The organism is Rhodococcus cercidiphylli, assembly GCF_033042225.1.
Lineage (GTDB): Bacteria > Actinomycetota > Actinomycetes > Mycobacteriales > Mycobacteriaceae > Rhodococcoides.
Window position 1 is genome coordinate 293,310 of record NZ_JAWLKE010000002.1, and the last position, 113,333, is coordinate 406,642.

Below are 113,333 nucleotides of genomic sequence, written 5' to 3' on the forward strand. Positions count from 1 at the left end.
CCGCTGGGGGGTGCCGGGCTGGGGGGGGTTGGCGTGCGTCGTGGGGCACACACCCGCACCACTGCCGCTAGGCACCCTTGCTGAGGAATCCGAGCAGATCGTGGCGAGTGATGACGCCGACGGGCTTGCCTTCTTCGACGACCATCAGCGCATCGGACTCCCCGAGTGCCTTGGTGGCGTCGGAGACGGTTTCGCCTGCACCGATCAGTGGGAACGGCTCGCTCATGTGCTTGGCGACCGGGTCTGCCAGCGCGGCGCGACCTTCGAAGACCGCGCTGAGCAGATCGCGTTCGGTGACGCTGCCGGCAACCTCGCCTGCCATGACGGGAGGCTCGGCGCCGACGACCGGCATCTGCGAGACGCCGTACTCGCGCAGGATCTCGATGGCGTCGCGCACGGTCTCCGACGGGTGGGTGTGCACCAGATCCGGGAGCGCACCCGACTTTCCGCGCAGCACCTCGCCGACGGAGGTCTCGTGAGTCTTGCCGTCCAGACGCGAACGCAGGAAGCCGTACGAGGACATCCACGAGTCGTTGAAGATCTTGGCCAGGTAGCCGCGGCCGCCGTCGGGCAGCAGTACGACGACGAGGGCGTCGGGACCTTCGCGCTCGGCGACCTGGATCGCGGCGACGGCAGCCATGCCGCACGAACCGCCGACCAACAGGCCCTCCTCGCGAGCGAGACGCCGAGTCATGTCGAACGAGTCGTTGTCGGAGACGGCGATGATCTCGTCAGGGATGGACGGGTCGTAGGCGGTCGGCCAGAAGTCCTCGCCGACACCTTCGACGAGGTACGGACGCCCGGTTCCGCCGGAGTAGACCGAGCCCTCGGGGTCTACTCCGATGACCTTGACCTTGCCGCCGGAGACCTCCTTGAGGTACTTGCCGGTGCCGGAGATGGTTCCGCCGGTACCGACGCCTGCGACGAAGTGCGTGATCTTGCCGTCGGTGTCGGCCCAGATCTCGGGTCCGGTGGTCTCGTAGTGGCTGGCCGGGCCGGCCGGGTTGGAGTACTGGTTGGGCTTCCAGGCTCCGTCGATCTCGCGGACGAGTCGATCGGAGACGCTGTAGTAGCTGTTGGGGTCGTCGGGTGCGACAGCCGTGGGGCAGACGACGACCTCGGCTCCGTAGGCGCGCAGCACGTTGCGCTTGTCCTCGCCGACCTTGTCGGGGCACACGAACACGCACTTGTAGCCACGCTGCTGAGCGACCAGGGCGAGACCGACGCCGGTGTTGCCGGACGTGGGCTCGACGATGGTGCCGCCGGGCTTCAGTTCCCCTGCTGCCTCGGCCGCGTCGATCATCTTCACCGCGATGCGATCCTTGGACGAACCACCCGGGTTGAGGTACTCGATCTTGGCCGCGACAGTGCCTGCACCGTCGCCGACGACGGTGGACAACTTCACCAACGGGGTGTTGCCGATGAGTTCGGTGATGTGCTGTGCGATGCGCATTGCTTCATCTTCCCAGATGCACCTATTTCACTCTCGGTCACGGCCGTCGATACCCCGCATACGATGGTCACAACGGCACGAGGAGAGGGATCGATCTGTGACGGCGAGCGGATGGCGTACCGCTGCTAAAGCGAGCGCCGCGACAGTACTTGCAGGCTCCGGAGCAGGGACTGCATCCTGGGCCGCGTACCGACATCTGATGGCGCAGGCCGCGGCGGCCCGCGGCATCATCGGGCGCACCACCGCCAAGCCACCGGAGGCGGACGGCGTCTACACCGCGGGATGCGCGGCCCCGGAACGGTGGCGGATGGGAAATTCAGCAGATATTCACCTGATGATCTTCGGCGACTCCACCGCTGCCGGCGTGGGCTGCACCGTAGCCGACGAAGTTCCCGGCGTACTGATCGCCCGCGGACTGGCCGAGGAAACCGGGCAACGAATTCGATTGAGCACCAAAGCGATTGCCGGTGCCACCTCGAAGGGGCTCGAAGGCCAGGTCGACGCGATGTTCGTCGCGGGCCCGCCCCCGGACGCAGCGGTCATCTTCGTGGGCGCGAACGACGTCACCAAGAAGTTCTCCATCCCGGCGTCGGCGGCCCGGCTGGGCGACGCCGTCGAACGATTGACGGCCAAGGGCTGCGTCGTGGCAGTGGGCACGTGCCCCGATCTCGGTGTCGTGACGGCTATCCCGCAGCCGCTGCGCACCGTCGTCCGAAATTGGGGTCGCCGTCTTGCCAATGCCCAGACGGCCAGGACTCTCAGTGCCGGTGGGCATCCGGTGGCTCTGGCAGATCTGCTCTCCCCCGAGTTCCTGGCAGCGCCCGACACCATGTTCTCGGCCGACCGTTTTCACCCGTCGGCCGCGGGGTACGAGCTCGCCGCTCAGCAGATTCTGCCGGTACTCGCATCGGCGCTGGGCGTGTGGCACGGCGGCCCGTTGCCCGAGCTGCCGACCGTGTCCGCTGCCGCCGAATCACGCAAGGCCATCCCCCGCGCGACGGCCGCACTCGATCGCTTCCTGCGCCGGAGAAGCGCCGAGCTCGATGCCGAGATCGTCACTGCGTCGGAGGATCTCGTACGTCGTGCCGGTGACGAATCGGCGGGGTTGTAAGTTCGGACGGGAGACATCGCCTACCCGGCGGTAGCACTGTAGTCACGCAGTATCGATTCGAAGGAGATCTCATGCCAGAGGCAGTCATCGTCGCCACCGCGCGCTCACCGATCGGCAGGGCGATGAAGGGGTCGCTAAAGGACATTCGTCCCGACGACCTCACCGCCCAGATGGTCGCCGCCGCGCTGGCCAAGGTGCCCTCGCTCGACCCGAAGGACATCGACGATCTCCTCCTGGGCTGCGGTCTGCCCGGCGGCATGCAGGGCAACAACCTCGCTCGTATCGTCGCAGTGCAGCTCGGCTACGACTCGCTGCCCGGAACGACGATCACGCGCTACTGCTCGTCCTCGCTGCAGACCACCCGCATGGCGCTGCACGCGATCAAGGCAGGCGAGGGTGACGTGTTCATCTCCGCTGGTGTCGAGAGCGTGTCCAGCTTCGTCCACGGCAGCTCCGACTCGCTGCCCGAGAGCCACAACCCGATCTTCGCCGACGCCGAGGCCCGCACCAAGAAGGCGCAGGAAGAGGGCGCGGACAGCTGGACCGATCCCCGCGAGAACGGCGAGCTGCCCGATGCGTACATCGCGATGGGCCAGACGGCCGAGAACGTCGCGCTGCTCACCGGCATCACCCGCGAGGATCAGGACCACTGGGGCGTCCGCAGCCAGAACCGCGCCGAAGAGGCCATCAACGCAGGCTTCTTCGAGCGGGAGATCACCCCGGTGACCTTGCCCGACGGCACCGTCGTCAACACCGACGACGGCCCTCGCGCCGGCACCACCTACGAGAAGATCAGCCAGCTCAAGCCGGTCTTCCGCCCGAACGGCACCATCACCGCCGGTAACGCGTGCCCGCTCAACGACGGCGCAGCAGCGCTCGTCATCATGAGCGACACCAAGGCCAAGGAACTGGGCCTGACCCCGCTGGCCCGCATCGTCTCGACCGGCGTGACCGGCACGTCCCCCGAGATCATGGGCCTCGGACCCATCGAGGCGACCCGTAAGGCGCTGAAGATCGCGGGCATGTCCATCTCCGACATCGACCTGTTCGAGATCAACGAGGCCTTCGCAGTCCAGGTCCTCGGATCGGCGCGCGACCTCGGCATCGAAGAGGACAAGCTCAATGTCTCCGGTGGTGCCATCGCGATCGGCCACCCGTTCGGCATGACCGGTGCGCGCATCACCACCACGCTGCTGAACAACCTGACCACGCACGACAAGACGTTCGGCGTCGAGACCATGTGCGTCGGCGGCGGCATGGGTATGGCGATGGTGCTCGAGCGCCTCAGCTGATCCGAGACACACAACGAAAAAGCCCCGCCCTCCTTCGATGGAGTGGCGGGGCTTTTCGCGTGAGCACTAGTCGTTCTGGAAGTAGCTCAGCAGACGCAGGATCTCGACGTACAGCCAGACCAGCGTGATGGTCAGACCGAGGGCGACGCCCCAGGCTGCCTTCTCGGGAGCCTGTGCGCGGATCAGCTGATCGGCCTGATCGAAGTCGAGCAGGAAGCTGAACGCGGCAATGCCGATGCAGACGAGGCTGAAGATGATGGCCAGCGGTCCGCCGGAGCGGAGTCCGAAACCGTCCTCCATGAAGAAGCTGGCGACGAGATTGCCGAGCATCAGCACGACGACACCGATGAGGGCACCGACGACCATGCGGGTCAAGCGCGGGGTGACGCGGATGGCACCGGTCTTGTAGACGATCAGCATGCCGAAGAACACGCCGAACGTACCGAGGACTGCCTGGCCGATGAGGGCGGATCCACCGACCCCACCGAACTCGACGCCGGTGAACATGAGCGACAGCGCACCGAGGAACACGCCTTCGGCTGCGGCGTACGCGAGCACGATCGCCTTGTTGTCCATCTTGCGGCCGAAGGTCGCGAACATGACCAGACCGAAGCCGATCAAGCCACCGCCGATGACGAACGGGATGGCCAAGTCGGTGTTGTTTGAGACGAGCAGGTACGAGATGATCGCCGTCACGCTCAGCACGCCGAGGGTGATGCCGGTCTTGGTGACCACGTCGTCGATCGTCATGGCCCGCTGTGCGGGCTGCGTGGTGTACGGGTCGGCCTGCGTTCCGGGATGCTGGCCGAAGGTTGCGGCCTGCGAGGCTCCAGCCGTCGCAGATCCGAATGTGGCGTATCCGCCGCCCTGCTGCTTGGGCAGGTTGCGGAACACCGGGTTGCTGGAGGTGCGCACCGTGTCTCTTCCCTTCGTAAGTTCTGATCCCCACCGGGGATCTCCCCGTCGGTCATCAGTAGAACGTCTGACATCCGGACAAAAGTTCCCGAGCGGAGAACTTCTACGACGGACAAAACGGACTCTACCGGGTACCGGGCACACACGCGGAGACGACCGCGTGTGTGACACCGAATCGAAACGGGCACTATGAGGAAATGGCAATCGAAGACGGACCCGACCAGACCTTGGACCCCAGTGAAAGCGTCGACTCCGACGAGGTGCGCAACGACGACGGCGACACCGTGGTCGATCCCCCCGACCATTGGAGCGAGGCCAACAGCTTCGGCACCACCGCTCGCGAGGCTGCCGAGGGCGAGAGCCTGGATCTCAAGCTCAGCGAGGAAGAACCCGACATCGCCGTCGAGGAGGAACTCGACCGCCCGATCACCGAGACTCCCGACGACGAACTGACCGAGGAACTCGTCGACCACGTCGTCGAGGAATCCGACGAGGATCCCGACATCGACTACGCGGAAGGCCAGCGTCAGGCCGAGATCGTCGAGGGCACCCTCGTCGAGGACCTCGGGCGCAACCGGGGACAGATCGACGGAACTCCCGAAGACGGCGGCCCGGTCACCTGACAGTCATCGTTGCTCGCTCGGGCGTACCGAGCGAGCGACGGTGAACTTGCCGTTGCGGCCCATGAGATCGGTGGGACCCACCGCGTCGGCCAGTTCACGCCGGTAGTTCAAGTGTGTGTTGTAGACCGTCCACATCTGTCCGCCCGGTCGCAGCACCCGACCGGCGGCGGCGAACAATTTGCTCGCCGCGCCCGTGTGCACCGCGGCACCCTCGTGGAACGGTGGATTGCAGACCACCAGATCGACCGATTCGGAATCGAAGGTCGACATCGCGTCGTCGGCGATCACCGAAATTCGAGCCCCGTTCGCCGCCGCAGTGGCCGACGCCGATGCGATCGCTGCCGCCGAGCGATCTGTCGCGATCACCTCGAGATCGGGCCTGGTCCGAGCCAGCTCGGTGGCGAGAATCCCTGTGCCACAACCCAAATCGACGGCGGTGCGAGCCCGCGGCAGCATCTTCGGTATGTACTCGAGCAGAAAACGAGTTCCGATATCGAGGCCGGCCCCCGCGAACACCGCACCGTGCGCCACCACCGTCATGTCGACATCGGCAATCCGCTTGCTCACCGGATACGTCATGCCCGACGCCACCGCCCCGGTTGCGGTGAGCACTCGGGCTTTCTGCCGGCCGCGGCCGGCCGTGACGGTCTCGAACGACTTTCTCAGGACGTCGTTCATCGCGGGGGTCATGTGCTTGTCTCGCCCGCCCGCGAGGACGACGACGTCCGCCGCCGCGTGTGCCGCGATGTGCTCGGCGATCTCGGTGAGTTCGGCAAGACTTCGCGGCAATTGCATCAGTACTGTGCCCACGTCGGTCAGCAGCTCGGCACCCAGGGCGTGCTGGGTGTAGGAGTCCGACAACGAGACCCGCGCGGCGTTCAGCTCGAGTGCCCGCGCGCCGGTGACGGCGTCCTGATGAACGCGAACCGCGGTGAAACCGAGAGAAACGACCCCGAGGGTCATGGCTCCGTACCTGTCGCCGATCACCGCGATCGGCATCGTCCTGTCGATTCCGGGGAGTTCGTCGACGGTATCGAGGACGAGGCGGTCCGCGGCGTCGACGGCATGGAGGTTGGGTGCCTCGGCGTCGGGCTCACGGCGGAGGGCGTCGAACAGGGATTCATCGGGCACCCGAGCAGTATCCCACCCTGCACACCCACGACAGCCCGCGCGGCGAGTGGCTATTGCGGCGAATCAGGGGCATGCTCGGGGAATGGAACACAAAGACAAGAACGAGGCACTCTTCAGCCATCCTGACGATGCATCGACCGATGCACACGCCGAAGCTTCGAAGCCTGCCGTCTACACCGCCCTGTTCAGCGGCGCGAACGAATGACGTTCGGAACGTAACGAGCAACTCTCACGACAGGTAGCGCAGGTACTCGAGCGCCTTGGTCGCATGCACGTGACCGCGCTCGCTCCGCACCGTCATCCGCACCACTCGGTGCCGATCGATCACGAATGTCGTCCGCTTCACGGACAGTAATTGCCTCACATATCCGCGACGGCCCGCGTTCGAGTGGCCGCGTTCGAGCTCTCGGAGCCGACGCCGCCGCGTGAACCACCCGCCTCGACGCACTCCGAACTGTTCGGCGACCGCCCCGTCGGGATCGGAGAGCAACGGAAAGTCGAACGACCTCTGCAGCGCGAAATGATGGTTGCGATCTCGGGTGTCGGTACTGATGCCCACACGTTGTGCGCCGAATCTGTCGAATTCCGTGCCCAGATCCCTGAAGTGACACGCTTCGGCTGTGCAGATGGGGCTGTTGGCCGCCGGATAGAAGAACAGGACGACCGGACCCGACGCCGTCAGGTCGGACAGCGCACGCAATTCACCGGAATGGTCCGGCAACTCGAAGTCCGGGGCGGTCTTTCCGATGCGCATGGGGCGAGGTTACCGCTCAGCCCTGCACGAGGGCGGCAGTCAGACGTCGTCGGAGATCCCGATCGATGCCCAGGTGGGTCAGATATCCGCCGAACGAACCGTGGTTCGACTCCATGGTGGCCCATCCGTGCTCCAGATAGGACGCACGAACGCCCAGTATCGCCTCGGTGGGCAGAACGTCGTGGAGTCCGGTCCAGGTCCGGCGGACGTGGGCGAGCAATGGCTCCACCGCGTCGTTGCTTCTCAGATAGTCCGCAACGATGTCGTCCTCGTCGACGCCGGCCGCCCGCAACACCGTCGCGACCGTCCACCCTGCCCGGTCCTTGCCCGCTGCGCAGTGCACCAGGACGCCGCCGCGACGCCCCACGATCTCGTCCACCACCCGCTTGATCGCATGCGACGCACCGTCGAGAGTCGAGAACGACGCGTACGCGCGCATCATGTAGTCCACTTGACTCTGCTCGTCGTGAATCGGCGCCGCCTCGTGTGGGGCTCGCTCGCCCTTCAGATTCTCGTACGGCACGGAGATCGACTCGACGCCGGCGGGAACCCTGTCGACACCGCTTCGCTCGGCCTCCGCATCACCGCGAAAATCGAACACGGTACGGATGCCGAGATCCGCGACAACGCGCTGCCCGACCTCGGTCAACCCGCTCAATTCGGATGCGCGATAGAACAATCCGGGCCGAACCGTCGCCCCGTCCGTGGTACGCACACCGCCGAGATCACGGAAGTTCCAGGCCCCGTCGAGGGCGAATTGATCGTGTACCGGGGCGTCGGGCATGCTTCGACCCTATCGAAGGTGAAGCTACGAGTGCGGTACCAGCCACCGCCGTAGCCGGGCGGTGACGAACGGCATCACCACGTAGACCATCAGCGGCGTGCACATCATCACCACCAGTGCGGTGCGCAGAGCCACGTTCAGGTCCGTCAGGTGCGGAGTGAGAACGATGTTGACGAGCAGACTGACAGCGTAGAAGGCCACGCCGATCGAGATCGCCTGCTTCCACCGCGGCGGCGGTCCACCGATCACCCGAACGGCGTCGGTGAGGTTGGACTGCGGCTCGAACCATCCCTCCACACCGGAGAGTCGATGGGTCGCAACGTCGTCGGCGATGGGACGGCCGGTGGCGAGCCAGGTGCGCCTGGCATCCGAGCGCAGCCAGGCGTCGAGGTCGTCGTGGGTCTCGAATCGGTACACCACGTGATAGTCGCTGGAATCACCGGAACTGCGCAGCCAGCCGCCACCGAGAAATCCGGGAAAGGTTCGGACCAGATCCATCCCGTGATCGGTCCACTCCACGAAGTCTGTTTCGTATCCCTGTCGAACGCGTCGTGCGACCGAGGTCGTGACGTGATCGAGCGTGTCGGTCGTGGTCATGACTACCCCTTCTGCGCGTGTTCGTCGCGGATCGATGTGTTCTACACAGAGTGCGGCCAGATGGACCGACTTTCAAATCGAGAGCCGAATCGAAGATCGATGGCTCATGGCCACGAAAGATGTGACAATTCGTCTACACAGACCCTTTCCGAGCGACCTGGAGTGGACGGATGGCACAGCACCGACCCGAGTACCGTCTCGACGACGTGGACCGACGCATCGTCACCGAGCTCAGCCGCGACGGCCGAATGTCCATGCGCGCCCTGGCCGAGGCCACCCACATCTCGCGGGCGCACGCCTACGTGCGCGTCGACCGCCTCGTCGACGAAGGTGTCATCGAGGGATTCACCGCACGCATCGCCTACGAGAAGGCGGGGTTCGGCGCGTCGGCCTATGTGGCACTGTCCATTCGGCAGGATTCCTGGCGAGCCGTCGCCGACGACCTGAGCACCTTTCCGTTCGTCGAACACGTCAGCCTCATGGGCGGCGACTTCGACGCACTCGTTCTGGTGCGAGCTCCCGACACCTCGGCGCTACGCCATCTGGTACTCGACAAGCTGCAGGGACTCGACGGGATACTGTCGACGCGAACCTGGCTGATCTTCGACGAAGCGATCGGACCGGGCGCGCAGTGGACCGCAGAGACAACGAACGGAAGCAATCCATGACCACGTCCGAGCGAGATCCGAACTCCACCGATGTCATCGTGATCGGCGGCGGAATCGGGGGTGTCTCGCTCGGATACGAACTCGCGAGCGACCGACGCGTCACGCTGCTCGAGCGCGAGAAGACCCTGGCCTTCCACACCACCGGCCGCTCGGCCGCACTGTTCCTGGAGACCTACGGCAACAGCACCATTCGCGCTCTGACGACGGCGAGTCGAGAATTCCTGACGAACCCGCCGGAACACTTCCGATCCGAATTGCTCGCCCCGCGTCCGCTGCTGCAGTTCGCGGCCAGCGGCCGAGGTGACGCGCTGGAGGCAATGTACGCGGACGTCAGCCGACTGACGCCGGACGCCCAACTGGTATCCCCGGCCGACGCGCAGACGCTCTTTCCGCCGCTGCGTCCCGAACTGATCGATTGTGCACTGTACGAACCACATTCGATGGAGGTCGACGTACACGCGTTGCATCAGGGGTTCGTGCGGGGGCTGCGCGATCGAGGTGGTCGAGTGCACACCGGGGCAGGTGTGACGCAACTGCGACGCGTCGACGGACTGTGGCACGTGCACACCACGGACGGGTCGGTCCACACCGCGCCGCTCGTCGTCGACGCGGCAGGCGCGTGGGCGGATGTTCTCGGGGCGATGGCGGGAGCCGATCCCATCGGACTCGTGCCGATGCGTCGGTCGGTGTTCATGGTCGCCGCACCCGACAATCTCGACACCGCGAATCTTGCGACGTTGAGCGACATGGACGAGAAGTTCTACATCAAACCCGAAGGCGCACAACTCTTGTGTTCGCCTGCGGACGAGACGCCCACCGAACCGAGTGATGCGCGCCCGGACGAGCTGGAGATCGCGCGGGCGTTCGACGACATCGCCGAGGCGACCACGCTGACGGGAAGGCATCTGCGCTCGTCCTGGGCGGGTCTGCGCAGTTTCGTTCCCGATCGCACCCCGGTCGTGGGCTTCGATCGAGAAGTCGAAGGTTTCTTCTGGTGCGCCGGTCAGGGCGGATACGGAATCCAGACGTGTGCGGCGCTGGCCAGAGTGGGCGCGTCTCTGATACGGCGGCAACCACTTCCGGTCGATGTGACCGAGCGCGGACTACGGCCGGGCGACGTGGCGCCGCAGCGCTTCGGGTGAGAGGCGCTTCGCGCCACGTGCACGAAAACTCGACCCCTGCTACGAAGTTTCACTCACGTGCGGCGCAGCCGCTCTACCGACGACGCGTCGTAGATCACGCACCGTGGTTCGGTAGATGTCCAGTAGATCGGCGTCCTGTCCACCGTCGACCCGCTCGGCCCAGTCGTCGAAGGCGATGCGCATGACCATGCCGGCACCCTCCACCAGAAGTCGTGCATAGGAACGCGATTCGTGGCCACCGAGCCGTTCGGCCACCGCATCGGTGACGCGGCACAATGTCATCGCGTCGTGGGCGAAGGCCGCGGATCGCAGGTGCGCGTCGGCCCCGATCAGCCGTCGGGTGCGAAGGAGACGATCACGCACCTCGTCCGGTGCGGAGGAAAATCGTTCGACGGATCGCTCGTAGAGTGCTTCGATTCCGGTGATGGTGATGTTTTCCGGTGCCGTGGACGCCAGCCAGGCGTGCAGATCGACGTCCAGCTCGGGGTCGTTTCCGAGGACGGATTCTTCCTTCGACGCGAAACTACGGAAGAACGTACTGGGCGATACCCCTGCCCGACGCGCGATCTCGTCGACCGTCGTCGCTGCGCACCCCTGCTTCTCGAACAGGTCGAGCGCTGCGCAGGAGATCTCGAGCTGGGTGTCTCGGCGACGTCGTTCTCGCAGATCCAACACTCGTTCGGTCATCCTCGTCACTCCTTCGGGTTCTCACCGTCAACTTACCAGTAATATTCAAGTTGACAGTCACTGTCATGGTGACTCAAGCTATCTAGGCGGTCCGTTGTCCGCACCTTGTACCGATACTCGAAAGCGTCCGATGAACTCACCTCAGACCGACCACACATCCGAGTCCGCGCTGGACGACGAACTCGCGCCGGGCAGCAAACTTCTGATCGGCATTCTCGTCATCGCCGCGTTCGTCATGATCCTCAACGAGACGATCATGAGCGTGGCACTCCCGACCCTGATGGTCGACCTCGACATCACGGCGACGACGGCGCAGTGGCTCACCACCGGATTCCTGTTGACGATGGCCGTGGTCATCCCCATCACCGGATTCCTGTTCCAGCGCTTCACGTTGCGCCAGGTATTCGTGGCTGCGATGAGTCTGTTCACCGTCGGCACACTGCTCGCAGCCTCTGCCCCGGGCTTCGAGCTGCTCCTGCTCGGACGCGTCACGCAGGCCAGCGGCACGGCGATCATGTTGCCGCTGTTGATGACGACGGTGCTGACCGTCGTTCCCGCGCACAAGCGCGGCGCAATGATGGGCGTGATCTCCATCGTCATCGCCGTGGCCCCCGCCATCGGTCCGACGATCTCGGGCATCATCCTCGATTCGCTGAACTGGCGTTGGATGTTCTGGCTCGTGCTGCCGATCGCGCTCGTCGCGTTCGCCATCGGGACCACCCTGGTGAAAAACGTGACCCAGACCGGTCGACCGTCGTTCGATCCCCTGTCGGTCGTCCTGTCCGCGTTGGCTTTCGGCGGTATCGTCTACGGCCTGAGCAGCCTGGGACATTCGGCCGAGGAGTCCGTGGTGCCGGTATGGCTGCCACTGGCGGTCGGAGCGATTGCCCTCGTGGTGTTCGTGCTGCGTCAGATCTCGCGTCAGGACCGCGGCGGCGCACTGTTGGACATGCGTCCGTTCCGTACCCCGACCTTCAGCATCGGCCTCGGCATGATCGCAATCTCGATGATGGCCCTGTTCGGCGCTCTGATCCTGCTACCGATGTACCTGCAGAACGTCCGCGGTCTCGACACCCTGGACACCGGACTCATGCTGCTCCCCGGCGGACTGCTGATGGGCCTGCTTGCGCCGTTCGTCGGACGCATCTTCGACCGAATCGGACCGCGCCCGTTGGTCATTCCAGGTGCGATGGTGGTGAGCGCCGCGCTGTGGTCGATGACCGTGCTCGACGCGCAGACCGCACTGCCCTTGGTGATCGGCATCCACATGCTGCTCTCGGCGGGGCTCGCGCTGATCATGACGCCGCTCATGACCTCATCGCTGGGATCGCTTCCGACCCAGCTGTACTCGCACGGTAGCGCCATCTTCAACACGGTGCAGCAGTTGGCAGGCGCTGCCGGGACCGCACTGTTCGTCACCGTCATGTCGAACACCGCGGCAGCCCGAATCTCCGACGGCGCAACTCAGGTGGGAGGTTCGGAGGCAGGCATCCACACCGCCTTCCTCTACGGCGGTGCAGTATCGCTGGTTGCGGTGGTGGCGTCGTTCTTCATCCGCGCCCCGGCACGTAGTGATCTCGACGAGGTCGCTCCCGCACAGCCGGTGCACTGACTCAACCGGATCGAACCATCTTCACAGCCGCAGACACGATCTCGTCTTCCGACAGGAGGACGAGATCTGCTGCTCCGCCGAGTGGCACGAACGAATTCTTGCTCGCCACTCGGCGGACCTTGCCCGCGTAGCCACCCTCGATCAAGGCCGTCACGACGCCTTCTCCCACTCCCCCGTCGTGCCGGGTCTCGTCGGCGACCAACACTCGATCGAAGCCGTCGAGCCGGCGCAGAAGGTCGTCGATCGGCAGCGGAACGATCCACCGCAGGTCGACGATCGTCACGCCGATTCCGTGCTCATGCAACCTCGGCACCGCGCGCCTGCTCATCACCACCCCGTTTCCGAAGGTGACGATGGCCAGATCCATGCCACCGCCATGCGTTGCGACGGTGCCGAATTGGGCCGGGCCTTCGTCGACGCACCGCAGCGCCCCGTCACCGTCGAGCAGGTCGTTGCGGTGATACAACGCGATCGGCTCGAGAAAGACGCATACCCGTCCCTCCTCCACGGCCAGTGCCACACACGTCCGCAGCAGGGCGGCGGCCTCGGCCGCGGAACTCGGAACGGCAACGACGATGCCGGGAATATCACGCAGCACCGCAACCGCGTTGTCGTTGTGAAAGTGCCCACCGAAACCACGCTGATACGCCAGGCCTGCTATGCGCACGACCATCCCGTTGGTGAACTGCGAATCGGAGAAGAACTTGAGCGACGCGGCCTCGCCGCGCAACTGATCCTCCGCATTGTGCAGGTACGCCAGATACTGAATTTCGGGTATCGGAACGAACCCGGCGAGCGCAGTACCGAGGGCGGTGCCGAGCACCGTCTGCTCGTCGAGCAGCGTATCGAAAACCCGTGCTGCGCCGAACTTCTTGCGTAGACCCTTCGTGACACCGTAGACGCCGCCCTTGACGGCCACGTCCTCCCCGAACACGAGGACGTCCGGTCGCGCTGCCATGATCTCGGTGAGGGTCCTGTTGATCATGGCGGCGAGCGTCAGATGCGGCCCACCCTGTGCGGGCCGCAGGCTCTGCTCGGTGGCGGCCACGGCAGCGGGTCGCCGTTCGGTCAGCGGAGCCATCACCTCGTCCGCGGTGGCCAGGCGCGACGACGCCCCGGTCCGCACTGACTCGACCATTACCTCGGCCTCGGCCATGACGGTCTCGCGCATCGCCTCGTAGCGCACTTCGACGTCGGCTGCCGAGAGCACCCCGGCCCCGATCAGCGTACGTGCAGTGGCGAGCAACGGATCTCGAATGTAGTCGCCGACGATGTCTGCATTGGTTCGGTACGCGAGCTCGGCGTCGGATCCGGCGTGGCCCATCAGCCGCACCGTCTCGAGGTGCAGGACCACCGGTCGACGCCGTGTCCGCACGGTAGCAACGGCAGCGTCGACGGTATGCATCAATGCATCAGGATCGTGTCCGTTGGCCCGCACGTACTCGATCGAGGGAAATCTGCCGAGCGACTGCGCTATCCACCCTCGCGGCGATCGGGTACTGATGCCGATCCCGTTGTCCTCGCAGACGAACAATATCGGCATCGGAACGGATTGGTGCGCGCAGTAGGCCGCCGAGTTGAGCGCCCCCACCGTCGTCGAATGGTTGGCCGAGGCGTCGCCGAAGCTGCACACGACAATGGCGTCCTCGGGCCACGGGGTGCGATGCCGCAGAGCCTTCGCCCGGCCGAGTGCAAACGCCAGACCGACTGCGCGCGGTACCTGCGAGCCGATGGTCGATGTCTGTGGAACGATCCCCAGATCCGGATGTCCGAACACCTTGTGGCGGCCGCCGGACATCGGATCGCCAGTCGAGGCGACCAGACTCGCCAGCACATCCCGGATCGGGGTCGCGTCCGAATACTGTTGTGCACGTGCCGCGTAGAAACCACCGGAGCGGTAGTGCAGCAGTGCCGGGTCGGTGACCGTCGTCGCGGCACCGACGGCTGCGTTGGCCTCGTGCCCGGACGAGCCGATGGTGTAGTAGCCGAAGCCAGCTGATTGCAACCAGCGCGCGGCGAAGTCGAGATGCCGGCTCGCGAGTTGCGCGTCGAAGTACCGGAGCAGTCGGTCCGGATCGGCAACGGCCGAATCTCCGTTCCGAGCCGACCGAACCTGCTTCAGGAAGTACTCGTCGATCGCCTCGGCCACACTCGCACCTTTGTCTCCATCGAGCTGTCTGCGTCGAGCCGAGCTGAGGAATCAGCTCAGGGCGATCATATCCATCGGAGTGCTCAGCAACCGGCCGACGAGGGCCAGGAACTGCGAACCTTGCTGGCCGTCGACGAGGCGGTGATCGAACGAGAGCGACAGTGTCGTCACGGACCGCAATGCGATCTCGCCCTCGTGCTCCCACGGAATGCGGCGGATCGAACCGAAGCACAGGATGGCAGCCTCGCCGGGATTGAGAATGGGAGTGCCCGCGTCCACTCCGAACACTCCGACGTTGGTGATCGTGATCGTGCCGTCCGCCAGGTCGGCCGGACTGCTCTTGCCCTCCTTGGCCGTTCGCGTCAGCTCTGCCAGTGCGCGGGCGATGTCCACCAGGGACAGTTCGTGTGCATCCTTGATGTTGGGCACCATCAATCCGCGCGGGGTTGCTGCGGCGATGCCGAGGTTGACGTAGTGCTTGGTGACGATCTCCTGAGCAGCCTCGTCCCAGGAGGAGTTGAGCGAGGGATTCGATTTCAGCGCAACGAGAACCGCTTTGGCGACCAGCGCCAGCGGGGTCAGCCGCACGTCGGCGAAGTGGGCGGAGGACCGTAGCGAGTCCAGCAAAGTCAGGGTGTCGGTGACGTCCACCGTGACGAACTCGGTGACGTGCGGAGCGGTGAATGCACTGCGCACCATTGCATCCGCAGTATGTTTGCGCACCCCCTTGATCGGGGTCCGCTCTTCGCGGCCGACCCGCAGTGGGGTCTGCTCCCCTGCAGTGTCGGCTCCGTGCAGATATGACTCGACATCGTCTCGGGTGACGTCGCCGCGAGCTCCGGTCGGGGGTACCTCGGATAGGTCGACGGCGTTGTCCTTGGCGATCTTTCGCACCGGCGGTGCAGCCAGCGGTCTGCCGTTCTGCCCGGTCGATGCCGCAGAGACCGGAGTGGTCCCCCGGCCGCCGCGTCGACTCGATCCTTCCTTCGCCACGCCGTAACCGACGAGAACCGGAACGCGTTCCTCGCTGTCCTCGACAGGACTCGCGTCGTCCACATCGGTGCCGGTGACGACGACGTCGGGGTCCTCGGTGTCTCCATCGACTCGGATGTCGATGATCGGAACCCCGACCTCGACGGTGTCACCCTCCGACACATGCAGGGCAGCAACGACGCCCGCGAACGGTGACGGAAGTTCGACGGCGGCCTTGGCCGTTTCGACCTCGGCGATGTTCTGGTTCAACTCGATCGTGTCGCCGACCGCGACCAGCCAGGTCAGCAGATCGGCTTCGGTGAGTCCTTCCCCGAGGTCGGGCAACGGAAAGCTCTTGATGGTGGGCATCGTCGAATCCTGTTCGGTACGTATCGGCGGCGGTCGGTGAGCGCGAGGTCAGTGCGAGCGGCAGCGGTCGACTGCGTCGAGAATCCGGTCGACGTCGGGGAGATAGAACTTCTCCAGCTTCGATGCCGGGTACGGAGTACCGAAGCCGCCGACGCGCAGTACCGGTGCCTCGAGGTTGTAGAAGCAGCGTTCGGAGATCCGAGCGGCGATCTCGGAGCCGAGGCCCATGAACACGGGGGCCTCGTGCGTGACGACCAGACGCCCGGTCTTGCGTACCGAGGCCTCGATGGTCTCGAAGTCGATGGGTGAGAGTGAACGAAGATCGATGACCTCGATCGACACCCCCTCGTGGGCAGCGACTTCGGCGGCTTTGCGGGCAGTGGCGACGAGCGGTCCGTACGCGATCAAGGTGAGGTCGGTGCCCTCGGTGACCACCCGCGCCCGATGCAGCGGGTACGACGCGTCGGCATCGAGGTCGATCGGGCTCTTCTCCCAGTACCGACGCTTCGGCTCGAAGAACAGGACCGGATCGTCGCTGGCAATGGCCTGCTGAATCATGGAGTAGCCGTCGGCGGCGTTGCTGCACGTGACGACGCGAAGTCCTGCGGTCTGCGCGAAATAGCCTTCGGGAGACTCCGAGTGATGCTCGACGGCACCGATTCCGCCGCCGTAGGGCACCCGAATCGTCATGGGGATCTTGACGTTTCCACTGGTGCGGTAGTGCAGTTTGGCGACCTGCGAGACGATTTGGTCGAACGCCGGATAGATGAAGCCGTCGAACTGGATCTCGCACACCGGGCGGAATCCCCGCATCGCGAGTCCGACTGCGGTGCCGATGATGCCCGACTCCGCCAGCGGCATGTCGAGTACCCGTCCGGGGCCGAAGTCCTTCTGCAGGCCGTCGGTGATGCGGAAGACGCCGCCGAGCTTGCCGATGTCCTCGCCCATCAGCAGAACCTTCGGATCGTTCTCCATCGCTCGTCGCAGACCTGCGTTGATGGCCTTGCCCAACGGAAGACTGGTGGGCCGTTCCAGGGTGGTCATGACGAAGCTCCTTCGAATCCGGCTTGGTACGAGGCGAACTGGGCTCGCTCGTCGTCCAGGAGGGGGTGGGGGTCGGCGTAGACGTTGTCGAACACCGACATCGCAGCCGGTTCGACGGTCTCGAGGCATCCGCGACGAAGCTCGGCCGCGACGTCATCGGCGGTGCGCTTGACCGAGGCGGCGAATGCGTCGTCGAACACGCCGATTCGCCTCAGTAGCTTCTCGATTCGGTCGATCGGATCCTTGGCGCGCCATTCGTCGTCGGTGGCACCCGAGCGGTATCGCGTCGGATCGTCGGAGGTGGTGTGCGGGCCCATGCGGTAGGTGACGGCCTCGATGAGAGTCGGGCCGCTGCCCTCGCGGGCGCGAGCGAGCGCTGCCCTGGTGACGGCCAGGACGGCGAGAACGTCGTTGCCGTCGACGCGGACCGACGGAATGCCGTAGCCCTCACCGCGGGCGGCGATCGTTGCCTTGGTCTGCACGGTCACCGGCTCGGAGATCGCCCACTGATTGTTCTGGCAGAAGAACACCACCGGTGCGTGAAAACTGGCGGCGAAGCCCAGCGCCTCGGAGATGTCGCCCTGGCTGGTTGCGCCGTCGCCGAAGTAGGTGATGGCCGCGCCCTCGGCTCCCTCGAGCTGCATGCCGATGGCGTACCCGGTGGCGTGCAATCCCTGCGAGCCGACGATGATCGCGGGCGTAGTCATGCGGTACTCGTACGGGTCCCAGCCCGAGAGCGTCGAGCCGCGCCAGAACCGCAGCATCTGGGTGGGGTCTACTCCGCGACAGTAAGCAACGCCGTGCTCGCGGTAGCTGGCGAACACGAAGTCCTCGGTGTCGAGCGCACGAGCGGATCCGACCTGTGCCGCTTCCTGCCCGAGCAGCGGTGCCCACAAGCCCAGTTCGCCCTGCCGCTGTAGCGCGGTCGCCTCGGCGTCGATGCGCCGGACGACCACGAGATCGCGGTACATCTCCATCATCGCGGCCGTGTCGATGTCCGCGACGTGAGGTGAGTAGGTCTCGTTGCGGACCACCGTTCCAGATTCTTTGATCAGCTGTACCAGCGAGGTGGTGTTCATGTTCGTCGCACTCTCCGTCGTGGTGTGATGTCCTTCACAAGAACACCACCGACAGCCAGAGTGCACAAGTGCTGACTTCAGAACTGCGCACGATGCACAATATTGGGTAACGACCGAGCGACAGGAAGTGCGCAATGACCGATCTGGACAAGACCGACGCCCGACTCCTCCTCGCCCTCTGCGCCAAGCCGCGAGCCACCGGCGTCGAACTCGCCACCACCTTGGGCCTGTCCCGCAACACCGTGCAGGCGCGCCTCGGTCGATGGGACGACAAGGGATCGCTCACGCCGATCGATCACCGCATTCCACCGAAATCTCTCGGCCGCCCGCTGCAAGCATTCGTCACAGCTCAGGTCAACCAGCACACCTTGGCTGCGGTCACCGAGCACCTGCGCACCATTCCGGAAGTGCTCGAGGTGTTCGGACTGTCCGGTGCTGCGGACATGCACATTCGCATCGCCGCAGTCGACGCCGACGACCTGTATCGCATCGCAGGCCTCATCCTCGATATCCCCGGCGTCGAGCGCACCAACATGTCCATCGCGATGAGCGAGTTGATCCAGTACCGCACCAAGCCGTTGCTCGAGCAGCTCGCCGAGGAAGGCCGACGCTGAGCAGGCAGACCAGCTCTGCCGAATCGATTCACGCGCCACAGTGCAACATGCACGTTCTCGGCGACGGTGGTTGACCAGCGTGCACGTTCACGGCACTCTTCGACGGACATGTTCCCGGACACCATCCATTTCCGGGTACCGCCGCCTCATCACCGAAAGAGACTGCCTGTGTCCATCGTTGCCGACCGCCCCGCCGTCGTACCCACCCCGAACGATCCCCTGCCGACGGGCGTCTTCGATCGCCCCGACATGCCGCGCGACTCCGCACACGAACGCGTCGTGTTCTGTCAGGATCCCGACACCGGGCTGCGCGCGATCATCGCGGTCCACTCCACTGCGTTGGGACCCGCTCTCGGCGGAACTCGTTTCTACCCCTACGCATCCGAGCAGGATGCGTTGACCGATGTACTACGGCTCTCCCGGGGAATGACCTACAAGGCGGCCGTCGCGGGAGTCGATCTCGGCGGCGGTAAAGCGGTGATCATCGGCAACCCGAACGCCATCAAGACCCCGACTCTGCTGGGCGCGTACGGCCGGTTCGTCGATTCGCTCGGCGGAACGTACGTGACGGCAGGCGATGTGGGCACCAACAGCGACGATCTCGACATCATCGCCGAGGAGACGGCGCACGTCGTCGGCAAGAACACCACCGCAGGCGGCACCGGCGACAGCGGCCCTCAAACCGCGCTCGGAGTCTTTCTCTCTCTTCTGGCCGCAGCCGAATCGACCTGGGGCTCGGACGATCTGACCGGAAAGCGCATCGGCGTCGAAGGTGCAGGCAAAGTGGGCTACAACCTCGTCGCCCTGCTTCGCGATGCCGGTGCCGAGGTGATCGTCAGCGACTCCTACGCGCCCGCCCTCGATCGCATCGTTGCCGACTTCCCCGGTGTCACCGTCGGATCCGACATAATCGGTGCCGACATCGACGTCTACGCCCCGTGCGCCATGGGTGCCACTCTCGACGCGTCCTCGGTGGCCCGGTTGTCGGCGTCCATCGTGTGCGGCGCAGCGAACAACCAACTCCTCACACCCGATGTCGAAGCCATGCTGGCTGCGCGCGGAATCGTCTGGGTACCCGACTACGTCGCCAACGCCGGTGGCCTGATCCAGGTGGAAGGCGAACTGCGCGGCAAGGATTCGGCGGAGGTGATGGCCACGATCGGCAAGATCCGCGATACCGTCGCCGGCATCTTCGCCATCGCCCGCACCGAGGGCATCCTGCTGGGAGCCGCGGCAGATCGTCTGGCCGAGAATCGAATCGCCGCCGCGCGGAACTGACCAGCGGCCTGCACACGACGCTCCACTCCCTGTCGTAAATCGGCGATACCCGCGCCACAGGCCGCGGAGTGGAGCGCCATGTGCACCCTCACCGAAGCGCGATGTACTTGGTCTCGAGGTATTCCTCGATGCCCTCCGACCCGCCCTCGCGTCCGAAGCCCGATTCCTTGACACCACCGAACGGGGCGGCGGCGTCGGAGATCGCACCGCGATTGACCCCGACCATGCCGGTGTCCAGTGCCGCCGACACCCGAAGGGCGCGGTCGAGGCTCTCAGTGTAGAAATACGCCACCAACCCGTACCTGGTGTCGTTGGCTGCGGCCACGGCCTCGTCCTCGGTATCGAATCCGACGATCGCTGCGACCGGGCCGAAGATCTCGTCCTGCAACAGATTCGCGTCGCCCGGGATGCTGTCGAGAACCGTCGGCGCGTAGAAGAATCCGGGCCCCTCGGGCGCGGCTCCGCCGGTGCGCACCCGTGCGCCTTTCGCGACGGCGTCGTCGACGAGGGCGGTGACCGTTCGACGCTGCTTGTCGTTGATGAGCGGCCCGATGTCGGTCCCCTCCCGATCACCAGGACCGACCGTCAATGCCTCGATCCGCGCCGTCAACTTCGCGGTGAATTCCTCACGCACGGAGTTCGCGACGTACAGGCGGTTCGCTGCCGTGCACGCCTCGCCGCCGTTGCGCATCTTGGCCAGCATCGCTCCGTCGACAGCGGCGTCGATGTCTGCGTCGTCGAACACGATGAACGGAGCGTTGCCACCGAGTTCCATCGACGTCCGCAGCAGCCTGTCGGCAGCGTTGCGCACCAACAGTTTTCCTACTCCGGTCGAACCGGTGAACGTGATCTTCCGCAGCCTCGGATCGTCCATCAACGGTCCGGTGACGGAGGCGGCGTCGGAGGTGGGAAGTATCGACAGCACACCGCTCGGCAACCCGGCGTCGGCGAACACCTGTCCGAGCAGAAGCATCGTCAGCGGGGTGTCCTCGGCCGGTTTGACGATGACGGTGCAGCCCGCGGCCAGTGCCGGCCCGATCTTGCGTGTGCCCATGGCCAACGGAAAGTTCCACGGGGTGATCGCCAGTACCGGGCCGACCGGCGACTTGGTGACCAGGATCGAGCCGTTACCCGCAGGCGCGGGGGTGAACCGGCCACCGATCCGAACGGCTTCCTCACTGAACCAGCGCAGGAATTCGCTACCGTACTTCACCTCACCGTGGCTCTCCGCCAACGACTTTCCCATTTCGAGCGTCATCAGCAGAGCGAAGTCGGCAGCACGCTCCTGCAGCAGGTCGAAGGCGCGCCGCAGAATCTCGGCTCGCTCACGAGCGGGCGTCGCCGCCCACCCCGGCTGCGCCTCGGCGGCAAGGTCGAGCGCGGCGATGCCGTCGGCCGCGGTGGCGTCGGCGACTGTGGTCAGCTCGTCGCCGGTCGCCGGGTTCAGCACGGCGAATCGTGCGCCCGACGCAGAAGGCGATTGCACACCACCGAGCCAGAGATCGGTGGGCAGCGAGGAGATCAGATCGTAAGCATCCATCAGTTCCCCTGCGCCACAGTGCGAAGCGAGTCTTCGAGCACGGTCAAAGCATCATCGAGCAACTCGTCGGAGATCACCAGGGGCGGCAGCAACCGGATGACGTTGCCGTAGGTGCCGCACGTCAGCACGATCACTCCGGCCTCGAGTGCCGCCGCCGCAACGGCTTTGGTGGCCTCCGGGTTGGGCTCACGCCCACCCGGTAGCACGAGCTCGAGCGCAAGCATGGCTCCGCGGCCACGCACCTCACCGATGATGCCGAACTCGGCACTCAACGCATTCAGTCGCTCGAACACGATGCGTTCGATGTCGCGCGCTCGGGCATTGAGACCGAGTGTCTCCATCTGCTCGATGGACGCCAGGGCCGCGGCGCAGGCGACAGGGTTGCCGCCGTACGTGCCACCGAGCCCACCGGGGTGCACGGCATCGATCAGGTCGGCACGGCCGGTGACCGCGGCCAGCGGCATTCCGCCCGCAATGCCCTTCGCCATCGTGATCAGATCAGGTACGACGCCCTCGTGCTCGCTGGCGAACCAGGCCCCGGTCCGAGTGAAGCCGGACTGCACCTCGTCGGCGATGAAGACGACGCCGTTCTCACGTGCCCAATCCGCCAGTGCAGGCAGGAATCCTTCTGCGGGCACGATGAAGCCGCCCTCACCCTGAATCGGCTCGATCAGGATGGCCGCGAGATTGCCTGCACCGATTTGCTTGTCGATGACGGAGATCGCTCGCGCCGCAGCCTGGGCACCGGTCACCGCGGAACCGTCGACGTTCAGACCTTCGCGGAACGGGTACGACATCGGCGCTCGATAGACCTCGGGAGCGAACGGCCCGAATCCGCTCTTGTACGGCATCGACTTCGACGTCAGTGCCATCGTCAGGTTGGTGCGGCCGTGGTACGCGTGGTCGAACACGACGACAGCGGACCGCCCGGTCGCGTGACGTGCGATCTTCACGGCGTTCTCGACGGCCTCGGCACCACTGTTGAACAGGACGCTGCGCTTGTCGTGATCGCCCGGGGTCAACGCGGCCAGCTTCTCGGCGACCTCGATGTAGCCCTCGTACGGCGCGACCATGAAGCACGTGTGGGTGAAGTGTGCGACCTGATCCTGCACGGCGGCAACAACTGCCGGGTTCGAGGCACCGACGGTGGTCACGGCGATTCCGGCCCCGAGGTCGATCAGCGAGTTCCCGTCGACATCGACCACGACGCCACCGTCCGCGTCGGCCACGTACACCGGCAGCGTCGAGGCAACGCCTGCACCGACGACGGCCTTGCGCCGCTGCGCCAACGCCGCCGACTTCGGCCCGGGGAAGGCGGTGACGATCTTGCGCTCCTGCGGAAGTCGGTACTCGATCGAGGCCATGGGTCGCACCTTTCGTGTGGGCTTGTCGTGCAAGTATGCGACTCGACGAGCACGACGGCCGGACGCCATTTCGTACACCTCGACGGCACATTGCACTCCATTTCGGCAGTTCTGCCGCTACAGTTCGATCGGTGAGCGTGCAGATGTCCTGGCTGTTGAGGCAGCAACACCTTCGCCTGAGTCACCGCGGCGGACCGGAGCGCAGCGCTGCGCCCATCACCTTCGCGCAGGCGACCGAACTCATCGATCCCAGTCCGTGGCTGTCGGGCGGTGAACTGATTCTCACGACCGGACTCGGCTTCGACGCCGACGGCCCGGCCCTCGGTACCTACGTCCGGACCTTGGCGGCCGCGGGTGTCGCCTGTCTCGGATTCGGAGTCGGGTTGTCCCACAGCACTATTCCCCGTCACATTCTCGACACCGCCGAGGATGTCGGGCTTCCTGTCGTGGAGGTTCCCTACGACATCCCGTTCGCCGCCGTCATCAGAGCGGTCATGAAACGCATAGCCGAGCAGGAATACGAGCAGGTTCTGCGTGCGGCGTCGGTCCAGACCCGCATCACGAGGGCAGCACTGCACGGCGGCGTCGACGCGATCGTTCGCGAACTGGCCGTCGCCACGTCCACATCGGTGGCGCTGATCGGCAATCGCACCGAATCGTTCCATCCCGCCGCCGCAGCCGATCTCGTAGAGCGCGCCCGCGACGTCGCCCGCAGCATTCGCCCGTCGTCGTCACCGGCCACGGTGTCGGTCAGCGAACCGGGGTGCACCGTCACTCTGCATTCGGTCGCCATCTCCGGCGGGGCGTCGAGCTTTCTCGCGATTCGCACCGCTGGCCCGGTGACGGGCGTCGAGCAGATCCTGCTCGGGCACGCGGTGTCTCTGGTGACCCTCGAACTCGAGAAGCCCACGCGGCTGCGCGCCGAGCAGTCGCGACTCAACACGCTCGCGCTCGGATTGTTGCTGGACGGCCATCTGCCCTCCCCCGACGGCACCGCGCTACCGAGCTATCTCGTCGACGCCGCCGACGACGACTCTCGCATCAGGGTCGCCGTTGTCCGCGGACCGTCCGAGCGCATCGTCGAGGCGATCGATGCCGAGTGCCGAGCCAGGGCGCGGCCCACGTTCACTCGGCAGACCGACACCGGTGTGGTGGTGTTGTTCCGCGGTAGCGACGACTCCGATGTCGTTGCCCGACTGTTCGATTCACTGCCGAGGTCGGTGCGCGTCGGCCTCAGTTCCAGCCTCCCCATCACCGAGACTCCCGTCGCTCTGAAGCAGGCTTCGCTCGCGTGCGCAGCGGCCGGCTCTGGCGATCGGATCGTCGAATTCACCGGATCGATGCTGTTGGCCTCCGAGCCGGTACAGGAATCGTTGCGTGCCATGGCCGCCGTGACCATTGCAGTGCTGTCCGAGTACGACCGCACCCACACCGCCGATCTGGTGGGATCGCTTCGGGCTTTTCTCGAAGCGAACGGGCATTGGGAGACCGCTGCGGCGACTCTGTCCGTTCATCGCCACACGCTGCGAAACCGGATCACCCGATGCGAAGAGTTACTGTCGGTCGATCTGACGTCGGCGCGGGTGCGGGCGGAATTGTTGCTTTCACTGCTTGCCGCGACATCGTGAACATCGGCAATCGTGTCAGTATTTCTCGATGAGCACGCCGCAGCCCCACATTGCCGTCGCCACTGCGAAATCGGTTCGACTCGGAGTACTGCTGGCGGCAGTCGGTGGATTCCTCGACGCGTACACCTACATCACCCGCGGCGGCGTGTTCGCCGGCGCGCAGACCGGCAACGTCGTGCTGCTCGGCGTCGATGTCGCCGCCGGCCGGTGGGTCGAAGCGCTCGCGTTCCTACCGCCGTTGGCGGCCTTCGTCCTGGGGGTCGCGACCGCAGAATTCATCGCGCTGCCCGCGGTTGCGAGGATCGTCCGACGACCGGTGCGGGCGGTGCTGGTGTTCGAGATCCTCGTGGTCCTCGTCGTCGGATTGCTGCCGGCCACCGTCCCCGATGCAGTGGTCTCGGTGATCCTCGCTCACGTTGCCGGCGTGCAGGTGACCACCTTTCGTGTGCTGGTCGATTCGCCGTTCAACACCACGATGACGACCGGCAATCTCCGCAGCATGGCGATGGCGGCTTTCCATCGGGTGGTCGAACACGATCTCGAGGCCGGCATCCGCGCCCGACGGTTCGGCGCGGTGATCTCCGGATTCTTCGGCGGGGCGCTGCTCGGCGCAGTCGCGGTCGAGCTGTTCGGGCTACGGGCGATCTGGGTCGCAGCCGTGATGCTGACCGCCGCTCTGGCACTGTTCGTGTTCGACGAGCGAACACCCAGGTCGTTGTCTCCGAAAGGTCAGTCGCCCAACCGAAGCGGAGCAATCGACTCGAACACATCACCCGGTCCCGGATTGCCGTCTGCCGACGAACCGCCCAAGTGATGCACGACGCCCCACACCGCGTTGAGTGCGGTGTGAATGGCTCCCTCGGCCCACCCTGCCGTCCACGAGATGTCGTCGCCGGCGAGAAAGATCCCCCGGTGTCGAGGTTCGAGATCGTGCTGCACGAAATGGGTGAACAGTCTTTCCTGGTATCGATAGTGGCCCGGCAGATTCGCCTTGAATGCGCCCATGAAATCGCGTTCGGTTTCCCAGGACAGAGTCACCGGCGTGGAAATGATGTGACTGCGGAAGTCGACACCGGGATAGATCTCCTCCAGCGATCGCAGCATGATGTTCATCCGCTCGGTCGGATCCAGGGCCAGCAGCTTGAGCGAGTCGTCGGACCACGTGTAGGACAGGCAGATCAGCCCGGGCTTGCCCTCACCCTGGTCGAGTAGGTACGTGCCGCGACTCATTCGATCGGTCAGCGTCATGCTCACCAGATCGCGGCCGGTGACCGGATCCTTGTCCTTCCAGAACGGCCGATCGACAAGTGCGAACACCTTGGTCGACCCCATGTAGTGGGTGCGTTCGATGGCGGTCCAGTGGTCGATGGGGAACAGGTCGTCGTCGCATCTGATGTTGCTGAGCAACATCCAGCTCTGGGCGGTCACGACGGCGGCGGCGTAGGTGCGGATGTTGCCGCGATCGTCGTGGATCGTGGTGCCGCCGTCGGTGCGTCTGATCTCGGTGACGCGCGACATCGTGGTGCCGCCGTTCAGTGACGCGACCGATGTGCCTGCGGGCCAGTGCGCCATGCTCGCCGGCGAGTCGGTCCACAACCGCATCGGGAGTTGCTGTGAGCCGCCGACGATTCCGCGATGGTGATCGTCCGCTGCCGTGATGACGACGCGAAGGATCTCGAGGATCGAGTTGGGATAGTCGGTGTCCCATCCGCCCGTTCCGAAACCGACCTGGCCGAACAGCTCTCGCATCCGAAACGACGAGAAGTGCTCGGACGCAGCCAGAAAGCCGTAGAAGGTCTGATCGTCGAACTTCACGATCAGCTCGTTCCAGATCCGCTTGATCTCGGCCACGTCTCGCCTGCGGATGGCACGCTGCAGCGGAATCAACTCGGCGTGTTCCTCGAGCGTCCTGTTCCACGCGTCGGCGACCTCGGCGAAGATCGGCGGGAGATCGTCGAGCTTGCGTGCGTAGTGGCTCTCGCCCTTGAGGTCGATCACCGTACTGGGGGTCACCTCGGCCAGCGGGTTCGGAAACGGTGTCGTCTCGAGCCCGACGGCGTCGAGGTAGTGGAACAGCGCGGTCGACGACGGCGGAAAACGCATCGCGCCCATCTCTGCCACCACACCGGGATGCCCGTCGAACGGTACCGAGCGCATCCGGCCGCCGATCCGATCCGATTCGTACACAACGGGTTCCATGCCGAGCTTCAGCAATTCATGGGCGACGACCATACCGGCGAGTCCGCCGCCGATCACGGCGACCCGGGTACCGAGGGCCGCGTCGGGAATGCTCCCCAGGCCGGCCGGATGCGCGAGGTAATCGTCGTACGCGAACGGGAAGTCCGGGCCGAACATCGTGAGCGGCTGGTCGTCCTCGGATGCGATTGCGCTGTCCGGGGTGACGGGTGTGGTCATCGGTCGGTCTCCTGCTCGGCCCGTGAGGGTCCTGTCGGGTAGAGGTCGGTACGGCGATCGGCCAGATGGGTGTTGACCGCACGCGATCGAGCGAGCTCGGCCGGATCCAGCTCGAAGGTCAGCAGTTCTTCGTGTTCACCGGCTCGCGCGAGGTCGTTGCCAGCCGGCCCGACGGCACAGGTCAGCCCGCAATACCTCAGGCTCGCCTCGGTGCCGCAGCGATTGACGTAGGTGATGAACAGTTGGCTCTCGTACGCCCGCGTGGGAACGACGTGAGTGGCGATGATCTCGAATGGGGTCATCAGACCGGTGGGAACGATCAACCACTCGGTGCCGGCATCGGCGTGCGCGCGAACGGCTTCGGGAAATTCGACGTCGTAGCAGGTGAGTACACCGCACCGCAGCCCGCCGAAGTCGAACTGCACCAGCAGGTCCGGCCCCGGGGTGAAGTGAGTGCGATCGAGGGCCCCGAACAGGTGCGTCTTGCGATAACGCGCGACCGATCGTCCGGATGCGTCGACCACCTGCACCGCGTTGAACACAGGCTCGCCCCCGTGATTCGAATGACCGAGTTCGGGGTATCCGTACACGATCGCGACACCGTGTGTTCGCGCGATCGAGGCGATGCGCTCGAAGATCGAACCGTCGAACGTTTCGGCTCGTTCGCGCACGAGATCCCCGATGTCGTAGCCGCTCACCGACATTTCCGGGGTCACCAGCATCGACGCCCCTGCTTCGGCTGCGCTGCGCGCCGCGGCATCGATCGCCGACAGGTTGGCCTCGACGTCGGCGGAGAACTCCGGCCCTTGGAACAGCGACACGATGACCGTCATGAGAGAAACTCCGGTTTCCTGTTGTGCAACTCTTCGGGCAGCGCGGGCGCCAGCACCCACAGGACCCGGGCACCACCACTGCTGTCGCTGCGAAAACTGTGCGGGCGTCGCGGCGAGAACGTGAACGCATCGCCCGGTCCGAGCAGCACGTCGTCGCCGCCGAAGGCACCGCCTGGATCTTCCTCGAAGGTCACTCGAACCTCGCCGGACAGCACGTGTACGAACGTGACGTCCAACGGCAGGGTGTACGCCTCCGCGCCACTGCCGCCACCTTCCTCGATCTCCCCCAGCAGTACCTGGACCCGCCGCTCCCCGACCGGGGTCAACAGATACTCCGTCATCGCCGTTCCCCCGAACATGATGCGCGGCAACGATTGCGCGCGCACCACTTCACCGGCGGGGGCGTCGTCGAACAGGGAGCCGACCGGAACGTCGAGCGCAGCACAGACCCGAACCAACGACGCGACCGATGCGTTCACCTGATCGCGCTCGAGCTTGGACAGGTACCCCTTGGTCACCCCGCAGGTATCGGCGAGGGCGTCGAGAGTCAGCCGCTTCTTCATGCGTGCTTCCTTCAGTCGCGCGCCGATACGTGGCGCGTCGTTCTCGACCGAAGCAGCAATCGACACCGTCATCGCCTCTCAGGAAACTCGTGTTGACAAGATCGTGCATCAGAGTAACGCTTGCCGGGCGAACTGGTCGACTCCACTGTCACCGGACTCTGTGAAATTCGGAAGGAATTCTCGATGAACCCGAGCAGTCCCGAGCACCCACCGATCGGTCCGGTCGACGCGACCAAGGTCCCCCGCTACGCCGAGCCCACCACGTTCGCTCGGCTCCCGCGCCTCGACGAGGTGTCCCGCGCCGACGTGACCATCCTCGGCGTCCCGTTCGATTCCGGCGTGAGTTACCGCCCGGGCGCACGTTTCGGTCCCGGGCACATCCGTGCTGCCTCGAAACTGTTGCGGCCCTACAACCCTGCCCTGAAGGTCTCGCCGTTCGCCCGCCAGCAAGTTGCGGACTTCGGCGACATCGGAGTCAATCCGTTCGACATCACCGAGGCGCTCACCACGGTGCACGACGCGGTGACCGACCTGCGCGCCGACGGCTCCTCGGTTCTGACCCTCGGCGGCGATCACACCATCGCACTGCCGATTCTGCGCTCGCTCGCCCGCGACCACGGACCGATTGCAGTGCTGCACTTCGACGCTCACCTCGACACGTGGGACACGTACTTCGGTGCGCCCTACACCCATGGAACCCCGTTTCGACGAGCCAGTGAGGAAGGCCTGATCGACCTCGAACGCTCGCAGCACATCGGCATTCGCGGCCCGCTCTACAGCGAGCAGGACCTCGAGGACGATCGAGTTCTGGGCTTCCAGGTGATTCGTTCCGACGATTACGAGGTCGACGGTGTCGCCAGCATCGTCGAGCGGATGCGCAGACGTCTGGACGGCGGCCCGGTCTACGTCTCGGTCGACATCGACGTTCTCGACCCAGCACATGCGCCCGGCACCGGCACTCCCGAAGCCGGCGGCATGACGTCCCGAGAGTTGCTCAACACTCTGCGCGGACTCGTCGGCCTGAATGTCGTCGGCGCCGACATCGTCGAGGTCGCGCCGGCCTACGACCACGCCGAGATCACCGGAATCGCTGCGGCTCATGTTGCCTACGAGCTGTTGTCGGTTCTCGCCCTCAACCGATAGGACGTCACCGCCGCGGCAGCACCAGGATCGGCACCGGCGAATGACGGATGATCTTCGTTGCCCGGGAACCGAGAAACACCCGAGCGATGGGTCCCAGTGGCCCGGACGATCCGATGGTCAGTACTTCGCCGTCCTGCCAGTGCAGTTCGTCGAGGGCTTCGCGCCAACTGCCGGCCGAGGCCAACTCGGTCGTCACCCGATCGACCGGGAGTCCCACCGCAACCGCGTCGTCCACTGCTGCGGTGAGCGCCTCGCTGAGCCCCCGGGACAGCTCGGCGGCGACGTCGTCCTCGGCTCGTAGCCCGATTTCTGGCGGGTACATCGTCGCACCACGGACCACGAACGACGCCAGACGAAGCGGAACGCCTGCTTCCCTGGCCAGTTCGGCGGTGGGGCCCACCACGCGCGAGGCCTCGCTGTCACCGGAGAACGCGCACGTGATCCGCGTCAGAGTCGTGCGCTCGCGCACGCGATAGCCGCGCGGGGCCAGCGCCACCGTCACCGGCGACGAGTGCAGCAGTTTGTCGGCGGTCGACCCGACGACGACCTGCCCGAGTGCGCCGTCGCCCGAGGAGCCGAGAACCAGAACCGCGGCCCCGAGACTGTCCGCCGCATCGGTCAACGCCGTCGACACCGAGCGGTGCGCGAGGCGGTGGAACGACGCGGCGATATCGGGCGCTTTCTCCTGCAGATAGTGCCGCGCCTTCGCCTCGGATTCGGCTGCCGTTGCCGCCGCCCAATCCGCGAACTCGGCATCGACGCGGGCCATCGACGGCGTCGACCACGGCTTGGGAACCACCGTCGCCACGTCGATGTCGGCACCGGTCGACCGAGCGAGTTGGGCACCGAGATCGAGGGCACCGACGCTGCCCTTCCCCGGTGCGAACGCGATCAGCACGCTCATCGCGCGTCCTGCCCTGCACCACGCAATGCCGAATGGTGCCGACCCCAGAAGTAGTAGAACGCCAACACGACCGCGAGCCAGAGCCCGAACCAGAACCACGTGGTCCAGTGCAGCCCGGACAGGATGTACAGGCACGCGAGGACCGACAGCACCGGAGTCACCGGGTATCCCGGAACCTTGAACGGCCGCTCGAGATCGGGCATCGAGCGGCGCAGCACGATCACTCCGATGGACACGACGATGAATGCGACGAGGGTGCCGATCGACACCAGGTCCGCCAGCTTGTCGAGCGGAATGAACGCGGCGAGGATCGAGATCACGACGGCGACGACGATCGTGTTGTTGACCGGGGTGTGCGTACGAGGACTGACCTTGGCGAAAGCTTTGGGCAGCATGCCGTCTCGGCCCATGGCGAACAGGATGCGAGTCTGCCCGTACATCGTCACCAGGGTCACCGAGAAGATGGAGATCACCGCACCTGCAGCCAGAATCGTTGCCGGCCAGGCTTGCCCGGTCACGTTACGCAGGATCTCCGCCAGCCCGGCTTCCTCCTGGCCGGCGAAGTCGGTCCAGGGCTGAGTGCCAAGGGCGGCCACGGCGACGACGAGATAGAAGACGATGACGACGATCAGCGCCGCAATGATGGCCCGCGGCATGGTCTTCTGCGGATCCTTCACCTCGTCGCCCGCGGTGGACACCGCGTCGAGTCCGATGAACGAGAAGAAGATCGTGCCGGCGGCCGCGGTCACACCTGCTGCGCCCAGGGGCATGAAGTCGGAGAAGTTTCCGGAGTCGAAGGCGGTGAATCCTACGATCGCGAACAGAGCCAGCACGCCGAGTTTGATGACGACCATGACTGCGTTGACGGCCGCCGACTCGCTCGCACCGCGAATGAGCAGAACGGCGCACAGCACGATCAGCACGACCGCAGGCAGATTCATGATGCCGGGATCGGCGTCACCCGGCGCAGCGGACAGCGCGTGCGGGATGGTGAAGCCGAAGAGATTGTTCAACAACTCGTTGAGGTACCCGCTCCACCCGACGGCGACGGCAGCGCTGGACACTCCGTACTCGAGCAACAGGCAGGCGGCGACACCCATCGCGACCACCTCGCCCATCGTCACGTACGCGTAGGAGTAGGTCGAGCCCGAAACCGGTACCGCCGATGCCATTTCGGCGTAACAGATGGCTGCGAGGCCGGCCGCGATACCCGCGGCCAGGAACGAGAGCACCACTGCAGGACCGGCTTCGGGAACCGCGAGCGACAGGACGAAGAAGATGCCGGTACCGATGGTGGCACCGACGCCGAACATCGTCAGCTGAAACGTGCCGATGGTGCGTTCCAACCCGCCACTGCTCTGCTGGTCCGGATCCACGATCGGCTTCTTGCGAAGCAGTTGCGATCGCAGACTCGATGCAGGTCTGTTCGACGAGGTCATGTGGGCGACTCCCAACGTGGAGAGAAACTCTCGAATCAACCGGTTCGGCTGATTCTGCTCCCCGATCGAGTGATTCGCACACCGAACCGGCTCGCTCGTCTCCGCGAGTTCTCGATGTGGTTCTCAGCTCAGACGGTGCACGGAAGAGCACAGAGCGTCCAACAGATCCTCGTCGTGGCTGATCACGAGCACACCGAGTCCGCCGTCGACGGCCTGTCGTTCGACCGATCTGGCGATCGACGCCGTCGTCGCCGCGTCGAGCATCGACGTCACCTCGTCGCAGATCAGATAGCGCGGCCGTTGCGCCAACGCCCGTGCGACACAGGCGCGCTGCAATTGCCCGTCGCTGACCTGGTGTGGGCGACGGGACAGCAGGTCGGCGGTCAGGCCAACCTGCTCTGCCAGATCCGCGACATCGACCGAGCGCCCGGCGATGACCGCTGGTTGCTCGATGATCGAGCGCAGGGTCATCCGTGGATCGGTCGCCTGCCGTGGAGACTGGAACAGCAGCGCGATCTGTGCGCGTGACGTCGCAGGTACCGAATACCCGACGCCACGCACCGTGGTCCCGTCGAGCAGCACCGATCCGGTTCGGGGTTTCTGCAGCAACGCAAGCACTCTCGCGAGGGTTGTCTTTCCGCTACCGGACGGGCCGGTCAGCCCCGTGATCGTTCCCGGTTCGACCGAAACGCTGACCTGTGTCAACACATCGGGGCCACCCGGGTAGCCGGCGCTCACGGCCACCGCGTCCAGGCTCATCGGTGCACTCTCGTTCGGTACGACCGCGCGCCCACCATCACCATTTCCGTGGGTCCACCGGAGTGTGGAGACAGTGGCCGGCGGAGGTGGTAGACGCAATCGTCGGGAAGGTCGGTCAACTCGGGCGGCGATCCCGGGAGCGGAGTCATCCCGCGAGAGGGCAGCGCGTCCAGCAGGTCCCGGGTGTAGTCGTGCAGGGGATTCTCGAGCACCGACGCGGCAGGTCCCGTTTCCATGAGACGCGAGGCGTACATGACGGCGATGCGATCGGCGACCTCCGTCCTGATCAACGACGACAGGTCGTGGGTGATCAGCAGTACCGCTGCGCCGTCGTCCGCGCACGCCCGCAGTAGCCCGAGCACGTGGTCGACGGCCGCGCGATCGAGGTTGGAGGTGGGCTCGTCGGCGACGATCACCGTGGGATCCGCGGCCAGCGCTCCGGCCAGAGCGACCCGCTGAGCCATTCCACCCGAGAGCTGATGTGGATGGAGATCGAGGTGTGCCGGAGCAAGCCCCACCCGCTCGGCGAGCCGATCGGACGTCGACGGACCTCCGTGTGCGGCGATCGTCTCGTCCAGTTGCGATCGGACGGTTCGAGTCGGCGTGAGATGTGTTGCCGCAGACTGCGGAACGAGCGCGACGTCCCTGCCCCGAAACCCTGCCGCACTCGTCACGTCGAATTCCCGTTCCGCGGTGGTGACCAGGACCGATCCGTTCACGGTCGTTCCGACCGGCAACATCGCCATCACCGTCGCCGCGAGAATCGACTTGCCGCAGCCCGACTCGCCGACCAGAGCGGTCACGGTTCCGACCGGAACCTTGAGATCGACATCGGAGGCGGCATGCACCCACCGTCGACCGATCGGAATGCGAACGGTCAGATTTCGAACGGACAGACCCCGGGTCACAGGCGAAGCTCCGACGGACGCGCCGGCGTCACCCGCGTCCGTAGTGCCGAACCCAGTACGGCCACGGACAGCGTGGCGACAAGCAGTATCGCGGCGGGGAACACCAAGGTCCACCAACTCCCCAGCAGCAGAGAACTGCGGGCTTCCTCGAGCAGGGTACCCAGGCTCGGCTCGTGTGGAGGCAGCCCGAACCCCAGGAAGGACAGCGTCGATTCGTGCCACACCGCGTGCGGGAGCAACAGGACGACGGCGATCATGGCCTGGGGTAGAACGGCAGGAACGAAGTGTCGAGTTGCCACGTGAAAACGACTGGCCCCGGCCAGAATTGCCGCGTCGACGAACTCTCGCTCGCGCAACCGAAGGATCTCCGAGCGCACGATGCGAGCCACCTGGGTCCAGTGTGTCAACGCGATCGACGCCACGATGGCGACGACGCTACCGCGAAACATCGCCACGATCACGATGCCGAGCAACAGGTGGGGCAGCGCGTTGACGGCGTCGGTGCTGCGCATGACGATGCGATCGACCCGCCCACCCCAGACCCCCGCGGCCAGGCCGACGACGCAGCCGAGGACCGTCGCCAGTGCCGCGCAGGCCACCGCGATGAGCAACGATGTGCCGATGGCCGATGCGCTGCGCACGAACAGATCTCGGCCGGCCGAGTCGGTGCCGAACGGATGCTGCGCCGAGGGCCCCAGCCTCGCCGACGAGAAGTCGACGACGCGATCGTCCACCCCCGCGAGCATGGGGACCGCTACCGCGTACACGGTCAGAGCGGCGAGGGCCACGCTCGCGATCGCCGTTCGCCTATCCATCCGCACGCACCCTCGGATCGAGTCGCACGACCAGTACGTCGGCGAGCAGAGAGCCGAGCATGACCGCGACAGTGGTTCCGAGAGTCAGCACGGCCAGCAACGGCATGTCGAGATCGCGTGCCGACTGCACGACAGCTCCTGCGACGCCAGGCCACCCGAATATCTCTTCCACCAGTACTGCCCCGACGACCAACTCGGGCAGTCGAACTCCGACGACGTTGACGAAGGGGGCCGATGCGGCGGGCACGATGTGGCGGCGAGTGATCTGGGCGGTGGGAATGCCGCGAGCCACCGCACCTGCCACGAAGTCCTCGCCACGCGCGGACACGATGGACTCGCGAACCGACAACAGCAGCCACGGAACCTGAGACAGAGCCAGAACCGACGCGGGCAGCAGCAGATGGCGGAGTACTCCACCGAGGGTGGGATCGCTGCCGCCGTCGGAGAGTCCGGCCACGGGCAACCATCCAAGACCGAGCGCGAACACCGCAATTGCGGCGAGCGAGAGCACGAACGGCGGCACTCCCTGAACGGTGACGCACGCGGCGGCGACGAAGCGGTCCAACCGGCCGCCGGCACGAATGCCGGAAGCGATGCCGACCGTGAACGCAATCGCAATCGCGGCCGACAGCGCGACTCCCGCCAACAACATCGTCCACGGAATACGCTCGGCCAGAACCTGACTCACCGGCTGTCCGTAGGATCGCGATTGACCCAGATCTCCTGTCACGACGCCCTGCAACCACTGCCAGTAGGCGACGAACCACGGCCGATCGAGGCCGAGGGCAACCGTCATCGACGCCTTGTCCGCCTCCGTCGTCGTCGTGTATCGGTTTCCGAGGTACCCGACGAGCGGGTCGAACGGGGACACCGCTGCGGCGGCGAAGAGACCGAGCGAGACGACACCGCACACCGGAACCAGCAGCATCAGTCGACGGCGCACCATCGCTCCGATGCCGCGCGAAGTCGTGGCGTGCCGTCGATCGACGGTCACGACGCGCGAGTCCACGTCTGCAACGACCACCACGGACCCCACGTGACGCCGTGGGAGTGCGGCTCGAGTACCGGGCCGGACATCGTCCAGTCCGAATCCTTCGATACGTACGTGTGGTCGAGAAAGACCAGGAAGACGTATCCCGGATCGGCCACGTAGGCGCGCTGCATCTCCCGGTACGCCTCCGCGCGTACCGCAGGGTCGAGGCTGCGCCTGCCGGTGTCGAGGGCGGCGTCGACCGTCGGGTTCGAGTAGTCGGCCGCGTTGTCGTAGACACTTCCGACGCCCGGCGCGACGAACGACGAGTCGAGTGTGCGGTATGCCTGCGTATCGGCATCGAACGGCTCTTCTCCGCCACCGAGCATCGTGGAATCCACGCCGATCCTGGGGTCTATCCGGTCCCACGACAGTGCTTCGAGGGTGACCTCGACCCCCACCGCCACCGCGTCGGACGCGAAAGCTTGCGCCAGATCTCGACGCACGGTATCGGTCGAGTTGTACATCACGGTGATCTCTGCGCGCTGTCCGTCACGCGTGCGAATGCCATCGGGACCGGGGATCCAGCCGCCGTCGGACAGGATCTGCCGGGCCGCGGCCGGGTCGTACTCGAACACCGCAGTCGGTTCGTAGGAGTCGCCGAACACCGGCGGAACGGGTGTGGCCGCCGGTCGGCCGTATCCGCCGAGCACCCCGTCCGTCATCGCCTGTCGATTCACGGCGAGATTGAGGGCGAGACGCATGTCCCGGTTTCCGGTGACCGGTGAGTTCGTCGGCAACGACACACCCCGCCAGTCCGCGGAGACATTGGACGACAACGACATTCCCTCGCGTCCGTCCAGGCTCTGCGCGAGAAGCGGCGGTAGGTTCGTCCCGTCGATGTCGCCCGCCGCCATCCGCTGGGCTCTGGTGTTGTCGTCCGGGACGTACAGCAGGGTGAGCTTCTTCACCTCGGGCGCACCGCCCCAGTAGTCGTCGTTGGCCTCGAATTCGGCTCGATCCGGCGACAGATCCACCAGAACGTAGGGGCCGGTTCCCACAGGTGCGCGGTTGAGTGGGGATTCGGCGGCGAGCCCGGGTTCCGCAACGGCTTCCGACGGGACGATTCCGATGAGCAACTTCGTCGGAAACGGCGCGTACGAATAGGCAAGTCGAAATTCGACGGTCGAATCGTCGATCGCGACGACCTCGTCGATCATGTCGAACGACGATCTCGCCTCGGACGCCGATGCCGGATCCAGAATCGCCTCGTAGGTGGCGACGACGTCGGCTGCATCGAACGCGGACCCGTCGGAGAAGACCACTCCCTCGCGAAGTGTCGCCGTCCACACCGTCGCGTCGTCGTTCGCCGTGGGAACCTCGACTGCGAGTGCGGGTTCGAGCGGTGGCAGACCGTCGCCGCCGCCGATGCGCACCAGCCCGTCGTACATCTTCGCCTCGCCCGCGGCACCGTACCCGGCGACCGGGTTGAAACCGCCGAGTTCGTAACCGTCGGCCAACACCAGTGCATCGGCCGATGCCGCTCCCGATTGCGACGGTGCAGAGCACGCGCTGACCGACAGCACGCACACGATCGCGACGACGGTCACCGAGCCGAATCGTGTCATTTACCTACCTTCGTCGAACGCCGAGTCGCGCGCGACGATGCTTCCACACCCGTGTAACCGATCGGTTTCGGCGACTTACGATGATGGGAGTCGACGAGGAGCAAGACACACATGGCCACACAGCGCGACGCGCTACCGCTCGATTCCGTCGCTGCGCAGTCGGCTTCGGACGCCGGCGGACTCGACGTCGCTCTGCTGGGCAGCTTCCTCGAAGTCCTCGCCGACGCCGTCGATGCCGGCGTCCCACTGAGCCGCCCGCAGCTGCACGAGTTCCGAGCGCAGGGTGATGCTGCTGCCCGCGCGGGCGTCGCACTGCGGGCATTGCTGGATCTGTACCTGAGCTCGGCGTGGCGACTGTGGCGCGAACTACCCGCTGTCGTCGCCGCCGCGGAGGACCCGGCCGGGGTCGTCACCGCAGGCGAGGTGATGCTGCGCGCGGTCGACGACGCGGTGGCCGAACTGGCCGAGGGATTCCAGCTCGCCCGGCGCACTCTCGTGCGAGCCGAGGTGCTCGCCCGCCGTGAATTCGTCGACGATCTGCTCTCGGGCACCTCCGATGTCGCCGGGGTGCTCGGGCGGGCGCAAACGTTCGGCCTCGATCTGTCGAGTCCTCATGTGGTGGCAGTGGTGACGTCGACCAAGCCCTTCACCGACGCCAGCTCTGCCATCACCCTCGTCGAACGCAGTGTGCAGGGCAGCAAGGGCGACGCCGAGTTGCTCGTGGCCACCAAGCAGGACAGGTTGATCCTGGTGTTCCCGGCACCCGACCTCGTCGCCGTCGACCACGTCCTCGACCGGGTGGGACGGGCCCTCGGTACGTCCACATCGACCTCGAGCGAATCGGTCGATCTACGTCGTAAGGGGGAATACGGCCGGACGCAGATCGGGGTCGGCCGCCCACGCAGCGGGGCGGTCGGTGTCGCGGCGTCGTACCGGGAAGCCCTCGACGCACTCGATCTCGCAGCCTCGCTCGGATTCGACGCATCGGTGGTCGATGCTCGTGATCTGCTCGTCTACCGCGTCCTGATCAGCGATCGCGCGGCGATCGCCGATCTGGTCGACACGTTGTTGACACCGTTGCTGAGCGCGCGAGGCGGCGCGGGTCCACTGCTGGAGACGTTGCAGGTGTACTTCGACACCGGTGCGAACACTGCATCCACCGCGCGCCGCATGCATCTGTCGGTACGGGCGGTGACCTACAGGTTGTCGCGAATAAAGGATTTGACCGGGCAAAATGTGGGCAACCCCGTCGAGGCATTCGCGCTGCACACGGCGGTGCTCGGAGCGAAGTTGCTCGACTGGCCCGAGGTCGGCTCGTCGTCGTGACTCAGCGGGGCCGCTGAACTTGCCGTAACCCGGCAACGAAATCGGTCGAAACGTGTCCGCAAAACGACCATGCCTGCAGGAAAGCGAACAGTCACACTGGAGTAGTCGCGGAAAGACGCAGTATTTTCCGCCCAGGCCCGAACGTACGGCCGGAAAAACGGCAAGACGAAGACAGACGAGAACGAGAAGGAGTGTGTGAAGATGGCGTCGTTGACACAGAAGTTGACATCGTTCGCTCGCAGCCCACAGGGCAAGAAGATGATCGACCAAGCACGTCGGTACGCAACCAAGCCCGAGAATCAGGCGAAGTTGAAGCAACTCGGCAGCAAATTCACGAATAGAGGTGGCCGTTCATGAACGTCGTCCCCTGGTGGGCATGGGCGGCATTCGGTGCCGTCGTCCTGATCCTGTTGGCCATCGACCTGTTGGCACACCGCGGTGCCCACATCATCGGTTTCAAGGAAGCCGCATGGTGGAGCGCACTGTGGGTCGGCGTGGCCATCATCTTCGGCATCGTGGTGTTCTTCACCTTGGGCACCACGGCCGGCGTCGAATACACGACGGCCTGGTTGTTGGAGAAGAGTCTGTCCGTCGACAATCTCTTCGTCTTCGCGCTGATCTTCGGCTACTTCAAGGTTCCCCGTGAGTACCAGCACCGCGTGCTGTTCTTCGGTGTGATCGGTGCCCTCGTCTTCCGCGCGATCTTCCTGGCCGCCGGTGTGGCCATCGTCAGCAAGTTCGCTGCCGTTCTGTTCGTATTCGCCGCCATCCTGCTCTACAGCGCATACAAGCTGATGAAGGACGAGGACGACTCGTACGACCCGAGCACCTCGATCGCAGTTCGTTTGCTTCGCAAGATCATTCCTGTCCGCGACGAATACGAAGGCACCAAGTTCTTCGTCAAGGAAGCAGGCAAGCGAGTGGCCACGCCGCTTCTCGCCGTCGTGGTGGCCATCGAGGCCGCCGACCTGGTCTTCGCAGTCGACAGTGTTCCGGCAGTTCTTGCGGTGACCGACGACCCCTTCATCGTCTACTCCTCGAACGCGTTCGCCATCCTCGGTCTACGCGCCCTGTACTTCCTGCTCGCAGGGTTGCTCGAGAAGTTCCACTACCTGTCCAAGGGACTGGCGATCATCCTCGCCTTCATCGGCGTCAAGCTGATCTTGCAGGCCGGACACAAGGTGATCAGTACCTCGATCCCCGAGATTCCCTCGCTGGTCAGCCTGGTGGTCATCATCGTGGTCCTGGCAGGCTCGATCATTCTGAGCCTGAAGAATCCCCCGAAGGAGGACGACGCAGACGCCATCGACAAGGTCGCTGCCGACAGCCCGATCGTCGATCCGACGGACGGAACCTCCTCGGCCGGCACCTCGCCGACCGGCACGTCGAGCACGGATTCACCGCGACTCGACAAGCCCTGACCCTTCACCACACATGCCCCGCCGATTCGATTCGGCGGGGCATGTTTGTGTTCCAGGGGGATGGGGCAATCACTGCACATGGCTGAAAAGAACTCGTACACCGTTCCCGGACTCACCTCGGAAGTGGGCGCGCGCGTCGCCGCGATCCTTCAGGATCGACTGAACGCCTACAACGATCTCCACCTGACCCTCAAGCACATTCACTGGAATGTCGTCGGTCCCAACTTCATCTCGGTACACGAGATGCTCGACCCGCAGGTCGAAGCAGTTCGCGGATTCGCGGACGACGTCGCCGAGCGCATCGCAACCCTCGGTTCCTCGGCCAAGGGCACCCCGGGCACCATCGTCTCCGAGCGCAGCTGGGACGATTACTCGATTGGTCGCGCGACGGCCATCGAGCACCTCGGTGCACTCGACCTGGTCTACACGGGAGTCATCGAGACCACTCGGAAGAACATCGAAGAGGTCGGCGAGATCGACCCGGTGACCGAGGACATGCTCATCGGCCAGAGCGCGCAGCTCGAACTCTTCCACTGGTTCGTGCGGGCACACCTGGAGAACTCCGGTGGTCAGCTCTCGACCGCCAACGCGACCAGCGAGGTCGACGCGGCGAAGCAAGCAGGCTAGACACTCACGCTTTACGCACCGACCTCGCCGTCAACCGGCGGGGTCGGTGCTTTTTCATGGGCCGGCGTCAGTCGGACGGTCTCGCTTCGTGCCCGCTGCGGCCGTGGGTTCGACGCTTCTCCTTCATCTCGGCCTCGAACACGTGGCGACGTCCGTCGAGCAATTCGTCTCGGACGGCCCGCTCGTGCTCGCGCAACGGGCCCCAGTATCCGTCGTCGAATTCCTCGACGAGCTGGAACGTCCAACGCCCCGGTGCGATGTTTCTGCCGATCATGTCCGTGTCGATCCGCTGCGCGATCGCGTCGTGATCTGCCTCGGCGAGTGCCTCGACGGCCTCACCCAACAGCAGGTCCGAATGCCCCATCAGTTGGTGGAACGAGTACAGGTGTCCCCGGGCCCGCTCCACACACTCGAGCGCCTCGGACAACTTTCCCACCGCGGCCACGGTCGCATCGTCCACTCCGCTCGGGCGCCGGTGTTCGGGTGAGGGCATATCGGGGGCGGAATGCATATCGGTATCTGGGTCCATGGGCGTCGATTACCCGAATCGGGCCGGCAGAACCCGCCGCACGTGCAGTTCGTGATTACCGACGTCGATCACGGGTATAGCTACTCGTGAACGGATAGACAATCGATTTCGAGGAGTTCACCATGGCTGATTTCATCGACAAGGCAAAGCACAAGGCAGAAGAGCTCGTGGGCGAAGCCAAGGAAAAGATCGGCCACAAGACCGACAACGACGATCTTGCTGCCGAAGGCGCAAAGGATCAGGCGTCGGGCAAGACCAAGCAGGTCGGCGACGACGTCTCGGACGCCGCAGGCAACATCAAGGACAAGTTCAAGAACTGATCGTCTCGATCGGTCGAAACGAAACCCCGCACCCAGGCCTCGGCCGTCGAGGGTGCGGGGTTTCGTCGTTCCCGGTCCCTCGTCAGATCGGCGGATTCGGCAGCGGCATGGGACGTCCGAACATCCAGCCCTGACCGAGGGTTGCTCCCAGAGACCTGGCGCGACGCAGATGCCTGCGGGTTTCGATTCCTTCGGCCAGCAGAACGGCGTCGCTCGAACCGACGTAGGCGCGCACCTGCCGTATCGCGGCGCGTGAGCGGTACGGGGACCTCACGATCGACGCGTCGAGTTTGACGATGTCCGGCGCGACCGAGGCCAACAGCGCCAACGTTGCAGGCGTGGCACCGACGTCGTCCATGGCCACCGAGATGCCGCGAGCGCGGGCTCCTCGGACCAGAGCCATCAGCAACGGCACGTTGCGGTCGAGGTCTCGCTCGGTGATCTCGAGGACGACGTCGAGGTCGTCACCGATCGCGTCGAGGTGGATGTCGACGTCGCGTTCGTCGGCGAAACAGCCCGGCTCGATGTTGAGAAAGAAACGCACCCGACGCGAGTAGGCGCGTTCACGCGCCGCCCGCAGCGCGGCGGCGCGACACGCGACGTCGACGCGACCCACCAGTCCGCGCTCTCTCGCCAGCGCGAACACGTCCTCGGGCACGGCCAGGCTCGGAGACGGCCACCTGGCCAGAGCCTCGTATCCGACGACTGTCCCGGTGGCCAGTTCGACAACGGGCTGAAACAGAGCGGCCACGGACTCCACCGAATCGAGTGCCGCCGACGCTGCGAGCACCGCGCCGTCCGGCGCGGTCACAGTGATCGCTCGTCCACCGGAACGCGACGGGCCTCGAGGCGGTCGGCGATCAGAGCAGCGTGCAGTCTTCGCAGTCCGGACGGCTTCATCGGATCGAGTCCGGTGAGCTGCTCCACCCTTTTGAGACGGTAGTCGACGGTGTTGGGATGCACCGTCAGCCAGGTGGCCGTCTTCTTTCGGTTGGAGTCCGAATCGACGAATGCTTGCAGCGTCGGCAACAGGTCGACCGAATCGCGCAGCGGATCGATCAGTGTCACAAGGTGTTTGCGCCCCAGGCCCGGTCTGCTCACCTGGTACTCGAACACGAGATCCGAAATCCGGTACGTGCCTGGTGCGTATCGGAGCCGACGCACGAGACTCAGCAGTTCGTACAGGTGAGGCGCGGTAGCGGCGATGTCGTCGATCGCGGCCGACCCGGTTGTCGCAGTCACCGCCACCTGACCCGCGTCGGCCAGACGATCGATCAAGTCGCCGACGTCGACGCCGGGGACATCGGGCAGCAGGACGGTTCCGCCGGTGGGACTGATCGACGCGATGGGCACGCAGTCCGCGTCGAATGTGGCCAGCGCGGTGTGTATTCTTCGCAGTTTTCGAGCCGCCATCATCGCCGCGTCGATCCGACGGCCACCTTCGTCGGCATGGGCCGGAAAGTGCAGGGCGACAACGTGATAATCCTCGGCGAGCAGCGTTCCCATCCGATCGGCGATCTTGCGAGCCGTGCCGTCACCGGTCAACAGCGCGTCCAGCAGTTCCACGTCGTGACGGGGACCGTTCTGAGCCAGCGTACGAAATTCCGTCAGGTAGGCATCGGACACGGCCGCGGTGACGACGTCCAACAGTTCCATGACCAGGACGGTTCCGTCGGCGAGTCGATCGTCGGCACCCCCGTCGCCCGGGCGCGGTGCCTGTCGCACAGCCAGTGCGCAGCCCTCGTTGACGGCATGTTGGATACGGACGAGCGGTACGCCGTCTCGGGCCCACCGGGTCGCTGCGTCGCGAAAGACGTCCATCGCACCGGGTATCGGTAGCCGCCCGGATTCGAGTACTCCGGTCGCCAGTTCGCAGCAGGTCGTCGTCATGTCGTCGAGTTCGCCGCGGGCGCACTCGCGCGGCGGTGGTGTGTCCTCGGGCTCGCCGAAGTACTGATCCAGCATGCGTGCGGCAGTCTCCCTCGGAGTCCGCAGACGGTCGGAGGCCCGTCGCCCACTGACGTATTCCTCCTGCGACACGTGCACGCTTTCCGTTGCCGTCACCGAAGACCCCACCCCTCGCACTCGAAACCTACTTCAGGTTTGTTTCCCCGCTACGAACAGTAGAACAACAATCAAACCTGTGGATTGTTTTTCCGAAAATATCCGGCAGTCGGTTCGGATTCGGGTCGTCGGTGCTCAGTTGTGACGATCTCTCACATACGACTCGGCGGTTACGGGCAGATTCCAAACGCCTGACAGGAGAACGAGAATCACCGAAATCCGCGCTTAATGTTCCGCCTTGTCCAACAACCCTCGTCGAAAGTCAGGCTCCATGACCACTTCTCGGTCCACCTCCCGCACGACGCGGAAGGCAACGACGGTGCGCACCGCGATGATCGCCGCAATGGCGTGCTCACTCACCCTCGGTACCGGTGTCGCAGCACAGGCACAGCCCGCCACCGCACCTGCTCCGCCCGCCACCGTGCAGGGCGACACGGTCGTTCCGCCCGGTCCGACCGAGGCCTCACCCAAGGCCGCCGACCAGGGCATCGCCCAGCCGAACATCGAATCCGCAGCTCCCGCGACCATCACCTACGACCCACGGACCGAGACCACGGGTTACGGACCGGAGCAGAAGAACTTCCTGGCCGGATTCCTGTACAGCATTGTCAACCCCAATGTCGCACCTCAGGGTGCCAACGACTGGAACTGCAAGCCGTCGGCAGCGCATCCACGTCCGGTCGTGCTGCTGCACGGCACGTGGGAGAACGCCTACAACAACTTCGCGCGGATGTCGCCTGCGCTGAAGAAAGAGGGCTACTGCATCTTCGCGCTCAACTACGGCGACCGGGACTCGAGCATCGTCGGTAATCTCGAGTCGCTGCGCGGCACGGCATCCGTCGCGTCGAGCGCGAAGGAGATCGCGACCTACATCGACGCCGTGCGCGCCGCCACCGGGTCCGCTCAGGTCGACATCGTCGGCCATTCCCAGGGTGGACTCGTAACCCGCCAGTACCTGCGCTTCGAGGGTGGCGCCAACCCGGCCGACCCGACGAAGAACAAGGTGAACACCGTCGTCAGCGTTGCCGGATCGAACCACGGCACCACACTCGTCGGTATCGGCACTCTGGGTCGCACGATCAACAACCTGGGCCTGAACGTACTCGGCGTCGTCGGTGCCATCGCCGGACCCGCCGCCTCGGACCAGGTCATCGACTCGGATCTGGTCAAGGGATTGGCAGTGGGCGGTGACACCGACCCCGGCATCAAGTACACCGTGATCGGCACCAAGTACGACGAGGTCGTCACCCCGTACAAGACGACGTTCCTCACCGCCGGTCCCGGTGCCACCGTCAACAACGTCACCCTGCAGAACGGTTGCGAGATCGATCTGTCGGACCACCTGTCGATCTCGGTCTCGCCTCGCGCGATCGGCATCGTGAAGAATGCACTGGATCCGAAGGGCTTCCCCACGAGGTCCATCCCGTGCGCATTCAACTCACCCATCACCGGCGGCTAGTCACCGGCGAGCAAACCTCGGTGAGGGCGATCGGCTGCGGAGGCCGATCGCCCTCACTGTTGCGCGGGCACCCATCCGAGTAGGGGCCCGAGGTTGTGCGCCATGTCGGTCAAGATCTGCACGTAGTCCTCGTGCTCGAAGCTGAACGGCAACGCGAACGCTACCTCGTCCACCTCTCGAAACGACCTGTTGGCGTACAACTTCTCGGCGATCCTCTGCGAAGTCCCGACGAGGTCGGGCGCGAACATCATCCGAGCCGGACCCTGCGGCTCGAGCGTGCGCGCGAATCGCCCACGCGCGTACTCCTCGTACTTGGCCGTTTGCGAAGGGCTCGCACTGTCGGTCGGGATAACCACCAACCCCTGCGAGACTCTCGCACCACCCCCGGCCGGGTGGAACTCACGAAAGCGCCGAATGTGCGAGAGCTGAATCTCGTCGAAGTCGATCGACTCCTCGGCGCGAACCACGCTGCTGATCAGAAGATTCATCTCGTTCTCACCGGCCCACTGCGCTGACCGCAGGCTCGCTCCCCCGTACCACATCCGGCCACGCAGACCGGGTGAATACGGTTGCACGCGAGCGGAATACGACTCGATACCCTCGGTCCCCGACCACGTCGACGCCGGCTCCCCGGCGACGAACCCGAGCAGCCTCGACACCCGTTCGTACCCGAAATCCTCGGTGTCCGCTGTGTCGGGATAGAGCGAATGCTTGACCCGCTCGAACTGCATCGGTTGTCCCACACTGACTCCGGGGTTGATCCGCCCACCGGACAACACGTCGACGGTCGCCAGATCTTCGGCGAGCCGTAGGGGGTTCTCCCAACCCAGTGGTGTCACCGCCGTACCGAGCGCTATCCGGTCGGTACGCTGCGATGCCGCAGCCATGACTGCGATGGGTGAGGAAATCCCGAACTGCAGGTGACGATGCCGAAGCCATGCGCTGTCGAAGCCGAGCTTCTCACCGAGTTCGATGATGTTCAACGTCGATTCGTGGCCACGCGCTGGGTCGGACTCGTCGAACAGCCCGATCGTGAGAAATCCGAGCGAACGCAACGGGTGAGAAGGCGTAGGCACGTCGAGACTCCATTCGGCCGAATTTCGACCCAGCCTAAACGAGTCGGTCGGCCGTGCGGCGGATCCCGGAGCCGTCGATTTCGACGAGGCCGCGAGCCGCGAAGGCGTCGAGCCATCCGATCATCGGCCACCGCCCCCATCGGTCGAAGAACGTGCGCGCGTTGGCGACGATGTCGTCGAGATGCTCCACCGGAGGATCGGAGACCGGATGGAACTGGTGATAGGCGTGCGCCCCACCGACCCACCGCAACCCCATGCGCGACGCCTCCGCGGTGGCTGCGAAGTCGGTGTCCTCACCGCCGTAGCCGGTGTAGTCCTCGCAGAAGCCGCCGAGTTCGGTCCAGGTCGTTACCCCGACCGCGAAGGACAGCGACCAGAAGAGATCGAAGTTGTCTCCGCGCTCGACGGTGCCGACCGGCGGGTTCGGCCGCGCCGGGTGCGGTGCGGTCAGCAACGTCAGAGCCTTGCCCTCCGCACCGATGTCCTTCTCTTTCAGATAGGTCACCGGGCCGCAGAGCAGGGATCGCTCGTTGCCGGGCAGCGTTGCCGCACGGCGGTACTGCTCGATCATGTTCGGGCCCGGAATGCAGTCCACGTCCAGGAACACCAGCAGTTCCGCGCCACGTTCGATTGCTGCGGCCGCGCCTCGATTGCGGGCGCGGGCCAGCGGCAGCGGGGTCTGCGGGGGCATGTCGATGCACGTCGCCGCCGAACCCGATCGTGCGAGCACGTCTTCTATCGCGTCGTCGCCCATCGAGACCACGACGTGTTCGACCTGCTCTTCCGATGCACTCAGACCGCGCACCTGAGCGGCCAGGTGCTCGTGCCGACCGGACACCACGGTGACGACGACGGTCTTCACTGTCGCGCCGTTCGAGGTGCGGCCTGCTCGATCGCCCTGGCAGCACGTGCGGGTGCGCCCTCGGTACGCAACGCGGACCACCGCCGGCCACCGATCTCGAGAGCGCGATCGGCCGCAGCATGCCATCGCGCGACGGACGGCCACGAGTCGAGAACCTCGGCGAACGGGCCGCCCGCCAGCGCCGCGGCGGTGGCATGCTGCTCGTCGAAGGGACGGGCCTGCGGCACGACGATGGCCGGCGCGCCCGAAGCAGCGACGTCGGCGACGGCGTTCTGGCCGGCGTGCGTGACGACGAGTGCCGCCGAACACAGCACCGGCCACACGTCGTCGACCCAGTCGCCGCCTGCGACGCCGAGTGCGCGGAACTCGAAGCGGCCGTCCACCGCCGACCACGAGTCCACCAGGTCTCGGGTCAGCGCCGTGCCACCGGCGGCGCCCAGAACCACCACGGTCGGATCGGCGTGGGCAGTGTCTCGCTCACGTTCGGCGAACCGGCTGATCGAGCCTGCATAGGTGGTCTTCTCGGCGAAGGGCCGCAGCCAGGTCGGGTCGTAGACCTCGCGGGACCACGGTGCGACGATGTGGGTCGCAGCCCGGTAGGCGAGGTTGTGGATCGAATCATCCCGCTCCCCCGGTATCGCCATCACGATCACGCGAACACCCATGAGCCGCAGGAACATCGCTACTTCCACCGATACGTCGACCACCACTGCCCGCGGTCGCTCGCGCGCCACCCACTCCGCGATGATCGCCATCCGTTCGGTCAGACCGTCCACGTCGTGGGGAGCCCAGTGCAGCACCCCTCCAGCCGAACTGTCCACCGCCGCATCGCCTTTCACGGAGTCGTCCACGTCGAGAGGAAGCGAGATCCACTCGGCCGCCGCATGCGCTGTCGGTCGAGCACGCGAGGACAACACCGTCATCGGCTCGGCCATCGACCGTGCGATGGCGTCGGAACGGGTGATGTGACCGACCCCGTGGTGGTGCGCGTAGTAGCCGATCATGCGATCGCGAGTCGGTCGTCCACCGAGTCGACCGCCGCGGCCAGAGTCGAGTGGTACAGCGCCTCGTACTCGTCCACCATCCGGCCCATCGAGCACACCTTCTCCGCCCGGGCCCGGACGTCGGACCTCCTCAGCGCTGCCGCCGCGGGGATCGCTGCGGCGAGGCCGTGTACGTCGTCGGCAGCCACCAGCACTCCCGACGAGCTGTCCACGATCTCCGGTATGCCGCCCCTGGCGAACGCGGCGACGGGAGTGCCGCAGGCCAGCGCTTCGGCGACCACCAGGCCGTACGGCTCGGACCAGACCGGCGAGACCAGCGCGACCTCGGCACCTGCCACCAACGCCGCCAGGGCGGGCTGATCGAGGTGTCCGACGTACCGGATGTTCTCGTCGAGCACGGGTTCGACGAACTCGTGAAAGTACTCGAGATTGCTCAGCGGACCGGCGATACGCAGCGAGCGCCCTGCTTCTTTCGCAGCCGCGATGGCCAGGTGCAGCCCCTTCTCCGGGACCACCCGACCCGACCACACCACGTAGTCGCCCCCGGTGCCGAACGGCCAGTCCTCCAACGAGATTCCGTTGCGAATGACGACGGTTCCGGCGGTGACATCGGCCCACTGCGAGGCGGCGAACTCGCTGACAGCGGCAAAGGTGTTGGCACCCGGAGGAGCCAACGCAACCGCGGACTCCAGCCACGCGAACGGAGGTGTGTGCAGTGTCGTCACCATCGGTACCGACAGCGTCGCCGACATCGCCAGCGGCAGGTAGTGCAGGCTGTGGTTGTGCACGATGTCGAACGACCGAGACAGCGTCCCGGCCAGTTCCAACATCACCGCCAGATACGCGTGATGCTCACGGATCGCGGTGGGAGTGATCGCCACGTCGGCGATCGAGATCGGCGTCAGATCCAACGTTCGGACCGGCAGCATCGTTGCGTCCAGGTCGACGCTCGATCCGTCTGCAGCGAACAGACTCACCTGATGTCCACGCTCGGTAAGCGCGCGCACCAGGTTGTAGACGTGCGCCTCCAGACCGCCGGCGAAGGGTTGTGCCACTGGAAAACTCGACGACGCCAACACCGCGATGCGAAGTGGGTTCTCGTTCAACGCATCTCCTTTGTCACTGCTGAATAGATCGCGGCATGAGTTGCTGCGATTCGCTGTCGTTGCTCCGCGCGAACGCCCGAATCGAGCGCAGGCGTTCGATCGGCGTGCGCTGCTCGCACGGCAGCAACGAGGGTTTCGGGATCGAACGAATCGATTCCCATTCGGAAACTGTGCACCCGGGCCTGATCTGCGTAGAAGCCGCAGTCCGACGCGACCACGGCGGTACCGAGATCGCGGCAGGCCTCGAGCCAGCCCGAGTGGGTTCCGAATCGATACGGCAACACCGAGACATCGATCGACGACAGATAGTCCCACAGCGCGTCGTCGTCGAAACGTTCGTGCACGCGCACGTCGACATCGGGAAAACTCGTGTAGTCCAGCAACTTTGCGCCGACCGTCGGGCTGTACCAATGGCTGGAGGACTCGAACACGTCCTCGTCGATGTCCAACCGGACAGTGGCGTCGGGTAGCGATCGTGCGGCCTCGACCACCGCATCCATCACAGCCAACGGGTCCATGTTGGACCGCAGGTTCTTGGCGTGGACGCCTATGACGAACGAGTCCGACTCCGGGCGCGGCAGTGTCATCCGCTCCAGTGGCACGACGTGCGGATGGTCCACCACTGTTGCCTCGACGCCCCACCGATCGTGAATCCAGGCAGCGGCTCCCGCGGTGAGGGTGATGACGGCGGCGGCAGCGGGAACCAGTACGTCCAACTGTCGCAGGTGATCGGCGCTGTCCGCGAAATGGGGATTGTGCAGGTCGTGGACCGTCAGCACCAACGGCTGCCGGTGGGCGCGCAGATGCTCGACGGTGCGGGTGAGTTCGTCGGCCGTGAAGGACTCGAACCCGAAATGCACGTGCAGCACATCGAAGTGCACGTCGGTCTGCTCGGCGAGCCACCGAGCATCGAGCAGTCGTGGGGGCCACCACTGGCCGGGTACGTCGACTCTCACCGGGGTCGGATCGGGCAGCACGATCACCGCCGGGTCGACGGACATCTCGTGTGGGGCGGCACCGACGACGGGCTGCAGGTGTCGGACATAGGCGTGCGAGGACGGAACCGATGCAACGCGAATCATGAATTCCTTCGGGTACAGGCAGGTGGATCGTGCCTGGTCCCGACACGCGATACGTAGCCTGTACCCAGTTGGAGCCGGGTTCAATCGGGGTTGGCGAAGCCCGTCCGCCGGGTCTACGTTGACGAGAGAATGGTCCAACAAGAACGATCACACGACGTCGGGGCAAGCATGGACGGTCGCACCCGCCATTACGGCGAATTCTACGGACCGGCGGACGACGCCGAGAAGGACGGACCGCTCCTGCTCGTCTGGGGAAACTGCCAGGCCGAGGCACTGCGCATCCTCCTCGGTTCCGACCCGGCCATGCCGCTGCGCACGGTACGCATCCCTCCCGTACACGAGCTGGAAGCCTCGGACCTGCCCCACGTCGACCGCCTCGTGCGCCAGGCGTCGGTGCTGCTCACCCAGCCGGTTCGAGCCGGCTATCGGTCGCTGCCACTGGGGGTACCCGATCTCGCCGACGCGCTCGCACCCGGCGCCACCGTGGTCCGGTGGCCGGTACTCAGATACGCGGGGCTGCACCCCTTCCAGGTCATCGTTCGACACCCGAGCGACCCCGCTGCCGTCCCGAACATGGTGCCGTACCACGACTTACGGACGATTCTCGCCGCCCGTCGCGGCCTGAGCGGCGACGAGGACTGGGATCGACCGGTCTCGGACGACGGTCTGCGACAGGCAGCCGAGGCGAGCCTCGACGAGTTGCGCCGACGCGAACGCCGAGACACCGACATCGTTGCCTCCGACCTGTTCGCAGATGCCGGGATCGACGCCACCCACACGATCAACCATGCGACCAACGTGGTGCTCGGCGCTCTCGCCCAGCGGATACTCGATCAGTTGGGGACCGGGAGCACGGTGCGAGATCCGGGACGCGAACTGCTCGGCGGCGTTCGCGCGCCCGTCGAGGGGCGAGTGCTGAATGCTCTGGGTCTGCAAGGTGATTCGCGGCCGAACTGGTCGGTGGACGGCGCTGCCGTGTCGCCGGATTCCGTTCACCGCGCGCACCTGCAGTGGTACGCGGATCGTCCCGAGTTCGTCGATGCGGCGCTGGAACGTCACGCCGAATTGATCCGTACCCTGGAGCTGGCACCGTGACCGGGACGGTACTTCATCTCGTCATGGGGCCCGACGAGCACGGTGTCGTCCGCTGTGCGCGCGAATTGGCCTCCGCCACAGCCAGTCCGGTGATATCGGATCTCGAGCAGCTCCCCCTCGACAGTGCGATCCACGTGCACTTCACCGACCGGTTGTTCGGCCGTACTGCAGAGGCGGCGGCGGATGCTTTCGTCGCCTTCGCGCAGCGGCACCGCGCACCGATCACCGTCACGATGCACGATGTCCCGCAGGCATCCGACGGCCACGCATTCGAGGCGCGGAAGAAGTGCTACCGGCGGGTGGCCGATTGCGCCGCTGCCGTCGTCGTCTCCAGCATGCACGAGCGGCTACTGCTCGACGACGTCCTGGACGGTGGAGACGACGTTCGGGTGATCCCGCTTCCGATCGGACGCGCGGAGCCACGAACCGAAGACCGAGTCGCCCCGCGAAAACTCGTCGGCGTACTCGGATTCGTCTACCCGGGCAAAGGGCACGAGGAGGTGCTCGATGCCATGACGTCGCTGGACACCGACGTCGACTTTCTCTCGATCGGGTCCGCATCACCGGGCCACGAATCCATGATCGACGAACTCGGCCGTGCTGCAGAGCAACTCGGCCGATCGTTCACCTCGACCGGTTTCGTTCCCGATGCAGAGCTGAACGAGATCCTGCGGTCGATCGCGATTCCCGTCGCGTTCCACCGACACGTATCGGCATCGGGTTCGATCAATTCCTGGATCGCGGCCGGCCGTCGACCACTCGTCCCGCGCGGTCGGTACGTGGAGGAAATGGAGACCAACTCCCCCGGGGCGCTGTGGATTCACGAGAATTCGGTCGACGGCCTCGCGTCTGCGATGGCGGAGGCTCTGCGCCATCCCGACAGGACCTGGCAGAACCGCGACGTGGTCACCTACCCCACGCTCGAGCAAGCAGCCGTGCTGTATCGCGCACTGTTCGACGAACAGTGCGCATCAACGGCAGACCAGCTACCCGACGGCCGATGGGTGGTTCCGGGCAATCGGTGGGATCTCGCCGAGCCGGTCGATCGGGAACCGCGAGTGTCCGTGGTGATCCCGTACTTTCGCCAGCAGCGTCAGCTCGAGTTCGTACTGACCGCGCTGACACTGCAGAGCTACCCGGCCTCGCTGCTCCAGGTGATCGTGGCCGACGACGGGTCCCCCGAAGCACCGGACGTCGACGGCTTCCGGACGGCCCTGGACATCACCGTCGTTCGACAGGACGATCTCGGCTTCCGCGCGGCGGCAGTACGCAACCTCGGCGCATCGGTGGCCGACGGGGAGATTCTGTGTTTTCTGGACGCCGATACCGTCCCCGAACCCGGCTACATCGCGGAATCGGTACGGCTGACAGGGGCGGTTCCCGATGCTCTCGCCGTGGGCCGGCGACGCCATGCCGATCTGACGGGCTGGTCCGCCGAGGACGTGGCCGGGTGGTTCGGCGAATTTTCCGGACCACCGGAGTTGTCGGAGCCGGGGTGGCTTCGGGACGGGTATTCCCGCTCGCGAGACCTGCTCGATGCCGATCGGCGTTCGTACCGGTTCATCATCAGCGCCGTCATGTCGTGCAGCCGTCGGCTGTTCTCGGAGATCGGTGGATTCGACGAGACCTTCGTCGGCTACGGCGGAGAGGACTGGGAGTTCGCGCATCGCGCCTACGACGCCGGTGCCGTCCTGGCGCACCTGCCCCGAGCGGTCGCCTGGCACGACGGACCCGAATGGGCCGAGCGGACGGGCGGGGATCGCGAACGCAAGAATCTCGAAGCCCTGATGCTGTCCTCGCGCATCACCGACCCTGCGGCTCGCACTCACGGCCTCGTCTACGCCGTGCCCGAGATCGTCGTGGTCGTCGAGTGCGCCGGACACAGCTCTGCCTCGCTGCTCGCCACGGTCGGTTCCGTTCTGCGCGAGCGAGATTGCGCGGTCTGGCTGGACGGTTCGGACGCGGCGTCGTTGCGAGAGCAGTGGGGCGACGTGGACCCACGCGTCCATCTGGGCCGGCCCGGCGACACCGGCCGCAGCCACATGGTCGTACACGTCCACGGACTCGTACTGTTCGGTGAGCACGCTCTGCGCCGAATGCTGGCAACCGGTGCCGATCGCATGACCGTGGACGTCGGCGGCTGCGGTGTCGTCGAGTGTCGCAGTTCGCGGTCGAGTGCGCGCGCGGCGCGGTGGGCCGATGCGCTCGGTAGTGATCGGCTCGATACGGCCGAAGGTCTCTTCGGGCACATGCACCGCACGGCCGTCGAATTCGGGATCTCGACCGGTGAACATCAACCGAATCTGTCCTGGTGAAGGGGAATACGGTGCGGCGGCCACTGATGGAAGAATGGATGTCCGCGCTCGTCGGGGACGACGTAACAGCAAGGTCGGGTGAACAATGAACAGAACGCTGTATTCGATGCTCTGGATGATGGCGATCATCGCCCTCATCGCATTGATCTGGGGCACAGTCGGTTACGTGTACGCCGACGAACATCCTCTGCGCCGTGCGGCGTTCGTCGGTGGCGGAGTGTTGATCTCGGGCTGGCTGATCGTGCTCGCTGCCGTGGGCATCAAGATCTCGCGACTGAAAGCGCGGCGGAGAGCGAGCAACTCCGACGACGACCGATAGTCCTGCTGCGGTGCGGATTGAGAACGCCGCGGGCGGGTACTCCGCATCGAAGTCTCGACGCGCAATCGCCGGTCACCTGCTCGTCGAGTTCCTCTCAGTCAGTGCCGAGCAAGGGTTCTCGATGGTCAATCAGCGCAGTACGTCGAAGCAGCAGGGTGTGCCGGTACGTCCGGCGACTCGCGAGGAGTATCTGTCGACGTGGTCGACGCTGCACAACGGCATCGATCCTTCTGCTTCCGGGTTGGTCTCGGGTTGGCTTCGCGTCGTCTATGCGCTGAGCGCGCCGCTGGTCCGCGCGTCCGTATCCGCCCACGCGGTCACGCTGACCGCCGTCGTCGTGGCAGGAGCAGCAGTGGCCCTGTCTCGCCCCGGCACCTCGGCACCACTGATCGCGGCTGTGCTGATCGTGATCTCCGGCCTGCTCGACGGTATCGACGGTGGGGTCGCGATGATCGGTCGCTCCCAAACTCAGTGGGGGTACCTGCTCGATACCGTCGCCGATCGCTGCAGCGACCTGCTGCTCCTGGCGAGCGGTCTTGCGCTCGGAGCACCGATGCCGCTCGTCCTCGCGGTCGGTGTGACGACAATGCTGCACGAGATGGCCCGTGCCCGCGCGGTCGGTTCCGGCATCGAAGATGTCGGTTTTCTGACGGTGTGGGAGCGCCCCTCGCGTGTGATCGCGGCTGCGGTCACGGCGACGGTCGCCGGTGCCGCTCCGGCCGCCGCCGGATCATCGGCGACGATCGGAATGTCGGTGACGTGCGCGCTCGCAGTCGTCGGGTTCATGCAGTTGATGTTCGGGCTGCATCGACGGGCCGATCGAACTCGGCAGTGACCAGCCAGCCGGCCAGAGCCAGCACATGGAACACGAACATCCACAACATCATTGCCACTCCACCGCCGATCGCGGTGAGGCCTCCGAACGGCGCACCCAGGTCCACCGGTATCGCCAGGAACAAGATGAATCCGTGGACGAACCCGGTGACGATGGACGAGGTGACGAGTGATCCGACGATCAACGCCCGCCAGCCCACCGCACGTGGCGCAATCACGCGATAGGTCCATGCCAAGGGTACGGACAGGATCACCCACAGGCAGTTGAAGCCGAGGAACACGCGCGCCGACATGGCACCGATTCCGCCGCCACCGGTCGTTGCTTCGAGTAACCGCGCTACGCAGAGGACGCCTGCCAGCAAGACCGGCGCGGCGGCGAAGAACGGCACCATCGCCAGCCGACCCCGCCAACCGGTGAACGATTCTCGGATCGGAGCGAACCGCACGATCGCCCGGCGCAGGCCCTCCCCGTAGAACGTCGCGGGAAAGATGGCGATCAGGACGCCGATCGGGCCGAGTTCGATTCCGGCAGTAGCCAGTCCGTCCACGGACGCGCGAGCACCCAGGGCGTCGGGCAACAACGCCGAGATGGCGTCGAAGCCCCCGCGCACCCAGTCGGCCGACACCAGCAGAGCGCAGGCGCGGATGGTGAGGAGCAACAGCGGCACCACGGCGATGACGGCGTAGAAAGTAAGACCGCCCGCGATCAAGGTGGTGTCCTCGCGGGCGAACCCGGCTTTGATCGCCTCGACTCCCCGCGCTGCCCTGGTGCGTATCGAGGTCATCTCGTGCGGGCACCGAAGTACAGGGCACCCGTCGACGGGTCATTCAAGGGTGACCTCCACTCCGTCGATGACCTTGAGAAACGGGCAGATCGAGGTCGCCTGCGCCAACACTGCTTCGGCGTCGTCGGTACCGGGAAGAGATACCGCGAGTGCGAACGTCGCGTCGTAGCCGGATGCGTCGGAGTCGGTGAGCACCACGGTGCCCTTCACTGCAAGTTCGTCGACGCTGCCCCCGACGGTTCCGAGCGCGATACGCAGAGATTCGACCAGGCAGCTCGACAATGCGGCGGCCATCAGCTGTTCCGGGTTGGTGTGCTCCCCCGGCCCCCCGAGTTGCTTCGGTTCGCGCACACCGAGGGACAGCACCCCGTCGTCGGAGGTGACTCCCGTCGCGGTGGCAGAGACAGTTGCTGTGTACAGCTCGGTGTTCATCGATGTCGGATGTCCAGTCGGCAGCCGATCGAAACCGTCAGGTTCCGCACCTGCGGAAGGAGGCCGACGGGTACGTGTCGCTGTTCACATATCGGACACATCAGTTTGGTCGAACCTACCGACGGGTAATGCTGCAGTCAGGGCCGAGCATCACGCTGTGACCCACAGGCATCGGCCAGAGTAAATCGACCACCCGACCGAAAGGGGAGCACCATGAGCACATCGACGTTGATCGCCCAGTTGCGTGTCGCACTGCAGCTGACGAACACCGAAATCCAGATCGCCGAGACTCGCGTCGTTCAGGCGCGCACCGAGGCGGTACGCCGGGAGTTGACCCAGAACGCCGCGAACGGTCGCGACCGCGCCGCAGCCATCGAGGAAGCCCTTCGCGGACTGGGAGGACTGCCCGATCTCGTGTCGCCGTTCCTGGGACGCACGCTCGCCGCAGTCAAGGCAGTGGCCGAGCAAGCACAGCCGTTCGACGAGGCCCTGCTGGGCGATCTCGCCCTCGAGCAGCAGCTGCTGGGCCGCGCCAAGTACATCAAGGCTCTGGCCACCGCAGCGAACGAGCCCACCGTCGTCGCTCTGGCGACCCGGCTGGCCACGGCGCACAGCGCCACGGTGGAATGGCTCGAGACCGTCCTCGCGGAAGATGCACTGGGCGGACCCGCAGCATTGCGTCGCACCCCGTTCCAGGCCGCCGCAGGCACCGCGGTCAAGATCGTCAACGCGCCCGCAACCTGGTCGGCTCGCGGTCTCGACCGTGCACTGGACGCAGCTCGCGCTACCCCGGACCGCCTCGCCGGACTTCTGGGCCGCGGCGCGCACGCCGGTGACGTGGCAGTCAAGACGCTGACGGCAAGTCGCGATGCAGCGCTCGAAGCAGCCGAGGACGTCACCCGTAGCGAGGGCGTCGATACCGTCGCCGACGCAATCCACACCGCGCGGTCGGCCAGCGGAACCCTCGACGCCGACGAGCTGCCGATAGCGGATTACGACGACCTGAACGTCTCGGACGCCGTCGCCGCCATCAAGGACCTCACCAACCCGACCGACGTTCGCACCGTCGTGACGTACGAAGAGGCACACAAGAACCGCCACGGAGTCGTGTCCGCAGGACAGACGCGCGTGGCAGCAATCGCCAAGGACGTCATCTCCATCGACTGACGAAGATGGATTGATCCTTCTGCGAATACCGATGCGGCCCGTGAACTTCCGGGCCGCATCGCTGTATTCGAAGGACGTCGCTAGGGCTTCAACAGCACCTTGATGGCACCGTCCTGCTTCTTCTGGAAGATGTCGTACGCATGCGGAGCCTCCTCGAGCGAAAGCTCGTGTGTGGCAAACGAGTCGACGCCGAGGGGATCGTCGTCACCGAGCAACGGCATGATGTCGTCGACCCATCTCTTGACGTTCGCCTGCCCCATCCGGAGCTGAATCTGCTTGTCGAACATGGTCATCAGCGGTAGCGGATCGGCCATGCCGCCGTACACCCCGATGATCGAGATGGTTCCGCCGCGGCGGACGATGTCGATTGCCGAGTACAGCGCGCCGAGTCGATCGACACCGGCCTTCTGCATCATCGGCGCGGCCACGGCGTCCGGAAGCATTCCGACGATCTGCTGTGCGAGTTTGCCGACCGGCGATCCGTGCGCCTCCATACCCACCGCATCGATGACCGAGTCCGTGCCCCGGCCGTCGGTCATCTCGCGGATGACGTCGCCGACGCCACCGCTGTGCTCGGCCAGGTTCACCGTCTCGATTCCCCGCGCTGCGGCGCGGGCGAGTCGCTCGGGTACGAGGTCGACGGCGATCACTCGCGCGCCCTTGTGCTGTGCGATGCGCGCTGCCATGTCTCCGATGGGCCCGAGTCCGAGGATCGTCACCGATCCCCCGTCGGGAATTGCCGCGTACTCGACGGACTGCCATGCGGTCGGCAACACGTCGGAGAGGTAGACGAATCGCGAATCCGGCGGTCCCTCCGGAACTTTGATGTGAGTGAACTGCGCCTGCGGGACGCGGAGGTACTCGGCCTGACCGCCGGGAACTTGCCCGTAGAGCTTGGAGAAGCCGAACAGTGCTGCACCCGTTCCCTGCTCGCGCACCTGCGTGGTCTCGCACTGGGTGTAAAGGCTCGAATCGCACATGTAGCAGTGCCCGCAGGAGATCTGGAACGGGATGACCACTCGGTCTCCGACTGCCAGATCGCCGGTCTGCGAACCGACTTCCTCGACGATGCCCATCGGCTCGTGGCCGAGGATGTCACCTTCGTCCATGAAGGCACCGAGTGTTTCGTACAAATGCAGGTCCGAACCGCAGATGTTGGTCGTCGTGATCTTCACGATCGCGTCTGTCGGCAGTTCTATCCGCGGGTCGGGAACGGTGTCCACGCCGACTTTCCTCTTGCCTTGCCAGGTCACTGCGCGCATATGGTCCTTCCGATGGAACGACCTCGAAGTTCGATGTCGTGCACTGCGCATTGCCTGTTGTGACAGGTCACAAACACAGAGGTCGTGAGTGGTTGGTACCGAGCGTCAGCGGGTAGCCACCACTATGACCGCGTTGTTCTCAGTCGATCCGTCCACCACCCGCTCCCCTGCGCTGCCCACTCCCTGTGGGCCTATCTCCGATGCCATCACTCGGCGCCTGACCGCGGGTGAGCCGAACGGGACTGCGATCGTGCCAACGCCGACCCAGGTCGATCCCACGTCACGAGACGTGCAACTGTCACTTTTGATCTGCTACGAACTGCACTACCGCGGATTCCAGGGTGTCGCCGACGCCTGGGAATGGGATCCCGAACTCCTTCGACTGCGAGGAGCTCTCGAATCCGCCTTCCTGGCCTACGTACGGGAGAACGTGGAACCCGGCACCGACGCGGTCGCAGAGATGGACGCACTGTCCGTCGAGGCCACCTCGGGAACCGGCCCGTCCTGGTTCCTGCGCGACGAGGGCTCATGGGAGCAGATGCGCGAATACTTCGTGCACCGATCCGTCTATCACCTCAAGGAAGCCGACCCGCATGCCTGGGCCATTCCCCGCTTGACGGGTCAGACCAAGGCTTCCTACGTAGCAGTGGAATTCGACGAGTACGGCGGCGGCAAAGGCGACCGCCTGCACCAGCATCTGTGGGCCGAATCGATGGTGGCCGCCGACCTCGATTCAACGTACCTCGGGTACGTCGACCGCGTCCCGGCGCAGACATTGGCGTGGGTCAATCTCATGTCGCTCTTCGGCCTGCATCGTGGTCTGCGCGGTGCCACCGTGGGCCACCTCGCGGCAACAGAGATCACCTCGTCTCCGGGCTCACAGCGCTACGTCCAGGGACTGCAGAGGCTCGATGCCCCCGCAGCATGCATCGCGTTCTACGCCGAGCACGTCGAGGCGGACGCCGTGCACGAGCAGGTACTACGTCACGATGTGGTCGGCACGCTCCTCCGCCACGAGCCAGAACTGGAGGCAGATGTGGTGTTCGGAATGCGTGCGCTGGATTTCGTCGAGAACGAGCTCGCCGACCACGTGATGAAGCGGTGGTCTGCCGGTCAGTCCTCGCTGGACTGAGAGGGTCGCCGCTTGGCGCGGTGGCTCGTGTCGCACAGCGGGTAGTTCTTGCTGCGCCGACACGTGCACACCGCGACGACGAAGCGATCCGATTCCACCCGCGTACCGTCGTCGAGTTCGATGGCCACCGGTCCGTCGATCAGCATCGGTCCGCCGCGGACGATTCTCACCGTGGTGCGCGCACCTGCCGCGTCATCGCTTGTCGCCACGAACGACCACCAACTCCTCTGTTCGGCACCCCGGAGCCAATGCTCCGCGAGCTTCCAGCCATTCTGCGCGCCGGTGCATCACAGGCCCGAAATCGATGGTCTGCCGGCCCGCTTCCGTCACCGAGAATCCGTTGTCGGAGAGCATTCTCACGGTGCGGTGGGGGCCGGAGAACTCCGAATGGACGACGAGCAGCACGCCACCCGGCGCGAGCAGGTCGGCCGAGGCGCGACACAGCGGATCGAGCACCGTCCGGCCGTCCTCGCCCGCATCCCAGGCACGGTGCAGGCCCATCCCCGTCGGAGGAAGCTCGGACGGCACGTACGGGGGATTGCACAGCAGTACGTCGAACGGTTCGAGCTCGGCGGCCTCTGCCAGGGAACCCAATCTGACGTCCACCTCGACGCCTACCGAGCGCGCGTTCCGCTCGGCGCAGTCGACAGCGCGGGGCGAGATGTCGAATGCCACCACTTCGCGCGCGCCCAACAGTGCGGCGGTGATCGCCACGGCACCACTGCCGGTGCACATGTCCAACACTCGCGCGCCGGGGACGATGCCCGTCGTGGCGGCGATGTCACACAGCAGAAGCGAATCCTCCTGCGGTTCGTACACACCGGGATCGGCGTGCACGGATGTCAATGCTCGGATGGAATCGGATTCGGCTGTCGTCATCGGCGTGCCTCCCACGGTGTCGCGATCGATGTCGTATTCCCGTCGGACCCGCAGTCAAACCCGTTGCCGTTTCGAGGCTTACGAACACCCCACCCCGGGTAGTCCTGCGGAGCGTGGTTGAGGAGTAGCCCGCAGTCCCCGAATGTCGACTGTCGATTCCCCCGTGCGCCGGGCGAGGAGTTCGGCTGCTCAGGAGTGTGTTCATGATCGTCGTACCGTCCATTACGTCCCCGCTCGCCGAAGTGATTCCGTCGCTGACCGACTCGCGGCACCTCGATACCGAGATGATGCTGTCGGTCGACGAGAGCGCGGGTTCCGACATCGTCGTCCGAGTGACCGGCACGATCGGTGACTCGGATGTCCCCCTCCTGGCCGAAACGCTCGGTGAGGCGGCCGAGCGCGGGCGCGCGTTGATACTCGACCTGTCGTCTGTGGCCGGAGCCGCGGCCGGTGTCCACTCCGTACTCGACGCCACCGCCATCCGACTCGGCCGGTGGAATCAGCAACTGTCAGTGGTACTTTCGCCGGCACTGCAGCAGTCCGGCATCGGTCTCGTACCCGATCGAGTCGAGGTACGAGGATCGACGACCGAACCCGTGCTCGCGCCGACAGCAGACACCCGGTGATCCGTTCGATGACGACGAGGGCACGCACCGAAGCGCGGCAGGTGTCTCTGTGACCACCCCGAACACGACCTACGACGTGCTCGTCGTCGGCGGCGGCAACGCGGGCATCAGCGCGGCAGCGCGACTGCTGAAGAAGGGCATCTCCGACGTCGCGGTGCTCGAACCCAAGAAAGTGCACACCTATCGCCCACTGCTCTCGTACGTGGGCTCCGGTCAGGCAGCTCTGACCGAGGCCGAGCGCACCCAGCGTTCGGTGATCCCGACCGGATGCGTCTGGCTGGAGGACTCGGCGACAGCGATCGACCCGGTGAATCGTCTGGTGCGCTGCGCGTCGGGCACCGAGTACGGCTACCGGGATCTCGTCCTCGGACAGGGTCTCGTCGTCGACACCGACGCGCTGCCCGGAGTGTGGGCCGCGCTCCGATCCCCCGCCGTCACCAGCAATTACCTCGACCGAGCCGAACGCACCTGGCAGCTGGTACGCGATCTGCCAGCCCACAGCAGCGCGGTGTTCACCGTGCCGCGGCCACCGGTCGGGTGCACCGGCACCACCCTCAAGCCGCTGTTCCTCGCGGCAGACCATTGGACCCGCACCGGCCGCATGCCGGGAATGGACATCACGCTGGTGGTGGATCGACACCGACTACTGGGTGTGCCACAACTCGACAGCATCGTGATCGCACGACTACGCGAGCTCGGCGTGCGCATTCTGACCCGCACTGCGGTGACGGCACTGCACCCGGAGAGCGGACACATCACCGTCACGGACCACGACGGCATCGACGAGCGGCTCGGCTACGACATGCTGCACCTCGTACCGCCGTTCCGCGGTCCGAAGTGGCTGGAGGAATCGAACCTGACCGGGTCCGCCTCGCACGGTGTCGTCGACATCGACGGACGAACTCTGCGCCACCGGATCCATCCGGAGATCTGGGCCGCAGGTGACGGCGCAGCCATCGACACCGATTCCTCGGGTGGCGCACTGCGCAAACAGATTTCGATTCTCGTCGACAATGTGATCGCAGCGCGCAGCGGCACGCCGTTGTCGGAGTACGACGGCTACACCGTGGCCCCCATCCCGGTCGACGCACACCGCCTGATCGCTGCCGAGTTCGATCGCACCGGAACCCTGACGCCGTCGTTGCCGTCGTTCGTCGATCCGCTGAAACCCCGGCGCTCCGCCTGGGCGTTCGACCGTTACGGCCTACCGCTGTCCTACTGGAACATGATTCTCGCCGGCCGACTCTGACCGATCGGGCGAGCCCATGAACCCGTCGGGGTCACGGGCGACCACCCGGTGACCGTCGTCCTCCAGGGCGCGAAACGCATCATGCAGGAGCCGTCGAGCCGTGCCGTCGATTGCCCGTACCTCACTGAAATCGATTGTCGTACTGTTATTTTCGCCGAAACCGTGGACCATCCGGGCGATGATCGCCTCGGCACCCGCGAACCGAAGATCACCCTGCAGCTCCACTGTGGTCACACCCTCCGCCTCGGTCACGCTGCGGATGGCCGATTCGCCGCTGGGTGCCACATGCATCATGTGCAGACCCAGATCGCGCGAGAGCCTCTCGAACACCGCCACCCCACGGACGCTGTTGCCGTGCTCGTTCAGCCTCGGAGACAGCACAGCAATCCCCACCTGACCGGGCAACACACCGATGATCGCCCCGGCAACCCCGCTCTTGGCCGGAATACCCACGGACGCGAGCCAGCTGCCGCTGCCGTCGTACATTCCACAGGTGGCCATGACCGCCAACACGTGTCGATCGATCGCCGGGTCGACCACCTGTTCGCCCGTGCCGGGATCCTTCCCCCCGTTCGCCAACACCGCGGCGATCCGGGCCAGATCGTTGCAGGTCACGGTCACCGCGCACTGACGTGCATAACCGTCGACGACATCGGCGGGCTCGGCTCCGAGATGGCCGACCGACTTCAACAGGTGCGCGATCGCGGTGTTCCGGTCGTCGGATTCGAGTTCTGCCTCGTACACCTGACGGTCGACGGAGAGTCCGCGGCCGGCCATTCGGCTCAGAAGGTCCGTCAATCGCCCTGCCCGCTCTTCGCTTCCGTCGCCTCGAATCATCGAATGCACCGCCAGCGCACCGGCATTGATCAACGGGTTCCGCGGTCTTCCGGTCTCCGCTTCGAGGGATATCTCGTTGAACGAGTCTCCCGACGGCTCGACGTCGACGGCCTCGAGCATCGCCTCGATGCCGTTGTCCTCGATGGCCAGCGCGTACGCGACCGCTTTGGCGATCGATTGGATCGAGAATTCTGTGTCGGTGTCGCCCGCTCCGTGCAGCGATCCCCCGACGGTGGCGAGGGCGACCGCGAACGTGTCGGGATCCGCCGAGGCCACTACCGGGTTGCCCTCGGTCACCGTCCCTCCATCGAACTGTCTGCAGTCCTCCAACACGGAGGCGAGGTATTCGGGAACAGGCGATCTCATGTGTCCACGCTAGTCCTCGGCAAGCAGGTCTTGACATCACGGCCGTGCTGCCGCTTACACTCCTGGTTCCTCAACCGTTGTAGGGCCCCCTCCCGCAAAGATCGGATTCCTGACGTGCGATTGCGACGCCTGATCGCTGCCGATTCGACAGATCGTCTGGCCGTGTACGCACCCGAGTCGGGATCGTGGGTCGACCTCGATACCGCCGTGTCGACATTGGGTGCCGACGAGTCTCTACGCCCGCTCACCCGCACCGTGCTCGGGTTTCTCGATGCCGGCGAACGTGTGCGCGACGCGGCCTCTGCCGTGGTGCAACGCGCCGTGTCCGAGGGAGTCGCGGTGATCGACCGACCGGCACCGACGCTTCCGGTGGTCCCGGCGTCGCTTCGCTGCTTCCTCGGCTGGGAGGCTCACTGGGATCTGGCCGCGCACAACCTGGTTCGCCGCAACCTGCCGAAAGCTCTCCCGTTCATCCGCGGATTCGAAGCCGTCACTCGATCGACGTTTCCGGCGCTCCGTCCGGGGCCGGGGTTCGACGACCATCCGGTCTACTACACCGGCAACCACCTCACCGTCGTAGCCGACGAAGCTCCGGTCGAATGGCCGTCCTACAGCCGGGCACTGGACTTCGAGCTCGAGTTCGGAGCCGTGGTGACCAGGCCCGTCCGCGACGTATCCGAGCGGCAGGCCACTGCTGCGATCGGTGGGTACGTGGTGTTCGACGACATCAGTGCCCGCGACACCCAGTGGGAGGAGCAGCGTCGCACCCCGTTCGGTCCGGTGGTCAAGACCAAGACTTTCGCCAGCTCCATGGGAGCCGATATCGTGACCGCCGACGAGATCGCGCCGCATCTGGATTCGTTGACGGCCACCGTCACCGTCAACGAGGAACTATGGTCGACGACCGGCACCGCCGGTATGCGGTACTCGGTCGGCGAATCTCTCGCATACGCCAGCCGCGGCGAAAACGTCTACCCCGGTGAGTTGTTGACGTCCGGCACGCTTCCGCGCGGATGCGGCCTGGAACTCGACCGATGGATCGCCCCGGGCGATCGCGTCGAGCTGAGTATTCAACGGATCGGATCGGTCACCAACACGATCGGGACTCGCTGAACTCAGCGCTCGGTATCGGATTTGTCGGTGGAGGCATCCTGGAACATCTCCAGGAACGATCCGAAGCCGGATGCTCCCTTGCGTGGTTCGTCCATGTTGTGGTCGACGGCTCCTGCCGCCACCTCGTCGTGTGTCATGTCTTGTAGCTTGCCGCTCGCAAATTTCAGCGAATCAGGGACCGAGGACACGAATCGGCAACGAAAGATAACGGACCGATAACGACGAACTCGAAGCTATGGATGGATCGAGCACGGTTTCCATCCATAACTTCGAGTTCGGTCGAGAGAGTTAAGCCAGCTCGAAGCGATCGAGCATCATGACCTTGTCCCAGGCAGCGACGAAGTCCGCGACGAACTTGTCCTTGGCGTCGTCGCAGGCGTAAACCTCTGCGAGAGCGCGCAATTCGGAGTTCGATCCGAACACCAGGTCGTTGCGAGTTCCGGTCCACTTCTTCTCACCGGTCGCCGCATCCTTGGCTTCGTAGATGCCTTCCTCCGCGGCGGGGACCCATTCGGTGCCCATGTCGAGGAGGTTGACGAAGAAGTCGTTGGTGAGCGTTCCGACCTTGTCGGTCAGGACGCCGTGCGACGACTTTCCGAAGTTGGCTCCGAGCACACGCAGTCCGCCGACGAGCACGGTCATCTCGGGTGCACTGAGCGACAACAGGTTCGCCCGATCGACGAGGGAGTACTCGGCCGGAAGCTTCTGACCCTTGCCGAGGAAGTTGCGGAAACCGTCGGCCTTCGGCTCGAGATCGGAGAACGAATCGACGTCCGTCTGCTCCTGCGTCGCGTCCATGCGGCCCGGCGTGAACGGCACGCTGACACCCGACGCCTGCTCGAGTGCTGCGACGCCACCGAGAACGACGAGGTCGGCGAACGACACCGTTCCGGAGAACGACTGCTGGACTCCCTCGAGCACACGAATGACCTGTGCGAGCTCGTCGGGCTCGTTGACCTCCCAGCCTGCCTGCGGCTGCAGGCGCAGACGGCCACCGTTGGCACCGCCGCGCTTGTCGCTGACTCGGAACGACGACGCCGCGGCCCAGGCAGCCGAGATGAGCTGCTGCTGAGTCAGTTCGGAGTCGAGGATCGTCTTCTTGAGCTCGGCGATCTGCGCCTCACCGATCAGTTCGTGATCGACGGCCGGGATCGGGTCCTGCCAGAGCAGAGTCTCGGACGGGACCTCGGGGCCGAGGTAGCGCGATACCGGTCCCATGTCGCGGTGGGTGAGCTTGAACCACGCCTTCTGGAATTCTTCGGCGAGCTCCTCGGGGTGGTCGAGCCAGCGACGAGTGATCTGCTCGTAGATCGGGTCGACGCGCATCGCGATGTCGGACGTGAGCATCGACGGGTGGCGACGCTTGGTGGGATCGGCGGGGTCGGGAACGAGATCCGCGCCCTCGCCGTTCTTCGGGCGCCACTGGTGCGCACCTGCGGGGCTCTTGTGGAGCTCCCACTCGAATCCGTACAGCGTCTCGAGGAAGCTGTTGTCCCACTGGGTGGGTGTGGGGGTCCAGATGACTTCGAGACCACTGGTGATCGCGTCCGCGCCGACGCCACTCTGGTAGCTGTTCTTCCAGCCCAGACCCATCTGCTCGATGGGTGCACCCTCGGGCTCGGCACCGATGTGCTCGTCGGGATCCGCCGCACCGTGCGTCTTGCCGAACGTGTGCCCACCGACGGCGAGTGCCGCGGTCTCGATGTCGTTCATGGCCATCCGGCCGAAGGTCTCGCGGATGTCCAGTGCGGACTGCACCGGATCCGGGTTACCGTTCGGGCCCTCGGGGTTGACGTAGATCAGACCCATCTGCACTGCGGCCAAGGGGTTTTCGAGACTGGTGCGGTCGCCGTTGTAGCGCTCGTCGCCCAGCCAGGTCTGCTCGGGGCCCCAGTAGACGTCCTCGTCCGGCTCCCAGGCGTCGACGCGTCCGCCGGCGAAGCCGTAGGTCGGCAGACCCATGGACTCGATGGCCACGTTGCCGGTGAGCACGATCAGGTCGGCCCAGGAGAGCTTGCGGCCGTACTTCTGCTTGACCGGCCAGATCAGACGACGAGCCTTGTCCAGGCTGGCGTTGTCCGGCCAGCTGTTCAGGGGGGCGAAGCGCTGCATGCCCGCTCCGGCTCCACCGCGTCCGTCCTGCTTGCGGTACGTGCCTGCGGCGTGCCACGCCATGCGAATGAAGAAGGGGCCGTAGTGACCGAAGTCGGCAGGCCACCAGGGCTGCGAGTTGGTCATGAGGGCTTCGATGTCGCGCTTGACCTCGGCGAGGTCGAGGGAGTTGAACTCGGCGGCGTAGTCGTAATCTGCACCCATCGGGTCGCCGACGGCCGGGTTCTTCTTGAGAATCTTGAGGTTCAGAGCCTTGGGCCACCACTCGCGGTTACCGCCACCCTCGACGGGCATCGGCATCGAATCGTGCATGACCGGACACTTGCCACCCGACTCCTGTGGCTGATCCTCGTTCATCTCTTTTTCGCGTGTTGTGTGATCTTGTGACACGTGCTTCCTTCCGAAGTGTGACGATCGGGCTGTGATCGAGGTCGATTCACGAACTCTGCTGTGTTCGAGAACCGGGAGGGAACGAAACAGGAGCTGTCGACTGCCCTCGAGCAGCCGAACACTGTGCGCAGAAGCCCCAGTAGATGACTTCCGCCTCGTCGATCGTGAAACCGACGGAGTCCGATGCGGTGAGACACGGCGTTTCGCCGACCGCGCAGTCCACGTCGGCGATGACACCGCAGGAGCGGCACACCGCGTGGTGATGGTTGTCGCCGACACGAGATTCGTACCGGGCAGGAGATCCTGCCGGTTCGATTCGCCGTACCAGGCGCGCCGCGGTCAACGCATTGAGCACGTCGTACACGGTTTGCCGCGACACCTCGGGCAGCACCGATCGCACGAGCCCGAGGATCGTGTCGGTGTCTGCATGAGGATTGGATCCGACGACCTGGAGCACCGCGACCCGCGGACGGGTCACGCGCATGTCGGCGGTGCGTAATAGCTCCGCGTACGGTGAGATCGGCATCACAGCAATACTATCCTCCGCTTTTCTGGACAAAGTCAAGTATGCAGACGAATTCGCCGAATGTCGACCGCAACGACGCTCGACGCGTCACCTCGGAGCCGACACGACTCCCGCTGTTCGTTTTCCGGTCACTCCCCCGTGGCACCGAACCCCGACTTCAGCCCGGGTCGGAGACAGCCGCACCTGTGCGGCCTCGATCAGCGCCTGCCGTTCCACTGCTTCTCGATGCCGCGCAACACCTCGAGCGTCCGAGCAGAATCGGCATCGACAGCCATCCTCGACCGAGCGCGCTCGAGCGCACGCTCGGCCCGCGTCACCGCGCGGTGCCCCGAGTCGGTGGCCTCGACCATGTACTGCTGCCGGTTTCGCGGATTGACGCTCCGCGCCAGCAGCCCCGCCTCGACCAGACTTGCCGTCGTGGCGGTGATACTCGTCCTGTGTCGCACCAACTCCCGCGACAGCGCACTGTAGGACATCGGCCCTCGTCTGCACACCAGTTCCAGTACCTCGTACCTCGCCCAGCTGAGCCCCTGCGCATCCAATGCCTCTGCCAGACGAACCCGCGCGGCCGACGCCATGCGCAGCACCGTGGACACGATTTCGAGCTCGGTCGAATGCACCGGCGAGCTACCACCGTCGAACGATTCAGCGAGGGCAGTCATCGAACACCCCCTACTTGATCTCTGCGAGGACGGTGCCTTGGGTGATGGCGTCGCCTGCGGTGACGGTCAGGCCGGTGATGGTGCCTGCTTTGTGGGCGTTGACGGGGTTTTCCATTTTCATTGCTTCGAGGACGGCGATGAGGTCACCGGCGTCGACGGTTTGGCCTTCGTCGACGGCGACTTTGACCACGGTGCCCTGCATGGGTGCGGTGACCGCGTCGCCGGATGCGGCACCGGCTCCGGCACCGCCGCGGGTGCGGGCTTTGGGCTTGCGCCGTACCGCTCCTGCGGGCCCTCCGCCGCCGTTACCGCCGCTGAGGGACAGTTCCCCGGGCAGGGAGACCTCGACGCGGCGGCCGCCGACCTCGACGACGACGGACTGCCGCGGCAGGACCTCGTCGTCGTCGATGGGTTGTCCGGCGGTGAACGGGGGAACCTGGTTGTCCCATTCGGTTTCGATCCAGCGGGTGTGGACGTCGAAGGAGTCGCCGTCGCCGATGAACGCCGGATCGGAGACCACTGCGGCGTGGAACGGAATGACCGTCGCCAACCCTTGGACATCGAATTCGGCGAGTGCTCGACGTGAACGGGCGAGGGCTTCCTCGCGGGTCGCGCCGGTGACGATGAGCTTGGCGAGCATCGAGTCGAACTGGCCGCCGATCACCGAGCCGGATTCGACACCGGAATCGACGCGAACCCCGGGTCCCGACGGCGCACGGAAGGTGGTGACCGGTCCGGGGGCGGGTAGGAAGCCGCGTCCGGCGTCTTCGCCGTTGATCCGGAACTCGAACGAATGGCCGCGTGGTTCGGGATCGTCGGTGATGGACAGTTCTTCACCGTTGGCGATCTTGAACTGCTGCAGCACCAGGTCGATGCCGGAGGTTTCCTCGGTGACGGGATGCTCGACCTGCAGACGGGTGTTCACTTCCAAAAAGCTCACCAGTCCGTCCTGGCCGACGAGGTATTCGACGGTGCCGGCACCGTAGTAGCCGGCTTCGAGGCAGATGGCTTTCGCGGAGGAGTGGATTTCTTTGCGTTGGGCGTCGGTGAGGAACGGGGCGGGTGCTTCTTCGACGAGTTTCTGGAAGCGGCGTTGCAGGGAGCAGTCGCGGGTGCCGGCGACGATGACGTTGCCGTGTTGGTCGGCGATGACCTGAGCTTCGACGTGGCGGGGCTTGTCGAGGTAGCGCTCGACGAAGCATTCTCCGCGGCCGAACGCGGCGACCGCTTCGCGGGTGGCGGAGTCGAACAGCTCCGGGATTTCCTCGCGGGTGCGGGCGACTTTCATGCCGCGGCCGCCGCCACCGAACGCGGCTTTGATCGCGATCGGCAGGCCGTGTTCGTCGACGAAGGCGAGGATCTCGTCGGCGTCCTTGACCGGTTCGGAGGTGCCGGGGACGGAGGGGGCTTCGGCGCGGGCGGCGATGTGGCGGGCGGTGACCTTGTCGCCGAGGTCGCGGATGGACTGCGGGGACGGTCCGATCCAGATCAGACCGGCGTCGATGACGGCTTGGGCGAAGTCGGCGTTCTCGGAGAGGAATCCGTAGCCGGGGTGGATGGCGTCGGCCCCGGACTTGGCGGCTGCGTCGATGATCTTGTCGATCACCAGGTACGACTCCGCGGAGGTCTGCCCGCCGAGCGCGAACGCTTCGTCGGCCAGACGCACGAACGGTGCGTCGGCGTCGGGTTCGGCGTACACAGCGACACTGGCCAACCCGGCATCGGCCGCCGCCCGGATCACCCGCACCGCGATCTCACCACGATTGGCGACAAGAACCTTCGAGATTTTCTTATGGGAAGTCGAGGTAGTCATGTACTGAAATTCCTTTACTGGCCATATCGGGCATTGACGAAAAGGGCTGGGGCACTTGCTAGTCCGTAGCGATGCATGTCTTCCGGGCGACCCCACAGATCGATCGGGGCCGGCAATTCCTCGGCCACCGTCGGCTGCGCGGCAGTCAAAACCGCAACGACAGCAGCGATCTCGGCGTCCGTCGGACTTCCGCGAAACGACCAACTGACCGACGCTGCAGCATGATCCGCGTCGTCGCTCGCTGCGTCATGATTCGCTTCGTTCATAGTGGGATGTTTCCGTGTTTCTTGGGTGGGAGGGTGACTTGTTTGCGTTCGAGTAGTCGTAGTGCGGTGACGATCTGGCCGCGGGTGTGGCTGGGGGGTATGACGGCGTCGAGGTAGCCGCGTTCGGCGGCGATGTAGGGGTTGACGAGGGTGTCTTCGTATTCCTGCTGCAACCTCAGGCGCAGGGCGTCGACGTCCTCCCCGTTCTTGGCGGCTTCGAGCAACTGTTTGCGGTAGACGAACCCGACGGCGCCGGAGGCTCCCATGACGGCGATCTGCGCGGTCGGCCAGGCGAGGTTGACGTCGGCTCCCATGTGCTTGGAACCCATCACGTCGTACGCGCCGCCGTACGCTTTGCGGGTGATGACGGTGATCTTCCCGACGGTCGCTTCGCCGTAGGCGTAGAGCAGTTTCGCGCCGCGTCGGATGATGCCGTTGTATTCCTGCCCGGTGCCGGGCAGAAACCCGGGAACATCGACCAGGGTGATGATCGGGACGTTGAAGCAGTCGCAGGTCCGCACGAACCGGGCTGCTTTCTCGGAAGCATCGATGTCCAACGTTCCGGCGAACTGGGTGGGTTGGTTGGCCACGATTCCCACCGATCGGCCGTCGATGCGCCCGAACCCGACGATGATGTTGCGGGCCCGGCCTTGTTGGACTTCGAGGAATTCGTCGTCGTCGAGGATCCGGGTGATGACCTCGTGCATGTCGTAGGGGGTGTTCGGTGAGTCGGGGATCAGGGTGTCGAGTTCGAGGTCCTCGGCGGTCAGATTGTCTTCGATGGACCCGGCGATCGGGTCCGAGGGTGCGGTGCGGGGAGCGTCGGCGCGATTGTTCGACGGTAGATACGACAGGAGGTCGCGGACGTAGTCGAGGGCGTCTTGTTCGCCGGAGGCGACGTAGTGCGCGACCCCGGACTTTTCCATGTGGGTGTGCGCGCCACCGAGTTCTTCCATGGTGACGTTCTCGCCGGTGACGGTTTTGATGACGTCGGGTCCGGTGACGAACATCTGGGAGGTGCCGTCGACCATGACCACGAAGTCGGTCAGTGCCGGGGAGTAGACGTGCCCGCCGGCGGCGGGGCCCATGATCAGCGAGATCTGGGGGATGACTCCGGAGGCGCGGACGTTGCGGTGGAAGATCTCGCCGTACAACCCGAGGGAGACGACGCCTTCCTGGATGCGGGCTCCGGCGCCTTCGTTGATGCCGACCAGGGGCCGTCCGGTTTTGACGGCCAGGTCCATGACCTTGACGATCTTCTCGCCGTAGATTTCGCCCAGGGAGCCGCCGAAGACGGTCGCGTCCTGGGAGAACACGCACACATCGCGGCCGTCGACGGTGCCGTAGCCGGTGACGACACCGTCACCGAAGGGCCGGTTGTCCCCGAGCCCGAAGTTCTGGGAGCGGTGCCGGGCCAGGGCGTCGAGTTCGACGAACGAGCCCTCGTCGAGCAACGCGGTGATCCGTTCGCGGGCGGTGAGCTTGCCTTTGGCGTGGACCTTGTCCACCGCTGCCTCACCGGACGGAATCTCCGCAACCGCGAGACGTTTACGAAGATCGGCCAATTTACCCGCAGTGGTATGGATATCGGGTTCGGTCGTGGTCATGAAGGTGTCCCCTACGGTTGCTTGTTCGGGCGTGTCGAGTGGATTCTGGTGTCAGCTGGTTGCGAGCGATCGGGCGATCACCAGACGCTGAATCTGGTTGGTGCCCTCGAAGATCTGGGTGATCTTGGCGTCGCGCATGTATCGCTCGACGCGGAAGTCGCGGGTGTAGCCGTAGCCGCCGAAGACCTGCACCGCGTCGGTGGTCACCTTCATGGCCGCATCGGTGGCGATCAGCTTTGCCACGGAAGCGTTGCGCGAGTAAGGAAGTCCGGCGTCACGCCGACGGGCGGCGTCGAGGTAGGTGGCGCGGGCGGAGTCCACTGCGGCCGCCATGTCCGCCAATACGAAACCGAGGCCCTGGTGGTCGATGATCTTCTTGCCGAACGCCGTACGCTCCTGGGCGTACTTCACCGCGTCGTCGAGTGCCGCCTGGGCGATTCCCACTGCTACAGCGGCGATTCCGAGCCGTCCGGCGTCGAGCGCGCTGAAGGCGATCTGCAGCCCCTGCCCCTCCGCACCGATTCGCCACTCGGTGGGGACGTGGACGTTGTCGTAGTGCGCCGAGGTCGTCGGGACGGCGTGCAGCCCCATCTTCTCCTCGGGCCTACCGAAGCTCAGGCCGTCGGTTCCGTCCGGAACGAGGAAGCACGAGATCCCCTTGGATCCTTCGCTTGTTCGGGCGAACAGGTTGTAGAAGTCGGCCACTCCACCGTGCGTGATCCACGCCTTCGAACCGTTCACCGTGTAGCCGCCCTCGGTCGGGGTGGCCTTGCAACTGAGTGCGGCAGCGTCCGAACCGGCCTGCGCCTCGGACAACGAGTAGGCACCGATCTGAGCCCCTCCGAGCATGTCGGGAAGCTTGTCGGCTTTCTGTTGGTCGGTACCGAAGGCCATCACGGGGTAGCAGGCCAGACCGTGCACGCTCACTGCAACGGCCACTGCCGCCCAGCGCGACGCCAGTTCTTCGAGGACCTGGAGGTAGACCTCGTACGGTTGGCCACCACCGCCCCATTCCTCCGCGTACGGCAGGCTCAGCAGTCCTGCCTCACCCAGGGTGGCGAACACATGGTCCGGGTACGCCTCACGCCGCTCGTGATCGTCGACGATCGGGTCGAGCACCTTGTCTGCCACGTCGCGGGTCAGCGCGATGAGGTCGCGCGCTTCGGCAGTGGGCAACAGACGATCGACGGGCACGTGAAAAACCTCCGGGAAGTTCGGATCAGTACTGCCGGATGATCCGCAGTACTGATGCACAGTACTGCACAAGGCGATGCAGTACCATCCCTGATGTGAACGCACCCGTGACCTCGCATGCCACGGCACGCCGTTCCGAGCTCTTCGACCAGCTCGTGAGCCTGTTTCTGGCAGAGGGCTTCGCCCACCTGACGCTCGACACCATCGCGGCCCGCCTCCGATGCTCCAAGTCCACGCTGTACACACTGGCGTCGAGCAAGGATCAACTCGTCGGCGGCGCCACAGTGCACTACTTCAAGTCCATGACCACCCAGGTCGAGAACGCGGTCGCCGAGGTGGACGGCACCCGCAACCGCATCACCACGTATCTCACCGCCGTCGGCGCGGCCCTGGAATCGGCGTCCGAGCAGTTCATGACCGATCTGGCATCTCTCGAATCCGCTCGTTCGGTGTACGAACGCAATACCGCGATCGCCGCTCGGCGTGTTCAGGAGTTGATCAGCGAGGGCGTCGCCAGCGGTGAAGTACGAGACGTGCACGCCGCATTCGTCGGCGATGTCGCCTCCTCGGTCATGGTGCGCATCCAGACGCGTGAGGTGTTTCGCCTGACGGGATTGAGCGACGGCGACGCCTATCTGGAATTGGCGAAGCTCTTGACCGCCGGAATCGGCGCCTAGCCGGAGCCGGGAATGAATCCACCTCGACACACGCTGCAGTACAGTGAACTTAGTTGATCCTTCAACGAAAGAGCGCGTGATGAAGAAGATCGGATTCTTGTCCTTCGGACATTGGTCGGCATCCCCACAGTCGCAGACACGGTCTGCGTCGGACGTGCTGCTGCAGTCCATCGACCTCGCGGTCGCAGCCGAAGAACTCGGCGCCGACGGCGCGTACTACCGCGTCCATCACTTCGCCAATCAACTCGCGTCGCCGTTCCCCCTGCTCGCTGCCGTGGGCGCCAAGACGAGCACCATCGAGATCGGCACCGGCGTCATCGACATGCGGTACGAGAACCCGTTCTACATGGCCGAGGACTCGGGCTCTGCCGACCTCATCTCCGGCGGACGGTTGCAACTCGGCATCAGTCGGGGATCGCCCGAGCAGGTCATCGAGGGTTACCGCTACTTCGGCTACGCACCCGCCGACGGTTCGGATCATGCCGATATGGCGCGTGAGCACACCCGCATCTACCTCGACCTCCTGGAAGGCAAGGGCTTCGCGCAGCCCAATCCACGACCGATGTTTCCCAACCCACCCGGACTGCTGCGCCTCGAACCGCACTCCCCCGGATTGCGTCAGCGCATCTGGTGGGGTGCCGGAACTCGCGAGACCGCCGAGTGGACCGCGCGCCAGGGTATGAACCTGATGAGCTCGACACTGCTGAGCGAAGACACCGGTGTGCCGTTCCATCAACTGCAGGCCGAGCAGATCGAACGATTCCACAAGACGTGGAGCGATGCAGGCCACGATTTCGCACCGCGAACGTCCGTGAGCCGCAGCATCTTTCCGATCGTCAGCGATCTCGATCGGGCCTACTTCGGCCGAGAGGGCACCGGCGACGACCAAGTCGGCTACCTCGACGGCGGCAAAGCACGGTTCGGCAAGACCTACGCGGGCGAGCCCGACCGGCTGATCGAGGAACTGGCCACCGACGAAGCGATCGCTGCCGCAGACACTCTGCTGCTCACCGTCCCCAACCAACTGGGCGTCGACTACTGCGCTCACTTGCTCGAGACACTGCTGCGCGACGTCGCTCCCGCCCTGGGGTGGCGTTGAGCACCTGCTGAGCAGCGGCGTTTGGCTTCGGTGAACGTGGGTACTGGCAGCAGGTTCACCCACCCCACCTGCCAGGAGTTCCCATGCTCAAACGCGACGTATCCGCGCGCCTCGATGTAGACATCACCGCAGCCACCACGCTCGAATTCCAGATCGCAGTCGCACCGCACCCAGGTACGACGGTCACCGAGTCACTGTCCTTCGTCCTCGACGGTAACCCCATCGAGGCCAAGGAAGTGAGCGGACCGCACGGCAACCGGATCCACGTCATGCCTGCCGACGTCGGCAATCTGCAGGTCTCGTACGACGCCACCATTCTGGGCAACACCACCCCGGCTCCGGTCACCGACTACGACATGTCGCTCTATCTCCGGCCGAGCCGGTACGCCGAGGCCGACAAGTTCTACGGGTTCGCCGCAACCGAATTCGGCGACTACGCGGACTCCGAGGAACTGCTGGCGAAGATCTCCGCATGGGTGGGCGCACGTCTGAATTACGTTCCGGGAAGCAGCGATCCGATCGACGGAGCCGTCGACACATTGCTCGCCGGACAGGGTGTCTGCCGGGACTACTCGCACCTCGTGGTCGCCATGCTGCGTGCGGTCAACGTTCCGGCTCGGCTGGTGGCGGTGTACGCACCCGGCTGCGATCCGATGGACTTCCACGCCGTCGCCGAGGCGTTCGTGGGCGGCCAGTGGCGTGTTGTCGATGCCACCTGCCTCGCCCCTCGCTCGACGCTGGTGCGAATCTCGGTCGGTCGCGATGCTGCCGACACCGCATTCCTGGACAACCACAAGGGTGCGATCACCCTGAACAGTTCGGTCGTGACCGCTGTCGTCGACGGCGAGCTGCCTCAGGACGACATCACCGAGCTGGTCTCTCTCACCTGATGCTCCGAGCGAACACTGCGGCGATATGAGCTACATCACAGCGGCGTTTGCTTTCAGGGGCGGAAACCGACTAAGTATCCGTTACCAACAATCACAGCCACCTGAAAGGGCAACACCATGAGCTTCATCGACAAGGCCAAGAACGCTGCAGAAGACGCCATCGGCAAGGCCAAGGAGGTTGTGGGCGACGCAACCGACAACAAGGACCTCGAGGCCGAGGGCAAGAAGGACCAGGGTTCGGCAGGCGTGAAGAAGGTCGGCGAGAACATCAAGGACACCTTCAAGTAACCACCCCCATCGCATCGAGTGCCGCCGATCTCGATGATCGGCGGCACTCGCCTTTCACTCCCACCTTTCCTCACACCAGAGAACGGATGCCCCTCATGACCACATCGACAGACACGACCAAGGCCCCCAAGCGTCGCGGCGGATTCGCCTCGAAGTTCGCCCTCCTGATCACGCTCGTCCTGGTCGCAGCGCTGGTGATCTTCGTGCTGCAGAACACCGTGCACACCACGATCAACTTCCTGGGTTGGAACTTCGACCTCGGTCAGGGTGTCTCCCTGCTCGGCGCAGCCGTCGTCGGTGCCGTCATCACGCTGACCGCGACCGCAGCGCTCAAGGTTCGACGCGCAGTCCGCTGACCGACTTCGACCCGAGAAGGAATGCCCGATGCTTCCCCTGCTTGCCCGTAAATACCTGTACCGCTACCTGATCGTCGCGATCGGGCTACCCATCCTCGCCCGACTGCTGGCCTTCGCCGGTCAGAGCCTCGAAAAGCGAACAGGGAACGACAACTTCGTGTCCAGGGGCCTGAAATCGGCCGGCAGATTCGCGCAGAAGCGCGCCGACAAGTCCCAGGGCAAGCAGGACCGCAAGTCCCGCAGCGTCGGTCGCTAGAGCCGGTCGCCGGTTTCTCGGCGGAGGTCCTTCAGCACTTCTCGGAGCACGACCCGATCGTCGAATTCGACGATGTCTCGACCGTAGGCCTGCTCGGTGTCGCAGCCGCGGCCCGCGACCACGACCACATCGTCGGGTTCGGCCATCTTCACTGCGAGCGCGAGCGCAGTACGACGGTCCGGCTCGACGACGACCGACGCCGACCGTGCAGCTCGCGCACCTTCCGCCACCGCAGCTCGGATGGTGTCGGCATCCTCGGACAGCGGACTTTCGTCGCTGACGATCACCACGTCGGCAAGTTCGGCTGCGGTAGCTCCCAGCGGGAAGCGTTTGCCCGGATCGCGTTCACCCGTTGCCCCGACGACCACGATCACCCGACCGGTCACCAAAGTCCGTACGAACGGCAACAATCGGCGTTGTCCCGCGGTGTTGTGCATGTAGTCCACCAATGCCAGAAACGGCTGCCCGGCATCGACCTTCTCGAGCCGTCCGGGAACGGATCGAACGCTCTCCAATCCTGCGGCGACCACCGCGAGATCCTTGCCTGCGGCCAGTGCTGTGGCAAGCGCAGCAAGCGCGTTACCGGCCTGGTGCGGACCGAGCAGGGGCAGTCGAACGTCGATCGAACCCGTAGTTGTTCGGACAGTCATCGTTGTATCGACGCCGGTGCATTCGATGTGCTCTCCGAACACCTCCGCACGGATGTCGAGTACCGACCACCTCCAGCACGGAACGTCCACGAGCTGGGCCAACCTTCTTCCGTACACGTCGTCGATACCCACCGCCGCGGCTGCTGTTCGGTGGGCTGCGAACAACTCCGCTTTGGCGGCGAAGTATCTGTCCATGCTGCCGTGATAGTCGAGGTGGTCGGGACCGAGATTGGTGAACCCGACCGCAGAGAAGCGCATACCGTCGATGCGGTGTTCGGACACTGCATGAGAGGACACCTCCAGCGCGACAGCCGTTGCGCCCTCGTCTCGAAAGCGGCCGAGCGTGCGCTGGACCGTCGCAGCCTCGGGTGTCGTTCGCGCAGTGGGTGACCACGTCGCCGGCCCGGCCAATCCGATGCCGGTCATCGTGCCGACCGTCTCGCCCGAGGCCTCTAGCCCCGCAGCGAGCAGCAGTGCAGTGCTGGTCTTTCCATTGGTTCCGGTCACCCCGTAGACGTCCATGGCGTCCGCGGGGAAATCGTGGATCAGTGCGCAGACCGCGCCTGCGCTTCGGCGCGGGTCGTCGACGACGACGGTCGGCAGCACGGTCGACGGCCTGTCGGACAGGACGGCCACCGCTCCGCGCTCGTACGCCTCGAGTTCGTGGTTCGACCCGTGGCCGTGAGAGCCCGGAAACGCCAAGTACAGGTCTCCGGGGCGGACCATCCGGGAATCGTCACTCGCCCCGGTCACGCGCACGGATTCGATGGGTACAGGTGATCCGATCGTGCGAGCGATATCAGCGAGCGCCGTACCGAGACCTCGGCCCGGCGACTTCCAGGATCCGTCGGCCGCGGGCTCGGTCAATGACCCGCCGGGTCGGTGAGGGATTTGCCTTCCTTGGCCTTGACACGCTTGCGCTCCAGGAGGACCAGAGCAATCCCGGCGACGAGTAGCACCGGCGCGGCAACGGCCCCGATCCACACCCACCCGGTGAATCCGTAACCTGCCGCGGTGAGAGTGAGACCGAGACTCACCAATGCCACTCCGATACAGATGTACCCGGGCCAGTTGCGTGTGTCGACGATTGCCTCACCCGCGTGCCCGCGCGTCGTCCGATCGTCGTCGGTTGCCCCGGCGTCGGATTCGCTCGTGTTCTCGTCTGCCATGTGGATCCTCTCCGGATACGGACCGTTCGTCCCATTCGAGACAAGCGGTTCGTATCGGCTGCCCGCTAGTCACCGGCGGTAAACCTGAGGTCGGATCGGACGATCAGTCGTGCCAACTCACTGCCGCGAACGGAGCGTGGCTGGCGAGTCGGCCGACGATGCCGGCGTGCGCGAAATCCTTGGCCGTCGCGACGGCGTCGAGCACGCCTGCGCCCTTCGCGAGCTCCGCGGTGATGGCTGCGGCGAACACGCAGCCGGCACCCGACACGCGCTCTTCGCCCACCTTGGGGGCTCGCAGCACGGTCAGTTCGGACCCGTCGTAGACGACGTCGACGGCCTCGTCGCCGGGCAGACCTGTGCCACCCTTGACCACCACGAAACGAGGCCCGAGATCGGCGATTCTCTTGGCGGCCTCACCCAGATCGTCGACGGTGTCGATGGCGTCCATTCCGGACAAGGTCTGCGCCTCGAACAGATTGGGGGTGATCACGGTGGCCAACGGAAGGATCTCGCGCCGCAGGGCATTGTCGGTGTCGAGTGCGGCACCCGGCTCCTGGCCCTTGCAGATCAGGACCGGATCGACGACCACGTGCCGCCACGGCTGCAGGCGCAGCGACGCCGCTACCGTGTCCACGGTGACGGGGGTGCCGAGCATGCCGATCTTGACGACATCGAGATCGTGTGCGGCAGTGGCCACTTCGATCTGATCGGCGATGACCGTGCTGTCGATGGGCACGAATCGGTGCCCCCAGCCCGCCTTCGGATCGAACGAGACGATGCACGTGATCGTGCCGACTCCGTAGACCCCGAGCCGCTCGAATGTCTTGAGATCTGCTTGCAGACCGGCTCCGCCGGTGGCTTCCGAACCAGCGATGACATAGGCGATTGTCGACATGGCCTCAGTATGACAATCGCAGATCGGCACCGACGCGAGTGGTCGCCACGGGATTGGGTCCGGAGGTTTCGGGGCATACGTCGAAGTCGGTGCGTCTCCTCGAGCAACCGACGACACCGCGCAGTACATCGACTTCGAGCCCAGGAGTAGCGGAGCACGATCGGAGATCGTGCAATCACGCACAACGACGAGAGTTTCGGAGGCCGAATCGTGCCCACCAGCAGAAATACGTCAGCCACCTGCGAGGACGTCTGGAACGTCCTGGCGAACGGATGGAGCTATGCGACCTGGGTCGTCGGCGCGTCCCGCATCCGCGCGGTCGATGGCAACTGGCCCGCAGTCGGCAGCTCCATTCATCACTCGGTGGGTGCGTGGCCTGCGGTACTCAGTGACGTCACGCGGTCGGTGGGACTCCATGCCGGTCGAGAACTTGTGCTCGAAGCCCGTGCACTGCCGTTCGGAAAGGCCTCGATAACAGTGCGACTGCATCCTCTCGCCTCGGGCTGCCGCATCGAAATCATCGAGCACGCAATCACGGCACCCTTCGATCTGGTCCCCGACCGGGTCCAACATCTTCTGGCGCATCCACGCAACGCCGAGGCGCTGCGCAGGCTTGCACTCCTGGCCGAGCGGTCCACTGCACCGTGACCAAGACCCCACTGCGACAAGCAGTTTCGGGAAAGATGCTGTTCGTGTTCATTCTCGGCGATGTGCTCGGTGCCGGAATCTATGCTCTCGTCGGTGAGATCGCAGGTGAGGTCGGCGGAGCGATCTGGCTCCCCATGCTCGTCGCGCTGCTGATGGCGCTGCTGACCGCGGCGTCGTACGCAGAGTTGGTCACCAAGTATCCGAGAGCGGGCGGCGCAGCGGTTTTCGCGCAACAGGCGTACGGCAAACCGATGGTGTCGTTCCTCGTCGGATTCTCGATGCTCGCCGCGGGTGTCACCAGTGCGGCCGGGCTGGCACTCGCCTTTTCGGGTGACTATCTGGGCGTGTTCCTCGACGTGCCTGCCGTACCCGCTGCAGTGGTCTTCCTGCTGTTGATCGGGTTGCTCAACGCGCGCGGCATCACCGAGTCTCTCCGCGCCAATCTCGTGATGACGGTGGTCGAGGTGTCCGGGCTGGTCGTCGTCATCGCCCTTGCCGGACTGGTGTTGAGCCGCGGCGACGGTGTGCCCTCTCGCGTCCTCGAATTCACCGACGAGACGACACCGACCTTGGCGGTTCTCGGCGCGGCTCTGCTGGCCTTCTATTCGTTCGTGGGTTTCGAGACGTCCGCGAACATCGCCGAGGAAGTCGAGGACGTGCGCCGGGTCTACCCACGAGCCCTCCTCGGTGCCGTCACCGTGGCCGGTGTGGTGTACGTGCTCGTCGGGCTTGCTGTGTCGACGGTCGTACCTGCCGACACACTGTCGCAGTCCACCGGTCCACTGCTCGAGGTCGTCGCTGCAGCGGATGCCGGCATTCCGCCGTCGGTTTTCGGTCTGATCGCACTCGTCGCTGTCGCCAACGGCGCGTTGCTGACGATGATCATGGCATAGCGGCTGACGTTCGGGATGGCGCGCGACGGTCTGCTCCCCGGAGTGCTCGCCGAGGTTCTGCCGGGTCGCAAGACACCGTGGACCGCCATCGTCGCCACCACAGCTGTCGCGATGGTCCTGGCCACCACCGGTTCTGTTGCGGCACTGGCCGAAACCGTGGTGCTCCTGCTGCTGTTCGTCTTCGTCAGCACCAACGTCGCCGTGCTCGTACTACGCCGAGATCGGGCAGAGACCGACCATTTCCGAACGCCCACAGCACTTCCCGTCCTGGCGCTGATCACCTGTGCCGTACTGCTGACCCAGCAGTCGGGAGCAACGTGGCTCCGCGCCGGACTGCTTCTTGCGGTAGGCGTAGCGCTGTACTTCGTCGGTACCGTGCTGACCGGCAGGACGAAGACCGAGCAGAGGAGTACATCCCGATGACCACGACCGAAGTAGACGCGATCGTGATCGGCAGTGGCCACAACGGCTTGGTCGCGGCGGCAGCGATGGCAGACGCCGGCTGGGACGTCGTGGTCCTCGAGGCCGCCGAACATCCCGGCGGCGCTGTGCGCAGCGCCGAGCTCGTTCCCGGTTTCACCAGCGACCTCTTCAGCGCGTTCTACCCGCTGGCGCTCGCCTCGCCTGCCATGAAGGCACTCGAGCTGGAAAGCCACGGGCTGCAGTGGGCGCACTCCCCCGCGGTGTACGGCCATGCGCGATCACCGCAGGACACCGACGCTCCGGTCGTCCACCACGATGTCGAGATCACCGCCGCGCGGCTGTCGGAACACGACGCGCGGGACGGCCGCACCTGGTTGCGACTCTTCGAGCAGTGGGAGCGCATTCGCGAGCCCTTCATGAACTCGCTGTTCGGACCGTTTCCACCCGTCGTCCCCGCGGCTCGCCTCGTCCACGCCTTGGGCGTACCCGAGACGCTGCGCTTCGCACGATTCGCCGCCCTCCCCGCCCGCGTGATGGCTCACGAACTCTTCCACAGCGAGGCCGCTCGCTGCCTCCTGCTGGGAAACGCCATGCACGGTGACGTCCCGACCGACGCCCCCGTGAGCGGGATGATGGGCTGGCTGCTCACGATGCTGGCCCAGGACGTCGGGTTTCCGACCCCCGTGGGCGGATCCTCTGCGCTGACGTCGGCGTTGATTCGGCGTGGCGCCGCATCGGGTGCGGTGCTGGAGTGCGGTCAGGCGGTCGAGCACATCGAGGTGCGCGGCGGTCGAGCTCGGGCAGTGCACACCGCGGCCGGCGACACGTTTCGGGCGCGCCGAGCGATCGTGGCCGACGTGTCCGCACCGGCGCTCTACGGTTCACTGCTTCCGTACGACGCCGTGCCGCGCCGTGTGCACGACGACTTGCGCACCTTCGAGTGGGACACCCCTGTGGTCAAGGTGAACTACGCGCTCGATCGTAGAATCCCTTGGAATTCACCGTCTCTGGCCGATGCCGGCACCGTTCATCTCGGTGCGGACGACAACGGTCTCGTGCATTGGGCAGCCGATCTCACGACCGGAGTCCTTCCCGCGAGTCCGTTCATGCTGTTCGGTCAGATGACCACTGCCGATCGGAGCAGATCACCGGAGGGCACCGAAAGCGCTTGGGCCTACACGCATCTGCCGAGAGGCGTCGTCGACGACGCGGCCGCCGACACCGTGGCGGATCGGGTGGACGAAGTCCTCGACGCCCACGCACCGGGGTTTCTCGATTCGATCGTCGGGCGGGTCGTACAGCGACCGAGCGATCTGTACGGTGCCGACGCGAATCTGCACGGTGGTGCGGTGAACGGCGGAACCGCACAGCTGCAGCAGCAGTTGATATTTCGACCGACACCGGGTCTGGGTCGGTCGGAGACGCCGGTGGAGGGTCTGTTCCTGGGCTCGGCATCGGCGCACCCCGGTGGCGGAGTGCACGGAGCAGCCGGGCTCAATGCCGCCCGGGCAGCGCTCGGCCAGCGAGGTGTCACCGGCTGGGTGAAGAAGAAAGTCACCGGTTCACTCATCGACATGTTGACCCGGTGACGCCGTTATCGAAGCGAGATCTTTCGTTACCGGTTCGAGACCTCGGACGAGGTCTACCGAAATCGGACACTGACATTGTTGAAAGCACAACAACTCAGCGTCGTGCACCGTGCGGGAAGACCGACCGGTCCGAGCGCTTCGGGGAAGAGGTAAAGACATGTTGACCAGCACCGCAACCATGGAACGCTCCCTTCGCGACGACGAAGGCGTGTTCCGACTCGAGACCGTCGTGCGACCGGACCGCCACAACACGCTGCGCGCGTTCGGCGAACTGGACATGTCCACCCGGGCCGAGTTCGTGCACAGCCTCGACCGCCTGGCATCGGCGTCCGTGCAGGTGACGGTCGACTTGTCGGAGGTCTCGTTCATGTACTCCGGCGTCGCCAACGCGATCATCGATTTCACCTTTGTACATCCGGGCAAGATCGCCGTATTCGCGCCTGCACGCTCGGTCCGCATGGTCCTGGAAGTACTGGGCGCAGCTGACCTGTTCGTCGACACGTTTCGGTCGTGAATCCGACTCGACAACAGGTAACGTCCAAGTTATGTCAGAGGAGCCGACCGGAGGACCGTTCGAGATCGTGGCAGCCGAGCACGACTCGGCCACCGTACTCACCGTTCGAGGCGAGTTGGATCTCGACACCATCCCAGAACTGTCCGCCACCGCGTTTCCCGCGGCCGACAGTGCAGCAGGAGGTCTCGTCGTCGATCTGACCGACGTCAGCTTCCTGTCGTCGAGCGCGATCACTGTGCTGGTGCGAGTGTGCGATCGGCTACCCGATGCCTCACGCATGGCTCTGGTAGCGGTCGACGGAGTCGTGGTTCGTCCGGTGCAGCTCAGCGGAATCGATCGAGTGATGGCGACCTTCACGACCGTGCCCGACGCGGTTGCCCACGTTCGGTCGGCTGTTCTCGACGCGGAGGTCGACCGATGACCGACCGATACCGAATCGGGCGACGACGATGACCGAGAGCAGTCTCGCTCCCAGTCGTTGGAGCCACACCGCCCCGGCCGAGCCCGCCGTGGCGACCGTACTTCGGCGCCGGTTGCATCACTGGACTCTCGAACTCGGCGTGAGTAGTGATCTTGTCGACGACATCGTCCTCGGGGTCTACGAGGCACTGGCAAACGTGGTCGAACACGCCTATCACTCGGTGCCCGAGCCAGGGACGATGACGATCACCGCCGCCTACGAACACCGGACGCTGACGGTGACGATCTCCGACACCGGGACGTGGCGTCCACCGACGCCGACGACCAATCGAAGTCACGGCCTGCAACTCGCAGCCGCGGTGGCCGACGACCTCCTGGTCGACCATCGACCCGGTTTCGGCACAGTGGTCACTGCTGTGTGGACCGATCCGATCACAACCGACCACTCGAAACCCGCCACCCGCTCGTCATGACCGAAGGGAGTCCCCATGTCTGCCACGGCTGCTGATCTACTCGACACTGCACCGTGCGGCGTGTTCTCGGTCGACGTCGCCACTTCGCGAATCCTCTACGCCAACGTGGCCGCCGCTCGGATCACCGCGCGCAGCCGCGAGACGCTCGTCGGAATGTCCGTCAGCGACCTGTTCACAGTCGAGTTCGAGCCGATCCTGGCGGCCCTGATGAATGTTGTGTCGACATCGGAATCGGACTCGCCGGTCGGAGCGAACGCGAAGTTGACCGTCGCGTCCGACCCACGCGCCGCGATAGCCGTGTCGATCCTGGCCAACAGTCTGCGCACGGCCGAAGGGGCCGTGACGGTGACGATGACGCTGCACAACGAAACCGAACGCCATGTGCGCGAGAAGGATCTGGTCGACGCCCGCGACAACGCGGAGGCCGCCCAGGACGATGCCGAGGCCGCACTGGACAGATCACAGGACGCATTGGGGGCCTCGGAAGAAGCACGCAAGCAGGCCGAGGCGGAGAGAACCCAGGTGCAGATTCTGGCGTCGACGCTGCAACGCACTCTGCTGCCGCCGATCCTGTCGGCTCCGACGGGCATGAACGTGGCAGCGCACTATCACCCCGCATCCATCGACGAGGTCGGTGGCGACTTCTACGACGTGTTTCCGCTCGACAAGCAGACGTGGGGATTCTTCCTCGGTGACGTGAGCGGTAAGGGTGCGGGAGCCGCCGCCGTGACGTCACTGACCCGGTACACCCTCCGCGCCGCCGCAGTGTTCGACCGCAACCCGATCTCGGTGCTCGAAAACCTCAATACCGTTCTGCACCACGAGTTCCACGGAGACGACCCACGTTTCTGCACGGTGGTTTTCGGCACCATCACTCCGGGACCGGACGGCGCAAAGGTTGACCTCGCCAGCGGCGGACATCCGCCGGCACTGCGTATCACGCACGACGCCGTCGTCGACTTCGTCGACACCACAGGTGGCCAGTTGGTCGGGGCGTTGGCCGAGCCGCACTTCGCATCGGCATCGGTGACCCTGCGCCCCGGCGACGTCATGGCGTTCTACACCGACGGATTGACCGAAGCGATCGTCGGACCAGGGCGGACGCGCTTCGACGACGACGGTGGCCTCGAATCCTTCGCTGCGAGAAAGGGTGCGACCACTGCACCGAAGATCGTCGACGATCTCACGTCACTGTTGGCATCCTTCGGGGACGGCCTGCAGGACGACGTCGCACTGCTCGCCTTCGAGGTACCCCGGCCCGAGGCCGACTCGTAGCAATCGACGCCGGAGCCGCGAGTTCGCTCACCGAGCGAAATCGCGGTACTCGGTGCATCGCATTCGACTCCGCGCCACTGTCACGCTTGCGCAGCGAGCGCGCGTCCGGCCTGCCGGCCGCCGAAGATGCACCCACCCAGGAACGTTCCCTCCAACGAGCGGTACCCGTGCACACCGCCGCCACCGAACCCGGCGATCTCACCTGCCGCCCACAATCCGTCTATCGCCTGTCCGTCGCCGTCGAGGACACGGCCCTGCAGGTCGGTTTGAATGCCGCCCAATGTTTTTCGCGTGATGATGTTCAACCGCACGGCGATCAACGGACCCGATTTGGGATCGAGAATCTTGTGCGGTGAGGCGGTACGCGCGATGCGCTCTCCGCGCGATCGACGCGAATTGTGGATCGCGGAGATCTGCAGGTCCTTGGTGAACGGGTTGTCGACCTCACGGTCGCGGGCCTCGATCTGCCGCTTCAGATCGGCGAGGTCGATCAGATCCTCGCCGGAGACCCTGTTCATTCCCTGGACGAGTTGGGCGAGGGTGTCGGCGACGACGAAATCCTCTCCGTTCTTCTTGAACGCCTCCACCGGTTCGCTGGCACCGGGCAACACCCGGCCGAGAACGAGCTTGAGGTTCTTTCCGGTGATGTCCGGGTTCTGCTCCGATCCCGAGAGTGCAAACTCCTTCTCGATGATCTTCTGCGTCAGAACGAACCAGGAGTACTCGAATCCACTGTCCTGAATGGCTTTCAACGTGCCGAGAGTATCGAACCCCGGAAAGTTCGGAACCGGGAACCGTCGCCCACGCGCGTCGAACCACATGGACGACGGGCCGGGAATGATTCTGATTCCGTGGTTCTTCCAGATCGGATTCCAGTTCTTGATGCCTTCGGTGTAATGCCACATGCGGTCTTTGTTGACCAGACGGCCACCGACTTTCTCGGTGATGCCGAGCATGCGGCCGTCGACGTGTTCGGGGACTCCCGAGATCAGGGACTTCGGAGCCGTTCCCAGCCGTGCCGGCCAGTTCTCCCGCACCAGGTCGTGGTTGGCTCCGATGCCGCCCGCAGTGACGAGCACGGCCCCGGCACGCAACTCGAACTCACCCACCTCGACGCGGCTACTGGCCGAACCTCGCTCCGCGGCACTGGGTTCGAGAAGTGCGCCGCGGACTCCCTCGACTGTGCCGGCACTGACGATGAACTCGTCGACGCGGTGACGAAAACCGAAGCGCACCAACCCTTTGTCAGCGGCCTCACGTACGCGTCGCTCGAACGGCGCAACGACCCCTGGACCGGTACCCCAGGTCAGATGGAACCGCGGAACCGAATTGCCGTGGCCCTCGGCGAGGTGGCCACCACGTTCGGCCCACCCGACGATGGGAACCCACCGCACGCCCTGCGCGTGCAGCCAGGACCGTTTCTCCCCCGCCGCGAAATCGAGGTACGCGCGCGCCCACCGATGGCCCCAGTAATCCTCGCCCGCGGGATCGTCGATGCCGCGGTCGAAGGTCGCGGTTCCGAGCCAGTCCTGCCACGCAAGCTCCGCGGAATCCTTGATGCCCATGCGTCGCTGCTCCGGGGTGTCGACCATGAACAGACCGCCCAATGACCAGAACGCTTGGCCGCCCAGGTTCTGCGCGGGCTCCTGGTCGAGGAGCAGCACCCGCTTTCCGGCGTCGGCCAGTTCGGCGGTCGCCACCAGTCCGGCCAGGCCTGCACCCACCACGATCACGTCTGCGTCCATTGCCCCACTGTGCTGTCGTCGGTGCCGGATCTCAAGGAAACCGCCTCAAATGACTATAGGATTTGTCAGATATTGACAAAGAGTGGGGAGGTAGGTCGATGTACCCAGCGCGGGTCGCCGTAGTCGCGAAGATCGAATCGGAGCTGGGTCCCGTCGTCGCATCCGCAGTACACGCGATTCGCGACGCGATCCCGGTCTACCGATCACTGCAGGGTGCGCAGTTGGCCGATGTCGAGGCCATCGCATATTGGTCGCTGAGGCGGTTGATGGCCCTGTGGGCGCATGGCGATCGGACGATCGACGACCGTGACCACAGTAGATTCCGCGCGATAGGTGCCGCGCGCGCAGCGGACGGGCGCCCGCTGGCCGATGTGCTGCGTGCGTATCGAGTCGCGTCGAGCGTGTTCGTTCGGCACGTGACAACCGAGTATCTCGATGTACTCGAACCACCGGACATTGCCGAACTCGGCCTCGGCGTGCTCGACGCCATCGACGCAATCTCCGAGGAAATCATCGGCGCGTACGTCATTGCGCGCGAACAGCTCACATCCAACCGTGCGCAGGCGCATGCCGCGCTGCTCGACGACCTGCTGGCTGCCAGACACAACTCGCCCGGGACGGTGTCGGATCGTTCTCGCGAACTCGACCTGAAGCTGCCCACGCACCCGAATCTGCTTGTGGTGCAATCGACAGATCCGGGCCGACCCATGTCCGACGACACCGTCGAATCGCTGGTCCTCGCAGTAGGACTCGTTCCGCCGGACCGCACCGCACCGTCGGGTCAGCGGAGCCACTTGTGCACTCGGCGCGAGCAACGCGCGATCGTGCTGTTGCCACCATCGATCCACCGCGCCGAGGCGGACCTCGCGTGTCGAGATCTGATGCTGCGCGGATGCCTAGTGGAGAGATCCACCATTGCCGGTATCAGCAGTTCGTGGCGACTCGCATCGGAGGCTCTGGATACTGCACCGGATCACGCGTTCGACGACCGGGCACTGCTCGATCAGGGTGACGGTCAGCTGCTGGCACTGCTGACCGCGCGCCCCACCGCGGACACGAGCGAGGTGGTACGTAGCGTGCTCGGTCCGCTGGCCGAGGCGGCGAACGAACATATTCTGCAAGGCCTTTCGGCCTTCATCGCCACCGGTACGGCAACGGCTGCCGCCACCCGACTACAGGTACACCCGCAGACTCTGCGCTACCGACTGCGCCGAGCCCAGGAACTGACCGGCCGAGATCCCCGATCTGCGTGGCATCGCCTCGCGTTGGACACTGCGATTCAACTGCGGCAACTCGGGTGATCCGATCTTCGGCAATGCCGGGCACATCGAAAACCCGGACACCCATGCATGAACCCATACGCGGTCTCGTCACCTGAATGGGACGGTGGTCGAGCGATTCAGTTGATGTTCCACGACTCGACAGCATCGAGTCGCCGGCCGTCGGAGTCGTACGTGTAGAAGCCTTCAGCGTCCCCGAGACCGGTCTTTCCCGCGTCGATACCCTTTTGCAGTATGTCGGCAAATTTGACCTGATCCTCGCCACCGTGTGCGCGCGCGATATGTGCAGCGACGTTGAAGCCGACAGTGTCGTATATCTGGAACGGACCGGCGGGTGCCCCGGTGGCTATGCGCCACACGTTGTCGATGTCCGCCGGATTGGCAACCCCGCCGACGTAAAGGTTGGCTCCTGCTTGCAGAAGCGGGATCAGAAGACTGTTCAGCACGTATCCCGGAATTTCCTTACGGACCGGAACGGGAACGAGACCGATCTCCGACGCAAAGCTCAATACGACATCGAAGTAGACAGGATCTGTTGCAGCAGTTGCCATCACCTCACCGGTGTTGTACCGCCACACGAGATTGGCGAAGTGCAATGCAAGAAACTTTTCCGGCCGCCCGGTGGCCTCGGCGAAACTGCTGGGCAGTAGCGACGACGAGTTGGTCACGAAGATAGTTTTCGGCGGAGCGGACGCGCCGATATCCGACCAGACCTTCTTCTTGAGGTCGAGATCCTCCGGAACTGCTTCGATCACCAGGTCGGCGTCCGAAACGGCCTCGGCGACGCTGGTGGTGGTCGTGATGGATTCGATGGCCTCGTCGAATCGCTCCTCGTCGAACGTCTTCAGGTCACGCTTGTAGTATCCGCGCATCCATTCCCAGCGACCCGGCAGCTTGGCAAGTAGTTCGTCGGAAATGTCGTATCCCACAACGGTTTTTCCGTGGTAGGCAGCCTGCATCATGATCTGCGAACCGAGCACTCCGGTTCCGAATACTGTCACGTTATCGACTTCGGTCATGGACGACACACTTCCCTCTATGGAGTCACTGGTTTCCCGCTCTCCAAGTTCTACCGCTGAGCGCGAAGCCATCGTCTCGTGGGGTCCAGCAGTGGACCGACTCGACCGACGACAGCGCTTTACACTCCACAGGATCGACGGTTCACGCATACTCGAACAATGGCTGTCGATCCCCGCGGAAGAGACCTGAAGCGCTACCTCGAAGAAGATCCCGGCGGTCCGGTGGTGATGCTCAACCTGCTTCGGTTCGCCGAGGGTGGTCGCGACTCCTACGCGGAATATGCGAAAGCACTGGACGAGACGTTCCTCCCGCGCTACGGCGCGACGGTGCTGTACGCGGGCGACGGTTCGACCGCACTTGCCGCCGAGGACGGACAGGCCTGGGATGCAGTGCTGCTGGTCCAGTACCCGTCACGTAAGGCGTTCAGCGAGATGGTGGCCGATCCCGAATATCAGACGGTGACGGCGTTACGGACCGCCGCGTTGAAAGAGGCGGTTCTGCAGGCCACCATTCCGTGGTCGTGAATTCGACCTTCGGCTTCGCATCGTGTTCGCGAAGAGGGACTTCACGGCGTTGCGAGCAACTTACTGCGGAACAGGTCGAGCACCTGGTCCAAAGCCTGCCGTGTCGGCTGCCCTGGTTCGTCGATGAGTCCCTCCGTGACAACGGAATGCGGCGGTCCGAAGGCTTCCGGGTTGAAGGAGGAATCGGGTAGTTCCACCGAGACGAATGCGTCGCCGAGCTGCTCTCGCAGCCATTGGAATCGCGCAGGCGGGCACATCTTGTCGCCCTCGAAGCGCATCCCCAGGACCGTGAGCTCTCCTGCTGCACAACGGCTTTTCACCTTGTCGAGATCGCCCGGGGTGATATCGATGGATCGGGCGCGAGACTTCGATGCCGCGAACGGAAGCGACGGCTGCGAGAGCACCGGTGCGATCAGACGGTCGTCCGCCGCCATAGCGAGAGCGAATCCGCCGGTGAAGCACATTCCGATGGCACCGACGCCGGGTCCGCCGCAGCGCTCGTGCTCCTGCGCCGCCAGAGCCCGCAACCACACCACGATGCGCGACGACTTGCCGGTGGCCAGGATGGTGAATTCGCGACTGATGCACGCCGGCACCATGGCGCGGGACATGGTGGCAACGGTGCCGAGCGCTCCCAGCGGAGCGGCCAGCGGATCCTTGCCGTCGACTCCGAACAGGTGCGGAACAACGGCCGTACAACCGATTCCGGCGACGGTTCTCGCGAAGTCCGCCACCCTGGGAGTGATGCCCGGCATTTCCGACATCACGATCACAGCCGGTCCGGTTCCGATGCGATACACGGGCGCTGTCCGCCCGTCCGCGGTGAACTCGGTTCGCTCGAAGTCGGCCAGAGTGTCATCGGTCATGGGAGTGCGTCCTTCTGCCAGAGGTCCACCGCGCCGAGCCGACGCTTGCGATCAAAGCTAGATCATCGCGGATCGACACGACGTCGATCGAACACGTGTCGCCTGCGCAATCACCACGAGTCCGTGTCGGCCAGAACGGTCACACCCAGCGCGACGAAAAGCGTGGCACCGGCCGCAACTCCGAACAGACTCGCGGCAGGCGCACCCGCACGTCGGCCGAGCACACTCGCCGCGACATCGAGGGCATCGATCCCGACCCCGGCCGCTACCGCTGCCTTGCGAACCTCCGAGGACGGGTGATGCAAGGCCATTCCGAGTGCCAGATCGCGTACTCCGAAAAGGCGGGTCGCCACCCCCGCGCTTCCGGGCTCACGCATGGGTCCGAGACCGAAGGCGCGCCACGAGTGCGCAGGACTCACCCACGACACCAATCCGGCAGTCGATCGCAGAACCGACAGTGCGAGCAGCGGGGTCGACTGTGAACGCATAACGTCTCCTCAAATGGTGTAGTGGTTACTACACCGACGCTACCTGTAGTGCCCACTACAATCAAGGCGTGGCAACCAAACATTCGCGCGAAGAGATGCTGTCCGGCGCATTGGACGCCGCCCTGGAAGGCGGCCTGAGCCGCTTGACCTTCGGCCGACTCGCATCGCGTCTGCAGATCAGCGATCGCATGGTCGTCTACTACTTCCCCACGAAGGACGACCTCGTGACGTCCGTTCTGTCGGTGGTGGGAGACCGATTGCAGCGCGTGCTGTCCGCGGCGTTCTCGACGCCGATGAACGACCACCGCTCCCTCGTCGCGGCGGCATGGCCGGTCGTGGCAAAACCTGAATACGATCCGTTGTTCGGCCTGTATTTCGAGGCGATCGGACAAGCCACTGCAGGACTGGAGCCCTACCGGTCGGTGGCCTCACTCTTGGTGGAGGGCTGGATCGAGTGGCTCAGCGGCTTTGTCGTCGGTAGTCCGGACTATCGACGGATGGAGGCCACAGCTGCAGTGGCACTGCTCGACGGCCTGCTGCTCATGCGTCTGTTGGGAGGCAGCGATCTCGCCGCCACAGCATCGACGTCTCTGCTGCACACCGGTGGATCCACGAAGGAACGACCGAGTTCATGACTACGTCTGTTCTTCGATCGGCGACTGGAACGACCACAGATGTCCCTCGGGATCGCGCACGCTGTATTCACGGACGCCGCAGGGCATGTCGGTGGGCGCGTAGTCGATGACAGCGCCGGTCATTCTCGTGCGCCCGAGGCGAGGGTAATCATCATCGGTTAACCGTGGCTCATCCCGGCCGCGAGCACGTGCGAACCGTCGGTCCCCGTCGCGCTCGGCGACGTTCCATACCTACGCAACCTCCAGGCCACGCTGAACGATGCCATTCGCCAGGCAGCGGCCGACACCGACACGACCTTCGTGGACATGTCCGCGGTGTCGGAGGGGCACGATGCATGCCAACCCGTCGGAGTGCGGTGGGTGGAACCACTACTGTTCGCGGATCAGCTCGTGCCGCTGCACCCCAATGCCCTCGTGAGGCCGCCATCGCGGCCGAAGTGACCGAGGCGCTGCGGACAGACTGACTATCCAGCTAGATGCCGACGCTGTCGACCCCGAACTGAGCTTGGTCGACAGTGAACCCTTCGTACATCAACTGATCGATGAGGCTCTGGCGCGAGAAAGCGGTGTAATCGAGGTAGGTCTGAGCGGACTCGGCGGCCTGCTCGTTCCAATCTGGCGCTACGTAGTCGACTGCAAATGTAGCGTCTTCGGTCGAGTAGTCCTCGTACTCCAATTGTTCGATCAGGCCCGAGCGCGAGAACGCCGAGTAGTCGAGGTATTGCTCAGCCGCTCGCACGGCGTTCCTTTGCCCGCCGGTCATTTCGGCCGCAGGCGAAGTTGCTTCGGTAGTTCGAGGAACGACAGGGGCAACAGGGATAGCGGTTGTCGGCACCACCGACTCGACGGTTTGCACCCGAACAGGAGGAGGTGGCACTGCCGGCGCCAGGGAAGTCTCCACGATTGTCGGGGCAGGCACCGCTGCGGACTGCGAGGGCGTCGTACTGCTCTGATCGCTTGCCGCAACGTCGACCTGCCCACCGGGTGAATCGAACGCACCGATGACGACGAAGAGCGCTACGACGCCACCGACCGCACCTGCAATCCATGGCCACTTCCTACGTCCGGCTCTGTCCGTTTCGGAAGCGTTACTCCGATCTGAAAGATCCGCCATCGGTGCCGAATTCGATGGGTTGGGATGAACTGCTGAAGTCCATTGATGTCCGTCCCACCATCGAAGCTGTTCGGCAATCTCGGCGTCCGGATACCATCCAGCAGGCGTATTCATGGTCGTTCCTCAATGCTCGATGAGCGCAGTTCGCTTTGCGTCCGACGCAGCCCCTCGGCAGATCAGCCTGGACCCGTCCCAGTGACTTCGGGGATTCGAGCGAGCGGCCATCACCGGTCTCCGCCGAACTTCCACCTCTGCGTCGGTAGTTCGAACTAGTACCATCCGATTTGCACCGCGTCGTCGATAAGAAGTTCTGCGAACGATATCGAGCTGGGGCTTACCGAAACAGACGACTGAAGTTCATTCGTCCGAATGGGTCAGACCACCGAATCCGAGACCGGGAGTGGCGACTGGAACGACCACAGATGTCCCTCGGGATCGCGCACGCTGTATTCACGGACGCCGTAGGGCATGTCGGTGGGCGGGTAGTCGATCGATGCCCCGGTTGCCGCCACGCGAGCGTGGTGGGCATCGACGTCGTCGACGAGGATCGCAAGCGATGCCGTGACCGATCCGGTTGTCAGCGGCGACACCATCCGGTGTTCGGGGGCCTCGCGGTGAAGCCACACCACACCGTCACCGGCATGCACTTCACCGTGCACCGCTCTGTCGCCGTCGTATTCGATGGGTCCGGGAGCCAGTCCGAACACGTCGACGAGGTAGGAATGCGCAGCTGCGATGTCGCGATAGACCAGCAACGTGGTGCGTCTGGTGACTGCCGGCTCCTCGGTCGACAGACCCGAGAGCAGGTCCAACAGCGCGTCGTCGCCGAGGAGAGCACCGTGCAGTAGCCGGTCCTCGACCGCCCGAACCCGCTCTCGCACACGAGCGAGCTCGGCCATCTGCCGGTCCAGGTCGGCCAGATGCTGCCGACTCAGGTGCAGGAGATCCGCTGCGTCCGGATCCACATCGCCCAGCGGGGTGCCCAGTTCCCGGAGCAGTCGAATCCGGTACAGCCGGTCGAGGTCACCCCCGTCGTAGCGACGCCTGCCCCCTCCGTCTCGGTCGGGAGCGAGCAGACCGAGTTCTTCGTAGTAGCGCAACGTACGCTCGGTGACGCCGGTTCTACGGGCCACGTCACCGATGCCCCATGTGCTGGAATCGCTGCTGTTCATGCAGGCAACGGTAGAACCTCACGCCACGTAAGGAGCAAACTCCGCCGGTTCGGATCACACGTCTTCGAGTCGAATTCCCTTGGTTTCCTTCATGAAGAAGCAGGCGACACCGGTCAGAGCGGCCAGGAACATGATGTACACACCGAACACCCAGCCCAAGTCGAGGCCGAGGAAGAGCTGGTTGAGATACGGCGCAGTTCCGCCGAACACCGCTACCGAGAACGAATAGGCGAATCCGATTGCCTGCGTGCGGAGTCGGGTGGGAAAGCTCTCCGAGAGAGTCGAGGAAAGGATGGATGCCGGGACGGCGATGACGAGCAGCACCACCGTCGACGGGAGCAGCAGTGACCACCATTGCGTCGAGATCATCATCGTCAGCGGGATCTGCAGCACGAACATCAGCACGGCGAAGGCGGCCAGCATCGGCCGTCGACCGATCGAATCCGAGAGACGACCGAAGAACGGCAGGGACACCAGCGCAATCAACTGAGCGACGACGAGCATCCAGTACGCGGTGTCCGGGTTCATCCCCCGCTGCGTGATGGCGAACGTCGAGACGTAGGAGGTCCAGGTGTAGTGCGCCGCAGTGATTCCCGACGTCATTCCGATCATCAACACGATCGCCTTGACGACGGTCTTGCGTGCGATCGGCGCCTGTTCCACCTTGTTCTGCTCCGAATCGAAGACCTCGCTCTCGTCCATGTTCTTGCGCAGGTAGAGCGCGAACAACGCCAGGAGTGCTCCCAGCAGGAACGGGATACGCCAACCCCATTGGCCGACAGCCGATTCCGACAGCGTCGAGGTGATGACGCCACCGACCGTGTACGCCAGAGCCGACCCGCCGAAGATCGCGACGAACGCGACGCTTCCCCACATGCCCCGACGGTTCGGCGGTGCGATCTCGCCGACGTAGGAGTACGCCGTCGCCGACTCACCGCCGTGCGCGAATCCCTGCATGACGCGTGCGAGCAACAGCAGTACCGAGGCCCAGGCACCGATCGCACCGTAGGTGGGCATGATGCCGATCAGCAGGCTGCCGGTCGCCATCATGAGCATCGTGGTGACGAGAACGAACTTGCGGCCCTTCTTGTCCGCGATCCGGCCGAACACGATGCCGCCGAGGGGCCGCATCAGGAATCCGACGGCGAACACTGCCAACGTCGACAGCAGTGCCGAGACCGGATCTGCCTGGCTGAACATCGCCGCCGCGATGAACGGTGCGAACACCGCGTAGGCGCTCCACTCGTACCATTCGAGAACGTTGCCTACGGTGCTGGCGAACAGCGATTTCTTCCGCGAGGAGATATCGGGTGCCGAGCGGGTATCGCGTGATGATCCGACGGTCATGGAGTGTCGCTTTCGGTCGAATGAGTTTGCACTGGAACAGGTTTGAGTGCTGCACGCCGAATCTTCCCGGTCTGGGTCTTGGGAAGTTCGTCGATGATGTGTATGACCTTCGGGCGTTTGTAGGCCGCCAGTCGGTCGCGTGCGAAATCCACCAGCGCATCCGGCGTCACCGTGGTGCCGTTGCGCAGGGATACGTAGGCCACCACCGATTCGCCCTGGTAGTCGTCGGGCCTGCCCACCACGGCGGCCTCGAACACCGCGGGATGTTCGTAGAGGGTGTCCTCGACTTCTCGGGGCCAGACCTTGTACCCCGACACGTTGATCTGATCCTTGAGTCGGTCGACGAGATACACCCATCCGCCGTCGTCGATGATCGCCACGTCTCCCGTACGAAGACGACCTCCGGGCATCGTCGACGCGGTCGCATCGGGATTGCGCCAGTAGCCCGAGACCACCTGCGGACCCGAGATCTCCAGTTCCCCCGCGATTCCCGCGGCCGTCGGCTCCCCGGAGGAGTCCAACGTACGCAACGTCACTCGCGGCAACGGTAGCCCGACGGACAGCGACCCACTGGCGGAGTCCACCGGCGCTCGGGCACCGGGCGGCACCGCGATGACGCCCGCTGTCGTTTCGGTCATGCCGTACGCGTTGTGGATGTAGCACCCGAATGCGGACTCGAAAGCGGTGACCGTTGCGGGCGGGATGGGCGCGCCGCCGGAGTACAAGGCCTTCACCGACTCGAAGTGGGCACGCGTCGCACCTGCAGTCTCGGAGATCGCGTTGAACACCGTGATCGACCCGATGGTGTACGTGACGCGGTGCTCGACGAAGGCGTCGAGAGTGACTGCCGCATGGAAACGGTGAGCGAAGACGAGCACACAGTCGCGTATCAGAGCAACCGCCGCGTCGAGCATCGCGCCGGTGATGTGAAACAGCGGCGCGACGGCGAACACGACGTCCCCGTCGGCGAGACCGGCGCGTTCCCCGAAATCCAGAGCCGTCGCGAATGCGTTCGCATGCGAGATCTGCGCACCCTTCGGCGGTCCCGTGGTTCCGGACGTGTAGGCCAGGAGTGCGAGATCGTCCGGTTGCGGGGCGAATTCGGGAACGGGCCGGCCACGGTACAGATCGATCAGGCCCATGAGATCGTCGTCGGGTCGGGGGGTCACACGAGACGTCGAGGAGAAGACGCGCGGGTCGTTGCGAGCCTGCAGGTCCAGTCCGCTGGTGCTCACGAGTAGCCGAACCGTACTACCGAGGAGTGTCGAACCGAGGGCTTCGAGATCGTGTTCGTCGCAGACGAGCGCGATCGGTTCAGCGTCGTCGATCAGCGTTCGCAGTTCGCGATTGCGGTACATCGGGTTGAGGATCAACGCGACCGCCCCGATCTTCCACAGCGCGAGAAAGGTCAGGGGGTACTGCGGAATGTTCTGCAGATAGATGCCGACACGGTCGCCGCGCGTCACCCCGCGGTCGATCATGGCGGCCGCAAGGGCGTCGGATGCCTCGTCCGCCTCGCGGGCGGTGAGCACGGTGTCGAAGTACGCGAGCGCCGGCCGGTCCGGGGCATCGGACACTCTCCTACGCCATCCGTCGAGGACGGTTGCAGGCCCGATCGCTCTGTCGAGGGTCATGGACGGCCCTTTCGGTTGACCGGAATCTCGGCCCAGGAGGACCGACCGAACACTCGCTCGGTGAAGGTGTTCACAGTGTTGCGGATCACAACTTCGGTGTCAACCCGGTGCGTAGCGGCCGGTGACACCCCGGTCGACCTCTACGGTAAGCGCATGACCGCGACCCACATCTGGCGCACGTACGAGGGATCGAACCTCTCCCCAGCATTGGCGTCGGCGCTGAACACGTTCGTCGAGCAGGGGTACCACGGCACATCGGTGCGGCAGATCGCGGCAGGTGCCGGCCTGTCCGTTCCCGGCCTGTACCACCACTTTCCATCCAAGCAGGCCCTGCTGGTCGGCATCATGGACGCGTCGATGGACGAATTGCTGGATCGGACTCGATCGGCCGAGAACGAAGCAGGTCCGTTGCCGAGCGATCGGTTCGACGCGGTCGTGGAGTCCCTGCTGCTGTTCCACATTCACCGACGCGACGCCGCCTTCGTGTGTTCGACGGAGATCCGCAGCCTCGAATCCGCGAATCGCGCCGCGTACATCGCGAAGCGGGACGAGGAGCAACGAGTGCTCGACGCCATCGTCGTCGACGGCGTCGAGTCCGGCGTCTTCGACACTCCGCACCCGGCGGATGCCAGCCGAGCCGTCACGACGATGTGCGTCGGCGTCGCAACGTGGTATCGACCCGACGGGCCGCTGTCTCCGAGCGAGCTGGTGGCGGTGTATCTCGACATTGCCCGTCGCACGGTCGGAGCTACGACCGGCGGGCGGGAGTAGCTGCCCCGGAATCCTTGACCCGATCGAGTGATTGTGCCAACCTTCCAGTGACCGAGCGAGTGTTCGGTCGGCACCGGAATGGGAGCGCATCGTGGCCATCGATCTGACATTCGACCCCGACATCGAGAAGTTGATCGAGAGGACGCGCACGTTCACTCGCGAACACGTGCTTCCCATCGAGGACCGCTTTCTGGGGAACGTCGCCGATGCCGGCGGCGATCGACTTCGCGTCGAGATGCAGGCGGCCGCCAAGGATGCCGGCGTGTTCGCCCCACATGCCCCCGTCGAATACGGCGGCCACGGTCTGTCCATGAGTGACCGCGCTCCGGTGTTCGAGGAAGCCGGTTACTCACTGTTCGGACCGATCGCTCTCAACCTCGGCGCACCCGACGAGGGCAACGTGCACATGCTCGCCCACATCGCATCGACGACGCAGAAGGAGCAGTTTCTCGCTCCCCTGGCGCGCGGTGACATGCGCTCGGCATTCGCCATGACCGAACCCGCCCCGGGTGCCGGTTCCGATCCCTCGGCCCTGACCACTGCGGCCGAGCGGGTCGACGGTGGCTGGAAGATCAACGGACACAAGTGGTTCATCACCGGTGCCGATGGTGCAGGTTTCTTCATCATCATGGCCCGCACCTCCGGTAAGCCAGGAGATCGCGGCGGCGCGACGATGTTCCTGGCCCCTGCGGACACCGCGGGGATCACGGTCGGCCGTCACATCGGCACCCTGGACAAAGCCATGATCGGCGGGCACTGCGAGGTGTTCTTCGAGAACGTGTTCGTGCCCGACGACAACGTTCTCGGGGCCGTCGACGAGGGATTCGCCTACGCCCAGGTGCGTTTGGGACCCGCCCGCATGACTCACGTGATGCGGTGGCTCGGGGCCTCGAGGCGAGCCCACGACATCGCCGTCACACAGGTTGCGCAGCGCGAGGGTTTCGGCGGCAAACTCGGCGATCTGGGCATGGTGCAGAAGATGGTCGCGGACAACGAGATCGACATCGCGGCCACCCGCGCTCTGTTGACCAAGGCCTGCTTCGAGCTGGATCGGGGTGGGCACGCGAGCAACGAGACCTCCATTGCCAAGACGTTCGCCGCCGAGGCGATCTTCCGCATCGTCGACCGCAGCATTCAGATGTGCGGGGGGCTCGGCGTATCGGACGATCTTCCGCTGGCGAGGCTCTCACGCGAGGTGCGTCCGTTCCGTGTGTACGACGGCCCGTCCGAGGTACACCGCTGGGCCATCGCCAAGCGGACGATCGGTGCAGCCAAGCGCGCAGCGCGGGAGGCACAGTCGTGAGCGAACTTCCGGGCATGAATCGCGATGCGCTCGAGCAGTTCCTGCGAGGGAACGGCATCGAGGTCGACGGTGAACTGTCGGTCGAGATGATCAGCGGGGGTCGCTCCAATCTCACCTACAAGGCATTCGACGACTCCTCGACATGGGTTGTTCGCCGCCCTCCCACGAGTGGGCTCACCCCCTCGGCGCACGACATGGCCCGCGAGTGGGCCGTCACGGAAGCGCTTGCATCCACCGACGTTCCGGTCGCCGGGACCATTGCGTTCGATCGAGACGGCTCGGTGCTCGGTGCACCCATGACCGTCGTCGACTTCGTACCCGGCCGAGTCGTTCGTAGCCGCGAGGATCTTCGCGATCTGACGGATGCGCAGGTCACCGAGAACGCCGCCGAGTTGGTCCGAGTGCTCGCCAGGCTGCATGCGGTCGATCCCGACTCTGTGGGCCTCGGCAGCTTCGGCCGTCCCGACGGGTTCGTCTCGCGACAGGTCGCGACGTGGGCTCGGCAGTGGGAACGAGTCAAGACTCGTGATCTACCCGACGTCGAACGATTGCATCGTGCGCTGGAAGCAGCAGTACCGGCGGGATCTGCGTCGTCCATCGTGCACGGCGACTATCGCGTCGACAACACCATTCTCGACGCACATGACGTCGGTTCCGTTGCTGCGGTGGTGGACTGGGAGATGTCCACGCTCGGCGATCCGCTGACCGACGTGGCGCTGATGTGCATCTACCGCCAACCGGTCTTCGATGCGGTCCTCGGCGCGGACGCTGCCTGGACGAGCGATCGGTACCCCTCCGCAGCAGACCTCGCGCAACACTACGCAGTGGAATCCGGTCGAGAACTTCATGATTGGGGCTTCTACCTCGCCCTCGCCAATTTCAAACTCGGAGTGATCGGCGAGGGAATCACCTACCGTGCGCTGTCGGGCTCCGACACCGGGGCCGGTGCAGGCAAGGCCGCCGAGGCCACCGGGGAGTTCATCGCGGCCGGGCTGCGAGCACTCGCAGGAACCACCGACTGACGCGAACCCCGCTGTCAGGCAGGTTCTCTCATCACACCGACGTGGCGGACGGTGCCGGACACACCCGGAAGCTCCTGTGGCTCGGACCAGGTGTTCAGCCCGTCCGTGCTGTCGGAGTAGAAGTACTTTCGGTTGGTGTAGTCGTCGTAGTACAACCGCCAGGTGCCGTCGGGCAACTCGATGACTGCCGGGCCTTCTTTCAGTGGTCCGAAATCGCGGGTGGGAACGACGGTGTACGGCCCGATCAACGACGGTGCCGTCCAGTGCTCGATGACCTTGTGGGTCTCGTTCTTGGTGAACGCGTGGTAGGTCGGCCCTACCTTGACCACCGTGGTGTCGATGTGGTCCGCTCCGATGCCGACGAACGGAACCGGGAAGCTCCACATCCGCAGGCCTGGATCCATGGCCGTCATCAGATACGGCACGAACCCGCCGCCGGTCGACAGCGAGACGATGATGCTGACGCGGTCACCCTCGACGAACCACTCGGGTGCCCATGCCTTCGTGGTGAACGGAGACAACGACGGTCCGTCCGAGAAGCCGGCCGATCCACTGAATCCGGAAGGGCTGGCAGATCCGGTACCGGCTCCGGTGCCCGGTAGGAAAGCGCAGCAGAACGGGATCGGGAAGTTCTGCAGGAACGTCCAGTTCACGCGGTCACTGCTGCGCGCGAAGCCGATGTTCGCACCGCCGCCGGTCGTGTACGTCACGTAGTACATCCCGTCGGTGTGCCGAAAGATACTCGCGTCGCGCACCACTCCGGACGGAGGTCGGTACGTCGATGTCTGCAGTGCTGTGAAATCGGTGCCGTCGCTGGACTGGTAGACATCCATGTCTCGATCGCTGTCGTTGCTGAACGCCACCATGGTGTAGCGCCACGCGGAGGGTGCAGCGGCACCTGTTCCTGCGGCGGAGAACAGCAGTCCGGCGACAGTCAGGATCACCATCGGGACGACGAACAGGAACCTGCGTGCGGTGGATGTCACCGAGGAAGTATGTCCGACCCGTACGTATCATGCGTAACTTTGGTAACAGCTCCAACAGATCGTTACCGATGTTGTTATGAATGCGAAATGTACTGAGTCGTGGGCTTGGCCTGGTACATCTCGTGATCGGCATCGTCGAGTATGTCCAATGCACTTCGAGTGTCGTCGCGGTCGACGGTGACGACACCGATGCTCGCCGTCACCGTCAACACCCGCCCCGCGGCGGTGATGGGAGTGGCCAGTTCGGCACGAACGTCGTCGGCCTCGGTACCGACGCACCGCGAAACGACCGCCACGAACTCGTCACCCCCGATACGACCCACGAAGGCATCGGCCGGGAGCGCGCGCGTCAGTCGGTCTGCGACCACCCCCAGAACGGCGTCGCCGACGGTATGACCGTGCAGATCGTTGATGGTCTTGAAGTTGTCGAGGTCGATGAACAGCACGGCCATGGAGTCCTCGCGATCGGGCTTGGCCAGCTGTTCGTCCAGGCGAGCCAGAATCAGGGGCCTGTTCGGCAGACCGGTCAGGTCGTCGTGCGTCGCAGCATGCTCGAGCTTCATGCTCATCCGGTAGGTGTCGGTGATGTCGACGAATGTCGCCACCACGGAGGGGTTCGGGTCGACCGGGGTGAGCATCGTCGCCGTCAAGGACAACCAGAAGTTCCGACCGTCTCGGCGACGCTCGACCCCGATCACCGCCTGGCAGGGCTCACCGGTTTTCCTGGTGACGGCGACCGGATGCTCGAACGGGTGAATCGGCTCTTCGTCGGTGCCGTACACCCGAAACGGAAGAACCGATGCCTGTCCTGCGGTCGCCAACCCGACCTGGATGTCGAGAATGGTCTTCGCAGCCAGGTTCGCAGATTCGATACGGCCGGTGTGATCGAGAACGACGACACCGGCCTCCAGCGATTCCACGACCGCGGTGAAATGATCCTCGACTCTGCGTACTGCGCTCTGGTCGGCGCAGACCAACACGTAACCGTCGGGCATCTGGGCAGCCGACACGATCACCGCAAGCGCCGTCCCTTCGGCATGTCGATGGGAATCCGTCAGTCGGCCGCCGACAGCGAGAATCGCGGCCGGATCGCAGGGCACCCCGACGGCCGCCGAAACGTCACGGCCGAGCACGTCCGCTGCCGGTCGACCGTAGACCGACTCCGCAGCGGGATTCCAACTCGACACCAGACCGTCCGCGGACACACCGATGATGGCATCGCTGACGTGCTCGACCAGAGCGGCTTGCTTCTGCAGCGCCTTCTGCGCCGCCTTGTGTTCGGTGAGATCGCGAAGAATGACCTGAAACGCCGGCTCACCGTTCCACACCGTGCGCACCGATACCGCTTCCATCGCCAGTGTCGTCCCGTCGAGGGCCAGCACCGTCGCTTCCGACGCGGCGCTGGCGGTGCCGTGTGTGTCGAGGGCGGCGATCCGCGCGAGCATGGGGCCCACCGATTCGGCAGCGATGAACTTCGTGATCGGATGCCCGATGACGTCCGTTGCTGCCTCGGCACGCAGAAATCGCATCCCGGCGGGGTTGAGGTAGACGAGGATGCCTCGCCGATGGACCCCGATGGCGTCCGGCGAATGCTCGACGAGAACCCGGTAGCGATCGGCGAGCCCGGGCAACGCGGGACTCGATCGGGGGTCGCCGACGCCATCACGCTCCCCTGGAGCCATGCTCGGTCCTCGCGATCGTAGACGGACGGTCAACACCCGATTGAACCACTTACGAACGTGCCGTTGGCGGCTCATGTCTGTTTTGAACTTTATGTCCGGTTTCTCGGCTGGACCTGACGCCTGTTTGCGGGGCTAAATCGAGGAGCGAACCGAATCCGGTTCGCGTAACTCGACAAGAAACGGATTTCGACGTGAGCTTTCTCGGCATCGACATCACCGGTATCGGCGCACTGTCCGGCTACGGCTGGGGCGCATCCGCCCTGTGGGACGGCCTGTCCACGGGCAAGGCGGCGGCCACACTGCACCACGACCACACCCGACCGGGGCAGAATCCGGTGTGGCTGGCGAAAGTCCCCGACGGCGGGGACCAGAGCGATGGCACCAGCCGATTCGGGCGGGTACTTCGCGGGGCAGCGCGGGAGGCCATCGACGACGCGATGGCGCGGGGCTGGCAACCCGGTCGACGAGTGGGTCTCATCCACGCCGTCGTCCTGGGTGAAGTGGACGAGTGGCGTAATTTCTATCTGCACAACGGCGGCCAGCGCCGTGTTCGTGACTATCTCACGCTGATGCCGTCGACTCCGGTGTCCCTACTGATGCAGGAATACGGCTTTCACGGGCCGGCCATGAATGTCTCGGCGATGTGCGCGTCGGGCAATGCAGGGCTGCTGACCGCCAAGATGTGGCTCGATACCGGGTTCGTCGACGACGTGGTGTTCGTGGCCACCGATCTGTCTCTGACTCCGGAGAACATCGACCACTTCGTGAAACTGGGCGTCGGCATCGTGGACGTGGAGCCCCAGGACGGCTGCCGCCCCTTCCAGGAAGGCAGCCGCGGGTTCGGAATGGGTGAGGCTGCAACGGCATTCGTTCTGTCGACGCGAAGCTCGGCCTCGTACGCGCGGGTACTGGGCGGTTCGATGACACACGACGCGTTTCATGCCACCTCGATCGACCCTGCGCTCACCCAGGTGCGGGCCTGCTTCGAGCAGGCGTTGGTCGACGCCGACGTCACTGCCCGGCAGGTGCGGTATCTCAACGCTCATGGCCCCGGCACCGCACAGTGCGATGCGGCCGAAACTACGATGTTGGAGACGGTGCTTCGATCACACGCACAGGTGTACTCGGTGAAGCCACTGACGGGACATTGCCAGGGGGCGGCCTCGGCAGTCGAAACCGTTTCGGCAGTCATGGGATTCGAGCGCGGACTCGTTCCGGCGGCCCCGCAGGTCTCGAATGCTCATCCCCTGCTGCTCGACGGATTCACCACCGCCGAGGCAGGATTGACCGTGAAATCGTCATTGGGAATGGGCGGACACAACTCGGTGGTGGTGTTGGCTCCGGCGTGAGCTGCACTCGTCGGTCCGGCAGCCCGCGTCGTCGCGGGCTGCCGGCTCGGCGTGCGGACTTCAGACCTGCGCTGCGTTACCGCAGATTCCGCATTCCTCGAACTCGACGCGCTTCCAGCGTGCGACCGGAACGAAGAACAGCGTGAATTGCTGGTACTGCTTCATCCGCGCCCACTGGGTGGTGTTGTGGCACCGCGGACAGTTTCGGGTTGCCCCCGGGCCGATGTGTTTGCGCTTGCTGCCGAAACCGAAGAGAAGAAACATGACACCAGCCTAGGGGTCCGGACGGAGTCAGCTCGCGATCATGCCGTGGGGATCGATGACGAACTTCTGTGCGACTCCGCTGTCGAATTCACGGTAGCCGCGTGGTGCGTCGTCGAGCGAGATGACGGTGGCATTCACTGCCTTGGCGATCGAGACTCGTTCCTTCAGAATCGCATTCATCAATTCACGGTGGTAGCTCATCACCGGGCACTGACCGGTGGCGAACGACAGCGATTTCGCCCAACCGGTGCCGAGACTCAACGACAGCGCGCCGCGCTGGGCCGCCTCGTCCACGCCACCGGGGTCTCCGGTGACGTACAGCCCCGGGATGCCGATTCCGCCGCCGGCCGTGGTGATGTCCATCAACGAGTTGAGAACCGTCGCAGGCGCTTCACGAGACGAATCTCCGCCGTGGCCACGGGCTTCGAATCCCACCGCATCGACGGCCGCGTCGACCTCGGGGACTCCGAGGATCTGCTCGATCTGATCCTGCGGAGCTCCCTTGCCCACGTCGACGGTCTCGCAACCGAACGTTCGCGCTTGGGCGAGCCTGTCGGCGTTCATGTCGCCGACGATCACCACCGACGCTCCCAATAGTTGTGCGCCGACAGCGGCGGCGAGGCCGACCGGACCCGCACCCGCGATGTACACCGTCGCACCGGGTTTCACCCCTGCGGTCACCGCCCCGTGGAACCCGGTGGGAAAGATGTCCGACAGCATGGTCAGGTCCAGAATCTTCTCCAGGGCCTGGTCACGATCGGGAAACTTGAGCAGATTGAAATCTGCGTACGGTGCCATGACGTATTCGGCTTGGCCGCCGACCCAACCGCCCATGTCCACGTAGCCGAATGCCGAACCCGGTCGATCGGGGTTGACGTTCAGACAGATTCCGGTCTTGCGCTCCTTGCAGTTACGACACCGGCCGCAGGCGATGTTGAACGGTACGGAGCAGATGTCACCGACCTTCAGAAACTCGACGTCTCTACCGACCTCGACGATCTCACCGGTGATCTCGTGACCGAGCACCAACCCCTCGGGTGCAGTGGTTCGCCCGCGAACCATGTGCTGATCACTGCCGCAGATGTTGGTCGAGACAACCTTGAGGATCACTCCGTGCTCGCACTTGCGGCCGATGTTCGCCGGGTTCACTCCGGGGCCGTCGGTCAACTCCAGGCCCGGAAAAGCGATGTCCTGGACCTCCACCTTGCCCGGTCCTGCGTACGTCACTGCGCGGTTGTCTGCCATGAGTTCTCCTCTTCGTCGAGTGAGTTGTGTGCTCATCGAGCCGAGATCATCGACCCGATCGCACCTGTGGCCTGCCTCACACCAGTATGCACAGTTGCGAATAGGTGCGTTGACGAGAAACTCGAATCGGCGCGAGTGAACACTCTCGCCTCGCACTCGATGAACCGATGCATCCCACGCACTTGACTCGACCGATGTTAGCGCTCACACTGTGTTGCACACGTCACAGCAAGTGGCACCGCGAAGGAGTTTTGCATGCCGGTTGACCAGTACACGGTAGGTGTCGATTTCGGCACCCTGTCCGGACGCGCCGTCGTCGTTCGCGTGTCCGACGGTGCCGAAATTGCCTCGGCAGTCCACGATTACCGACACGCGGTGCTCGAGGAGACGCTGCCCGGCGGCACGGTTCGGTTGCCCGACGCGTGGGCACTGCAGGTGCCCGACGACTATCGCGACGTCCTGCGCCGCGCGGTGCCTGCCGCTCTGGCCGCCGCGGGCATCGAACCCGACCAGGTCGTCGGCATCGGTACCGACTTCACCGCGTGCACCATGGTGCCCACCTACGCCGACGGCACTCCGCTGTGTGAGGATCCGCGCTTCGCCGATCGGCCGCACTCGTACGTGAAATTGTGGAAACACCATGCAGCACAGGGGCAGGCGGACCGCATCAACGATCTGGCAGAGCAGCGCGGTGAGAGTTGGCTCCCTCGCTACGGCGGACTGATCTCCTCGGAATGGGAATTCGCCAAGGCGCTGCAGATCCATGAGGAAGACGCCGAGATCTACGACGCGATGGACCGATGGGTCGAAGCGGCCGATTGGATCGTCTGGCAACTCTGCGGACATTACGTGCGCAATGCGTGCACTGCCGGATACAAGGGGATCTATCAGGACGGGCACTACCCGTCCGCGGACTTTCTCAGAGAGTTGGCACCGGGCTTCGGTTCCTTCGTCGCCGACAAACTCGATCAGCCCCTGGGCGAGTTGGGTTCTCGCGCAGGTACGTTGACCGCTGAGGCCGCGCGATGGACCGGGCTGCCCGAGGGCATCGCCGTCGCTGTCGGCAACGTCGACGCGCACGTGACGGCCCCCGCGGCCGGAGCGGTGGAACCGGGCCGGATGGTCGCCATCATGGGAACCTCGACGTGCCACGTGATGAGCTCGACCGTCCTCAAGGAAGTTCCCGGAATGTGCGGGGTGGTGGACGGTGGAATCGTCGCCGGATCCTTCGGCTACGAGGCAGGACAGAGCGGCGTCGGCGACATCTTCGGATGGTTCACACGGACCTCGGTTCCCGCGTCGTACAGCGAGGCGGCGGAAGCGGCGGGTGAGTCGGTACACGAGCACCTGACGCGTCTCGCGCAGACGCAGGACGTGGGTGAGCACGGGCTCGTCGCGCTCGACTGGCACAGCGGAAACCGATCGGTCCTGGTCGATCACGAACTCTCCGGGTTGGTCATCGGAACCACGCTGGCGACGCGGCCCGAGGACACCTACCGCGCGCTGCTCGAAGCAACGGCGTTCGGAACTCGCGTCATCGTGGAGACGTTCCGCGACAGCGGCGTTCCGGTCGAGGAGTTCGTGGTAGCGGGAGGGTTGGCACGCAACCCGCTCCTGATGCAGATATACGCCGATGTGTTGCGAATGCCGTTGTCGGTCATCGCTTCTGCACAGGGACCGGCACTGGGATCGGCCATCCATGCCGCGGTTGCAGCCGGGTGCTACCCCGATGTACCCGTCGCGGCGAAATCGATGGGCAAGGTACGTCGGGCCGCATTCGTACCCGACGAATCACGCTCGGCGGCCTACGATTCCCTGTTCGAGATCTATCTGGAGTTACACGATCGATTCGGCCGAGACGTGCCGACCATGCGCCGGCTGCGGGCGCTTCGACGTGACGCACTGACTCGAAAGGGGGACGCGTCATGACGGTCGTCGACGATGTGCGCGAGGTCATCGAGGAGATCCGTCGCGACGTATGCACCCTGCACGCCGAGCTGGTGCGGTACGGGCTGGTCGTGTGGACGGCAGGCAACGTCTCGGCGAGGGTCCCCGGTCGGGACCTGATGGTCATCAAGCCCAGTGGCGTGTCCTACGACGACCTGACGCCCGGCAACATGGTGGTGTGCGATCTGCACGGCAGGGTGCTCGAGGGTGACCATGCACCGTCCTCGGACACCGAGGCCCAGGCCTATGTCTACCGGCACCTCGAACACATCGGCGGTGTGGTGCACACACATTCGCCGTACGCGGTGGCGTGGGCGGCTCGCGGAGAACCCATCCCTGTGGTCACCACCATGTGCGCGGACGAGTTCGGCGGAGACATTCCGGTCGGCCCCTTCGCCGTGATCGGCGACGACTCGATCGGACGCGGCATCGTCGACACCCTCGCCGACAGTCGATCTCCGGCGATCCTCATGCAGAACCACGGTGTCTTCGCGGTCGGCCCGTCCGCCCGATCTGCGGTGAAAGCCGCGGTGATGTGCGAGGACGTCGCGAGGTCGGTGCACCTGGCATATCAATTGGGACAACCTCTTCCCATTCCGAGCTCGAAGGTCGACGCACTGTACGACCGCTATCAGAACGTCTACGGCCAGCGCTGACCGGCGCGTCCGATCTTCTCTCCACGGAGGTACCCCCATGTCCGAAATATGGTTTCTCACCGGCAGCCAAAGCCTCTACGGCCCCGAGACTCTCGAGCAGGTAGCCGTCCAGTCTCGCGAGATCGCAGGCAAACTCGATGCGGCACTGCCCGTCTCGGTGGTCTGGAAGCCGGTGCTACTCGACGCGTCGTCGATCCTGCGCTGCATGCGCGAGGCGAACGCCGCCGACGAATGTGTGGGCGTCGTGACCTGGATGCACACCTTCTCCCCCGCCAAGATGTGGATTGCCGGCCTCGACGCGTTGGATGTCCCGCTGCTGCACCTACACACGCAGGCCGGAATGTCGTTGCCGTGGTCGACGATCGACATGGAGTTCATGAATCTCAATCAGGCCGCCCACGGGGACCGCGAATTCGGACACGTCGAATCCAGGGTGGGTGTTCTGCGCACGATCGTGGCAGGTCACGTCGACAACCCCGCGGTGATCGAGCGTGCGGAGCAGTGGGTGCGAGCAGCTCTCGGCCGCGCGGAGTTGAGGTCACTGTGCCTGGCACGTTTCGGCGACAACATGCGCGACGTCGCAGTGACGGAGGGCGACAAGGTCGAAGCCCAACTGCGATTCGGAGTCTCCGTCAACACGTACGGCGTCAACGATCTGGTCGAGGTCGTGGACGGCGTGAGCGAATCGGCCGTGTCCGACCTGATCGACGAATACCGGTCGTCGTACGACATCGCACCGAGTCTCGACAAGGGCGGTGACCGCCACGACTCGCTCCGCTACGGTGCCCGGGTCGAGGCCGGGCTGCGGAAGTTCCTCACCGACGGTGGATTCAAGGCCTTCACCACGAACTTCGAGGATCTCGGTGGGCTTCGCCAGTTGCCAGGACTCGCGGTGCAGCGCCTGATGGCCGACGGGTACGGGTTCGGCGGTGAGGGCGACTGGAAGACCTCGATGTTGTTGCGCGCCATGAAGGTGATGGCCGAGGGACTCGACGGTGGAACGTCGTTCATGGAGGACTACACCTACAACCTCGTCCCGGGGGCCGAGAAGATCCTGGGCGCACACATGCTCGAAGTATGCCCGTCGATCACGACCTCGCGGCCTACGCTCGAGATCCATCCGCTCTCCATCGGCGGCCGCGAAGACCCGGTGCGCCTGCGCTTCACCGCCGATCCCGGCCACGGTGTCGTCGTCGGACTCTCGGACGTCGGTGAACGATTTCGATTGACGGCCAACGTGATCGACGTCGTCGAGCCCGACGAGGCGCTACCGAATCTGCCGGTGGCCTGCGCTGTGTGGGAGCCGCAGCCCTCGCTGTCGGTATCGGCCGAGTCGTGGCTGACCGCAGGGGCACCCCACCACACGGTTCTCAGTACCGCGATCGGCCTGCCTGTGCTGGAGGCATTCTCGGACATGATCGGCGTCGAGCTGCTCACCATCGACTCCGCAACCACCACACGTCAATTCCAACAGACACTGCGATGGAACGCGGCATACCACCGACTCGCGGCGAAGTTGTGAGGTCGTTGCTCCGGCCGCCGGCTCACCCGTGACGTCTTCGGTATTCCTGTTCGGCTCCGGGGTGGAGGGGGATGCTTCCGGTCATGACCAATGACCGCGCGTCGAGAAATTGGCTGCCGATCGCCTGACCGGGCACCAGCGCGGACGACTGATCGAGAAGCACACTCACCAGTGCAGCGACCACGCGGTCCGGCACGTCAGGATGTGCCAGCAGAAGATTCGGAATACCGACGGTGGTGACCTCCGGATGCTCGCCGTACACGTTCGGCGGCACCGGCACCGCCTCGTACGCGGTACCGAACTCGCGTCTGAGATCAGTGACGACGGTGCCCAGATCGAGTAGACGAATCGCGGCTCGGGGCTGGGCAAATGCCGGAGTCGGCAACCCGCCCGCCCACATCACGGCGTCGATTTCGTTGCCCGTCAGTGCATCTGCTGCCGAGCTCATCGACAGCTGAACCTGATCGACAGCACCGCCTTCGGCCACACCCGCTGCGCGGAGGACTCGCTGCGACACTTCGGTGGCACCGGATCCCGGGGCACCGATGCTCACCTTTCTCCCTCGCAGACCGTCCATGGACTCGATATCGGAGTCCGCTCGTACAGCCACTTGGAAGTAGTTCTCGTAGACGCACCCGACCGCCGCCAGCTCTCCGCTCGGATGGCTGTAGGCGGCGTCCATGAGCGTCAGGGCCAGCTCGGCCTGCCGTGAACCCAACGCCTCGAGGTTGTCGACGGAGCCGGCCGTCGTGAGTGGAAAGACCTCGGCGACATCGGTTTTCGCGGCAGCGTCGGACAGCAATCCGGCGAACTCCCAGAAGAACCCGCCGACCTCGCCTGCCGCGAGGCGCAGCTGCATCGGCGGGTCCGAGGCGCAGCCACCCACGACGGCAGCGCTCAGGGCCAGCAGACCGGCCTGCAGCGCCGTTCTACGTGAGAACGACGCTGCGGGCTCGGCCATGCCAGTCACTGTAAGGCGTAGCCGGTCACTGGAACGCTCGGCCCTGCTCTCGGTCGAGCACGGTCTCGGACTTGTTGCGCAGTACGAAGATGTACACCAGCAGCGAGATGGCGATCACGACCGTCACGTACAGAATGAACCAACCCACGTGCCCACCGTTCTTCGCGGCTTGATAGATCAGTGGTGCCGTGCCGCCGAAGGCCGAGTTGGCGAGTGCGTACCCCAAGCCGACGCCGAGTGCGCGGACGTGCGAGGGGAACAGCTCCGCTTTGACGATCGCATTGATCGAGGTGTATCCGGTGAGGATGACGTAGCCGACGCACACCAGTGCAAGTGACTGGACCACCGACGTCGCCGTCGGAAGGTACGTGATGAGTACGTAGGTGTACAGCACGCCTCCGATGCCGAAGAAGACGAGCAGCGGCTTGCGACCCACCTTGTCGCTGATCATTCCGCCGATGGGCTGCAGCAGCATGAGGAAGACCAGACCGGCGAGGTTGATCCAGGTACCGGTCATCCCCCGGTCCTCGTATGCGGTCTTGACCATCGAGGGTGCATTGACGCTGTAGGTGTAGAACGCGATGGTGCCACCGGCCGTCACCATGAAGCAGATCAGCAACGCCCGCCAGTGATTGGCGACCAATTCCTTCAGGGAGCCGGAGGCTTTGTCCGCACCGCTGCGCACTGCGTCGAGTTGATCCTCGGTCAAGGATTCGTCCATGCTGCGACGCAGCCAGAAGACCACCACTGCGGCCACTCCGCCGATGAAGAAAGCTATGCGCCAACCGAAGTCCTCGATCTGCTCGCGCTCGAGGAACACCTGCATCAGCAGCAGAGTCACCTGTGCGAGCACGTGCCCACCGACGAGGGTGACGTACTGGAACGAAGAGAAGAATCCCCGACGCTCGCGGGTGGCGGCCTCGGACATGTACGTCGCCGACGCACCGTACTCACCGCCGGTGGCGAAGCCCTGAACGAGACGGCACAGGATCAGGATCACGGCGGCCCATACGCCGATGCTCTCCCGTCCCGGAGTGAGCGCGATGACCAGCGAGCACGCGGCCATCATCGAGACGCTGAACGTCAGCGCAGCCCTGCGCCCGTTGCGGTCCGCGTAGCGGCCGAAGAACCACGACCCGACCGGGCGCATCAAGAACGTGACCGCAAAGATCCCGTACACGTAGATGGTGGAATTCTTGTCGGCGGAGTCGAAGAACTGATTCTCGAAATACGTCGCGAAGACGGTGTAGACGTACACGTCGTACCACTCGACCAGGTTGCCGGACGAACCCCGCAACGTGTTGAAGACGGCACGGCGAGTGGCAGCGCGCGAGGAGACAGGTGGACTCGGGAGCGTCGAACCGGTGATCGAGGTGGCCTCGTTGGCCATGGTTTGGTCCTTCCACATTCAGCGGGCAATTGGGCTGCCGGGCAACGATCGGCAACCGAAGCCTCCCTACTGTGACGGCAAACACAGCCTGGAACCAAGCCGTTTCGGATTTCCTAACACTCCCTTAGGAAACGGCCCTCGGAAGCCGCAGCTCGATCCGAAGCCCCACTGGTCGACCCGCCATGACTCGAAGTGATCCACCGGCTCGCTCGGTCAGGGCGTGGACGATCGACAGACCGAGACCGGTACCGTCGCCGTGCGCACCCGACGCTCGATAGAACCGGTCGACGACCTTGGCGAGCTCCTCTGCGGGCACACCGGGTCCGTTGTCGGACAACCACATCGTGACGTCCGCGTCTCCGGTTCGGTAGCCGACCTCGATGCCGGCACCGGCGCCGGCGTACTTGGTTGCATTGCTCAGCAGAGCGTCGAGAATTCGAGTCAGGTCGTCCTCGGACATCGCAACACAACACTCCGTGTCGGCTTCCGGCTCCGAGACGTGCACGGTCATGTCGGCCACGGCTATCGAGGCCGACCAGAATCCGACTCGATCGGCGACGACCGCACCGAGGTCACACCCTGGGGATCGAGTGGTCGTCGGGGTCTCGGCAGCGGCGAGGACGAGCAGGTCTTCCACAACGGAGCTCAGACGATCGACCTCGAGCGTGGTCCGCAGGTGCGCATCGGTTGCCGAATCCGGAACCCGCATTCCCAGAACGTCCATCCGAATTCGCAACGCTGCCAGTGGGTTCCGGAGAGCATGGGCGGTGTCGGCCACCAATCGGCGTTGCGCAGCGGTGGCGGCCTCGACGTCGTCGGCCATTGCCTCGAAGGCACTGGACAGCTCACGCACCT

At 65.0% G+C, this 113,333-nt stretch carries 112 protein-coding genes and 2 pseudogenes (1 of these 114 only partly in view); 49 read left to right on the forward strand and 65 right to left on the reverse strand.

All coding sequences use genetic code 11. The features are described 5' to 3' along the window. Positions 1-67: 67 nt before the first annotated feature. On the reverse strand, positions 68-1,453 hold the full coding sequence (locus R3P95_RS04940) for a cystathionine beta-synthase (protein WP_121870491.1): 1,386 nt from the start codon (positions 1,451-1,453) through the stop codon (positions 68-70). Between the two features lie 97 nt (positions 1,454-1,550). Between R3P95_RS04940 and R3P95_RS04945 the strand changes: the two genes are divergently transcribed. Both R3P95_RS04945 and R3P95_RS04950 read left to right on the forward strand, forming a co-directional pair. After that, on the forward strand, positions 1,551-2,564 hold the full coding sequence (locus tag R3P95_RS04945) for an SGNH/GDSL hydrolase family protein (RefSeq protein ID WP_317547470.1): 1,014 nt from the start codon (positions 1,551-1,553) through the stop codon (positions 2,562-2,564). A gap of 71 nt (positions 2,565-2,635) precedes the next feature. Next, complete coding sequence (locus tag R3P95_RS04950) at positions 2,636-3,856, forward strand: acetyl-CoA C-acetyltransferase (protein WP_068051627.1); 1,221 nt, start codon at positions 2,636-2,638, stop codon at positions 3,854-3,856. A gap of 66 nt (positions 3,857-3,922) precedes the next feature. Here the strand turns inward: R3P95_RS04950 and R3P95_RS04955 are convergent, their stop codons facing one another. Next, positions 3,923-4,771 carry a Bax inhibitor-1/YccA family protein gene (locus R3P95_RS04955; RefSeq protein WP_032404782.1) on the reverse strand — a complete coding sequence of 283 codons (849 nt, stop codon included), beginning with the start codon at positions 4,769-4,771 and terminating at the stop codon, positions 3,923-3,925. Positions 4,772-4,968: 197 nt separating this feature from the next. On the opposite strand from R3P95_RS04955, the gene R3P95_RS04960 reads away from it, so the two are divergent. After that, positions 4,969-5,394: a hypothetical protein gene (locus tag R3P95_RS04960; protein ID WP_068051629.1), complete on the forward strand. Its 426-nt coding sequence runs from the start codon at positions 4,969-4,971 to the stop codon at positions 5,392-5,394. A 3-nt stretch (positions 5,395-5,397) separates the two neighbouring features. Here R3P95_RS04960 and R3P95_RS04965 read toward each other — a convergent pair whose 3' ends face one another. The 4 genes from R3P95_RS04965 to R3P95_RS04980 all read right to left on the reverse strand — a co-directional run bounded on the left by R3P95_RS04965 (position 5,398) and on the right by R3P95_RS04980 (position 8,660). After that, positions 5,398-6,525 (reverse strand): class I SAM-dependent methyltransferase, encoded by a 1,128-nt coding sequence (locus R3P95_RS04965; RefSeq protein ID WP_317547471.1) that lies wholly within the window; start codon positions 6,523-6,525, stop codon positions 5,398-5,400. A gap of 229 nt (positions 6,526-6,754) precedes the next feature. Further along, complete coding sequence (locus R3P95_RS04970; protein ID WP_068051633.1) at positions 6,755-7,279, reverse strand: peroxiredoxin; 525 nt, start codon at positions 7,277-7,279, stop codon at positions 6,755-6,757. A gap of 16 nt (positions 7,280-7,295) precedes the next feature. Then, positions 7,296-8,063, reverse strand: a complete 768-nt coding sequence (locus R3P95_RS04975; protein ID WP_317547472.1) for a tyrosine-protein phosphatase — start codon at positions 8,061-8,063, stop codon at positions 7,296-7,298. 24 nt (positions 8,064-8,087) lie between these two features. Further along, a complete protein-coding gene (locus R3P95_RS04980; protein ID WP_149405297.1) occupies positions 8,088-8,660 on the reverse strand; it encodes an antibiotic biosynthesis monooxygenase in 573 nt (190 codons plus the stop codon). A 170-nt stretch (positions 8,661-8,830) separates the two neighbouring features. On the opposite strand from R3P95_RS04980, the gene R3P95_RS04985 reads away from it, so the two are divergent. Next, complete coding sequence (locus R3P95_RS04985) at positions 8,831-9,328, forward strand: Lrp/AsnC family transcriptional regulator (RefSeq protein WP_094686552.1); 498 nt, start codon at positions 8,831-8,833, stop codon at positions 9,326-9,328. After that, positions 9,325-10,470 carry an NAD(P)/FAD-dependent oxidoreductase gene (locus R3P95_RS04990; protein WP_317547473.1) on the forward strand — a complete coding sequence of 382 codons (1,146 nt, stop codon included), beginning with the start codon at positions 9,325-9,327 and terminating at the stop codon, positions 10,468-10,470. The genes R3P95_RS04985 and R3P95_RS04990 overlap by 4 nt, the downstream gene beginning before the upstream one ends. A gap of 39 nt (positions 10,471-10,509) precedes the next feature. Here the strand turns inward: R3P95_RS04990 and R3P95_RS04995 are convergent, their stop codons facing one another. Further along, complete coding sequence (locus tag R3P95_RS04995) at positions 10,510-11,157, reverse strand: TetR/AcrR family transcriptional regulator (RefSeq protein ID WP_262498277.1); 648 nt, start codon at positions 11,155-11,157, stop codon at positions 10,510-10,512. Positions 11,158-11,287: 130 nt separating this feature from the next. On the opposite strand from R3P95_RS04995, the gene R3P95_RS05000 reads away from it, so the two are divergent. Continuing rightward, complete coding sequence (locus R3P95_RS05000) at positions 11,288-12,769, forward strand: MDR family MFS transporter (RefSeq protein ID WP_317547475.1); 1,482 nt, start codon at positions 11,288-11,290, stop codon at positions 12,767-12,769. 1 nt (position 12,770) lies between these two features. Here the strand turns inward: R3P95_RS05000 and R3P95_RS05005 are convergent, their stop codons facing one another. From R3P95_RS05005 to pdhA, 4 genes are read right to left on the reverse strand one after another with little or no spacing between them, the layout of a single operon-like run. Further along, positions 12,771-14,918 (reverse strand): thiamine pyrophosphate-dependent enzyme, encoded by a 2,148-nt coding sequence (locus R3P95_RS05005; protein ID WP_317547476.1) that lies wholly within the window; start codon positions 14,916-14,918, stop codon positions 12,771-12,773. 51 nt (positions 14,919-14,969) lie between these two features. Next, positions 14,970-16,259, reverse strand: a complete 1,290-nt coding sequence (locus tag R3P95_RS05010) for a dihydrolipoamide acetyltransferase family protein (RefSeq protein ID WP_317547477.1) — start codon at positions 16,257-16,259, stop codon at positions 14,970-14,972. 48 nt (positions 16,260-16,307) lie between these two features. Further along, positions 16,308-17,303: an alpha-ketoacid dehydrogenase subunit beta gene (locus R3P95_RS05015; RefSeq protein WP_300523801.1), complete on the reverse strand. Its 996-nt coding sequence runs from the start codon at positions 17,301-17,303 to the stop codon at positions 16,308-16,310. Then, positions 17,300-18,382: a pyruvate dehydrogenase (acetyl-transferring) E1 component subunit alpha gene (gene pdhA / locus R3P95_RS05020; protein ID WP_317547478.1), complete on the reverse strand. Its 1,083-nt coding sequence runs from the start codon at positions 18,380-18,382 to the stop codon at positions 17,300-17,302. Before pdhA ends, R3P95_RS05015 begins: the two co-directional genes overlap by 4 nt. A gap of 134 nt (positions 18,383-18,516) precedes the next feature. Here pdhA and R3P95_RS05025 point away from each other — a divergent pair, with 134 nt between their 5' ends. Next, positions 18,517-18,996, forward strand: coding sequence for an Lrp/AsnC family transcriptional regulator (locus R3P95_RS05025; protein WP_149405290.1), 480 nt, complete (start codon positions 18,517-18,519; stop codon positions 18,994-18,996). 249 nt (positions 18,997-19,245) lie between these two features. Then, positions 19,246-20,274 carry a Glu/Leu/Phe/Val family dehydrogenase gene (locus R3P95_RS05030; protein ID WP_317547797.1) on the forward strand — a complete coding sequence of 343 codons (1,029 nt, stop codon included), beginning with the start codon at positions 19,246-19,248 and terminating at the stop codon, positions 20,272-20,274. 88 nt (positions 20,275-20,362) lie between these two features. Here the strand turns inward: R3P95_RS05030 and R3P95_RS05035 are convergent, their stop codons facing one another. Next, positions 20,363-21,814: an NAD-dependent succinate-semialdehyde dehydrogenase gene (locus R3P95_RS05035; protein WP_317547479.1), complete on the reverse strand. Its 1,452-nt coding sequence runs from the start codon at positions 21,812-21,814 to the stop codon at positions 20,363-20,365. Continuing rightward, positions 21,814-23,178 (reverse strand): 4-aminobutyrate--2-oxoglutarate transaminase, encoded by a 1,365-nt coding sequence (gene gabT / locus R3P95_RS05040; protein ID WP_317547480.1) that lies wholly within the window; start codon positions 23,176-23,178, stop codon positions 21,814-21,816. The genes R3P95_RS05035 and gabT overlap by 1 nt, the downstream gene beginning before the upstream one ends. 131 nt (positions 23,179-23,309) lie before the next feature. Between gabT and R3P95_RS05045 the strand changes: the two genes are divergently transcribed. Both R3P95_RS05045 and R3P95_RS05050 read left to right on the forward strand, forming a co-directional pair. Beyond that, positions 23,310-24,806: a PucR family transcriptional regulator gene (locus tag R3P95_RS05045; protein WP_317547482.1), complete on the forward strand. Its 1,497-nt coding sequence runs from the start codon at positions 23,310-23,312 to the stop codon at positions 24,804-24,806. A gap of 28 nt (positions 24,807-24,834) precedes the next feature. Then, complete coding sequence (locus R3P95_RS05050; RefSeq protein ID WP_317547483.1) at positions 24,835-25,620, forward strand: YoaK family protein; 786 nt, start codon at positions 24,835-24,837, stop codon at positions 25,618-25,620. Here the strand turns inward: R3P95_RS05050 and R3P95_RS05055 are convergent. From R3P95_RS05055 to R3P95_RS05065, 3 genes are read right to left on the reverse strand one after another with little or no spacing between them, the layout of a single operon-like run. After that, positions 25,536-27,221 carry a flavin monoamine oxidase family protein gene (locus R3P95_RS05055; protein ID WP_300525160.1) on the reverse strand — a complete coding sequence of 562 codons (1,686 nt, stop codon included), beginning with the start codon at positions 27,219-27,221 and terminating at the stop codon, positions 25,536-25,538. The two genes, R3P95_RS05050 and R3P95_RS05055, sit on opposite strands and share 85 nt — an antisense overlap. Next, complete coding sequence (locus tag R3P95_RS05060; protein ID WP_149405283.1) at positions 27,218-28,054, reverse strand: carbon-nitrogen hydrolase family protein; 837 nt, start codon at positions 28,052-28,054, stop codon at positions 27,218-27,220. The genes R3P95_RS05055 and R3P95_RS05060 overlap by 4 nt, the downstream gene beginning before the upstream one ends. Next, complete coding sequence (locus R3P95_RS05065) at positions 28,051-28,689, reverse strand: helix-turn-helix domain-containing protein (RefSeq protein ID WP_149405282.1); 639 nt, start codon at positions 28,687-28,689, stop codon at positions 28,051-28,053. The genes R3P95_RS05060 and R3P95_RS05065 overlap by 4 nt, the downstream gene beginning before the upstream one ends. Before the next feature lie 111 nt (positions 28,690-28,800). Here R3P95_RS05065 and speB point away from each other — a divergent pair, with 111 nt between their 5' ends. Beyond that, complete coding sequence (speB, locus tag R3P95_RS05070) at positions 28,801-29,760, forward strand: agmatinase (protein WP_149405281.1); 960 nt, start codon at positions 28,801-28,803, stop codon at positions 29,758-29,760. A 4-nt stretch (positions 29,761-29,764) separates the two neighbouring features. Here the strand turns inward: speB and R3P95_RS05075 are convergent, their stop codons facing one another. The 7 genes from R3P95_RS05075 to R3P95_RS05105 form a co-directional block, all read right to left on the reverse strand. Further along, a complete protein-coding gene (locus tag R3P95_RS05075) occupies positions 29,765-30,664 on the reverse strand; it encodes a universal stress protein (protein ID WP_149405280.1) in 900 nt (299 codons plus the stop codon). Further along, positions 30,661-32,103 carry an amino acid permease gene (locus R3P95_RS05080; RefSeq protein ID WP_068050370.1) on the reverse strand — a complete coding sequence of 481 codons (1,443 nt, stop codon included), beginning with the start codon at positions 32,101-32,103 and terminating at the stop codon, positions 30,661-30,663. The genes R3P95_RS05075 and R3P95_RS05080 overlap by 4 nt, the downstream gene beginning before the upstream one ends. Positions 32,104-32,226: 123 nt before the next feature. Next, positions 32,227-32,862, reverse strand: a complete 636-nt coding sequence (locus tag R3P95_RS05085; RefSeq protein WP_317547485.1) for an ABC transporter ATP-binding protein — start codon at positions 32,860-32,862, stop codon at positions 32,227-32,229. Continuing rightward, positions 32,859-33,770, reverse strand: a complete 912-nt coding sequence (locus R3P95_RS05090; RefSeq protein WP_317547486.1) for an ABC transporter ATP-binding protein — start codon at positions 33,768-33,770, stop codon at positions 32,859-32,861. The genes R3P95_RS05085 and R3P95_RS05090 overlap by 4 nt, the downstream gene beginning before the upstream one ends. Next, entirely contained in the window at positions 33,767-34,585 is an 819-nt protein-coding gene (locus R3P95_RS05095; RefSeq protein ID WP_149405276.1) for an ABC transporter permease, read from the reverse strand. The genes R3P95_RS05090 and R3P95_RS05095 overlap by 4 nt, the downstream gene beginning before the upstream one ends. Beyond that, a complete protein-coding gene (locus R3P95_RS05100; RefSeq protein ID WP_317547487.1) occupies positions 34,578-35,621 on the reverse strand; it encodes an ABC transporter permease in 1,044 nt (347 codons plus the stop codon). Before R3P95_RS05100 ends, R3P95_RS05095 begins: the two co-directional genes overlap by 8 nt. After that, the gene (locus R3P95_RS05105; protein ID WP_317547488.1) at positions 35,576-37,183 is read right to left on the reverse strand and encodes an ABC transporter substrate-binding protein; all 1,608 of its coding nucleotides are present in this window, start codon (positions 37,181-37,183) and stop codon (positions 35,576-35,578) included. The genes R3P95_RS05100 and R3P95_RS05105 overlap by 46 nt, the downstream gene beginning before the upstream one ends. Before the next feature lie 111 nt (positions 37,184-37,294). On the opposite strand from R3P95_RS05105, the gene R3P95_RS05110 reads away from it, so the two are divergent. From R3P95_RS05110 to R3P95_RS05125, 4 genes are all read left to right on the forward strand, one after another. Continuing rightward, positions 37,295-38,509 (forward strand): PucR family transcriptional regulator, encoded by a 1,215-nt coding sequence (locus R3P95_RS05110; RefSeq protein ID WP_094686563.1) that lies wholly within the window; start codon positions 37,295-37,297, stop codon positions 38,507-38,509. 201 nt (positions 38,510-38,710) lie between these two features. Beyond that, complete coding sequence (locus R3P95_RS05115; RefSeq protein WP_179275604.1) at positions 38,711-38,866, forward strand: hypothetical protein; 156 nt, start codon at positions 38,711-38,713, stop codon at positions 38,864-38,866. After that, positions 38,863-39,930 (forward strand): TerC family protein, encoded by a 1,068-nt coding sequence (locus R3P95_RS05120; protein ID WP_269594305.1) that lies wholly within the window; start codon positions 38,863-38,865, stop codon positions 39,928-39,930. Before R3P95_RS05115 ends, R3P95_RS05120 begins: the two co-directional genes overlap by 4 nt. A 78-nt stretch (positions 39,931-40,008) precedes the next feature. After that, positions 40,009-40,557 carry a Dps family protein gene (locus tag R3P95_RS05125; RefSeq protein WP_032397614.1) on the forward strand — a complete coding sequence of 183 codons (549 nt, stop codon included), beginning with the start codon at positions 40,009-40,011 and terminating at the stop codon, positions 40,555-40,557. Positions 40,558-40,624: 67 nt separating this feature from the next. On the opposite strand, the gene R3P95_RS05130 is transcribed toward R3P95_RS05125, so the two are convergent. Continuing rightward, positions 40,625-41,068, reverse strand: a complete 444-nt coding sequence (locus R3P95_RS05130; RefSeq protein WP_317547798.1) for a hypothetical protein — start codon at positions 41,066-41,068, stop codon at positions 40,625-40,627. Positions 41,069-41,208: 140 nt separating this feature from the next. Between R3P95_RS05130 and R3P95_RS05135 the strand changes: the two genes are divergently transcribed. After that, a complete protein-coding gene (locus tag R3P95_RS05135; protein ID WP_068050352.1) occupies positions 41,209-41,406 on the forward strand; it encodes a CsbD family protein in 198 nt (65 codons plus the stop codon). Between the two features lie 82 nt (positions 41,407-41,488). Here R3P95_RS05135 and R3P95_RS05140 read toward each other — a convergent pair whose 3' ends face one another. Together R3P95_RS05140 and R3P95_RS05145 are read right to left on the reverse strand one after the other, a co-directional pair. Continuing rightward, entirely contained in the window at positions 41,489-42,217 is a 729-nt protein-coding gene (locus tag R3P95_RS05140) for an EAL domain-containing protein (RefSeq protein WP_317547490.1), read from the reverse strand. Continuing rightward, positions 42,214-43,470 carry a PucR family transcriptional regulator gene (locus R3P95_RS05145; protein WP_317547491.1) on the reverse strand — a complete coding sequence of 419 codons (1,257 nt, stop codon included), beginning with the start codon at positions 43,468-43,470 and terminating at the stop codon, positions 42,214-42,216. The genes R3P95_RS05140 and R3P95_RS05145 overlap by 4 nt, the downstream gene beginning before the upstream one ends. 271 nt (positions 43,471-43,741) lie before the next feature. Between R3P95_RS05145 and R3P95_RS05150 the strand changes: the two genes are divergently transcribed. After that, complete coding sequence (locus R3P95_RS05150) at positions 43,742-44,929, forward strand: esterase/lipase family protein (protein WP_317547492.1); 1,188 nt, start codon at positions 43,742-43,744, stop codon at positions 44,927-44,929. A 53-nt stretch (positions 44,930-44,982) separates the two neighbouring features. On the opposite strand, the gene R3P95_RS05155 is transcribed toward R3P95_RS05150, so the two are convergent. Genes R3P95_RS05155 through R3P95_RS05175 form a run of 5 tightly spaced genes read right to left on the reverse strand, consistent with a single transcriptional unit; the run spans position 44,983 to position 50,059 of the window. Continuing rightward, positions 44,983-46,005 (reverse strand): LLM class flavin-dependent oxidoreductase, encoded by a 1,023-nt coding sequence (locus R3P95_RS05155; RefSeq protein ID WP_317547493.1) that lies wholly within the window; start codon positions 46,003-46,005, stop codon positions 44,983-44,985. A 34-nt stretch (positions 46,006-46,039) separates the two neighbouring features. Further along, the gene (locus R3P95_RS05160) at positions 46,040-46,867 is read right to left on the reverse strand and encodes a glycosyltransferase family 2 protein (RefSeq protein ID WP_317547494.1); all 828 of its coding nucleotides are present in this window, start codon (positions 46,865-46,867) and stop codon (positions 46,040-46,042) included. Beyond that, complete coding sequence (locus R3P95_RS05165) at positions 46,864-47,871, reverse strand: glycosyltransferase (RefSeq protein ID WP_317547495.1); 1,008 nt, start codon at positions 47,869-47,871, stop codon at positions 46,864-46,866. The genes R3P95_RS05160 and R3P95_RS05165 overlap by 4 nt, the downstream gene beginning before the upstream one ends. After that, the gene (locus R3P95_RS05170; RefSeq protein ID WP_317547496.1) at positions 47,868-48,977 is read right to left on the reverse strand and encodes a glycosyltransferase; all 1,110 of its coding nucleotides are present in this window, start codon (positions 48,975-48,977) and stop codon (positions 47,868-47,870) included. The genes R3P95_RS05165 and R3P95_RS05170 overlap by 4 nt, the downstream gene beginning before the upstream one ends. Then, positions 48,974-50,059: a glycosyltransferase family protein gene (locus tag R3P95_RS05175; protein WP_317547497.1), complete on the reverse strand. Its 1,086-nt coding sequence runs from the start codon at positions 50,057-50,059 to the stop codon at positions 48,974-48,976. The genes R3P95_RS05170 and R3P95_RS05175 overlap by 4 nt, the downstream gene beginning before the upstream one ends. A gap of 168 nt (positions 50,060-50,227) precedes the next feature. Between R3P95_RS05175 and R3P95_RS05180 the strand changes: the two genes are divergently transcribed. The 4 genes from R3P95_RS05180 (at position 50,228) to R3P95_RS05195 (ending at position 54,623) form a co-directional block, all read left to right on the forward strand. Continuing rightward, a complete protein-coding gene (locus tag R3P95_RS05180; RefSeq protein ID WP_317547499.1) occupies positions 50,228-51,154 on the forward strand; it encodes a WcbI family polysaccharide biosynthesis putative acetyltransferase in 927 nt (308 codons plus the stop codon). Then, complete coding sequence (locus R3P95_RS05185) at positions 51,151-53,469, forward strand: glycosyltransferase (RefSeq protein WP_317547500.1); 2,319 nt, start codon at positions 51,151-51,153, stop codon at positions 53,467-53,469. Before R3P95_RS05180 ends, R3P95_RS05185 begins: the two co-directional genes overlap by 4 nt. 85 nt (positions 53,470-53,554) lie before the next feature. Beyond that, complete coding sequence (locus R3P95_RS05190) at positions 53,555-53,788, forward strand: hypothetical protein (RefSeq protein WP_231893824.1); 234 nt, start codon at positions 53,555-53,557, stop codon at positions 53,786-53,788. 10 nt (positions 53,789-53,798) lie between these two features. Continuing rightward, complete coding sequence (locus R3P95_RS05195; RefSeq protein WP_317547501.1) at positions 53,799-54,623, forward strand: CDP-alcohol phosphatidyltransferase family protein; 825 nt, start codon at positions 53,799-53,801, stop codon at positions 54,621-54,623. On the opposite strand, the gene R3P95_RS05200 is transcribed toward R3P95_RS05195, so the two are convergent. Both R3P95_RS05200 and R3P95_RS05205 read right to left on the reverse strand, forming a co-directional pair. Beyond that, complete coding sequence (locus R3P95_RS05200) at positions 54,571-55,407, reverse strand: YihY/virulence factor BrkB family protein (protein WP_317547503.1); 837 nt, start codon at positions 55,405-55,407, stop codon at positions 54,571-54,573. The two genes, R3P95_RS05195 and R3P95_RS05200, sit on opposite strands and share 53 nt — an antisense overlap. 39 nt (positions 55,408-55,446) lie before the next feature. After that, entirely contained in the window at positions 55,447-55,839 is a 393-nt protein-coding gene (locus tag R3P95_RS05205; RefSeq protein ID WP_094639042.1) for an OsmC family protein, read from the reverse strand. A gap of 213 nt (positions 55,840-56,052) precedes the next feature. Between R3P95_RS05205 and R3P95_RS05210 the strand changes: the two genes are divergently transcribed. Further along, a complete protein-coding gene (locus R3P95_RS05210; RefSeq protein WP_068050324.1) occupies positions 56,053-57,006 on the forward strand; it encodes a hypothetical protein in 954 nt (317 codons plus the stop codon). A gap of 80 nt (positions 57,007-57,086) precedes the next feature. Here the strand turns inward: R3P95_RS05210 and R3P95_RS05215 are convergent, their stop codons facing one another. Further along, positions 57,087-58,268: a zinc-dependent alcohol dehydrogenase gene (locus tag R3P95_RS05215; RefSeq protein ID WP_149405263.1), complete on the reverse strand. Its 1,182-nt coding sequence runs from the start codon at positions 58,266-58,268 to the stop codon at positions 57,087-57,089. Positions 58,269-58,392: 124 nt separating this feature from the next. Here R3P95_RS05215 and R3P95_RS05220 point away from each other — a divergent pair, with 124 nt between their 5' ends. Next, positions 58,393-59,400: an iron-containing redox enzyme family protein gene (locus R3P95_RS05220; protein WP_317547505.1), complete on the forward strand. Its 1,008-nt coding sequence runs from the start codon at positions 58,393-58,395 to the stop codon at positions 59,398-59,400. On the opposite strand, the gene R3P95_RS05225 is transcribed toward R3P95_RS05220, so the two are convergent. After that, on the reverse strand, positions 59,382-59,546 hold the full coding sequence (locus tag R3P95_RS05225) for a CDGSH iron-sulfur domain-containing protein (protein WP_317547800.1): 165 nt from the start codon (positions 59,544-59,546) through the stop codon (positions 59,382-59,384). The genes R3P95_RS05220 and R3P95_RS05225 overlap by 19 nt on opposite strands. Before the next feature lie 46 nt (positions 59,547-59,592). Beyond that, positions 59,593-60,279: a HemK2/MTQ2 family protein methyltransferase gene (locus R3P95_RS05230; protein WP_068050316.1), complete on the reverse strand. Its 687-nt coding sequence runs from the start codon at positions 60,277-60,279 to the stop codon at positions 59,593-59,595. A gap of 203 nt (positions 60,280-60,482) precedes the next feature. Between R3P95_RS05230 and R3P95_RS05235 the strand changes: the two genes are divergently transcribed. Both R3P95_RS05235 and R3P95_RS05240 read left to right on the forward strand, forming a co-directional pair. Beyond that, positions 60,483-60,905 carry a hypothetical protein gene (locus R3P95_RS05235; protein ID WP_317547506.1) on the forward strand — a complete coding sequence of 141 codons (423 nt, stop codon included), beginning with the start codon at positions 60,483-60,485 and terminating at the stop codon, positions 60,903-60,905. Between the two features lie 49 nt (positions 60,906-60,954). Next, the gene (locus R3P95_RS05240; RefSeq protein WP_300521066.1) at positions 60,955-62,154 is read left to right on the forward strand and encodes an NAD(P)/FAD-dependent oxidoreductase; all 1,200 of its coding nucleotides are present in this window, start codon (positions 60,955-60,957) and stop codon (positions 62,152-62,154) included. Here R3P95_RS05240 and glsA read toward each other — a convergent pair. After that, entirely contained in the window at positions 62,110-63,357 is a 1,248-nt protein-coding gene (glsA, locus tag R3P95_RS05245; RefSeq protein WP_317547510.1) for a glutaminase A, read from the reverse strand. The genes R3P95_RS05240 and glsA overlap by 45 nt on opposite strands. Positions 63,358-63,471: 114 nt before the next feature. Here glsA and R3P95_RS05250 point away from each other — a divergent pair, with 114 nt between their 5' ends. After that, positions 63,472-64,470 (forward strand): fumarylacetoacetate hydrolase family protein, encoded by a 999-nt coding sequence (locus tag R3P95_RS05250; RefSeq protein WP_317547512.1) that lies wholly within the window; start codon positions 63,472-63,474, stop codon positions 64,468-64,470. A gap of 2 nt (positions 64,471-64,472) precedes the next feature. Here R3P95_RS05250 and R3P95_RS05255 read toward each other — a convergent pair whose 3' ends face one another. The 8 genes from R3P95_RS05255 to R3P95_RS05285 all read right to left on the reverse strand — a co-directional run bounded on the left by R3P95_RS05255 (position 64,473) and on the right by R3P95_RS05285 (position 73,040). Then, entirely contained in the window at positions 64,473-64,607 is a 135-nt protein-coding gene (locus tag R3P95_RS05255; protein WP_317547513.1) for a hypothetical protein, read from the reverse strand. A 151-nt stretch (positions 64,608-64,758) separates the two neighbouring features. Continuing rightward, complete coding sequence (katG, locus tag R3P95_RS05260) at positions 64,759-66,939, reverse strand: catalase/peroxidase HPI (protein WP_317547802.1); 2,181 nt, start codon at positions 66,937-66,939, stop codon at positions 64,759-64,761. A 79-nt stretch (positions 66,940-67,018) separates the two neighbouring features. Continuing rightward, positions 67,019-67,498, reverse strand: a complete 480-nt coding sequence (locus tag R3P95_RS05265) for a Fur family transcriptional regulator (RefSeq protein ID WP_317547514.1) — start codon at positions 67,496-67,498, stop codon at positions 67,019-67,021. Positions 67,499-67,695: 197 nt separating this feature from the next. Then, complete coding sequence (locus R3P95_RS05270; RefSeq protein ID WP_068050303.1) at positions 67,696-68,160, reverse strand: MarR family transcriptional regulator; 465 nt, start codon at positions 68,158-68,160, stop codon at positions 67,696-67,698. Positions 68,161-68,170: 10 nt separating this feature from the next. Next, positions 68,171-69,973, reverse strand: a complete 1,803-nt coding sequence (locus R3P95_RS05275) for an acetyl/propionyl/methylcrotonyl-CoA carboxylase subunit alpha (protein ID WP_317547515.1) — start codon at positions 69,971-69,973, stop codon at positions 68,171-68,173. A gap of 14 nt (positions 69,974-69,987) precedes the next feature. Next, complete coding sequence (locus R3P95_RS26105) at positions 69,988-70,239, reverse strand: acyl-CoA carboxylase epsilon subunit (RefSeq protein WP_394855388.1); 252 nt, start codon at positions 70,237-70,239, stop codon at positions 69,988-69,990. Continuing rightward, a complete protein-coding gene (locus tag R3P95_RS05280) occupies positions 70,236-71,846 on the reverse strand; it encodes an acyl-CoA carboxylase subunit beta (protein WP_317547517.1) in 1,611 nt (536 codons plus the stop codon). The genes R3P95_RS26105 and R3P95_RS05280 overlap by 4 nt, the downstream gene beginning before the upstream one ends. A gap of 51 nt (positions 71,847-71,897) precedes the next feature. Continuing rightward, positions 71,898-73,040 carry an acyl-CoA dehydrogenase family protein gene (locus tag R3P95_RS05285; protein ID WP_317547519.1) on the reverse strand — a complete coding sequence of 381 codons (1,143 nt, stop codon included), beginning with the start codon at positions 73,038-73,040 and terminating at the stop codon, positions 71,898-71,900. A 95-nt stretch (positions 73,041-73,135) separates the two neighbouring features. Between R3P95_RS05285 and R3P95_RS05290 the strand changes: the two genes are divergently transcribed. The 6 genes from R3P95_RS05290 to R3P95_RS05315 all read left to right on the forward strand — a co-directional run bounded on the left by R3P95_RS05290 (position 73,136) and on the right by R3P95_RS05315 (position 76,606). Continuing rightward, positions 73,136-73,717 (forward strand): TetR/AcrR family transcriptional regulator, encoded by a 582-nt coding sequence (locus R3P95_RS05290; protein WP_230074079.1) that lies wholly within the window; start codon positions 73,136-73,138, stop codon positions 73,715-73,717. A gap of 79 nt (positions 73,718-73,796) precedes the next feature. Further along, positions 73,797-74,816 carry an LLM class flavin-dependent oxidoreductase gene (locus tag R3P95_RS05295; RefSeq protein WP_317532151.1) on the forward strand — a complete coding sequence of 340 codons (1,020 nt, stop codon included), beginning with the start codon at positions 73,797-73,799 and terminating at the stop codon, positions 74,814-74,816. 83 nt (positions 74,817-74,899) lie between these two features. Then, positions 74,900-75,706 (forward strand): transglutaminase-like domain-containing protein, encoded by an 807-nt coding sequence (locus R3P95_RS05300; RefSeq protein ID WP_068283468.1) that lies wholly within the window; start codon positions 74,900-74,902, stop codon positions 75,704-75,706. Between the two features lie 117 nt (positions 75,707-75,823). Then, positions 75,824-75,994, forward strand: a complete 171-nt coding sequence (locus R3P95_RS05305) for a CsbD family protein (protein WP_008718579.1) — start codon at positions 75,824-75,826, stop codon at positions 75,992-75,994. Positions 75,995-76,089: 95 nt separating this feature from the next. After that, positions 76,090-76,350 (forward strand): lipopolysaccharide assembly protein LapA domain-containing protein, encoded by a 261-nt coding sequence (locus R3P95_RS05310; RefSeq protein ID WP_068046905.1) that lies wholly within the window; start codon positions 76,090-76,092, stop codon positions 76,348-76,350. Between the two features lie 28 nt (positions 76,351-76,378). Further along, entirely contained in the window at positions 76,379-76,606 is a 228-nt protein-coding gene (locus tag R3P95_RS05315; protein WP_149405249.1) for a hypothetical protein, read from the forward strand. Here R3P95_RS05315 and R3P95_RS05320 read toward each other — a convergent pair. The 3 genes from R3P95_RS05320 to thiD all read right to left on the reverse strand — a co-directional run bounded on the left by R3P95_RS05320 (position 76,603) and on the right by thiD (position 79,320). Next, the gene (locus R3P95_RS05320) at positions 76,603-78,123 is read right to left on the reverse strand and encodes a Mur ligase family protein (RefSeq protein WP_317547521.1); all 1,521 of its coding nucleotides are present in this window, start codon (positions 78,121-78,123) and stop codon (positions 76,603-76,605) included. The genes R3P95_RS05315 and R3P95_RS05320 overlap by 4 nt on opposite strands. Then, complete coding sequence (locus R3P95_RS05325; RefSeq protein WP_300520305.1) at positions 78,120-78,425, reverse strand: hypothetical protein; 306 nt, start codon at positions 78,423-78,425, stop codon at positions 78,120-78,122. The genes R3P95_RS05320 and R3P95_RS05325 overlap by 4 nt, the downstream gene beginning before the upstream one ends. A gap of 103 nt (positions 78,426-78,528) precedes the next feature. Continuing rightward, positions 78,529-79,320, reverse strand: a complete 792-nt coding sequence (thiD, locus tag R3P95_RS05330) for a bifunctional hydroxymethylpyrimidine kinase/phosphomethylpyrimidine kinase (RefSeq protein ID WP_317547522.1) — start codon at positions 79,318-79,320, stop codon at positions 78,529-78,531. Positions 79,321-79,530: 210 nt separating this feature from the next. Here thiD and R3P95_RS05335 point away from each other — a divergent pair, with 210 nt between their 5' ends. The 7 genes and pseudogenes from R3P95_RS05335 (at position 79,531) to R3P95_RS05365 (ending at position 85,555) form a co-directional block, all read left to right on the forward strand. After that, positions 79,531-79,968: an SRPBCC family protein gene (locus R3P95_RS05335; RefSeq protein WP_149405246.1), complete on the forward strand. Its 438-nt coding sequence runs from the start codon at positions 79,531-79,533 to the stop codon at positions 79,966-79,968. Beyond that, positions 79,965-81,284, forward strand: a pseudogene (locus R3P95_RS05340) (APC family permease). The gene R3P95_RS05335 and the pseudogene R3P95_RS05340 overlap by 4 nt, the downstream one beginning before the upstream one ends. After that, on the forward strand, positions 81,281-82,873 hold the full coding sequence (locus R3P95_RS05345; protein WP_317547524.1) for a phytoene desaturase family protein: 1,593 nt from the start codon (positions 81,281-81,283) through the stop codon (positions 82,871-82,873). Before R3P95_RS05340 ends, R3P95_RS05345 begins: the two are co-directional and overlap by 4 nt. A gap of 157 nt (positions 82,874-83,030) precedes the next feature. Further along, positions 83,031-83,387 carry an STAS domain-containing protein gene (locus R3P95_RS05350; RefSeq protein WP_317547526.1) on the forward strand — a complete coding sequence of 119 codons (357 nt, stop codon included), beginning with the start codon at positions 83,031-83,033 and terminating at the stop codon, positions 83,385-83,387. A gap of 31 nt (positions 83,388-83,418) precedes the next feature. Next, the gene (locus tag R3P95_RS05355) at positions 83,419-83,808 is read left to right on the forward strand and encodes an anti-sigma factor antagonist (RefSeq protein ID WP_149405242.1); all 390 of its coding nucleotides are present in this window, start codon (positions 83,419-83,421) and stop codon (positions 83,806-83,808) included. 28 nt (positions 83,809-83,836) lie between these two features. Beyond that, positions 83,837-84,280 carry an ATP-binding protein gene (locus tag R3P95_RS05360; protein ID WP_149405241.1) on the forward strand — a complete coding sequence of 148 codons (444 nt, stop codon included), beginning with the start codon at positions 83,837-83,839 and terminating at the stop codon, positions 84,278-84,280. 15 nt (positions 84,281-84,295) lie between these two features. Next, complete coding sequence (locus tag R3P95_RS05365) at positions 84,296-85,555, forward strand: PP2C family protein-serine/threonine phosphatase (RefSeq protein ID WP_317547529.1); 1,260 nt, start codon at positions 84,296-84,298, stop codon at positions 85,553-85,555. Between the two features lie 80 nt (positions 85,556-85,635). Here the strand turns inward: R3P95_RS05365 and R3P95_RS05370 are convergent, their stop codons facing one another. Next, entirely contained in the window at positions 85,636-87,300 is a 1,665-nt protein-coding gene (locus R3P95_RS05370) for an FAD-binding dehydrogenase (protein WP_317547530.1), read from the reverse strand. Between the two features lie 98 nt (positions 87,301-87,398). Between R3P95_RS05370 and R3P95_RS05375 the strand changes: the two genes are divergently transcribed. Beyond that, positions 87,399-88,601 (forward strand): helix-turn-helix domain-containing protein, encoded by a 1,203-nt coding sequence (locus R3P95_RS05375; protein ID WP_317547532.1) that lies wholly within the window; start codon positions 87,399-87,401, stop codon positions 88,599-88,601. Positions 88,602-88,699: 98 nt separating this feature from the next. On the opposite strand, the gene R3P95_RS05380 is transcribed toward R3P95_RS05375, so the two are convergent. Further along, positions 88,700-89,599, reverse strand: a complete 900-nt coding sequence (locus R3P95_RS05380; RefSeq protein WP_317547533.1) for a 3-hydroxyacyl-CoA dehydrogenase — start codon at positions 89,597-89,599, stop codon at positions 88,700-88,702. A gap of 159 nt (positions 89,600-89,758) precedes the next feature. Between R3P95_RS05380 and R3P95_RS05385 the strand changes: the two genes are divergently transcribed. After that, positions 89,759-90,124, forward strand: a complete 366-nt coding sequence (locus R3P95_RS05385) for a DUF1330 domain-containing protein (protein WP_027496177.1) — start codon at positions 89,759-89,761, stop codon at positions 90,122-90,124. A gap of 41 nt (positions 90,125-90,165) precedes the next feature. On the opposite strand, the gene R3P95_RS05390 is transcribed toward R3P95_RS05385, so the two are convergent. Both R3P95_RS05390 and R3P95_RS05395 read right to left on the reverse strand, forming a co-directional pair. Continuing rightward, the gene (locus tag R3P95_RS05390) at positions 90,166-90,990 is read right to left on the reverse strand and encodes a dienelactone hydrolase family protein (protein ID WP_317547536.1); all 825 of its coding nucleotides are present in this window, start codon (positions 90,988-90,990) and stop codon (positions 90,166-90,168) included. A 110-nt stretch (positions 90,991-91,100) separates the two neighbouring features. Further along, entirely contained in the window at positions 91,101-91,478 is a 378-nt protein-coding gene (locus tag R3P95_RS05395; protein ID WP_317547537.1) for a hypothetical protein, read from the reverse strand. Between the two features lie 68 nt (positions 91,479-91,546). Here R3P95_RS05395 and R3P95_RS05400 point away from each other — a divergent pair, with 68 nt between their 5' ends. Then, entirely contained in the window at positions 91,547-92,113 is a 567-nt protein-coding gene (locus R3P95_RS05400; protein WP_317547538.1) for a TetR/AcrR family transcriptional regulator, read from the forward strand. Here R3P95_RS05400 and R3P95_RS05405 read toward each other — a convergent pair whose 3' ends face one another. The 6 genes and pseudogenes from R3P95_RS05405 to R3P95_RS05435 form a co-directional block, all read right to left on the reverse strand. Next, on the reverse strand, positions 92,114-92,236 hold the full coding sequence (locus R3P95_RS05405) for a VOC family protein (protein WP_317547539.1): 123 nt from the start codon (positions 92,234-92,236) through the stop codon (positions 92,114-92,116). A gap of 349 nt (positions 92,237-92,585) precedes the next feature. Beyond that, on the reverse strand, positions 92,586-92,852 hold the full coding sequence (locus R3P95_RS05415) for an Ltp family lipoprotein (protein WP_317547804.1): 267 nt from the start codon (positions 92,850-92,852) through the stop codon (positions 92,586-92,588). A 393-nt stretch (positions 92,853-93,245) separates the two neighbouring features. Further along, positions 93,246-93,341: pseudogene (locus R3P95_RS05420) on the reverse strand (DUF2510 domain-containing protein); the annotation flags it as partial. A gap of 260 nt (positions 93,342-93,601) precedes the next feature. Continuing rightward, positions 93,602-94,399: a MerR family transcriptional regulator gene (locus tag R3P95_RS05425; protein ID WP_317547540.1), complete on the reverse strand. Its 798-nt coding sequence runs from the start codon at positions 94,397-94,399 to the stop codon at positions 93,602-93,604. Between the two features lie 54 nt (positions 94,400-94,453). Continuing rightward, the gene (locus tag R3P95_RS05430; protein WP_317547541.1) at positions 94,454-95,746 is read right to left on the reverse strand and encodes an MFS transporter; all 1,293 of its coding nucleotides are present in this window, start codon (positions 95,744-95,746) and stop codon (positions 94,454-94,456) included. Next, positions 95,743-97,380, reverse strand: a complete 1,638-nt coding sequence (locus tag R3P95_RS05435) for a class I adenylate-forming enzyme family protein (protein ID WP_317547542.1) — start codon at positions 97,378-97,380, stop codon at positions 95,743-95,745. Before R3P95_RS05435 ends, R3P95_RS05430 begins: the two co-directional genes overlap by 4 nt. A 153-nt stretch (positions 97,381-97,533) precedes the next feature. Here R3P95_RS05435 and R3P95_RS05440 point away from each other — a divergent pair, with 153 nt between their 5' ends. The 3 genes from R3P95_RS05440 (at position 97,534) to R3P95_RS05450 (ending at position 100,476) form a co-directional block, all read left to right on the forward strand. Continuing rightward, complete coding sequence (locus R3P95_RS05440) at positions 97,534-98,151, forward strand: TetR/AcrR family transcriptional regulator (RefSeq protein WP_149405230.1); 618 nt, start codon at positions 97,534-97,536, stop codon at positions 98,149-98,151. Positions 98,152-98,242: 91 nt separating this feature from the next. Continuing rightward, on the forward strand, positions 98,243-99,454 hold the full coding sequence (locus R3P95_RS05445) for an acyl-CoA dehydrogenase family protein (RefSeq protein WP_149405229.1): 1,212 nt from the start codon (positions 98,243-98,245) through the stop codon (positions 99,452-99,454). Next, the gene (locus tag R3P95_RS05450) at positions 99,451-100,476 is read left to right on the forward strand and encodes a phosphotransferase family protein (RefSeq protein ID WP_317532135.1); all 1,026 of its coding nucleotides are present in this window, start codon (positions 99,451-99,453) and stop codon (positions 100,474-100,476) included. The genes R3P95_RS05445 and R3P95_RS05450 overlap by 4 nt, the downstream gene beginning before the upstream one ends. A 14-nt stretch (positions 100,477-100,490) precedes the next feature. Here the strand turns inward: R3P95_RS05450 and R3P95_RS05455 are convergent, their stop codons facing one another. Beyond that, on the reverse strand, positions 100,491-101,423 hold the full coding sequence (locus R3P95_RS05455) for a glycoside hydrolase family protein (RefSeq protein ID WP_317547805.1): 933 nt from the start codon (positions 101,421-101,423) through the stop codon (positions 100,491-100,493). A 113-nt stretch (positions 101,424-101,536) separates the two neighbouring features. Next, entirely contained in the window at positions 101,537-103,144 is a 1,608-nt protein-coding gene (locus R3P95_RS05460; protein ID WP_317547543.1) for a sensor domain-containing protein, read from the reverse strand. Between the two features lie 191 nt (positions 103,145-103,335). Here R3P95_RS05460 and R3P95_RS05465 point away from each other — a divergent pair, with 191 nt between their 5' ends. Continuing rightward, entirely contained in the window at positions 103,336-104,493 is a 1,158-nt protein-coding gene (locus R3P95_RS05465; RefSeq protein WP_317547544.1) for a beta-ketoacyl synthase N-terminal-like domain-containing protein, read from the forward strand. 60 nt (positions 104,494-104,553) lie between these two features. Here R3P95_RS05465 and R3P95_RS05470 read toward each other — a convergent pair whose 3' ends face one another. Beyond that, on the reverse strand, positions 104,554-104,757 hold the full coding sequence (locus R3P95_RS05470) for a zinc-ribbon domain-containing protein (RefSeq protein WP_068046830.1): 204 nt from the start codon (positions 104,755-104,757) through the stop codon (positions 104,554-104,556). Between the two features lie 27 nt (positions 104,758-104,784). Beyond that, a complete protein-coding gene (fdhA, locus tag R3P95_RS05475; RefSeq protein ID WP_068046827.1) occupies positions 104,785-106,002 on the reverse strand; it encodes a formaldehyde dehydrogenase, glutathione-independent in 1,218 nt (405 codons plus the stop codon). 255 nt (positions 106,003-106,257) lie between these two features. Here fdhA and araB point away from each other — a divergent pair, with 255 nt between their 5' ends. The 3 genes from araB to araA are packed head-to-tail and all read left to right on the forward strand — an operon-like array spanning position 106,258 to position 110,127. Next, the gene (gene araB / locus R3P95_RS05480) at positions 106,258-107,931 is read left to right on the forward strand and encodes a ribulokinase (protein WP_317547546.1); all 1,674 of its coding nucleotides are present in this window, start codon (positions 106,258-106,260) and stop codon (positions 107,929-107,931) included. Beyond that, positions 107,928-108,605, forward strand: a complete 678-nt coding sequence (locus R3P95_RS05485) for an L-ribulose-5-phosphate 4-epimerase (RefSeq protein WP_317547547.1) — start codon at positions 107,928-107,930, stop codon at positions 108,603-108,605. Before araB ends, R3P95_RS05485 begins: the two co-directional genes overlap by 4 nt. Before the next feature lie 37 nt (positions 108,606-108,642). After that, on the forward strand, positions 108,643-110,127 hold the full coding sequence (araA, locus tag R3P95_RS05490) for an L-arabinose isomerase (RefSeq protein WP_317547548.1): 1,485 nt from the start codon (positions 108,643-108,645) through the stop codon (positions 110,125-110,127). A 22-nt stretch (positions 110,128-110,149) separates the two neighbouring features. Here araA and R3P95_RS05495 read toward each other — a convergent pair whose 3' ends face one another. From R3P95_RS05495 to R3P95_RS05505, 3 genes are all read right to left on the reverse strand, one after another. Beyond that, on the reverse strand, positions 110,150-111,088 hold the full coding sequence (locus R3P95_RS05495) for a TAXI family TRAP transporter solute-binding subunit (RefSeq protein ID WP_149405223.1): 939 nt from the start codon (positions 111,086-111,088) through the stop codon (positions 110,150-110,152). Positions 111,089-111,113: 25 nt separating this feature from the next. Next, a complete protein-coding gene (locus R3P95_RS05500) occupies positions 111,114-112,478 on the reverse strand; it encodes an MFS transporter (RefSeq protein WP_300519442.1) in 1,365 nt (454 codons plus the stop codon). 124 nt (positions 112,479-112,602) lie between these two features. After that, positions 112,603-113,333: the 3' portion of a sensor histidine kinase gene (locus tag R3P95_RS05505; RefSeq protein ID WP_317547549.1), read on the reverse strand. It continues 670 nt past the right edge of the window; 731 of the gene's 1,401 nt are visible here — the last part of the coding sequence; its start codon lies off the right edge, out of view; the stop codon is at positions 112,603-112,605.

Coding starts and splice junctions, on each gene's coding strand:
- R3P95_RS05380 (WP_317547533.1), bottom strand. CDS start 89,599: ATGACCGAAGTCGATAACGTGACAGTATTCGGAACCGGAGTGCTCGGT.
- R3P95_RS05150 (WP_317547492.1), top strand. CDS start 43,742: ATGACCACTTCTCGGTCCACCTCCCGCACGACGCGGAAGGCAACGACG.
- R3P95_RS05075 (WP_149405280.1), bottom strand. CDS start 30,664: ATGAGCGTGCTGATCGCGTTCGCACCGGGGAAGGGCAGCGTCGGTGCC.
- R3P95_RS05125 (WP_032397614.1), top strand. CDS start 40,009: ATGGCTGAAAAGAACTCGTACACCGTTCCCGGACTCACCTCGGAAGTG.
- R3P95_RS05370 (WP_317547530.1), bottom strand. CDS start 87,300: ATGGACGCAGACGTGATCGTGGTGGGTGCAGGCCTGGCCGGACTGGTG.
- R3P95_RS05470 (WP_068046830.1), bottom strand. CDS start 104,757: ATGTTTCTTCTCTTCGGTTTCGGCAGCAAGCGCAAACACATCGGCCCG.
- R3P95_RS04990 (WP_317547473.1), top strand. CDS start 9,325: ATGACCACGTCCGAGCGAGATCCGAACTCCACCGATGTCATCGTGATC.
- R3P95_RS05220 (WP_317547505.1), top strand. CDS start 58,393: ATGACCGCGTTGTTCTCAGTCGATCCGTCCACCACCCGCTCCCCTGCG.
- R3P95_RS05165 (WP_317547495.1), bottom strand. CDS start 47,871: ATGATCGGCTACTACGCGCACCACCACGGGGTCGGTCACATCACCCGT.
- speB (WP_149405281.1), top strand. CDS start 28,801: ATGAACCCGAGCAGTCCCGAGCACCCACCGATCGGTCCGGTCGACGCG.
- R3P95_RS05200 (WP_317547503.1), bottom strand. CDS start 55,407: ATGACCTCGATACGCACCAGGGCAGCGCGGGGAGTCGAGGCGATCAAA.
- R3P95_RS05215 (WP_149405263.1), bottom strand. CDS start 58,268: ATGCGCGCAGTGACCTGGCAAGGCAAGAGGAAAGTCGGCGTGGACACC.
- R3P95_RS04975 (WP_317547472.1), bottom strand. CDS start 8,063: ATGCCCGACGCCCCGGTACACGATCAATTCGCCCTCGACGGGGCCTGG.
- R3P95_RS05430 (WP_317547541.1), bottom strand. CDS start 95,746: ATGACCGTCGGATCATCACGCGATACCCGCTCGGCACCCGATATCTCC.
- gabT (WP_317547480.1), bottom strand. CDS start 23,178: ATGGCCTCGATCGAGTACCGACTTCCGCAGGAGCGCAAGATCGTCACC.
- R3P95_RS04980 (WP_149405297.1), bottom strand. CDS start 8,660: ATGACCACGACCGACACGCTCGATCACGTCACGACCTCGGTCGCACGA.
- R3P95_RS04995 (WP_262498277.1), bottom strand. CDS start 11,157: ATGACCGAACGAGTGTTGGATCTGCGAGAACGACGTCGCCGAGACACC.
- R3P95_RS05275 (WP_317547515.1), bottom strand. CDS start 69,973: ATGACTACCTCGACTTCCCATAAGAAAATCTCGAAGGTTCTTGTCGCC.
- R3P95_RS05390 (WP_317547536.1), bottom strand. CDS start 90,990: ATGACCGATGACACTCTGGCCGACTTCGAGCGAACCGAGTTCACCGCG.
- R3P95_RS05265 (WP_317547514.1), bottom strand. CDS start 67,498: ATGCCGATCTCACCGTACGCGGAGCTATTACGCACCGCCGACATGCGC.
- fdhA (WP_068046827.1), bottom strand. CDS start 106,002: ATGGCAGACAACCGCGCAGTGACGTACGCAGGACCGGGCAAGGTGGAG.
- R3P95_RS05120 (WP_269594305.1), top strand. CDS start 38,863: ATGAACGTCGTCCCCTGGTGGGCATGGGCGGCATTCGGTGCCGTCGTC.
- R3P95_RS05230 (WP_068050316.1), bottom strand. CDS start 60,279: ATGACGACAGCCGAATCCGATTCCATCCGAGCATTGACATCCGTGCAC.
- R3P95_RS05065 (WP_149405282.1), bottom strand. CDS start 28,689: ATGACGGTGTCGATTGCTGCTTCGGTCGAGAACGACGCGCCACGTATC.
- thiD (WP_317547522.1), bottom strand. CDS start 79,320: ATGTCGACAATCGCCTATGTCATCGCTGGTTCGGAAGCCACCGGCGGA.
- R3P95_RS05485 (WP_317547547.1), top strand. CDS start 107,928: ATGACGGTCGTCGACGATGTGCGCGAGGTCATCGAGGAGATCCGTCGC.
- R3P95_RS05115 (WP_179275604.1), top strand. CDS start 38,711: ATGGCGTCGTTGACACAGAAGTTGACATCGTTCGCTCGCAGCCCACAG.
- R3P95_RS05495 (WP_149405223.1), bottom strand. CDS start 111,088: ATGGCCGAGCCCGCAGCGTCGTTCTCACGTAGAACGGCGCTGCAGGCC.
- araB (WP_317547546.1), top strand. CDS start 106,258: ATGCCGGTTGACCAGTACACGGTAGGTGTCGATTTCGGCACCCTGTCC.
- R3P95_RS05055 (WP_300525160.1), bottom strand. CDS start 27,221: ATGACCACACCCGTCACCCCGGACAGCGCAATCGCATCCGAGGACGAC.
- R3P95_RS05455 (WP_317547805.1), bottom strand. CDS start 101,423: ATGGTGATCCTGACTGTCGCCGGACTGCTGTTCTCCGCCGCAGGAACA.
- R3P95_RS05300 (WP_068283468.1), top strand. CDS start 74,900: ATGCTCAAACGCGACGTATCCGCGCGCCTCGATGTAGACATCACCGCA.
- R3P95_RS05345 (WP_317547524.1), top strand. CDS start 81,281: ATGACCACGACCGAAGTAGACGCGATCGTGATCGGCAGTGGCCACAAC.
- R3P95_RS05405 (WP_317547539.1), bottom strand. CDS start 92,236: ATGACCGGCGCTGTCATCGACTACGCGCCCACCGACATGCCCTGCGGC.
- R3P95_RS05135 (WP_068050352.1), top strand. CDS start 41,209: ATGGCTGATTTCATCGACAAGGCAAAGCACAAGGCAGAAGAGCTCGTG.
- R3P95_RS05110 (WP_094686563.1), top strand. CDS start 37,295: ATGGCCACACAGCGCGACGCGCTACCGCTCGATTCCGTCGCTGCGCAG.
- R3P95_RS05385 (WP_027496177.1), top strand. CDS start 89,759: ATGGCTGTCGATCCCCGCGGAAGAGACCTGAAGCGCTACCTCGAAGAA.
- R3P95_RS05375 (WP_317547532.1), top strand. CDS start 87,399: ATGTACCCAGCGCGGGTCGCCGTAGTCGCGAAGATCGAATCGGAGCTG.
- R3P95_RS05050 (WP_317547483.1), top strand. CDS start 24,835: ATGAGCACGCCGCAGCCCCACATTGCCGTCGCCACTGCGAAATCGGTT.
- R3P95_RS04970 (WP_068051633.1), bottom strand. CDS start 7,279: ATGCGCATCGGAAAGACCGCCCCGGACTTCGAGTTGCCGGACCATTCC.
- R3P95_RS04940 (WP_121870491.1), bottom strand. CDS start 1,453: ATGCGCATCGCACAGCACATCACCGAACTCATCGGCAACACCCCGTTG.
- R3P95_RS05205 (WP_094639042.1), bottom strand. CDS start 55,839: ATGAACACCGAGCTGTACACAGCAACTGTCTCTGCCACCGCGACGGGA.
- R3P95_RS05425 (WP_317547540.1), bottom strand. CDS start 94,399: ATGAACAGCAGCGATTCCAGCACATGGGGCATCGGTGACGTGGCCCGT.
- araA (WP_317547548.1), top strand. CDS start 108,643: ATGTCCGAAATATGGTTTCTCACCGGCAGCCAAAGCCTCTACGGCCCC.
- R3P95_RS05500 (WP_300519442.1), bottom strand. CDS start 112,478: ATGGCCAACGAGGCCACCTCGATCACCGGTTCGACGCTCCCGAGTCCA.
- R3P95_RS05225 (WP_317547800.1), bottom strand. CDS start 59,546: ATGCTGATCGACGGACCGGTGGCCATCGAACTCGACGACGGTACGCGG.
- R3P95_RS05270 (WP_068050303.1), bottom strand. CDS start 68,160: ATGACTGCCCTCGCTGAATCGTTCGACGGTGGTAGCTCGCCGGTGCAT.
- R3P95_RS05060 (WP_149405283.1), bottom strand. CDS start 28,054: ATGACGGTCATCGTGTCGCTGTTCCAAGGGCCGGAGTTCTCCGCCGAC.
- R3P95_RS05080 (WP_068050370.1), bottom strand. CDS start 32,103: ATGACCTCGTCGAACAGACCTGCATCGAGTCTGCGATCGCAACTGCTT.
- R3P95_RS05130 (WP_317547798.1), bottom strand. CDS start 41,068: ATGCATTCCGCCCCCGATATGCCCTCACCCGAACACCGGCGCCCGAGC.
- R3P95_RS05435 (WP_317547542.1), bottom strand. CDS start 97,380: ATGACCCTCGACAGAGCGATCGGGCCTGCAACCGTCCTCGACGGATGG.
- R3P95_RS05180 (WP_317547499.1), top strand. CDS start 50,228: ATGGACGGTCGCACCCGCCATTACGGCGAATTCTACGGACCGGCGGAC.
- R3P95_RS05310 (WP_068046905.1), top strand. CDS start 76,090: ATGACCACATCGACAGACACGACCAAGGCCCCCAAGCGTCGCGGCGGA.
- R3P95_RS05315 (WP_149405249.1), top strand. CDS start 76,379: ATGCTTCCCCTGCTTGCCCGTAAATACCTGTACCGCTACCTGATCGTC.
- R3P95_RS04960 (WP_068051629.1), top strand. CDS start 4,969: ATGGCAATCGAAGACGGACCCGACCAGACCTTGGACCCCAGTGAAAGC.
- R3P95_RS05035 (WP_317547479.1), bottom strand. CDS start 21,814: ATGGATGCTTACGATCTGATCTCCTCGCTGCCCACCGATCTCTGGCTC.
- R3P95_RS05325 (WP_300520305.1), bottom strand. CDS start 78,425: ATGGCAGACGAGAACACGAGCGAATCCGACGCCGGGGCAACCGACGAC.
- R3P95_RS05175 (WP_317547497.1), bottom strand. CDS start 50,059: ATGATTCGCGTTGCATCGGTTCCGTCCTCGCACGCCTATGTCCGACAC.
- R3P95_RS05255 (WP_317547513.1), bottom strand. CDS start 64,607: ATGACACACGACGAGGTGGCGGCAGGAGCCGTCGACCACAACATGGAC.
- R3P95_RS05235 (WP_317547506.1), top strand. CDS start 60,483: ATGATCGTCGTACCGTCCATTACGTCCCCGCTCGCCGAAGTGATTCCG.
- R3P95_RS05190 (WP_231893824.1), top strand. CDS start 53,555: ATGAACAGAACGCTGTATTCGATGCTCTGGATGATGGCGATCATCGCC.
- R3P95_RS04985 (WP_094686552.1), top strand. CDS start 8,831: ATGGCACAGCACCGACCCGAGTACCGTCTCGACGACGTGGACCGACGC.
- R3P95_RS05360 (WP_149405241.1), top strand. CDS start 83,837: ATGACCGAGAGCAGTCTCGCTCCCAGTCGTTGGAGCCACACCGCCCCG.
- R3P95_RS05025 (WP_149405290.1), top strand. CDS start 18,517: ATGACCGATCTGGACAAGACCGACGCCCGACTCCTCCTCGCCCTCTGC.
- pdhA (WP_317547478.1), bottom strand. CDS start 18,382: ATGAACACCACCTCGCTGGTACAGCTGATCAAAGAATCTGGAACGGTG.
- R3P95_RS05000 (WP_317547475.1), top strand. CDS start 11,288: ATGAACTCACCTCAGACCGACCACACATCCGAGTCCGCGCTGGACGAC.
- R3P95_RS05395 (WP_317547537.1), bottom strand. CDS start 91,478: ATGCGTTCACAGTCGACCCCGCTGCTCGCACTGTCGGTTCTGCGATCG.
- R3P95_RS05030 (WP_317547797.1), top strand. CDS start 19,246: ATGCCGCGCGACTCCGCACACGAACGCGTCGTGTTCTGTCAGGATCCC.
- R3P95_RS05350 (WP_317547526.1), top strand. CDS start 83,031: ATGTTGACCAGCACCGCAACCATGGAACGCTCCCTTCGCGACGACGAA.
- R3P95_RS05210 (WP_068050324.1), top strand. CDS start 56,053: ATGAGCACATCGACGTTGATCGCCCAGTTGCGTGTCGCACTGCAGCTG.
- R3P95_RS05085 (WP_317547485.1), bottom strand. CDS start 32,862: ATGAGCCTGGACGCGGTGGCCGTGAGCGCCGGCTACCCGGGTGGCCCC.
- R3P95_RS05105 (WP_317547488.1), bottom strand. CDS start 37,183: ATGACACGATTCGGCTCGGTGACCGTCGTCGCGATCGTGTGCGTGCTG.
- glsA (WP_317547510.1), bottom strand. CDS start 63,357: ATGAGATCGCCTGTTCCCGAATACCTCGCCTCCGTGTTGGAGGACTGC.
- R3P95_RS05295 (WP_317532151.1), top strand. CDS start 73,797: ATGAAGAAGATCGGATTCTTGTCCTTCGGACATTGGTCGGCATCCCCA.
- R3P95_RS05460 (WP_317547543.1), bottom strand. CDS start 103,144: ATGGCTCCAGGGGAGCGTGATGGCGTCGGCGACCCCCGATCGAGTCCC.
- R3P95_RS05355 (WP_149405242.1), top strand. CDS start 83,419: ATGTCAGAGGAGCCGACCGGAGGACCGTTCGAGATCGTGGCAGCCGAG.
- R3P95_RS05010 (WP_317547477.1), bottom strand. CDS start 16,259: ATGCCCACCATCAAGAGCTTTCCGTTGCCCGACCTCGGGGAAGGACTC.
- R3P95_RS05440 (WP_149405230.1), top strand. CDS start 97,534: ATGACCGCGACCCACATCTGGCGCACGTACGAGGGATCGAACCTCTCC.
- R3P95_RS05015 (WP_300523801.1), bottom strand. CDS start 17,303: ATGACCACCCTGGAACGGCCCACCAGTCTTCCGTTGGGCAAGGCCATC.
- R3P95_RS04950 (WP_068051627.1), top strand. CDS start 2,636: ATGCCAGAGGCAGTCATCGTCGCCACCGCGCGCTCACCGATCGGCAGG.
- R3P95_RS05280 (WP_317547517.1), bottom strand. CDS start 71,846: ATGACCACGACCGAACCCGATATCCATACCACTGCGGGTAAATTGGCC.
- R3P95_RS05365 (WP_317547529.1), top strand. CDS start 84,296: ATGTCTGCCACGGCTGCTGATCTACTCGACACTGCACCGTGCGGCGTG.
- R3P95_RS05305 (WP_008718579.1), top strand. CDS start 75,824: ATGAGCTTCATCGACAAGGCCAAGAACGCTGCAGAAGACGCCATCGGC.
- R3P95_RS05095 (WP_149405276.1), bottom strand. CDS start 34,585: ATGGATAGGCGAACGGCGATCGCGAGCGTGGCCCTCGCCGCTCTGACC.
- katG (WP_317547802.1), bottom strand. CDS start 66,939: ATGAACGAGGATCAGCCACAGGAGTCGGGTGGCAAGTGTCCGGTCATG.
- R3P95_RS26105 (WP_394855388.1), bottom strand. CDS start 70,239: ATGAACGAAGCGAATCATGACGCAGCGAGCGACGACGCGGATCATGCT.